This window comes from Pseudomonas sp. 57B-090624, assembly GCF_003234055.1.
In the GTDB taxonomy this organism is placed as follows: Bacteria; Pseudomonadota; Gammaproteobacteria; order Pseudomonadales; family Pseudomonadaceae; genus Metapseudomonas; species Metapseudomonas tohonis.
In genome coordinates, this window is the sequence record NZ_QKRU01000017.1 from 1 (window position 1) to 111,567 (window position 111,567).

The window sequence follows — 111,567 nt, forward strand, 5'->3', positions numbered from 1 at the left end:
GGGGTAAAGGGGCTTCACAGCGTGTCTCCATTGCGGGCCAGCCATTCGATCATCGACGGCGAGACTTCCTTCAGGGGGATGGACGCCTGGTGCACGCTGCCGTCCCAGCCTTCCACGGTCAGCCACAGGGCGTCGTCGGCGGTGGTGCCCGGCGGAATGCGTACTTCGGCGAACAGCCGGTAGGGGCTACCGGACAGCAGCGAGCCGGCGGCGCGCAGGCTGCGTGGCTTGCCGATGCGCAGGTAGGCGGCCTTCACCTGGCCGATGCACTCGGCGCAGAAGGCCAGGGTGATCTCCTTCATGTAGCCGGCCTTGCCGTCGCGTTGCGGCTCGTGCAGCTCCCATTCGGCGATGCGTGCGGTCCAGGGGCCGACCGGGTATTGGCCTATCACCCGTTCGCCCAGGCCCTGCAGGCCACGGTCGAGGCTGACGTCATGGAAGTAGGCGGGCATGAAGCCCAGCGGGATCAGCACCAGCAGCGCGCTGAGGTGGAAGCGCCACGTGAGCCACAGGCGCTTGAGGCGGGTCTCGGGAATCAGGGCTGCGTTGCTCATTCGGTCGCCTCCACGGCGGTGGCGGCGGGTGTCGGGCGGGGCTTGCGCTTGAGCGCCTTGGCGGTGGCGATCACCGTGCGCTTGCTCCAGATGAGCAGGCCGCTGAGCACCATCATGCTCAGCAGCAGGCCGAAGAAGAACCAGACCAGCTTCACCCAGATGCCGCCGAAGTCGCCGGTGTGCAGCGGGCGCATGGACTCGGTGACGAACTCCAGGGGCGTGCGGTCGGCGAGCAGGCGCGAGCCCACCAGTTCACCCGTGTAGGGGTTGAGTTCGGCGGTCTGGTACATCAGCGGGTACCAGCCGCGGCCGCCCACTTCCATCGGCGTGTAGGCGTCCGGGGGGAACATCACGAAGCTCACCTCGAAGCCGGGAATGGTCCGCGTGGCGGTGGCCACCGCCTGGTCCACGCCCACGCGCGGCATCGGCCGGCCGGGCTGCGCCAGGGGGACTTCGTCACGCGGGATCAGCGTCGGCAGGCCTTCGCTGGAGATGGAGATGTGCGTGTCGGCGAGGATGGCGCTGATCAGGAACCACACGCCGGTGATGGAAATCACCGCGATGAACCAGATCGACCAGATGCCCGACAGGCGATGGAAGTCGCCCCAGAAGATCCGCGCGCCCTGGTTGAAGCGCAGCGTCGGCTTGAGGAAGCCGCGCCAGAAGCGCTTGTACACCACCAGCCCCGTGACCAGCGAGGCGAGCATCGGCAGGCCCAGCAGCGAGACCAGGTACCAGCCCCAGCTGTAGCCGTTGGTGAAGGGCACCAGCCACCAGCCATGCAGGGCGCGGGTGAACTGGCGGAAGTCGAACAGCGGGCTGCTGCCCTGGATCTGCCCGGTGTAGGGGTTCACGTACAGGGTCGCGGTGCGCGTGTCGGGGTAGGTCACCGAGGCGGTCAGGGCGAAGTGGCTTTCCTCGGGCTTGGCCAGCCACTCCACATCGGCGGTGGGGTCCTGCTTCTCGATGGCGGCGAGGATCTGGTCGAAGCTCATCAGCTCGGCGTCATCCGAGGGCGCGGTGGCGCGCACGTCGGGGTTGGCGAGCCAGACGATCTCCTCGCTGAGCACCGCCAGGGTGCCGGTGATGCACACCAGGAACACGAAGAACCAGATGGGCAACGCCAGCCAGCTGTGGACCAAGAACCAGGTTTTCGAACGGGATTTCTTCGACATGGGCAACGATCTGGGTAGCGGAATCAGGGCCTCCGGCCTCGGCCGGTCACGGGTTCGGTCACGCCCGGCCCATGGAAAAGCACCCGCCGGCCCGAGGGGCTGGCGGGTGAAACCAAAGAAACGGCATCTCGAAATCGAGGGGGCGTTACATTCAGGACGGATGAGAAGGGCAAAACCCGCAACGGCACATGCAAGAAAATGTTTCCGTCCGACTGATGGTCTTCTAGCCCAGGGCTTTCACCTCGTCTTCCAGCTGTTCCAGCAGCCACTCGCTGAAGCGGCGCGTCAGCGGGCTGAACTCGCTGTCGCGGTGGATCAGCCAGGCCCAGTTGGGGCCACGGATGGTCTGCTCCACCAACGGTTGCAGGCGCTTCTCGGCGCGGGCCTTGCGCGCCAGCAAGCGGCTGACCAGGGCGATGCCGAGCCCGTCGCAGGCGGCGTCCAGCAGCAGGCCGGGGTCGGAGAAGTTGAGGCCGCTGCTCTGCTGGCCGACGTCGATGCCCGCTTCCAGCGCCCAGTGGCTCCAGTCCATCTCGCGCTCGCCGTGCAGGGTGGTGCGCTGCGCCGGCGGCGTGGCCAGCAGCGCCGGGTGGCAGGCGGGGTAGAGGCGATCAGCATGCAGGACGCGGAAGCTGCATTCGGCCTGGGCGGCGATGTCGTCGCGCACGGCGATGTCGATGGTCTGGGTGGCCATGTCCGGCGGCTCGTCGGTGGTGAACAGCCACAGGTCCACTTCCGGGTGTTGCCGGCGGAAGTCGCCCAGGCGCGGCACCAGCCAGTGGCGGGCGAAGGCCGGGCTGGTGTTGACCACCAGTTGGTTGGGCTTGCGGTACTGCTCCAGCCGGCGGATGCCCACGGCCAGTTGCTGCAGCAGCGCCTGGGTGGTGCCGAGCAGGTCGTGCCCTGCATCGGTGAGGGCGACGCTGCGGCCGTTGCGGTGGAACAGCGGCTGTTCGAGGAAGCCTTCGAGGCTGCGGATCTGCTGGCTGATGGCCGATTGGGTGAGGTGCAGCTCCTCGGCGGCCTTGTGGAAGCTGCCGAGGCGGGCGGCGGCTTCGAAGCCGCGCAGGGCGTTCAGCGGGGGCCAGTGCTTGAGCATCTCTGATAAGCCTGTCTGATCATAAGTGTGGAAAATCTATCGTTTGTTGCGCCTGTTTCACAGGCCTAGCATGGCATCCATTACCGCAATCGCGGTTTTCAGTGATAACTAAAACTTAACTGAAGGCAATCGTCATGCAGCAGCAACACGCGCAGCAGAGCGGCTGGGTCATGCCCGCCGAATGGTCCCACCACGCCGCCACCTGGATGGTCTGGCCGCACAACCAGCCGCTGTGGGAAACGGGCTGGGGCGTGACCCTGGCTGCGGTGCAGGAGGACTTCGCCCGTGTCGCCAACGCCATCGCCCGCTTCGAGCCGGTGAAGATGGTGGCGGACCCGAGCGCCGTGGAGCGTGCCCGCGCCCTCTGCGGCCCGGGCATCGAGCTGCTGCCCCTGGCGGTCGACGACAGCTGGTGCCGTGACTCCGGCCCCAGCTTCGTCTGCCACCCGCAACTGGGCGTGGCCGGCGTCAGCTGGCGCTTCAATGCCTGGGGCGGCAAGTCGGCCCACGACCTGGATGAGGGCCTGGCGCGCCGCGTGCTCAATCACCTGGGGCTGGACTGCTTCGGCACCGCGTTGAGCAACGAGGGCGGCGCCATCCATGTGGACGGCGACGGCACCCTGATCACCACCGAGTCGGTGCTGCTCAACGCCAACCGCAACGCCGGCATCAGCAAGGCCGAGGTGGAGGCGATCTTCGCCCGCCTGCTGGGGGTGAAGAAGACCATCTGGCTGCCGGGCGACCCGGACCACGTCACCGGCGACATGACCGACGGCCACGTCGACGGCGTCTGCGCCTTCGCCCGCCCCGGTGCGCTGCTGGTGGATGCCACCCGTGACGCCACCTCGGTCTATGCCCAGGTGGCGCGGGAGAACCGCCGCGCCCTGGAGCTGGCCACCGACGCCCGTGGCCGCCGCTTCGAGATGCTCGAACTGTTCGAGGCCAGCGATGCGGTGGACACCGGGGCCGAGGTGTTCTGCGCCTCCTACACCAACTTCTACATCGCCAACGGCGCGATCATCATGCCGGCCTACGGCATCGACGCCGACGACGAGGCCGCCGCCACCCTGCGCTTGGCCTTCCCCGGCCGCGAAGTGGTGCCGGTGCGCATCGACCAGCTGGCCCACGGCGGCGGCGGGGTGCACTGCATCACCCAGCAGCAGCCGGCCTGGCCGCTGAAGGGGGTGTGAGATGGCCAGGCTGACCGTCGCCACCACCCAGATGGCCTGCAGCTGGAACCTCGCGCGCAACCTCGACCAGGCCGAGCGCCTGGTCCGCGAGGCGGCCGCCCGGGGCGCCCAGGTGATCCTGCTGCAGGAGCTGTTCGCCACCCCCTATTTCTGCATCGAGCAGAACCACCGCCACCTGGCGCTGGCCGAGGAGTACGCCCAGAGCCAGGTGCTGGCGCGCTTCGCCGACCTCGCCGGGGAGCTGGGCGTGGTGCTGCCGCTGAGCTGGTTCGAGCGTGCCGGCAACGCCTTCTTCAACTCCCTGGCCATGGCCGACGCCGATGGCCGCCTGCTGGGCGTGTACCGCAAGACCCACATCCCCAACGCCATCGGCTACCAGGAGAAGGACTACTTCAGCCCGGGCGACACCGGCTTCCGCGTCTGGGACACCGTCCACGGCCGCCTCGGCGTGGGCATCTGCTGGGACCAGTGGTTCCCCGAGACCGCGCGCTGCCTGGCCTTGCAGGGTGCCGAGGTGCTGCTGTTCCCCACCGCCATCGGCTCCGAGCCCGGCGCCCAGGGCCTGGATTCGCGCGACCACTGGCAGATGACCATGCGTGGCCACGCCGCCGCCAACCTCCTCCCGGTGGTGGCGGCCAACCGCGTCGGCCGCGAGGTGGCGACCACCGACCCGGAATTGCAGATGAGCTTCTACGGCTCCTCCTTCATCTGCGACCACAAGGGCAAGGTGCTGGCCGAGGCCGATCGCGAGGGCACCACGGTGCTGCTGCAGGAGCTGGACCTCGACGCCATGGCCGAGGAACGCCTGGCCTGGGGCATCTACCGCGACCGCCGCCCGGAGATGTACGGCCCGATGCTCGGCCTCGACGGCCAGCGCACCCACGTCACCTGGCAGAACACCCGAGGAGCCTGAGCATGCGTGCCTTCCGATCGCTGTTGGTCACCGCCGCCGCCCTGGCCTGCCTGGCCGGCAACGCCCAGGCGGAGGAGAAGATCCTGCGCCTGTACAACTGGGCGGATTACTTCGCCGAAGACACCCTCAGCCGCTTCACCGCCGAGACCGGCATCCAGGTCGTCTATGACGTGATGGACGGCAGCGAAACCCTGGAAGCCAAGCTGATGGCCGGCAACAGCGGCTACGACCTGGTGTTCCCCGGCGACACCGTGGCCGAGCGGCTGATGCGTGCCGGCGCCCTGCAGAAGCTCGACGCGAGCAAGCTCACCGGCCTGGACGACATCGAGCCCGGCCTCAAGCGCCTGCAGACCCGCTACCCCTACTCGCGCCACGCCGTGGTGCCCTACACCTGGGGCACCATCGGCATCACCTACAACGCCGCGATGATCGCCCAGCGCCAGGCCGATGCGCCGGTGAACAGCCTCGACCTGCTGTTCAAGCCGGAGCTGGCCGCGCGCTTCGCCGACTGCGGCATCTCGGTGATCGACTCCCCCGACGAGGTGCTCGCGGTGGTGCTCAACTACCTGGGTCGCGACCCGCGCAGCGCCAAGGCCGAGGACCTGGCGGCGGCCACCGGGCTGCTGAGCGCCATCAAGCCCTACATCCGCAAGTTCCAGTCGCAGCCGGTCACCGACCTGGTCAACGGCAACCTCTGCCTGTCCCTGGGCTACAGCGGCGACGTCACCCAGTCGCAACGCGCCGCCGCAGCGGCGGGCAAGCCGATGGACTTCCAGTACCGCATTCCCCGCGAGGGCACCACGGTGTGGATGGACACCCTGGCCATCCCCGTCGATGCGCGGCACCCGGAATACGCCTATGCCTTCATCAACTTCGTGATGCGCCCGGAGAACATGGCCGCCATCAGCAACTTCACCGGCTACCCCACTTCCAGCGCCAAGGCGCGGCCGATGGTGGACGCCGACATGCGCGGTAACCCGGACATCTACGTCGACGATGCCGCCTATGCCCGGCTGATTCCCGGGCGCGACATCCCCCAGCGCGACATGCGTGCGCGCATGCGTGCCTGGACCAAGTTCAAGACCTCCACCCACTGAAATGCCCGCCGGCGCCCCGCGCCCTGGAGAAAGCCATGCCTTCGCGTCGTGACTTCATCAAGCACCTCACCGCCGTCGCCGGCCTCGGCGCGGTCGCCAGCCTCGGGCTCGGCATCTCGCCCGCCCGTGCCCAGGCCGCCCTGCGTGGCGGCGCCTGGCGCATGCCGGACGAGAACGGCGTGCACGCCTGCAGCTACGTCAGCTTCGGCGCCCAGGCGGCGATCTGGGAGGACTTCACCGCCGACGTGCAGGACTGCATCGGCCTGATCGCCCGCACCATCGCCACCTACGAGCCGGTGGTGGTGCTGCACCGCCCCGGCCAGCTGAGCCTGGCCAGGCAGAAGTGCGGCACGCGCAACACCCGCTTCGTCGAGATGCCCCTGGACGACGTGTGGATGCGCGACATCGGCGGCGCCTTCGTGGTGGACGGGCAGGGCGGCCTCGGCCTGGTGGATTTCAACTTCAACGGCTGGGGCAACAAGCAGCAGCACAGCAAGGACGGCGAGGTGGCCGGGGAAGTCAGCTACGACGCCGACGCCAGCTACATCGCCAGCCAGCTCACCGGCGAAGGCGGCGGTATCGAGGTGGATGGCGCCGGCACCGGCATCATGACCGAGAGCTGCTGGATCAACGGCAACCGCAACCCCGGCATGAGCAAGGCCCAGGTGGAAGCCGAGCTGATGAGCAACCTCGGCCTGCGCAGGATCATCTGGCTGCCCGGCATCAAGGGCAAGGACATCACCGACGCCCACGTCGACTTCTACGCGCGCTTCGTCAAACCCGGCGTGGTGGTCGCCAACCTCGACAACGACCCGCAGTCCTACGACTACGCGGTGACCCGCAAGCACCTGGAGATCCTCAACAAGGCCACCGACGCCGACGGCCGCAAGCTGCAGGTCCACACCCTGCCGCCGCCCCGCACCCTGCGCAACAACCGCTTCACCCGTAACAACCCGGACTTCGCCCCCGGCTACATCAACTACTACCCGGTCAACGGCGCGGTGATCGCCCCGCAGTTCGGTGACGCCAGCGCCGATGCCTTCTGCCGCGACCTGCTCACCCGGCTCTACCCGGGGCGCAAGGTGGTGCAGATCAACATCGACGCGGTCGCCGCCGGCGGTGGCGGCATCCACTGCGTCACCTGCCACCAGCCGAAGGTGTAGACGGGCGGTCCCGGTTCCGATGGGCTCCCGGTTTGTAGGGGGGATGACGCTCTTTTCATCCACCGTGCGAGGCCGCCGGGAGCACCGTGGTGGCAGCCCTGCGGGTTGCTTGGCGTACGGGGCGGGTGCAAGGCCGGTGATGGGTTTCGCTGCGCTCTACGCCATCCTACGGTTCGTGTGCGGGGCCTGTTGGGGCGAATGCATGCGCCCGCTTTTCCACCCGGTTTGTGTCACACCCGCTCCATTTGTTTACGTGCGAAAAGTTGACACATGGACATGTAAACAAACACGACATAGCGTGACGCCCCAGATGCCGAATCAACTTCTGGGGAGCCCGGACATGTTGTCGATCGAACTGATTGTGGAAAACCTCGCCAGCAGCGCCCTGGTGCTGGGCGTCATGCTGGGCCTCGCCTGGCTGGCCTACGGCCCGGCCGAGCGCGGCCTGCGTGGTTGAGGCGGCCGTCAGGCCATGTCGGAAGGCGAGCGGCGCACGAACTTGATCTTGTGGGTGAAGGTCGGTTTGCGCGTCACGCTGATGGCCCGGCGGGTCACCGCGTCGAGGGTGATGTTCCAGTAGCCGGTGCTGGGCACGGTGATGCGCGCCGGGAACTTGTCGAAGGCGCCGCCGTGGTAGGTGTGGCGCCCACCATTCTTGAAGCTGCGAAAATTCGCGTCGCTCATCAGGCGGATGTTGCAGACCTGCGAGCACTCGATGACCACGATGTCGCCTTCGTTGAGGTGTTCGCGCTGGTGGATGAACTTCATGTACCGCTCCGGAACTGGTAAAGCGAAAAGGCGCAACGATATCACGCCCTTCCCCCGGCCCGCTCCGCCGCGAAGGCCGAACGGCAGGCCTGCCGACGGGCTGCGGTAGCGCTTGGTTTGCATATTCCTCAACCAAGTATTTGATTTGTCCGATGTTTCCCCGCCGCCCCCTTGGCTAGAGTCGGTGCCATAACGACTACAACAAGCCGAGGCATCCGATGGACCACCTGCCCCTCTCCTGCGACATCCCGCCCGCCTGATCCGCAACCCGTGACCTCCACCGCACGCCTCTTGGCGCTGCGCCTTCACGTTCCGGATGAGGCCTTCACATGCACAACACCCCGCACACCCAAGCATCGCGCCCGAAGATCGAGGTGCGCTCCATCGACTACGTGCCGCGCAGCGAGCGCCACGGCAAGGTCTGGCACCAGGGGCCGTTCTGGTTCACCGGCAACTTCGTGCTCACCACCCTGGTCACCGGTTTCACCGGACCGGCCCTGGGGCTGGGGGCGTTGCCCTCGATGCTGGCGATTCTGATCGGCGTGGCCATCGGCACCTTCTTCATGGCCTTCCATGCCAACCAGGGGCCGCGCATGGGGCTGCCGCAGATGATCCAGTCGCGGGCGCAGTTCGGCCTGCGCGGCGCGGTGGTGCCCTTCATCGCAGTGGTGGGGGTGTACATCGGCTTCAACGTGTTCAACGTCATCCTCGCCACCGATGCGATCAACACCGTGCTGCCCGGCGCGCGCACGCCCTGGTACGTACTGCTGGTGGGGCTGGCGGTGCTGCTGGCGATCGTCGGGCACGACCTGCTGCACACCGTGCAGCGCTGGCTGACCTACCTGATGATCGCGGTGTTCGGCATGCTCACCCTCTTCGCCGTCACCGAGCTGCAGGCCGATGCGGCCCTGGCGACGGCGGGGTTTTCCTGGAGCGCGTTCCTGGTGCAGCTCTCGGCGGCAGCCGGCTACCAGATCAGCTACTCGGTGTACGTGTCGGACTATTCGCGCTACCTGCCCCACGACACGCCGCCACGCCGGGTGATCTTCTGGACCTATCTCGGTGCCGGCGGCTCGGCGCTGTGGCTGATGTCCCTGGGGGCCTTCATCGCCTCGGCACTGCCGGCGCCGGATGCCATCGGCAGCATCCGCGAGATCGGCAACCGGCTGTTCGCGGGCTTCGGCACCTTCACCGTGCTCATCGCCGTGCCGGCACTGGTGGGCATCATGGCGGTGAACTGCTACGGCGCGATGCTCACCAGCCTCAGCGCCATCGACGCCTTCGCCCGTGTGAAGCCGACCCTGCGCCTGCGGGTGGCCGGTATCGGCGTGATCGCCCTCCTCGTGCTGGTGGTGGCGCGGCTGATCCCGGAGAGCTACCTGGGCAGCTTCAACACCTTCGTCCTGCTGATGCTGTACTTCCTGGTGCCCTGGACGGCGGTCAACCTGGTGGACTTCTACCTGGTGCGGCGCGGGTACTACGCGATCAGCGAGATCTTCAATCCGCAGGGCCTGTATCGCGGCTGGTCGGTCGCCGGGCTGCTGGCCTATGGGCTCGGGTTGCTGGCGATGGTGCCGTTCATGGCGCTGGGTTTCTGGACCGGCCCCGCCACGGCCGCCCTGGGCGGTGCGGACATCGCCTTCGCGGTGGGCCTGCCGGTGTCCGGGCTGAGCTACTGGCTGCTGGCCCGGAAGCTGGACCTGGCCGCCGAGCGCCGGCTGGCGGAATCGGATCAGCAACGACTGGAGCAAGGAGGGCCGCAGGCATGACGACGATGAAGGTGAGCGTGGCCTGCTGCCAGGTCGCCCCGCGCATTGGCGAGCTGGCCTTCAACCGCGCGCTCGTCGAGCGCGTCACCCGCCGGGCGGCGAGCCTGGGCGCGCAGGTGGTGGTGCTGCCGGAGCTGGTGCAGAGCGGCTATGTGTTCCGCGACCCCGCCGAGGCCCGGGCCCTGGCCGAACCGCTGGACGGCCCCGGCATCACGCTGTGGGCGGCCCTGGCCGCCGAGCTGGGCATCGTGCTGGTGGGCGGCTTCTGCGAGCTGCGCGAGGACGGCACCCTGGCCAACAGCGCGGCGCTGGTGGATGCCAGCGGAGTGCGCGCGGTGTACCGCAAGGCGCACCTGTGGGATGGCGAGAAGGCGATCTTCACGCCCGGAGATGCCGCGCCCCCGGTGGTGGACACGGCCTTCGGGCGCCTCGCGGTGATGATCTGCTACGACCTCGAATTCCCCGAATGGGTGCGCCTGCCGGCCCTGGCCGGCGCCGAGCTCCTCTGTGCACCGGTCAACTGGCCGCGAGGCCCGCGCCCGGTGGGTGAACGCCCCGCCGAAGTGGTGCGGGTGCAGGCCAATGCGGCGGTGAACCGGATGACCATCGCCGCCTGTGACCGCCACGGCCACGAGCGGGGCGTGGATTGGGTGGAGGGTTCGGTGCTGGTGGACGCCGACGGTTATCCCCTGGCCGGGCCGGCGGGCGAGGGCGGCGAGCAACTGCTGCTGGCGTCGCTGGACCTGGGGGCGGCGCGGGACAAGCGCATCAGTGGGCATAACGATGTGCAGGGTGATCGGCGGCCGGAGCTTTATGCCGGGGTACTGGCTGTGCAGGGGAGGGCCCTGGGTTGAAGCCCAGGCGACAGGGTGATCGGCGTAGCCCGGGAGCGAATGCTCAGCTGTAGAGCCAGCGGCCGAGTTCTTCCAGGTTGGCGACCACGATCTGCTGCGCCACCGGCTTGGCCTGCACCTTGTTCGGGTCGATCTGGTAGCGCTGCAGCACGTATTGCACCAGGGCGCCGCGGCTGTGGATGACCAGCTGGCCGTCCTGCATGCCGTAGTCCGCCTCGATGATCGCCTGCTGCGCGGGCTTCAGCCGACCGTCGGGGGCGAGGATCACCTCCACCGCCGTCATCCAGCCCTCGTCCGCGTCGCGGCCCTGTGCGGACTCGTCCATCAGGTCCGGCTCGCCACGGAAGCGGCTGAGCACGAAGTCGCGGTAGTCGCGGTTCTTCTCGCAATAGGCGCGCACGTGCCAGCGCATGCCGGTGAACACCAGGGTGTGCGGGGCGATGACGCGGATCTCCGATTCCGGGTGGGCCAGGGATACGTACTCGGTCTCCAGGCGCAGGCCGTCGCGACAGGCCTGGAGCAGGGGGCGCAGCACCTCGGGGCGGATGCTGCGGTCCGGCACCTGCAGCACCTCGGTGTGGGCGTAGGCCAGGGCCAGGCCCTCGATGTGCGGCGAGCGTTCGCGGTTCTGGTCCAGCAGGTGCAAATAGGCACTGGCGCTGCCGTCGATGAACAGCGGGCGGAAGCCCTTGCCGGGTTTGTAGCCCTTGAGGTGCTTGTCGTAGACGAGGTTCTTCGGCGCGTGCTCGTTGAGGTAGGCGTTGATGTCCTTGGAGGCCTGCTGGCGGCTGATGCCGAAGCTCTGCATCAGGTGGTTGGTGGTCAGCCGGCCTTCCCACCAGGCCACGGTTTCGATGAGCCGGTAGCGCTGGGCGAGGTCCCAGCGGACGTGGTCGATGGAGCGCTTCATGGCGATGCACCTGGCGGGAGGGAGCCCTGTGTATAGGCCAGGTGCGTGGATATGTCCAATAAGGCGACATGACGCGTCGGGCGGCTGGAGGGCCCGTCAATAGAGGTGCTTGAGGTCGTGCCTGACCACCGCATCCACCACCAGGGTGGTGGCCTTGCCCAGCAGGCCGGTGCCGTTCATGTGCTCGGCGAGCATCTTCGGGAAGGAGGTGATGGCCGTCGGCGCCAGGTGGGTCTCCGCGCGCCACAGGCCGGCTTCGACCAGCTCGGCTGCCTCGACGAAGGCGAAGCGCTCCACCTCCACCAGGGTGCCCAGCACCGGGGCCTTGCCGTTCACCGCGAGCGGGCCCAGCAGCTGCGGGTCGGCGCTCACCTGCGCGCGGCCGGTGACGCTGAGCACGGTCGCCGAGCCCGGCAGCAGGAAGGCCAGCTTCAGTTCGTCGCAGGCGAGGATGTTGCTCAGCGACACCGCCACCTTGTTGCCCGGCCGTTCGGGGATCAGCAGCCGCTGCAGGTCGACGAGCCCGATGAAGCCGTCCGGGTCGCCCCGGGGCGAGAGCTCAGTGGCACCCTCGGCGTTGCGGGTCAGCATCAGCAGGTAGGGCGAGCGGGCGATGAAGCCCCGCGCGGCCTCGGAGAGCACGCCTTCGCCCCGTTCGGCCGGCCACCCGTCGAGGTGTTCGCGTGGCGTCCAGAAATCCGCGCGCACCATGGCCCGCGAGCAATGCAGGAACAGGGCGTCGGCCTCGAATTCCAGGCAGGTGCCGGCCTCTTCCCGTAGCGGCTGGCCGCGACCATTGGCGCGCAGGGCGAAGCCGATGCCCGGCAGGATGAAGAGCAGGCTGCAGGCCCTGGAGGTGCCGTACTCCAGCAGGGGCAGGGCGGCGGGCCAGGCCAGCCGGATGCGCTTGCCTTCGGCCAGGATCACCGGCGTGGTGTGCAGGTCGAGGAAGGCGATGTCGCTGTCGGCGCCGGTCAGGCCGACGGCGCAGACACTGGCGTTGCGGATGAGCGTCAGGCAGTGGGGGTCGATCACCGGTTGCAGGCGCTTCTTCATCAGGGCGGGCGGTTCGGCGATCAGCATACGCAGGGCGCCGAGGGATTCGATGCGGTGGCGGGACATGCGGCAACTCCTCATGGGGCGGTGACCCGATGCTAGGGCCGCCCGGGCCATGAGGGCATGGCGCATGGTTTCAATCGACATGGCGTTCGGTTGCAATCGTGCGCGCGGGTGCGACGGCCACGCCCGATAACCTGAAACGCTCGTCCCAGAGCCTGTGAAGCGCTCGCCACTGTGACGGAAAGCAATATGTGTGACGGGCGTTGCGTTCAGACTGTGCGGCAGATCCGGACCCGGTGCCTGCCAGGGGCGGTGGGAGGCAGCGTCATGTCGCTGCCGCGCACCTGGCAACCAAGGGGCACTGTGAGAATCCGGGCAGCGCCACGGTCGACCCGTGGCCACACCGCCAATCGACAATAAGGAATGCTCCATGGATGTTGCTGTACGACGTGCCCTCGGTCTTCTCCTGGCCTGCGCCAGCCTGCCCGCCTCGGCGGATTTCGTCACCGTGATCACCTTCGGGGGCGCCAACAAGGACGTGCAGAAGGAGGCCTTCTTCAAGCCCTTCAAGGCGAGCACCGGCAACGCCGTGGTGCACGGCTCGTACAACGGCGACCTCGACAAGCTCAAGCACATGGTCGAACTCAGCCACGTGACCTGGGACGTGGTGGAGATGGAGGCACCGGAACTGGCGCGGGGCTGCGAGGAGGGGCTGTTCGAGAAGCTCGACCCGGCCCTGCTCGGCAACCCCGCCGACTTCGTACCCGGCACCTTCCAGCCTTGCGGCGTCGGCATCTTCGTCTGGTCCACGGTGCTCGCCTATGACTCGGCGAAGATCAAGAACGCCCCCAGCGGCTGGGGCGATTTCTGGGACCTGCGCAAGTACCCGGGCAAGCGCGGCCTGCGCCATGGCGCCAAGTACAACCTGGAGTTCGCCCTGATGGCCGACGGCGTCGCGCCGCAGGACGTCTACCAGGTGCTGGACACCCCGGCCGGGGTCGAACGCGCCTTCCGCAAGCTCGACGAGATCAAGTCCAGCGTCGTCTGGTGGAAGGCCGGCGCCGAACCGGTGCGCGCCCTGCAGGACGGCAAGGTGGCCATGAGCGCCGCCTACAACGGCCGCATCGCCACCGCGCAGAAGGAAACCCGTTCCCTGGCCATGGTCTGGACCGGCAGCATCTACGACTTCGACTACTGGGCTCTGCCCAAGGGCTCGTGGAAGGGCGACCTGGCCAGGACCTTCGTCGCCTTCACCACCCAGCCGGAGCGGCAGAAGGCCTTCGCCGAGGGCATCTCCTATGCCCCGGTGAACAACAAGGCGATCGCCATGATCGACCCCGCCATCGCCGCCACCCTGCCCACCGCCCCGCAGAACATCAGCGGCGCCCTGCCGATGAGCGTGAAGTTCTGGGCCGCCCACGGCGAGCTGGAGCAGCGCTTCGAGAACTGGGTGAAGAACTGATCCCCCGCACGGAGCTGGTCTGTGTGTAGGGTGGAGGTCGCTCTTCACCTCCACCAGCGGTGCTTCATGTGGGTACGAATGCTTGTGGCTGCGTAGCCCGGGAGCGGAGTTGCCTGCATCCCCGGGCTGAAGCCCGGGCTACAACCTGTGCAGCATGTGGGCGCGAACGGTGGACGGGAGAAGCGTCGTCCACCCTACGGTTCCGGCGCGCGAGGCGTTGGTCCGTGTGTAGGGTGGAGGTCGCTCTTTACCTCCACCGGCGGTGCTGCATGTGGGTACGAATGGTGGACGGGAGAAGCGTCGTCCCCCCTACGGTTGCACGTGCTCCGGCGTTGGCGCTTCGGCGCCCTCGCGCGGCGGTCTCGCCTTGAGCCAGAGGCCGAATTCCTTGATCACCTCGACCACCTTGCGCAGGCGCTGGCCGTCTTCGGTGAGCTGGTATTCCACCCGCACCGGCACTTCCGGGTAGACGGTGCGCAGCACCATGCCGGCCTCTTCCAGGGCGCGAAGGTCGAGGGTGAGCATGCGCTGGGAGATGTGCGGGATGTCGCGGCGCAGGTCGTTGAAGCGCTTGGGACCGTTGAGCAGGTAGGACACCAGCAGCAGGCGCCAGCGGCCGCCGAGCAGGTGCATGGCTTCCTCGACCGAGCAACCGGATACGTTCTTCTTCATGGGGGCCTCCAGGTATATTTTGTGTACCTAAGCTACAGATTTCTCCCTTCTTCAAAAAGAGAACCGCTGCGTCGATACTCCCGCCGCGCCCCCATTCCGGGGGTGGCCCGTGCAAGGAGTCGCCATGAAGCTGTACTACGCCCCCCGTACCTGTTCGCTGTCGCCGCATATCGTGCTGCTGGAGCTGGGCCTGCCGTTCGAGGCGGTCCGTGTGGACAACCGCAGCAAGCTCACCGAGCACGGCGACGATTTCCTCGTCATCAACCCCAAGGGCTACGTCGCCGCGCTGGAGCTGGACAATGGCGAGGTGCTCACCGAAGGCACGGCCATCGTCCAGTACCTGGCCGACCTGCGACCGGAAAGCGGGCTCGCGCCGGCCAACGGCACCCTGCAGCGGGTGCGCCTGCAGGAGTGGCTGAACTTCATCTCCGGGGAGATCCACGCCGGCATGAGCCCGCTGTTCAACGCGGCGATCCCGGAGGAGGTGAAGGCGATCTTCCGCGCGCGCCTGTTCAAGCGCTTCGACTTCCTGGAAGCCGCGCTGGGCCAGGCCGACTACCTGCTGGGCAATCGCTTCGGCGTGGCCGATGCCTATCTGTTCACCGTGCTCGGCTGGGTGGATTTCTTCGCCATCGACCTGGTGCCCTGGCCGGCGCTCGCGGCCTTCCGTGCGCGCATCGGGGCGCGACCCCAGGTGCAGGCCGCGATGCGTGCCGAGGCGGCGTGAGGCATGCGACCGCAGCCGCTGGCGGTGTCTGCGGCTGAGCGGTTACTGTCCGTGCAGGAAAAAGGAAGGCCTGCCATGAGCCCAACCCGCGTCTCCGCCCTTGCGGTGCTCGACCTGCATGACCTGCTGCTGCAACTGGGCGCCGTCGAGGCGGCGCAGCTGCAGGTTGCCGGCCTGTCCCGCGAGGTGCTGCTGGAGCGTTGCGATCCCGCCGCGCCGCTGCAGGAGCAGCGCCTGGACGAGGGCCTGTTGCTGGGGTTGTGGCAGTTGGCGGCGAGCAACGCGGCGTTGCCGCAGGTCGGCCTGCTGGTCGGGCAGGTCTTCAACCCCGAGCGACGTGGCCTGCTGGCCAGCCTGCTGTTCCAGTGCGCGTCGGTGGGCGAGGCGCTGTCGACCTTCCTGCGTCATGGTGCGCTGATGAACCCCTCCGAACGCTGGAGCGCACGCGATGCACAGGGCGGCCTGTGCCTCGAACTGGAGTTCGTCGCCGGGCGCGGTTATCCACAGGCGGCGGTGGAGCGCAGCCTGGCGGCGCTGGTGCGCTGGGGACGGGAGCTGGTGGGGGAGGAGTTCGTGCCGCAGCGGGTCGAATTCGCCTGCCCGTGCCCGGCCCATGCCGCGTACTTCGTCGAGGCGTTCGGCAGGCCCGTGCGGTTCGGCTGCCCCGCCAACCGCCTGTATCTGTCGCGCGAGCAGGTGGCCAGCCCGATCCGCAGCGCCAACCCCTACCTCAAGGCGTTGCTGGAGTCGCGTGCGCAGATGGCTCTGGAGCAGCTGCGGGCCGAGCGCGACCTGGCCGAGCGCGCACGCCTGATGATCCGCGCCGGTCTCGCCGGCGGCCCGGGCATCGAGGCGCTCTGCGCCGCCCTGCACCTCAGCCGAGCGACGCTCTACCGGCGCCTGCGTGAGCAGGGCACCAGCTTCACCGCGCTGCTGGAGCAGGAGCGCAGTCGTCTGGCCCTGCAGCAGGTGCGTGACGGCGTGCCGCTGCAGGCGATCAGCGAGGCGTTGGGCTTCAAGGACCTGAGCACCTTCCACCGTGCCTTCCGCCGCTGGTTCGGCCATTCGCCCGGTGCGGCGAGAAGGCCGTCCGTCGCGGAATGACGCCAGTGGGGCTCGCCTGAGTACCGCCGCTCCCTCCACCCCAGCGCAACGGACGACCGCTTTCTCGGCAACAGGTTCGAGCGAAACGTGGCGGCCCGTCCAAAAGTTCAGTGCAGATTGCAAGGCTCGCTTGGGGGCATCGTGCAATATGCAAGTGGCATTTTGATGGCTATAAGATCCAACTATATGATTTTCATGATTTTTTTCATTCGGCTCAACTGGCACAGCGGGTGCAGAGGGAAGAGCTCAAAGAAAAATATCAGGGAGCAGAACAATGCAGATCGCCATCAAAGAATTCTTCGACGCATTCCCCGGCTACGAGGTGTCCATCCGCCCCCGTCCCGACGGCATGCTGCTGCTCACCCTCGGCAAGCAGGGCGAGACGGCCATGAGCAAGGCCATCCAGAGCGACGCCGTGTTCTGCAAGGAGCGCGTGCGCGGGCTGATCCGCGATGTGATGCGCGAGATGAAGCTGGCCTCCGGCGAGGTGACCTGGAAAGGCGAAGGCAACATCTGGCTGAGCCGTGACCTGCCGACCTTCACCGGCGGCCCGATCCAGATGACCGCGGCCAAGACCCTGGTCGAGCGCCGCAAGCTGGAGCGCATGGCGGGTCGTCGCGCCGTCGCAGGCTGATCGCAGCGGCCGCCGGTCCCTGTGATCGGCGGTGCCGCTGATCTTCCGTCGCTGGAAGCGAATGAGTTTTTGGGAATTTTTCACGTTCCAGGCGTTCAATCCTTCATGATAAGCGAGGCGATCAATCCCGCTGGCCGTCGACCTGGTCGACGGCGGACACCGGCGGTTCAGCCTCCCTGACATCAATGGAATGCGTGGCTGCAGTGCGCCGAATATCCGGCGCGCGCCCTTGCGAGGGTCGGCAGTGGTGCATCGAAGGAGACCGTTCTTGATACCCAGCGACAGCGACGAGGCCCTGGCCAACGCGAGCGAGAACTGCGCCCGGGAGCCCATCCATATCCCCGGCAGTATCCAGCCGCACGGCTTCATGCTGGTGTTCGACGAGGCCGCTGGCCGCGTCGTCCAGGCTAGCGAGAATGTGCGCGAGTGGTTGGGGCTGGCGGTCGAGGACCTGCTCGGCCGCCACCTCGATGAGCTGCTGGCGGATGTGCCGCCGTTACTGGCACGCCTGGCCACCCTGGCGGACGACGAGACCAATCCCTTCCATGTTGGCGATGTGCATTTCGCCATCGGCGACCGGGCGGGCCAACCGATCGCGATGATGGCGCACCGCTGGGACGGCGTGCTGATCGCGGAGTTCGAGCCTGCCAGCGACGTGGCCACCGCCTACGGCAATTTCTATCCGCTGGTGCGCAGCTTCATCGGCCGCCTGCAGGAGTCCGACAGCATCGAGGCGCTGTGCCGGCGCGCGGTGGAGGAGGTCAAGCGGGTCACCGGCTTCGGCCGGGTCAAGGCCTACTCCTTCGACGCCGATGGCAATGGCCTGGTGCTGGCGGAGGAGGCCGACCCCGGCTACCCGCGCTACCTGGGCCTGTGCTTCCCCGCCTCGGACATCCCCCAGCAGGCCCGTGCGCTCTATTGCGCCAACCGCATCCGCGTGATCGAGGACGCCAACTACCGGCCTTCGCCCCTGCGGCCCCAGGACAACCCGCTGAGCGGCAAGCCGCTCGATCTCAGCTTCTCGGCCCTGCGCAGCGTCTCCCCGGTGCACCTGCAGTACATGCGCAACATGGGCACCCTGGCGTCGATGTCGATTTCCATCGTCGTGCGCGGCCAGCTCTGGGGCCTGATCTCCTGCCATGACGAGCAGCCGCGCGCGGTGGGCTTCCAGACGCGCACCGCCTGCGAGCTGCTGGGCAGCGTGCTGTCGCTGCAGATCGAGACCCGCGAGGCCCACGGCCAGACCCAGCGCCTGCTCGGCCTGCGCCAGCACATCGTGAACCTGCTCTCCTCGATGGCTGACCGCGACAGTGTGGCCGCCGGCTTGCTGGCGATGCCCACTGCCCTGCTGGACTTCGCCCGTGCCAGTGGTGCGGCGATCATCTCGGCGGCCAATTGCGACCTGGTGGGGCAGACGCCACCCCGGGCGCAGGTCGATGCGCTGGTGCACTGGCTGGCCAGGCGTGGTGGCCAGGAGGTCTTCCACACCGACAACATCGGCCACGACATCGACGAGCTGCCCGAGCTGGCCGCGCATGTGGGCGGTGTACTGGCGGTGGCCATCTCCAAGATCCACTCCCACTACCTGCTGTGGTTCCGCCCCGAGCAGGTGCGCACCGTCGAATGGGCGGGCAGGCCGGAGAAAAGCATCGGACCGGGGGGCGCGCTCAACCCGCGCAACAGCTTCGAGCGCTGGCAGGAGACGGTTCGCGGCTTCTGCGTGCCCTGGGACCCGCTGGAAATCGAGGGCGTGATCGAACTGCGCTCGGCGGTGCTCGGCATCGTCCTGCGCAAGGCCGAGGAGATGGCCCAGCTGGCGGGTGAGCTGAAGAAGTCCAACAAGGAGCTGGAAGCCTTCTCCTACAGCGTCTCCCACGACCTGCGTGCCCCGCTGCGGCACATCGCCGGCTACGCCGAGCTGCTGGGGGAATTCGAGGGGGGGCGCCTGTCGGAACGTGGCCTGCGGTTTCTCGATCACATCGGTGAGTCGGCGCGTTTCGCCGGCACCCTGGTGGACAACCTGCTGAGCTTCTCGCAGATGGGCCGCGCCGCGCTGCGTTTCTCCGACGTCGACTTGCAGGCGCTGGTGGAAGCCATCCGCCACGAGATGGCGCCGGATGTGGAAGGGCGCCGAATCGAATGGCGCACGGACGGGCTGCCGGTGATAATCGCCGACGCCGCATTCCTCCACCTGGCGATGCGCAACCTCCTGTCCAACGCCGTCAAGTACAGCCGCGACCGCAACCCCGCGATCATCGAGGTGAGTGCGCGTTTCGAGGGCGACGAGGTGGTGGTGGCCGTGAGCGACAACGGCGTGGGTTTCGACATGGAGTACGCCGGCAAGCTGTTCGGCGTGTTCCAGCGCCTGCACCGCATGGAGGAGTTCGAAGGCACCGGCATCGGCCTGGCCAGCGTGCGCCGCATCATCGAGCGCCACGATGGCCGCGTGTGGGCCGAGGGCCGGGTCGACGAAGGCGCCACTTTCTTTTTCTCACTGCCCCTGCGTGGGCAGGAAATACCGTCAAGGAACACATGAGGATCGATGATGCTCAAACCCATCCTGCTGATCGAAGACAACCCCCGGGACCTTGAGCTCACTCTCGTGGCCCTGGAGCGCAGCCAGCTGGCCAACTATGTGATCGTCCTGCGTGACGGCGCCGAGGCGCTGGATTACCTGTTCCGTCGCAACGAGCACGCCCAGCGCGCCGACGGCAACCCGGCGGTGATGCTGCTGGACCTCAAGCTGCCGAAGATCGATGGCCTGGAAGTGCTCAAGGTCGTGCGCGATACCCCCGAGCTGCGCAGCATTCCCATCGTCATGCTCACATCCTCGCGGGAGGAGCCCGACCTGCAGCGCGCCTACGAGCTGGGAGTGAACGCCTATGTGGTGAAGCCGGTCGAATTCAAGGAATTCGTCGCGGCGATTTCCGACCTGGGCATCTTCTGGGCCGTGCTCAACGAACCGCCGCCCGGCTCGCTGCGCCTCCAGCGCCGCCCGGGCTCCTGAGCCGCGACCATAGCCACGCCCCGGCCGCCGATCGCCGGGCTACAGGGAATGACGACGACTGTCCATGCCGCAAAAGCCTTTGAACCTGCTGTTAGTCGAAGACAGTTCGCGCGATGCCGAGTTGGCCCTGCTGACCCTGGAACGTAGCGGCCTGCTGGTGGAATCCACGCTGGTCTACAACCATCGGGGCGTCGAGGAAGCGCTGTTGCGCACCCAGTACGACCTGATCCTCTGCGACTTCATCCTCCCCGGTTCCTCGGGCGCCCAGGCCCTGGAAGTGGCGCGGCGCCTGGCCCCGAAAACGCCGTTCATCTTCCTCTCCGGCGTCTTCGGCGAAGAGCACGCAGTGGAGATGATGCGCCAGGGCGCCATCGACTATGTGCTCAAGCAGAACCTCAGCCTGCTGCCCAAGGCGGTGACCCGCGCGCTCGCCGAGGTGCACGAGCGCAAGCGCCGGCTCATGGCCGAAGAGGCGCTGATGGAGGTCGAGGTGCGCGCGCGCCTGGCCATCGACTCGGCACGCATGGGCATGTGGGACTACCAGCCCGAGGATGACCGGGTGATCTGGGACGAGCGCTGCAAGGCGCTCTACGAACTGCCGCAGGATGCCGAGATCAGCCTGCGCACCTTCCTCGATCGCTGCCACCCGAAGGACCGGCCGCTGCTGGAGCGGCGGATGAACGAGGCGCTGTCCAACGACAGCGGCAACGATTACCAGGCCGAATACCGCCTGCAGCTGCCCGGCGGCCGCGAGCGCTGGGTGCAGACCAGCGGCCGCGCCTTCTTCGAGGAGGGCCGCTGCGTGCGCTTCATCGGCGTGCTGCAGGACATCAGCGAGCAGAAGTACGCCACCGAAGCCCTGCAGCGCCTCAACGAGATGCTCGGTGAACGTGTCGAGCGGCGCACCCGCGAGCGCGACCGCACCTGGGAGCTGTCCCGCGAGCTGCTGGCGGTGCTGCGCTTCGACATGACGCCCATCGCCCTCAACCCGGCCTGGGAGGAAACCCTCGGGCTCACCCGCCAGCAGCTGACCCGCGTGCAGCTCTGGCAGCTGATCCACCCGGACGACATCGACGCCACCCTGCGCGAGGCCGAGAACATCGCCAACGGCAACGTCTCCACGCGCTTCGTCAACCGCATGCGCCACAAGGACGGGGAGTACCGCTGGCTGTCCTGGACCATCGTTCCCGACGAAGGGCTGATGTACGCCGCCGTGCGCGACATCACCAGCGAGCGCGCGGTGATGGACGAACTGGCCAGTGCCAACAGCCAGCTGCGCGAGCAGATCCGCGAGCGCGAGCGTGTCGAGGCGGCGCTGCAGCAGCTGCAACGACTGGAAGCTGTCGGCCAGCTCACCGCTGGCGTGGCCCATGACTTCAACAACCTGCTGACGGTGATCCTCGCCAGTACCACCTTCCTCGAACGTGACCTGGCGCGTGGCAACTTCGAGCGCTCCCAGGGCCGCCTGCAGAACATCAAGGAAGCCGGCGAGCGGGGTGCCAAGCTCACCGGCCAGTTGCTCGCCTTCGCCCGGCGCCAGCGTCTGGAGCCAGTGGAGGTGAACCTCAACGACACGGTGCGCGGCCTGCTCGACATGCTCCAGCGCACCCTCGGCGGCTCCATCTGGATCGACACCGATACCGCGCCCGACCTGTGGCGCGCGCTGGTCGACCCGACCCAGACCGAGATGATCATCCTCAACCTGGCGATCAACGCACGCGATGCGATGCCCGCCGGCGGCACCCTGCGCCTGAGCACCTCCAACCAAGTGGTCAGCCAGGCGCCGCAGCGCCCCGAGGACCCGGAGCCCGGCCCCTACGTGGTGCTGGCGATCACCGACACGGGCAGTGGCATGAGCGATGAGGTGGTAGCCAAGGCCTTCGAGCCCTTCTTCACCACCAAGGAAGTGGGCAAGGGGTCCGGGCTCGGCCTGGCCCAGGTGTTCGGCTTCGCCAAGCAGTCCGGCGGCGGCGTCAGCATCGAGACCTGCGAAGGGCAGGGCACCACGGTCAAGGTCTTCCTGCCATGCATCCAGACGGATGCCGGCGAGGCGCAGGCCGAGCTGCACCTGCCTGCCGAGCCCCCGCTGGAGGGGCCGCGGCGCACCATCCTGCTGGTGGACGACGACGACAACGTGCGCGAGGTGACCGCCTCCCTGCTCGATGCGCTCGGCTACCGGGTGCGCGAAGCGCAAAGCGGTGCGCGCGCCCTGGAACTGCTCGACGAAGGCGTCGACCTGCTGCTCACCGACTTTGCCATGCCCAGCCTCAATGGCGCCGAGCTCGCGCGTCTGGCCCGGCAGCGCTACCCGGCGCTGCCGGTGTTGTACATCACCGGCTACGCCGAGCTGGATGACCTGGACGTGAGTGACAGCGTGATCGTGCAGAAACCCTTCCGTGACGACGAGCTGGCCACCAAGCTCAGCGCCGCCCTGAAGCGCCACGCCGCCGCATGAGCCTTCGCCAGTTCCTGAGGGACGCGGGCGCTCACTGGCACGCGCGGGTCGATTGCGCCTACTCGGCCTTCTGCCTGGAAAGCCGCAGCGGCTATGGCGATTTCCTCCAGGCCCACGCCCGCGCCCTCCTGGCGCTGGAACCCGCCCTGGAGGCGGCGGGCATCGAGCGGCTGCTCGACGACTGGCCGCAACGCCGCCGCCGCGAAGCCCTGTGCCACGACCTGCAAGCCTTGCACCTGCCCATCCCGGAAACCGCCCCACTGGTGCTGGCCGCTGACGCCGGCACGCTCTGGGGCCTCGCCTACGTGCTGGAAGGCTCCCGCCTCGGCTCGCGCCTGCTCGCCAGCCGAGTCCGCCAGGCCGCCTGGCCGGGCGCCACCACGGCCCTGTGCTACCTGGGCCATGGCGAGGGCCTGCCGCTCTGGCCCGGCTTCCTGCGGTGCCTGGAAGAACAGCACGGCCAGCAGGACCCTGAGGCCCTGCGCAGCGGCGTCGAACTGGGCTTCCGTACCTTTCTCGCCGCAACCCGCCCACCCTTGCGGCCCGGCGTGGCAGCGCCGGTGGAGGTGGAAAGCGACCTCCACCGAACGCTTGGATCAACCCCGTAGCCCGGTATTCCAACGCCACGGTCTCAGGCTCCGTGGGGTGGACCGCGCTTGATCGGTCCACCGTTCGCGGCCCCGGTGACACCGCAGGTGGAGGTGGAATACGCACGGATCACCCCAGTCGCACGGCTCCAGCCCCTCACCCGCGCCATCACCCGCGCGAACGCGGGGGCCACTGACGGGCGATCAGGCGCGGTTGCTCATCTGCTTCCTGTATTGGCGTGTGCGGCCCAGGGTCTTCCACTGTTCGTTCAGCAGCGCTTTCAGCGGCGAGGCGCCTGGGTCCGGCTGGTTGCCGGCGGCCAGGCGGCGCATCTGGAATTTCACCAGGGCCATGTAGGCCAGGGCAGCCAGGGCCTTGCGCTTCCAGCGGATCGGCGGCAGTTCGGCGCTGGCTTTCGTCTCGCCGTTGCGCCAGCGGCGGGGCAGGGCGGGGTCGACGGCCAGGGCGGTGCCGATACCGGCCATGGCCACGCCGCTGGCGAGTACCTGCTCCACCACCGGCAGCCGCCGGATGCCACCGGTGACCATTACCGGCATGCGCGCGATGGCGGCGATCTCCTGGGCGAACTCCAGGAAGTAGGCTTCACGGGCGAGGGTGCGGCCGTCACGGGCGTCGCCCTGCATGGCCGGGGCCTCGTAGCTGCCGCCGGAAAGCTCCACCAGGTCGACGTCCAGTTCATTGAGCCAGAGCACCACCTGGCGTGCGTCGCTCGGCTCGAAGCCGCCGCGCTGGAAGTCGGCCGAGTTGAGTTTCACCGCCACGCAGAAACCGGGCGAAACCTGGGCACGCACGGCCTTCACCACCTCCAGCAGGAAACGCGCGCGATTCTCCAGCGAGCCGCCCCAGCGGTCTTCGCGGCGGTTGCTCAAGGGCGAGAGGAACTGGCTCAGCAGGTAGCCGTGGGCGGCGTGGATCTGCACGCCGGTGAAGCCGGCCTGCTCGGCGAGCACGGCGGTTTGGGCGAAGCGCTGGATCAGCGCGGCGATCTCCGCCTCGTCCAGCGCCTTGGGCACCGGGAACATCTTCGACAGGCCGCCCATCTCCAGTGCCACGGCGGAGGGGGCGACCGTGGGCTGGCCGAGGTTGGCCTGCATCTGCCGGCCGGGGTGGTTGATCTGCATCCAGAACTGCGCGCCCTGGGCACGGCCGATGCGTGCCCATTCGCGGAAGCGCTCCAGCTTCTGGCCTTGCTCCAGCACCACGCCGCCGGGGCCGGTCATGGCGCGGGCGTCCACCATCACGTTGCCGGTCAGCAGCAGGCCGGCGCCGCCCTCCGCCCAGGCGCGGTAGAGACGCAGCAGCTCGTCGGAGGGGGTCTGGTCCGGGTTGGCGAGGTTTTCCTCCATCGCCGCCTTGGCGATGCGGTTGGGGATGACGGCGCCATTGGGCAATTGCAGGGGCTGGAAGGACGACATGGGGCTCTCCGGGTAGGCGCCGGTCGTCGGCTCGGGGTGAGCGGCGTTCGGCGGGGGCTGTGACGTCGCAAAGGCTAAGGTTAAAGTCAACTTCAAGGTCAATAGGGGAGCAGCAAATAAATGAAGATCGGCGAACTCGCCAAGCGCAGCGGCCTGGCCGCCTCGCGCATCCGCTTCTACGAAGCCAGCGGCCTGATCCACGCCCAGCGCCTGGGCAACGGCTACCGCGACTACCCCGAGGAAACCCTGCATGTGCTGGAAATCATCGGCTGCGGCCAGCAGGCGGGCTTCAGCCTGGAGGAAATGCGCAGCCTGATGCCCGGCGCCGACCTGCGCATCGGTGACCACGATCGCCTGCTGGCTGGCCTGCACGCCAAGGTCGCGGAGATAGAGATCGTCCAGCAGCGCCTGGCGCAAAGCCGCGAGCGCCTCTTGCAGACCATCGCCAGCATCGAGGGCAAGCCCGAAGGCATGGACTGCGCGGAAAATGCCCAGCGCGTGATGGCGCAGTGGCGGGAGCGCAATGGCAAGGGGGCGAAGGAAGCGGCTTCCTGATACGGCGGGGGCTTCCGAGCAACTGCCGTTGACCAACGAGCCAGCAGATGTGCGTGGGTATCAATTTGGCCGCACCGGAGGCGGCGGAATCGGCACCGATAACCTGACGGATCCGGGATACGGCTGGGTCCATGGCTTTCACCCGGCCGTTGGCCATTGAGCGTACTGGCGAATGGGGGGGCGGTCTAAGCCGTGCAGCCAGCTGATTAAAGCGGGTTTTCGCTGTGGAGCCCTGCAGGGTGGAGGCCATCTCGATGCGATTCGATAAAATTAGCGTTCACCTGCCCCTGTTCTGCTGGCCCAGGGGCTTGTAGGGCCTTGGATGGCTCGGCATTATGAGCCGCGTTTGACTGGGGCGACGGAGTCAGGAATGAGCGATATCACGGGTGAGGCGACTGTCATCAGGAATGCTAGCGTGCTAGCCGCCGAAATCGGTGGTGAGCTGGTGCTGATGAGTGTGTCCCAGTGGCACTACTTCGGCCTCAACTCCGTGGCCAGCGATATTTGGGAGCGTCTCGCGTCGCCCATGCGTGTAGAGGCCTTGTGTGAGTCACTGGCAGCCGACTATGACGGCGATATCCAGGTGATTCGCCAGGATGTCGTGGAGCTGCTGAGCAAGCTGGCGAGTCGTGAACTCATCGAGGTTCAGGCTTGATCAACGCTCACCGTCTTCGTGTTGTCGAAGCTGCCCTGTTTTTCTTGTTCACTCCTGTCTTCTGCCGTCTATTTTCCTGGCGCCTTCTGCTGAGTTTGAGCGGGGCTCGCATCGAGCCTGCGCCGTCTGAGTTGAATCCGGTCTTGTCGCCGATGGCTCGTGCGGTGGGACATGCGGTGGCCGTTGCGGCAAGGCGCCTTCCCTGGAAGCCTCTTTGTTTGCCCCAAGCATTGGTGGCTGCGTGCATGTTGCGCTTGCGCGGGAGGCGTTCGGTACTTTGCCTGGGGGTGCGCAAAGAAGGTGAGTCCATAGGCGCCCATGCCTGGCTGGTATTGCCGGGGCAGGACGGTGGGATCGTTTGTGGGGCGGAGCATATCGGCAACGTTCACGCTTTGCGGCAGCAAGATTAGGTGTCACGCCATGCATGATGATTACTTCCTGTGCGGCTGGCGCGTGCACAGTGATTTGCCGTTGCCGGAGCTGTTGCCCTGGACGGGGGATACTCAGGCCCCGGTAGATCTTCATATCGAACTCGGAGCGGTTGAGGCACGACTGCGGGACCCTCAATACGACGGTCCCGTTCTGCAAATGGACGCCGATGGAACCTGTCTATTCACCATCGAGTCAGTTGCGATCTACCGCATAGCACAGGATGGTCGTGCGATTCGGGTTCAACCCAGCCTCCCAGCGGACCTGCCCGCAGTGAGGGCATTTCTGTTCGGGACCGTGTTTGCAATCGTTTGCCAGCGCCGTACCGTTATACCTCTGCACGCCTGTTGCGTGAAACTGCCTTCTCCCCAGGGGGATGTCGCGGTCGCTTTCACGGCGCCCTCGGGAACGGGTAAATCGACCCTTGCATCCGCCTTCATGCGGCGGGGTTATCCGATTCTGGCGGACGATGTCACGGTGGTAAGTCTCGATCCGACGCGAGGTGCAGTGGCATTTCCTACCTTCCCCAGGGTCAAGCTCTGGCAGGACGCTATGGGCCAGTTTGGCCATGCCACGGGGGACGCAGAGCGTGTACGACAGGGTATGGACAAATTCTCCGTCGGCTTGGGAGCAGAGCACTTCGCCGTGGGCGCTCCTTTGAGTCTGACAGCGCTGTACCACCTGGAGCGCGTCGAGGATGCCAAGCATGCAGGGCTGGAAGAGGTTGGCGGCTTACCGGCATCGGTTCGGTTTTCCAAGGCCCTGTATCAGGAACGGATCCTCATGACGGTTGCCGCTGGCAAGGGCGCCCACTTCTCACTGGTTACGCGATTGGCGGCCGGCATCAAGCGACATGTTCTGGTTCGACAGCTCTCCGGCTTTGAACATCTGGATGAACTTGTCCATCGCATCGTGGCCTTCCACGCCGGGACGACCCATCAGGCATGAGCGGTTTTTACTGGCTGGCGTCCTACCCCAAGTCTGGTAACACCTGGCTGCGCCTGGTGCTCAACAGTTATCGCCTGGGCGGGTCGAAGCCAGACTTCTCGCAGAAGCAGAACTTCGCTCCCATTGCCAGTAGTCGTCGCCGCTTCGACGAGCTTCTGGGCGTCGCCTCGTCCGACTTGCTGCCGGATGAGGTGTTGACGTTGCGTCCGCGCATGTATGAGCTGCAGGTAAAAGAGGCGCGCGAAGCCTTGTTCAACAAGGTGCATGACGCTTGGCAATTGACTCCGGGGGGGGAGCCGCTGTTTCCAGCCACCAGCACCCTTGGAGTGGTCTATATCGTGCGCGATCCCCGCGATGTGGTGTTGTCGCTGGCCGGGCACATCGGTTTCAGTGTGGACAGGGCGATCGACCTTCTCCTCGACGAGGCAGCCAGCCTGTGCGACCAAAAGCTCGGGCTCAAGGATCAGTTGCCTCAGCAGTTGGGGAGCTGGAGTCGGCATGTGCTGAGCTGGATCGATCTGCCTGCGCCTTGGAGCCCTTTGCTTCTTCGCTACGAAGACATGTTGGCGAAGCCCCGGGAAAGCTTTGCTTGTGTCATCGAGTATTGTGGCTGGCCGTTGGATGACAAACGTCTGGAGCAAGCACTGGATGCCACTCGTTTCGACAGGCTGCAGGCTGCGGAGGCCAGCCATGGTTTCACCGAGCGGCCGCAACGCGCCGCTCGCTTCTTCCGAGAGGGGCGTGCCGGCGGGTGGCGTGAGCGATTGAACGAAGCACAGCTACGCCGTATCGAAGACGCCACCGAGCCGCTTAGAGCGCGCCTTGCTTATTGCTAGCGAGGGCCTGGGGGTAGTCGAAGCAGGTTAACCCTGGAGTTGGCAGCCTGTTTCGACCCAGCACAGGAAGGCACCAAAGTGCAGGCCTCGGTGCAGAAGGGTCAGGTGCTCCGGGCTCGCTGGTCGGTCTGGCCAGTTCGAGAGGAGGGCCTTCATTCGTTTGAGGTCGAGCAAGCGTCGGGCCAGCGGTGAAGCCTCCAGCTCTTCGAGTCGTTCGCCTAGAAAGGGGCGCATCATACTCATCCGATGGAGGTATTCAGGGCATTGCATGCCGCGTTTGCGGTTGTTGACCACCTCGCCAGGCAGTCGATCCGCGGTGACTCGGCGGGCGAGGAGACGAGTCACGCCGCCTTGCAGGTAGAGGCTGTCGGGAAGTGAAAAGCAGAACTCCAGCAAGCGCCGGTCAGCCATCGGGTCGCGAACCTCGAAGCCATGCAGCGCCCGCACAAGTCCGGTTGCCTGCAGTGCCGACTGGCGCTCCCTGAACCATTCCTGGCGCAGTTGCCAACTCGACATGGAAGCCATTTGCTTGCGGCGCCTGGCTCCATCTTCGGTTCGAATACGTGCCTTGATCGACGGCTCAATGGGAGATTGATGCCCCCACTCGAAAGCACTCGACCCAGCATGCAGTTTTGTTTTCCACCGCTGAACGATGTCTGGCGCAAAGGGGGCCAGGGTGGAGCGCCATATCTGTCGCGCAATGGTGGTGTTTTGCCTGCTTGTGCGTGCCAGGGCGAATGACTCCTGGAAAGCCTTCAGCCATCGGCCATCCCTCATCAAACCGGTAAGGGTGCCTTGCCCATCCCAGGAAAGCGTTACATTGCCTAGCGCACCGGCCAGCAGTACACGGCCTCCTTGCTGCCTGATGTGATCCCGCGCGGAGCCCATCCAGGCCATGTTCATCACATTTCGCCAAGGGGCGCCTGTCAGCTGGAACATCCGTGGCCAGTCGGTATCCCATCGATGCTGCGCTGGAGCATTGAAAAACAGCGGCTGCAATCCGGGCGTTTGTTCGCAGATGCTCGCTACATAACGTCGCTCGCTCATGTAGTGGTGATCTGAGTCCAGCATCTCGGTATTGATGGCGGGCAAGCAGGTGACGGTGGTCAATGTGTTGCCTGGCAAGTACTTCACGGCCGTCACTGACACAGCAGAAGAGTCCAGCCCTCCTGTGAGGGAGGAAAATGCGGGGCCCTCGATCCGCAGGCAGTCTTTGACCGCGCGCTCGAACAATTCCCGTGCCGCCTCGACGTATTCCTCTTCCCTGGACAGGCGCAGTTCGGTTCGTTGCTCTGGCGTCCAGTAGAAACGTTGCTTGAGATGGCCAGAGCGTAAAACCGCAATCGAGCCCGCAGGTAGAAGGTGCAGACTCTTGTATGGTGTGCCGTTGTCGGCCACGGGCAGGTCCGATAGCTGAGCGACGAAGTGGTCTTCGTCCAACTCGCGATCGATGCCGGGAACTGCCAGTAGGGCTGCTGGGTTCGTGGCGAAAGCGAAGAGCCCTTCTCCCTCGTGATAGTACAGGGGGCGCTGACCCACTGCGTCACGGGCGAGCAACAGGCTGCGATCAGCAGAATTCCACACCACCAGCGCAAAATCACCGAGCATGCGTTCGGGACCGCGCTCCCCCCAACGCAGTATTACTTCAAAGGCAATGGCGCTGTCAGCCCAGCCGCGTGCTTCCCTGGGCAGCGCCAGAGCGTCGATCAGTTCGGTGCGGTTGATCAGGTAACCATCGAATACCAACACCAGAGGGACATCATGCCGAATGGCGGGCTGATGATCCTGTCGATCTTCCGGGGCTGTAATACGTAAGCGGTGGGTAAGGAGAAGGCCAGGGTGCGACCAGTGATAGGGTCGCTCCAGTCCTGGCGCATCGAGTGCAGCTGCAAAACGCTCAGGTAGTTCCGCTGGTATGACCCGAGCGGAAAGCAGACCGGCAAATGCGCTCATCGGCGAGCCAGGGATTTACAGTGGTTGAGCATGCAGCATGCCGGTCAGGAGATGTTCGAAAAGCCAAACGTACCGTCATTGCCACTGGTAGCGTAAATGGATGAAGTCACATCCGATATGGAGACTTCGGTGATTTCAGGCTTTTCCCAGGCTTTACGTTGGGACTCGATTTCGATGGATTCAGGGATGTCTTGTTCGGCCATTTTCCTACTCCTTTCAGTTTGGGGTCACGCTATATCAACTACCCGCATTTTGGCAATTGGGGGATTGGCTACGGTTCCGCCGTGTAACAGACCGGCTCAGGATAAAGAGGCTTGCCTTGGGTGAATTGTTTATAGCTTTCGTCACCCAACTGATACGCGATCTGTATCCACGTCATCATCGTCAGTGCGTGCTGCTTCGCCTTTGGCGGGGCAGGTTGACGAAGTCGCTTCAGCAACTCCAGTTCGGCAGCAGCGAGCTCATCACTGAAGGTGAATTCGTTTGAAGGGCCGCAGTGGACCTCATACTCGCTACAGCCACGCTTTATGCTGACGGAAACGTTGGTGCCCAGCTCAGGTGTAGCGAGCACACGTTCGAGTACCCGCTGATAAGCTTCGCGTGCATTCTGCAGTCCATCCAGATAGAACAGCGCTCGGTAAGGACCGGCCTGGTAGCGTGCATTCAGGCTGGCACCGGCCTTGTAGGCATAGGGTAAATCATGTGCAATCTTCTGCGTCGCAATCAGCTGCTCCAGGTTGGTTGGACGTACCTGTACCTTGAAGCAGTGGCGGCAGCCCACTGGGACGGCCGCCTGAGCGTAGGCCTGACGGAACAGGAAGCCCAGGAGCTTCCCGCAGGGGAATGGTGTGCGGTTGGGGCCGACCACCCAGTTCTCGTTCAATCGGACAGGACGCGTCAGTTCCCAGGTGCCATCTTCATGCAGAACTACATCGCCTCTTTCCCGCGCGATCAGGAGATTTTCCCCAATGGTGGATGTGCCCAGTTTGAGGTTCAGAAAGTCCGTGCTTGCCGTGGCCAAGGAAACCCGCTCCGCATCGTTTGTTGGCGGACAGTTTCATCGTCATCAGGGTTGCGGTAAAGCGAAATGAGGAGACGCTGGTTGTTCCACGAATGGGTACGCTTCATGGTGCACGTGTTGCGCGGCGGCGAGCGGCGGAGGTCTGCACTCCTGATGCGGCGGCGTCCGCAAGGCTTGTTCCAGCCATACGGCACGACGCAGGAAGATCGCTACCCCGAGTTGTTTCAGTCGATTCATCAACTGCTGGCAGACACTCCGCAAACGCGCCTGCTTTCGTTCGGTTGCTCCACGGGCGAGGAGGTCTTCAGCCTGGCTCGCTATTTCCAGCAGGCCCATATTCGTGGCGTGGATATCGATGCTGGCCGTATTGGCCAGTGCCAGGCGCGATGGCGACGTGAGGGGCGAGAGTGCCGCCTGAGCTTCGCCTGTGCGGGGGACGTGGCGCAGGAGGAGACCGCCAGCTATGACCTGGTGATGGCCATGGCCGTCTTCCGCCATGGTGCGCTGGGGGGGCGCCCCGCTGACTGTTCCGCCTGGATTCACTTCGATGACTTTGATCGCGTGCTCGGCGACCTGGCCAGGGTGCTCAAGCCGGGTGGTTTGCTGGTGATCCGCCACGCCAACTTCCGTTTCGGCGACACGGGCGCGGCGGCTCTGTTCGAATGCCTGCGTGGCGAGGCGGCACTGGGTTCGCCGATCTACGGACGGGACGACCGCTTGCTGCCCGGCGTACCTGGGGACGACGGCATCTACCGCAAGCGGCTATCGTCCCAAGCCTCGTCGAGCAGGGGGCTGTCATGCTGACCAGCGGCGTTCGCTGCGGGCATCCTCCGGCGCTGTCCGGGCCGGTGCCATGGCGGACACCGCATTGAACGCAGGCGCAAATCAGCGAAGAAAGCTTGATGATCTCGGGGGCGTGCCAGTACAAACGCTAGATGCATGAGTGGGATCGCTCGGCAGAGTCGATATCCGGATCGAGCCCGTTTGAACACATAAAGTCCGTCAGCGTGCCGTCAGCCATCAGTACGTTGCGGTCGGTATGGCGCAGAGCGGTGAGACGATGGGTGATCAGCACCACGGCAAGCCCGGGCCGCGCGGCGCGCAGGGCTTGCAGGAAGCGGCTCTCGCTCAGTTGGTCCAGGGCCGCCGTGGCCTCGTCCAGAACCAGCAGTACCTGGGCATGAGCAACTGCGCGAGCAAGCCCTATGCGTTGCCGCTCGCCGCTCGATAGCTGTTGCTCGAACGCCTCCACGGGGGTGTCCAGGCCCTGGGGAAGACGATTGAGCAGGGCGTCGACACCTGCAATGGTCAGCGCCTCGCGAAGCACCGGCTCCGTACCGCCACCCAGAAAGGCCAGGTTGTCGCGCAGCGTGCCCGGAATCAGCGTAGTGCTAGAGGCGGCATAGCCGATGGCCCGGTGCTCCGCTGATAGGTCTAGCCATTGCAGCGAGCCCTGGCTGGGCTGCAGTTCACCGATCAGTACATCCACCAACGTCGATTTGCCCACGCCCGATTCGCCGACCAGGCCCAGCCATTCGCCCTGGTCGATGCTCAGGTTCAGGTCACGTATAACCGCCTGGCTGGCCTGGGGGTAACGGTATTGCAGCGCTTCGCACAGCAGCACCGGTTGGCGCGGGGCACGAGCCGGAGCCGCGTGCTGATGGGGGGCCGTTGCGGGTGTTCGAGTGGACGAGTCGGGCGAGGTCAACTCCTCAAAATACGGGCGTGACAGGCGCAGCGTCTGCAGGCTGGACAGCAAACGCCGAAAACCTGGCAGCAAACGCAAGCCCACGGCTGAAAACAACGCCAGTGCATGCAGGTCCGTTTGCCCGCTTCCCTTGCTGGCCACCAGTACGCAGAGCACCAGCAGCATCAGGAAAAACAGCTCCATGATGGGTGACTGGACCTCCATCAGCGTACGCTCGCGAGCCGTGGCGCGAGCGAAGCGTTTAGCCACCGGGTAGTAGCGATCCAGCACCGCCTGCACACGACCATACAGGTGTATTTCACGCAGGCTGGCCATGCTGTCGACGACCCAGCGTTGCATCAGCACCTGACTTTCGCCTCTGCGCGTTTCCCTGATGTCGTTGAGCATCACCGACAGGGCGCCGATAACGCCGGCAGCCAGCAGCAATGCACCGAGCAGCATTGCGGTCGCCAGGGGCTCCAGGGCCAGCAACACACAGAGCAGCAGGGCGACCACCAGGGATTCGGTGAGCAGTTCCAGGCTGGGCAACAGGGTGCCGATGACGATTCTGGGCGCCATGTGATTTACGGCCACATTGCTGCCCTGTGCGGTTGTGTTCGAGAGCTGCGCAACGGGGCGACTCAGTTCGTGTTGGAAAATGCTCAACGAGATCATCAGCGTCCAGGCGTCGATCAGCCGGCTGCGCGCGACAGACAGCAGCGGTGCCAGCACACCCTTGCCCAGCACCAGTGCCACCACCAGCAGCGGCAAAGCGGACACGCTGCTACCGGCAATCGCCGACCAGTGCGTTTCCAGCTGCGCATACCAGCCGGAGGATGTGCGCCCCGTCGGTAGCAGCGTGCCCAGCAGGATCGCCACCAGCAATGCACAGAGGGTATCGATGGCAGCCTTGCCCAGCAGCAACGCCAGCATCGACACGATGCTGGACGTGCTGGCACCACAGCGTCTGACGAAGGCCAGTGCCCGTGGTGGAAGGTCGAGCAGTGCAAAGGGTTTCACGAATTTCATGGGCTTAAGGCGATCAAGGATTTGGGAAGGCCCAGGATGCGTTCGCGGATGATACGGGCAGTGGGAAACAGAACCTGCATCTGTCTGCGGGTCAGCAGTCGGGCGCTATCGACGATCAGCTCGGCCTGTTCGTGGTCCGCGGCACGTTGCCAGTGCCCCAGCGCCGCACGGCGTACCAGCCTGATCCTGAGGCGACGCGGCAGCCAGTGAAAAAATGGCGTCATGCAGTGCGGTTCGAGTGGGCACCAGAAATCGGGTGTCTGGATAAAGTAGCGTTCGGCTACGCGCACAAGCTCCCGGGCAAAGCGTTCGACACGCTCCGGACTGCCCACATGCTCGATTACGGAGTTGGAGTGCACGATATGGAAGGCACCGTCCTCGAATTGGCTCAGGTCACAGCCATCGGCACAGAGGGTGCTGAATGGTGGCAGCGGGGGCTCGCGGACGGGCGTGGTGTTGAGCAGCGTGATGGACACGCGGCGTGAGGCCAGGTAAGCCGCCGGCAGGATTTTCCAGTAGCGCTGGGTACCGCCTACATCCAGCACGTTGACATGGCCATGGTGGGCGTAGGCCTGCTCGATCATGTCCCTTAGTGGCCCGATACGCCGTGTACGCAACCGTGTACCGAGCGCGCGGGGGTTGTCGTAATCGGTCAAATGACGCGTCAGCCGTTTCATCCAACCGGCAGGCCGCGGCCTTACGGCCTGCTGATAGAAGGCCACCAGCTCGGCCGCCTTGCGCTGCCAGGTGAAGCCCTGGCGCACGGCCTCCACCACGCTGGCCGGTACCTGGCTCTGCGCGCACCGGGCCGCGCAGGCGCCCAGGTCCGTGATGTCGCCCAGGGCAAACACGCCGTCCCAGCCGACGGCGTCGGTGATGGCGCGGCAGCCTTCGATATCCGAGCACGCCATCGGTACGCCCGACAGCAACCCCTCGAGGATGACCGTCGGCATACCCTCGCGCTCCGAGGCCAGCACCATCGCATTGCAACCGGCCATCATCCGCTGTGAAACGCCGTCGTCTTGCCAGCCGTGAAAGCGCACGCGTGAGGTCAGGTCCCGTTGCGCTGTCAGGGCTTCCAGCCGGGGGCGGTCATGACCCTGGCCGACGATGTGCAATACGGCGTGCGCCAGGTCTGGCGTTTTCAGCGCGGCGATCACATCGTCGAGGCGCTTGACCGGGTCCAGTCGGCCGATGGACAGGAGGGCAGGTGCGCCTTCCAGCTGCACGGGGCCCGTGTCGGCAGGCTGACGGCGTTCATCGATGCAGTTGGGAATGATCAGCACCTGCCGGGGTAACAAGCCACGTCGTGCCAGATCGGCCTCCCAGCCCTTGTGCAACAGCACCACGGCGCGGGCTGCCCGTACCATCAGGCGTTCCACGGTGCTGTCCCAGGCACGCTTGAGCAGACGTCGCCACCAGTTGCCCGTGTCGTAGTAACAATGCGGGGTATAAACCAACGGCACGCCGCGGATGACAGCCAATACTGAGGTGAATGCCGCGATCGGTGTCCGTGCGCCATGTACGTGCACCAGGTCGTGTTCGCCCAACACTGACCAGAGGCGACGGTAGCCGCCCTGGCGGACGTCGAGGTCGCTACCGGTTTCTCCGATGACCGGTGCCAGGATGGTCAGGCGGATCTGATCATCGACCCGTATCGCTCCGGCCAGTCCTTGAATATGGCGCGCTACGCCACTGGACAGGGGTTCGAACTCCTTGCTGACATGCAGCACCCTTAGCGTCATGTCACGCACTCCATCGACGGTGACTGCCGGAGTCGTTGCAGCAGGGTCCCGAACTGGCCGTCTCCGTTGGCAAAATGGCCGTGCAGCCATCGGGCTTGTGCCTGTGCACGGTCATGACGAAAGGCCGGGTCATCGCGCAGGCGTTGGTAGAGCTCGACTACCTGCTCTGCCGTGGCGGCCTGCAAGGGCGCCGCCAGGGCTTTGCGTATCGCCAGGTTGCCTGGCAATGACAACTGCAGGGCCACGACCCAATGCCCGGCTAACGCAGCATCCAGCATGGCCGTGGAGCAGTAGCCCACCACCAGGCACGGTTTGGCGGAAGGGCTTTGCAGCTCCGGGTGTGGCGGGCGGCAAACGGCGCGCGCAGCTGGGCCGATATAGGGCTGGCCTTCCTGGGGGTGCAGCAGAATGCGGGCCGCCGGGGCGATCCGCAGCAGCGCGTTGGCAAAGGCGGTCAATGCCACGCCAATGCCTTCACCCAGTACCTGGGCATGGGTTTGGGAGAGCAGTGCAATGCCTTCCGGGGCGCGTGCAGGAGCCTCGGGCGTATCCCCCCGACCCAGTGCGTCCATCACCAGCCGAGTGTCCGAGGTGCCACTGGCCTCGAATACCTGGCGACTGGCCTCACCCCACGCCACGTACCAGTCGGCTCGTGTCGGGAAAAACTCATCGGTTGGAATGCCGTGCTGCAGGCAAATGGTGGTGAGCCCCTGGCCGATGGCCGCTCGGCTCATCAGGTCGAAGTCGTTGTGCAGCAGCAGTACGCCACGGCTGGTTGCCAGGGTGCGCTGCAGGCTGCCAGCCCACAGCGTGCGACGGGCCAGGCAACTGGCGAGCAGCAATGGCTGACGTTGGCGCAGCGCGGCGATGAATACCTGCAGGGCCGAGCACCACGTGCGCCGCTCGGGCCTCATGGGGCGAATGATGGGCAGGCCTGTGGCGATATCGCGGTTTGCCAAGCGCGGATGCAGCAGCACCAGCGGTTCATAACCGGCCGACAGCAGTGCGGGCAGAACGCGTTGCAGGGTGCCCCAGCCACTCATGCCGGCCAGGGTGGCCAGCAGGACGGCTTGCCGCTGCCCCTGCTTCTTCCATGCAGGTCCGCTGTGTCGAAGCAATAGCCAGGTGTCACGCAACATCGCTCCGAAGGCCCGTATCCCAGCTACGGTCTGGCCTCTGCCAGCGTGCAGATAGAACAGCTCATGGCGAACCTCCGCTGCAGCGGGGCCGAAGTGCTGGCACATGTACTCAATCTGCTCGGCGAAAGATCCCTGTAGCCAGGCGGATGATTTCATAGGCTAATATCCGACTTTTCTTACGGCCGACAAGCTACAGCCGCCCCATCAAGTTGCCAACTGCAATCAGTTGGTCATTCACCGGAATGGATACGCGCCCGTTATGTTCACACCCCATGCGCATCGCATTGAGCGCGCCGCCGATCCCAGCGAGGCTGAGACCGGCCATGGTGATGCGGGGCTGATGCAGGCCACGTTGTGGTTGATGGGGTTCGAGCAGTCATTCGTTGCGCCTGCGCCGCCAGCGCTTTGCCAGTTCATCCGCCACCACGGGGTGGCAGGCCTGTTGCAGCTCGACAGGGTGCAAGCCCTGGATCCCGTGTATGGAGCGCCGCTGCTGGCCGAGCGTCAGCGTATTGTCATGCGCGCCCTGGCGCTGGGGGCCGGGCTGAAGCGCCTGGTCACGGCCTTTACTGCTCAAGGCCTGCGGCCGCTGGCGCTGAAGGGGCCGGCGTTGGCGTTGCAGGCGTATGGCTCTCTTGGTGCTCGGGGCGGTGTGGACCTGGACGTGCTGTTGGAGGCCGAGCAATGGCCCGTGGGCCTGGAAGTGTTGCAGAGCCTGGGTTATCGCATCGCCCCCGGGCAGCCTTGGCCCCTTCCCGCCGCCACCCATGAACTGGTACTGACGCATGCGGAACATCAGCCTCGCGTGGAGTTGCATCGACGACTTTTGCGTCACCAGCACCTGCTCCGTGACCCGCAGCGAATCACCCAGGTCGTCGACCTCCACGGCACCGATGTGACCTGTCTGGCGCCGGCTTACGCCCTGCCCTATCTGATCGCCCACGCCAACCAGCACTGCTTTCGTCGCCTGATCTGGCTGATGGACATCTACGCATTGCTGCAGCATGCCGACCTGGACTTCGAGTTGCTCGCTGGCCAGGTGAAGCACAGCGGCACCTGCGCCATGCTGGACACCTGCCTCAGTCTGCTGACCAGGCTGTTTGGTTTTCAGGTTCCAGCGCCGCTGCAGCAGGTACGACGTCCGTCCCGGGCAAGCAGCGAGATGGTCGAGCTGGCACTGGAGGCGCTGCGCAGATCACTGAGCGATGACGAAGTCGCGAAGAGGCAAGGCCTGTTCGCCCGTGTACGCCTGGACATCGCCCTGCAAGACAGGCTGCCGGCACGTTGGCAGGCGCTGACCGGCTGGCTGAGCCCGACGGCCAAGGACAGCCAATGGCTGCAGCTACCGCGCGGGTTGGCTTTTCTCTACCCTCTCGTTCGCCTTTTCCGGCTGGCGCTGCGCCAGCGAGGTCATTGAGCCTGATGTCTGCTATCCCTCGCTCCCGTTTTCTGGCCCGTGGTCTGAGCGTTTTTGCCTCGGCCTGGTTGGCAGGCTGGGTCATCGAGCCCGGTACTGTCTGGCCAGGCACCTGGGACCTGGCGTTGATGGCTGCGCTGCCGTTCATGGTCCTGGACTGGCAGTTGCTGCGTCCCAGGCATCGTTTGGCCGAACGCCTGGCCACTGGCGCCGGCCAGCTGTTGCTGGGGCTGGGGATGGTGGTTTGTGTGATGCCGTTGTTCGGCTATTCACTGGCGGTGTCATGGGCGCTGAGCTGGTTGGTGCTGGCCAGCACGGCGCTGCTGCTGCTCGAGGTAATCAGCCCGCGAGTTGCTGCCTGGCATCCTCCTATGCCCAGGGTATTGCTGGCGGGTAGTTGCCCACATATCAGCTTGTTCTCTGAGCAACTTGGCCCGATCGCCATGCAACTGCCGCGTGAACACGCGCTGGGCTGGTTGACGGATCGGCAAACCCGGCACCTGTCGGATCACGTGGTGATTCTCGACACCTGCCTGCACACTGCTCCACCCCATCCCGTTCTAGCCGACTGCCCTTCGCCATCTCTGCATGGGGCTTTCGCGTGTTCGGGTGTGACTGCGGCCTCCAAGCGTCTGTTCGACCTGCTCAGTGCAGCCATTCTGCTCAGTGGCTGCGCGCCGTTGCTGGTGGTCATCGCGCTGATGGTTCGGCTGCAGGATGGCGGGCCGATACTGTTTCGTCAGCAGCGCCTCGGCTTGCAGGGTTCAGTCATTACCGTGCTGAAGTTCCGCAGCATGCGGGTGGCTGCCGGTAGTGACCTGCTGGCGCCCCAGGCGCGCCGCGATGACCCGCGTATCACGCCGCTCGGCAAGTGGATGCGTCACTGGGGGATTGATGAACTCCCACAGCTGATCAATGTGTTGCGCGGTGATATGTCCTTGGTCGGCCCACGGCCCCACGCGGTCGCTCATGACCTGCATTACGGCGCCAAGGTTTGTGGTTACACCGCGCGGCAGGCCGCCAGGCCCGGTATCACTGGGCTTGCCCAGATTCGTGGGCGGCGTGGGGAAACCCGCGCCGTATCCGACATGGCTTCACGGGTGCGCGATGACCTGGAATACATTAGGCGCCAGTCGCTGTGGCTGGATCTGTTTATCCTGCTAGCCACACCGATGGCGCTGCTGCGCAGCGGTCATGGGCGCAGTGAGCCGGAACGTGTAACGGTTTCGACCCCCTCTAGAGACGAGCAAGCCGCCACGCCAGCCGCGGATAGCCGTTACGCAGACTCAGAGGCCGAATCTGTTTGAGGATGTGAGCGCGGATGTTGCCCGCTGATGGTGGCGGCGCCGCGACGGCAGGTGTCGCCGGAGCGCTGAGCCGTGCATACACGCGCAGATTGCCTTCGTAGATTCCATGAGCTTCCTGGCGCCAGTGGTGGGCATAAAACCCATTGGCGTTCAACAACGTCTCAAGGGTTTGCGCAGAGAAATAGCTGCGGTGCGAAACATGCACCTGCGACAGGCCAAGCTCGGGCCAGTCAGCCTCGATATCCGGAACCTCGATCACCAGCCAGCCCTGCGGGTCCATCAGCTTGGCTATCCGAGCCAGTGCTCTGCCGGGCTCCTGGAGATGCTCCAAGACATGGAACAATGTCACCAGCCGAGGTGCGAAAGGCAGTTGCGTCTGTTCGTCGAGCTCCTCTGGGCGAACGTGTTCGCCCAAGCCCAGTACCTGTACCGCATGATCGCGCTGAGGGCCGCCTGGCTCCAGGCCCATGTAGTGTTCACAGCCATGGGCGCGACAGGCCTCCAGGAAGAAGCCCAGGCCGGCACCGATATCCAGCACCGATTGGCACTGACCAACAACGTTGCTGATTTCGCTAAACCGATAGCCAGCGATCAGCCGATAGTTCCACACCGCTTTGCTGGCGGGTGGTTGTCGCATGAGGCGGGGGTATAGCTGGCCGTAGAAGCGCGCTTGGGTGTCGTCCTTCATTCCACGCGCCAGATAGACCAGGCTGCAATGTCGGCAGACCGACAGATTGACTCGCAGAAAATAACGGTCATATCGCCAGATAAGCTGTGGATCGAATTGCCCGCAGCCAGGGCAGGGAAGTTCGACGAGATGCCGGTTGATCTGGCGAAGCTGATTGAGCAGAGAAAATGCCATCTATGCCTGTTCTCGCGTTGAGTCGAAGGAGTCCACAAAAAGAGGCAGCACTCTAGCAGTCTGCAAGACGATGGTAACGACCTGTCTTTATTCATCGGGCGATCCAAACTCGGTCAGCGCATTGCAGCGGTTTGGTGGCTATGGCAAATTCTCGCACTTTGCGACGTGACTGGCAGACCGCCTGCACGTTATTGCAGGCAGGCCCACCAGGTTGGAATGATGCATACAATGCCCACAGCAAAACCTATCGGGCATCACGACGAAATTTCGCTGGTGGAGCTGGCGCTGCGAGCCCTGAAGTTCTATCAGCGGTTTGGTCGCTTGCTGCTGCTCTTGGCGCTGTTGGCGGCGTTTGCCGTGGCTGCCTGGATAGCCAATCGCCCGCTTTATGGCGTGTCCGCACTGCTCGAAGTGCCAAAGGTAACGCTTGAGGAGTGGCGGCAGGCGCAGTCGTTTCTCTGGGACAAGCGCTGGGTCGATCACGCTTTCGGCGACCACCAGTCAGCCGCAGCCCCTGATCGCATGCAGTTGCGTAACCGCGCACTCAACCCCGAGTTCTGGCTTCAGAACGTGCGCTATCGCTCCTCCCTCAATCGGGACGACGCCCGGGATATTCCTGTTGCGCAAATCCAGAACAGTACGGGGCTTGGCTTGGAGTTCACCCTGCGGGTGTCCGACGAGGAACAAGCTAGCCAGACCATCAATGCCCTCGCTCGGCAAGTACGCGAAGCCTTTCTGGCCAACAGCCTGATCGACTTGGCGAGGACCAGCCAGGCCGCCCTTGATCATCGCCCGCAACTCAAGCTGGATGTGCTCAAGGCCGAGTTCGACATTGAACAGAACCGCCAGCGCATCGCCGACATGCGCCAGTTGCTGGAGCGCTACCCGGATCTGCGTCACTTGGAAACCAGCACCCTGTTTTCGGTCAGCGACGGTGGTGGCAAATACCTGTCGCCCTTGCCGCAGATCGTCGCCCTGGAAAGCACGATTTCCGAACTGCAGGCCAAGGCGCGAGCGGCCCAGCGTGAACTGGACAAGCTCGACTGGACCGAGCGACTGCTGGCCGGAGTGGACGACACGATCCGCAACGCTACCTCGGGTGAGGACATTCTCGACAAGCTCAAGAGCAACCGCGAACAGGTGCTTGCCGCTTCTGCACAGCAAAACTCCGCGGCCCGGGAGGCGGCCGAGGACATCAACATCAAGCTGGCACAGGCCGAATCGCGCCAGCAGGCCATCGGCATCAAGACACGCTCGGCGATTTCCACGATGCCCGTGATGCAGCGCAACCCGCTGGTTATGGGGGGCGCTGCATTCGTGCTGACCTTCGTTGCGCTTTCCATCCTGCTTGCCCTACATGTAGCGCTGAGCAGGGAGCTGGATGTGCTGACGTGGCTGCCACGCTCCATGCGGCGCTGGCTGATTGTGGATAAAGCGCTGTGATGCGCCTGCTTGTGACCGGCGGTGCCGGCATGCTGGGACGCCGCGTCGTGCGGCAGTGGCGCGAGGCGGGTGGCGACGTGGCGGTGCTGGACAACCTGTCCAGCGGCTTGACGATGCCGCCCGAGGCCAGCCTGGCGGTGGTGGGTGATCTATGTGACGCCCAGACAGTCGCCGACTTGCTAGGCTCCTGGCGGCCCGACGCCATTTTGCACTTGGCGGCGGTTCACCATATCCCCACCTGCGAGATGCAGCGTGCGCACTGCCTGGACGTCAATGTGGTGGGCACCGAGCGATTGCTGGCCGCCGCCGAAGCGGCGCAGATAAGTCGCCTGGTGATCGCCTCCAGTGGCGCCGTCTACGCGTGGCAGGAAGGGCCGCTTTCGGAGCTCTCCAGCCCCCTGGCGCCCTGTGACAACTATGCCTTGTCCAAGTACTGCAACGAGCAGCAGCTGAAGTTCTGGAGTGCACGCGGTGGGCATATCGGCCGGGTGGCGCGGGTTTTCAATGCGGTGGGTCATGATGATCCCAATGCCCATCTGATCCCCGATGTACTCAAGCAGCTGCGTCAGTCGAGCGATGGCTGCATACGCCTGGGCAACCTGACGCCCCGGCGGGACTACCTGCATGCCGACGACATTGCCCGCGGCCTGATCGCCATGCTGCACGACCCCCGCACGGATGTGCCGTTCGATGTGCTCAACCTGTGTTCGGGTGTGGAGCATTCCGTCGAGCAACTGGTGCGGCAACTCGGCGATATCGTTGGAGTACAGGTCAGGGTGGAGGTGGATCCGGCCCGCCAGCGGCGTGTCGATCGTCCCAGTCAGTTGGGTGACCCCAGGCGCACCCTGGAGTTGCTTGGCTGGCAGCCGCGTCTGGCATTCAGCGAGGCGTTGCGCCAGGTCGTGTTTCCGGACCGGGTACTGTGAAACCAGACTCGGTACCCCGGCCTGCGGCCTTTGCTCCAGAGTCATCCGAGCCTTCCCATGGCGTTGGGTCGATCACCCATTCATTCGTGCTGGCGGCCTCGACCTATGGCCTGGGGCAGGCTTCCAACCTGGCGTTCCAGCTTCTGCTGTTGCAGCTCCTGGGTGCGGCCAGCTACGGGGTGGTTGGCCTGGCGCATCTGCTGTTGATCACCCTGATCTTTCTCGCCGACCTGGGCTATGCCTCGCTGTTTCTGCGTGAAGACCGCAGCTTCAGCGATTGGCTGGAGACCTGGCGTTGCGCGCAGGGGCACCGGCTGATCGCTACCCTTGTGTTGATGGGGCTTGCCCTGACGGGATGGGTGCTTTACAGCGATGACCAGGCCGGCCGGCAGTACCTGTTCAGTGCCGCCCCCGCCAGCGTGTTCGCGCTGTTCAACTTTTCCGCACCGCTTATCGTCTCCGGCCAGCGCCTGCGTGGGTTGCTGGTGGCGCAGATCGCCTGGCCGGCCGCGCTGCTGCTGTGGTGGCCCGTCAGCATTGTCTTGCCCCTGTCACCTGCTGCCAGCGCCGGGGTGGCGGTAAGTCTGGGGTATTTCACCCAGGCCGCCATCAACATCGCCATGAGCCGCCAGCGCCTGCTCTGGCTGCCGATGTTCGGCAAGGGGCAGGTGGGGGCGGCACTGCATCTGTCCGCATTGGGGGTATGCGGAACCTTGCATGACCGGCTTACCCCCTTTCTGCTGGCCCCCCTGGCACCGGGTTTCATGCCCGTCTATCTGCTGTTGAACCATGTGCTCGGTGGTCTTTCCGGGGTGCAGAGTCAGTTGTCGCGCCTGTTGCTGGGGGATGCCGCCCGCGTGCGCGGCCGCCAGCGAATCATGGCGGTGGCCTCGTTGCTGGGCTGGGCAACCGTCAACCTGTTGTTGCTGGGGGCGCTGGCACAAGGCCTTGAGCTGCCGGATGAGCAACGCCAATGGCTGGGGTTTTCAGGGCTGTTGGTGCTGGCTTGGGGCTTGTCTGCTTCCAGCGGGTTTCTGGTGCTGGTGTTGATCGGTAGCCGTCGCGAAGGGCAGTTCGTGCGGCCGTTCTTTCTCGGGCTCGGTGCCAGTGCCCTGCTGCAGCTCATGGCCGTATGGCAAGAAGCGCCTGGCTACCTGCTATGGGCCAGGGTCGTGGGCATGCTGCTGGTGATGAGTGCGCTGCTGATGTTGCTCGGGATGCGTCCGGGTCGCTGGGGCATGCTGGCATTGGCGGGTGCGCTGGTCGCGTGCGCCAGCGTCGGAACGAGCTGGGCGGGCGGCCTGGCCATCATGCTGGCGGTACCGGCCTTGGTCGGCTTGTTGGGGCGGCGTCCTTGCTACCTCGAACCACATCGCAGGGTGGATGGATGAATACGCTTGAGTGTCGACCATGTGTGGCCTGATCGCGGTACGTGCGCTGTACGAGATACCGGACCTGCAGCCGCGGGCGAGCCGTGCCCTGGCCCGCCTGGCCCGCCGCGGCCCCGATGCCGAGGGGCTGCTGATGGTCGAGGCGGTGCCGCCGACGTTGCTCGGGCATCGCCGCCTGGCCATTCTGGATACCCGTGGCGCCGCCGGGCAGCCCATGCGTTGCCCGGTAACGGGCACGGTGCTGGTGTTCAACGGTGCCATCTACAACTTTGTCGAACTGCGTGAAGAGCTGCGAGCGCTGGGCTGTGTCTTCGTGACCGACGGCGATACCGAGGTGCTCCTGCATGGCTGGCGAACCTGGGGCGAGGGGGTGTTTTCCCGCTGCAACGGCATGTGGGCCGTGGTGCTCTGGGATGCACCCAGTGGCGACCTGGTGTATTGCCGTGACCGTCTGGGCGTAAAGCCCCTGTACCTGCATCACGATGGCAGGCAGATGACGCTGGCCAGTGAAACCAGCGCCATTGCCGAAATGCTCGGGGGTTATCCGGCGCCCAACCCGGAAAAGCTGTTCGACTTCCTGCTTACGGGGTTCTCCGAGCAGGGCACTGCCACCTTTTTCCAGGGAATACGGGCCGTCACGCCTGGCGTGGTCGGACGGATGAGCCGAACCGGCCGCTTCAGTCAGGCGCCTTACCATCACTGGCCCGAACCCGGCGGCGCCGAGCCGATGTCCAGTTCGGAGCTGCGGGAGATGGTGGAGGATGCGGTACGCCTGCGCCTGCAAGCGGACGTGCCGGTGGCCAGCCTGCTGTCCGGCGGTCTGGACAGCTCGATCATTACCCGGGTGGCGCTCAACGCCAGCCAACAACCCCGGCAGCGGCTCGAGGGGGCGTTTACCTACGGCTACAGCGCGACCGAACAGGCAGTGTTCGATGAGTCGGCGCGGGCAGCACAGTTCATGGCCGAAAGCGGCCATGGCGAGCTTCATCATGTGGTGCGTTTTACCGCTATCCCGTCGGCCGCAGAGCTGATGAGCCTGGTTGCAGTGCAGGGGGAACCGTTCAGCACGCCTTCGGTGTTGGCCAGTTTCAGGACCTATCGCGCCATTGCTGATCAGGGATTCAAGGTGGTGCTGTCCGGTGAGGGGGCCGATGAGCTGTTCGGCGGCTATTCCGCCCGCTATCACTCCGTGGCTGCCCGGGATGCACTGTGGTCAGGACACCTGCTCCAGTTGGCCCGCCTGCTCGGACAGCGCACCTTTCCTGCCGGGCTGCTGCTCAACCGCCTGGTCTGGGACCTGCCGCTGGCGTCGCTGGGGCCGTTGCTGCGGCGTCATCGCCCCAGTGTGGGGGTGATGAGTGCTGGCTTGTGGGAGTGCCAGCGACAGCGCCTGGCAATCGTGCGCGAGCGGATGTGCTGCCGCCTGGAGCAGCGCATGCGCGAGGACCAACTGGACAACCTGCTGCCCATGGCACTGCGGATGGCCGATCGCAACAGCATGAGTGCCGGTATCGAACTGCGCAGCCCGTTCATGGATTTCCGCCTCGTCGAGCGTGCATTCCGAACGCCGGCCCTTGAGCGCGTGGGCAGCGGGCGCTCCAAGGGTCTGTTGCGTGATGCCTTCAAGGGCGTCCTGCCGGATCGGCTGGTCGCCATGCCGAAAAATACCGGCTTCGGTCATGCCGAGCAGTTCCTGCTGGCGCAACTGCCCTGGCGCGAACTGCTGGACGATCTGCCGACCGAACTGGACGCCTTCCTCGACTTGAATGCGCTGCGTGGGCATCTGGCCAGTCCGCATAGCCACAGTACGCTGTGGTGGGCGCTATCGGTGGCCCTCTGGTACCGGAGTGTCTATGCCTGAGCGCGTCGACGACTGGGGCCTGGCAGTGGCTACCGGCCAGTGCCGCGTCTGTGGCAGCAGTGCCGGGCAGTGCGCCTTCTGGCCTGAGGTCTACGCCCACTCCGGGCAGACCCTCATGCGTTGTGGTTATTGCGCCACGGTGTATCTGGCCCCCGGTTTCAGCGAAGCCGGGCTGGTACGTTTTTACACCGGCCCCTACCGCCGCCTGTTCCCGGCTGAGGTGCCCTGGCGCAGCATGGCACGGTTTTTTGCCTGGCGCGGCGACGTCGACGTGGCACGCCAACGGTTTTCCCTGATTGGCGCGAACCTGCCGCCACAGGCACACCTGTTCGAAATGGGCTCCGGGTTCGGCGCCTTCCTCGGGCAGGCTGCGCAGCAGCGTAGCGATCTGCAGCTGAGCGCCAGTGAGCCGGACGGGGCCCAGCGCCAGGCCCTGCTTGGGCGGGCTGAAGTACATTTCATCGACAGCCTGGCCGATCTGCCGGAGCGGAGCCTGGATGGGGTGGTGGCCTTCCATGTGCTCGAGCACTTGATCGACCCGCTCGGTTTTCTTCAGCAGGCCGCCAGGGCCCTGCGCGATGGGGGCCGCCTGTGGGTGGAAGTGCCTGATCTGATGAGCGACTGGCAGACCCGCTTGTTCGTCCACCCGGCACACTTGAGCTATTTCTGTACCGACAGCCTGCGTCGCCTCGCCGAAGCGGCTGGACTGCAGGTGGTGTACTGCGGTGTTCATCCGCTGACGGCGCTGGAGGGGACCCTGTGGCTTGAGGCCTTGCGCCCGGCGACGCCGATGTGCCAACCCGTGGCACCGGCAACGGAGCAGGTAGTGGATGCGATCGATCAGTGGATCTTACGGGTCGGCTGGGGCCCGAAGGACCGGCTCAAGGCACTGCTCAAGACCATGGCCATACGCGTGCTGGGGCCGGGGTTGGTCGGCGAGTGGCAACGCTGGCGACAGCATCGCCGCCATCGTGAAGAGCAGGCGCCGCGATGAGGTTCAGGCTACTGCTGCTCATCATCCTCTGGGTGCACTTGGGCGACCTCGGTAGCGCCTGGCTTTACGGCGACGGTGCCTGGCCAGGGGTGGGGCTGCTGCGCAATCTGCGAGACATGCTGGTGGTGGTGCTCGCGGGTTGCTGTCTGCTCAGCACCCGTCTGTCCGCGCGCCTGTTGCTGCCGCTGGTGGCCTACAGCGCTGTGGCGCTGAGCTACCTGCTGGTCAACAGGGTGAATGCGTCGTCGGGCATCCTGCTAGGCTCCTATGGCACGTTGATGATTCCCGTGCTGTTCTTCCTCCTGGGTTTCTACTGCGTACGCCGCCCCGGACAGTTGCGGACCTGTGTCGCCCTGCTGGTGCTGCTGGGCATCGCCAGTACGCTGTTTGGCGTCTGGGAGCAACAGAACACGGCATTCTGGACCGAGACCATCGGCTATCCGCGTTACATGCGCGATATCAAGGGCATGGCGTTGGGCGCCAACTGGGAAAGTGGCTTGCCCTGGAATTTCTACGGCGGCATCGAGCTGGAACGACGGGCGGCCGGTCTGCTGGCTGCGCCCTTGGCACAGGGGATGTTCCTGGCGGTCGTGGCCGTGGTGGCCATCGCCTGGTCGCCAAAACGCGTCGGCTATCTCGGCCTGTTGCTCTGCGGCGTGCTGTTCGTGGGCGTCTGGATGTCAGGAACGCGCGGCGCCATGCTGGCCGGCAGCCTGGCCCTGATCGGGTACCTGGCCAGCGGCACCACGCTGTTTCGTCATCGCTTCGTGCGCTGGCTGGTGGCTGCTGCTGCTTGCGGCGTGATTGCGTTGGCGTCCTATAGCATTGTCCAGATGAGCATCAACTTCCTGGACGGTTCAACCATCGGCCACTGGATGGCGTTGCAGAAGAACCTGCAGGATCTGCCCAGGGTCGTGCTGTTCGGTGCCGGCCTCGGTGCGCAGGGGGCACAGGCGGCCCAGCAGCAACAGACGCTGATCGGCGGGGGGGAAGGGGCCATCTTCAGCATTGCGTTTCAGCTGGGGCTTCCTGCCGCGCTGCTGTTCCTCTGGTTCTACCTGAACATGTCCCTGGCCTTGTGGAACCGCTACCGAAGGGACCGCGAGCCCATGGTGCTCGCAGTGTTCTGGCTGACCCTGGGCCTTGCCACTACCCTGATCAGCTCCGAACACCTGCTCACGGTCTCCGGCACAGGCGCCTTCTGGCTGCTTTGCGGCGCCACCTTGCGCAGCACCTCGCCAACGTCCCACCACACAGAATCACTCACTCATGAACAGCGAACCGGATAGCCGCCGCATTGAATTCCTGGGGTGCCCTCTGGATCTGCTCAGCACCCGGGAAATGATCGAGCAGGCCCGTCAGGCCCTCACGGACGGTTGTCGCCTGCGACTGGAGGGGCTCAACGTCGCCAAGCTGGTCGACGCGCGCGCCACCCCCTCACTGATGCAGGCGCTGCACGAGGCGGAGCGCGTCCATATCGATGGCGCGGGCATTGCCCTGGGGCTCAAGGCGCTGGGCATCAAGGCACCATCGCGCTGCGCGGGGATCGACCTGATGGGGCTGCTGTGCGAAATGGCCGCGGAGGCCAAGGCTTCGGTGTATTTGCTCGGCGCTCGCCAGGAGGTGGTCGAACAGACCGCCGAGCGCCTGTTGGCCCGTTACCCCGGCTTGCGAATTGTCGGTATGCGCAATGGCTACTTCACGGCCAGTGAGGAAGCCGACGTGATTCAGGGCGTTCGTGCCAGTGGAGCGGACATGCTGTTTGTCGGCATGAGCTCACCGAAAAAAGAGCTCTTGCTGCAAACCCACTGGTCGAGCCTGGGCGTCAAGGTGGGCATGGGAGTAGGCGGCTCCTTCGACGTACTTTCCGGCCAGTTGCCACGGGCACCGCGCTGGGTACGGCGGATCGCCATGGAGTGGTTGTTCCGCTTGTTGCTGGAGCCTCGACGCCTGCTCTGGCGTTATCTGCGCACCAACAGCCGTTACTTGCTGCTGCTGGCCGTTGCTCGCCTGAGACCCGCGACGCGGGACAAGGACCAGCCCCAATGCTGAGCGCCGGCCCCTCCATGTCCTGGGAATCCTTGCGAGCCCTGCTGTCGAGACCCGGTCTGGCCCTGTTGGCCTTGGGCCTGTTCGTGCAACTGAGCGGCTTTCTGTTCAATAACGATGGCAGCCGTCAGGCCACGCAGGTCTACCTGCTGCTGTTCGTGCCGGCGCTGGTTCTGCTGCTGGTCGAGCGCCTAGCGCTTCCCCTGTGGCGCCAGCCCTGTGCTCTGGCGCTGCTGGCTTTGCTGAGCTGGGTGGTACTGCGTGGCAGCCTCGATGGCGCTGAAAAGTGGCCAGGCTACTGGTTGAAGGTGGCGCTGCTGATCCTGCTGTACGTGTTCACGATCAGCCATCTGATGAGCAAAGGCGTGATCGGAATTCCCCTGGCTCTCGCGGTGCTGCTCGCCTGCTGTTTTGCCTGGCTGACTCTGATCGTTCAGTTTGTCATTCTGGATAAGCCGCTAGCTTACGAAGTACTCCGAAGCACGGGTCGGCTGCGAGAGTTGGGCTGGCACGGTTTCGCGGATTTCTCACACCCCATCCCGGCGGGCCTTTATCACGGGGTCTTTGCCGTCCTGCTGCTCAGCGTCCTGGTTGAGCGTGAGCTCAAGGCATGGGCCTGGCTGCCGGTGCTTGTCGGCTTGGCAGGCTTGTTGGTGTATGTGCTGTTGACCTTCTCGCGCGGGGCCTGGTTTTCGACCCTGGCGGGCAGCCTGACCCTGCTGCTGCTAAGTCCGCAACGGCGTGCGCGCATCCTTCTGTTGATCGGCGCCCTGGCGATACTGCTGATGATGGTGGTGTTCTGGTCGCGGGTTGAGCATGAATGGTTTCTGGGCACCAGCCAGCGCGTTCCGATCTGGCTGAACTGGCTGGACCGCCTGCCCGAGTTCTGGATCCTGGGCAAGGGCGCCGGCGTCGACCTGATCTACCGCTATCCATGGGGCGACGTGGTGAATCGCGCCCATAGCCAGTACTTGCAGCTGTGGTTCGAGTACGGGGTCATCGGCTTCGCCTTGTTCCTGCTGTTGCTTGGCTCTGTGCTGCTCAAGGCGTGGCGGCTGCGTGCCGATCCCGCTGCCCGTGTGGCGCTGGCGGCCTTGGTGTTTGCCCTGGTGGCGATGGTGTCGGATATCTCATCCATATTCAGTCGGCCTAGCCCCTATTGGGTCGTGCTGTGGTTGCCGGTCGGGTTGATCGTTGGCTTGCGGGTGCCTATAGGGCAGCCTGCGAGTAGATAGCGATCAGCACTGATGAGGTATCGGGCTCCATCTTTGCGAGTGGGGGCCGTTGCTCGACAGCGGGCCCACAGGATTTCCTTGACGTCGGCCTCCAACTCCTTAATCCACGTCCCAGGGATCGAGACATGACAATGGGCCACCGCACACCCAGAGCCGCCCTGGCGCTGGCGACCGCCACCACCCTCTGCGCCTGCGTCCCCGTCTACAAGACCCTCCAGCCCTATGCCGAGGTACAGGTGCGCAACGAGCAGGGCCAGCCACTGGAGTCGGCCGAGGTAGTGTTGATCAGCAGCGCCTATCCCTATGGCCGGGAGCAGTTCAGGGCGACGGCGATGACCGATCCGGCAGGTGTCGCGACCTTCTACAAGGTGAAGGACCTGCGCCTCGAATTCTTCGTGATCCACGGGGCACAGGAGTTTTTCTGGAACTGGTGCGTGAGAGGCAAGGGCTATGCGACCCAGACCACCGCATTGCGCAATGGCGATGATTTCGAGGCCAATCCGACGTTCGTGCTCAAGCCGGGGGCGTCCACGGCCTGTCCCGAGCCCGGGAGCTGACCGGGCCTTCGATCTTGGCGGCAACCTGCATGTCCCGGGCTGAAGCCCGGGCTACCTGTCATCCCGCGTTTCGTGTGACCGCTGCTTGATACAGCGCCGACGCGATCCCCTCTATCTCATCCCCTTGATGCAGCTTGCCGAGCCACCTGGCCGGGATGCCGGGCTTGCCGTAATAGGCACCGGCGACCTGGCCGACGATGGCGGCGGTGGTGTCGGCGTCGTCGCCCAGGTTGGCGGCTTCGAGCACGGCGGCTTCGAAGGAGTCGGTGACCCAGAAGCACCAGAGCGCGGCTTCGAGGGAGGCGACGCAGTAGCCCGTGCCGCGTATCTGCGCGCGGGGCTTGCCGATGAAGCTGCCGCTGGCCAGTTCGCGGATGGCGGGTTGCAGGTAGAGGGCGGGGGAGGCGTCGAGCAACTGGTCGCGGGATTTGCCGGCCAGGGCATTGGCGATGACCTGGGCCAAGAGCTTGCAGGCCTCGACCGCCTCGGCGGCGCCGTGGGTGGTGCGCGAGCTCTGCTGGGCGAAGTGGGTGACCTCCTCCTGGCTGGGGAAGTAGTACATCACCACCGGGGCGAGGCGCATCAGCGAGCCGTTGCCGGCGGTGTCCGGGTCGCTGGAGCCGGCGAAGGGCTGGCCGGATTCCTGGTAGTGGGTCAGCGCCTCGCGGATGGTGGTGCCGATGTCGAAGCACTGCCCGGTGGAGCTCCAGTAGCCCCATTGCCACCAGTTGAGGTAGCGGGTCATCTGGTCGGCGGCGTCGAAGCCGTTCTTCTCCAGCAGGCTTTCGGCGAGGCAGAGGGCCATCGAGGTGTCGTCGGTCCATTGGCCCGGCGCCAGGGCGAAGGGGCCACCGCCGTTCATGTCGGCGATCGGCTTGAAGGTGCCGGGCGGGAAGAATTCGAGGGTGGTACCTACGGCGTCACCGCTGGCCAGGCCGAGCAGGCATCCCTTGTAGCGATCCAGTAAGTCCATGTGCGTATCCCCGGGGCGGACCAGATTGGTACTCCAGGGCCGGGCCTGGAGCAAGTGCCTTCGCGATGAGAGGGCGGGATCGGTGCATGCAGCCCCGATCCCGCCGTTTCATCAGTTGTGGGCCAGCGGCGGGGTACGCGGCGGAACCCGGCGCTTGCTGCCGGTGGCCTCGTAGGCCGAGGCGAGGCGCAGCAGCGTCGAGTCGTCGTAGGCGCGACCGGCGAAGGTCAGGCCGACGGGCATGCCGATGTCGGCCATCACGCCCATGGGTACGGTGACCGTGGGCACGCCAAGGTGGCGGATGGCGAGGTTGCCGTTGGCGACCCAGACGCCGTTGCTCCAGGCGATGTCGGCGGATTCGGGGTTCACGTCGGCGTCGGCCGGGCCTACATCGGCGACGGTGGGGAACAGCACGGCGTCAAGGCCCAGGCGGTCCATCCAGTCTTCGAGGTCGATGCGGCGGGTCTGCTCCAGGCCGCGCAGGCCGTCGGGCAGGGTGGGGATCTGGTCCCAGGGCGTGATGCCGCGCTCGGCCATCTTCACGTACTCGTCCATGCCCGCCGCCAGGTCGCCCTCGCGGTTGGGCAGGGTGCCCGGGTCGTGGGGGAAGATCTTCGGCCCGTCGACGTCCACCAGGCGGTTGAGCCTGGGGTCGCCGTTGGCGCGGAGGAAGTCGTCGAAGGCCCAGGCGGAGAGGTCCCAGAGCTCGTGGTGGAGGAATTCCCTGGACACCAGCCCGCGGTTGAACACGGTGGGTGCGCCGGGGCGGTCGCCCTCGCAGTTGGAGACCAGCGGGAAGTCGACCTCGATCACTTCGGCGCCGGCGGCCTCGAGGGCCTGGCGGGCCGCGTTCCACAGGTCGATCACCGAGGCGCGGGTATTGATGCGCTGGCCGGTCGGGCCGCCGATGCCGGGGGCTTCGCTGGTGCCGGCCTCCGGGTCGGCATTGATGAACATCCGCGGCACGCCGAGGCGCTTGCCGGCCAGTGCCTCGGGCTTCGCCGCCAACTCCAGGTAGGAGGCGGGACGCACGCTGGAGGCGGCGGGGATCGGCACCCAGGGCTGCAGGCGCCACAGGTCGCCCCGGGTGTCCGGGTCATCGGCGACCACCACGTCGAGCACTTCGAGCAGGTCCGCCATGGTGCGGGCGTAGGGCACGACGACGTCCATGGTCGGCGTCAGCGGCCAGTTGCCGCGCACGGAGATCACCCCGCGAGAAGGCGTGTAGGCGCACAGGCCGTTGTTGGAGGCGGGGCCACGGCCGCTCGACCAGGTCTCCTCGGCCAGGCCGAAGGCGGCGAAGCTCGCGGCCGTGGCGGTGCCGGCGCCGTTGGAGGAGCCGGAGGCGAAGGGCGCGGTGAGGTAGGCGGCGTTATAGGGGCTTTCTGCCCGGCCGTAGACCCCACGCTGCATGCCGCCATTGGCCATGGGCGGCATGTTGGTCTTGCCCAGGCAGATGGCCCCGGCGGCGCGCAGGCGTTCGATGGTGAAGGCGTCGCGCTGGGCGACCAGCTCGGCGAAGGCCGGGCTGCCGGAGGCGGCGGTGAGGCCTTTCACCAGGTAGCTGTCCTTGGCGGTGTAGGGGATGCCGTCCAGCGGGCCGAGGGTTTCGCCCCGGGCGCGGCGGGCGTCGGAGGCGTGCGCCTCGTCCAGGGCCTCGGGGTTGCGCACCACCACGGCGTTGAGGGCGGTGGCGGTGTCCTGCCCGTCGTAGGCGTCGATGCGGACGAAGTAGGCCTGGACCAGTTCGACGGCGGTGGTACGGCCGGATTCGAGCGCGGCGCGCAGCTCGGCGATGGGGACTTCGGTGACTTCGATCATGCGTCCACCCCCGGGCGCTGCTGGGGCTGGGAGGAGATGACGCGTGCAAAACCGGTTTTCATGACGGTCCTCGTTTCAATGCGTGTGCGACGGGTTGGACGCGCGGCCTGGTCGGTGGCGTTCACAGGGGGCCTATTTAGCCACCAAGTCGGTAGCAGAGGAATCGCCCGCGTGTGCGACTGAGACGCCAGGGGCACGAAGCAGGTACTGGCGTCCCATCGTTGCCCGATCCTCGTGCCCCGTCCTGGCCACTACAGGGTCAGGACACGGGCTGCACGGTGCTGCTGGGCCGTCGTTGCGCTCCGTTTGTCCGATCCTCCGTGCCAATGGCGGCTTTTGGCCATATCTCCCAGCAAAACGCCATGCGCCGTCGCTATGCTGTGTGGTAATCCGAAGCGACGGTTCCAATCCGGCCAGGGCAAGCAGGCCGGTCGCCCGGTTATGTCAGGTTCGAGGGGGCCGCTCCCGTTCCGGTGCGAGGACGCCTGGGCGGGTGCTGTCGATTGATGCTTCGGAATCGTTTCATCCTTCGAATTCCGTCAAGGGCGGGGATATGCGCGGACTCTGCTGGTTCTGGGTTCTTTGTGCCTTGTGCGCCACGCTGCCGGCCTCGGCGGCGGACGGTGTGGTATTGCACGTGCTGGCCTGGCCGGGCTACGCCGATGCGGATGTGGTGAAGACGTTCGAGCAGCAGCACCAGGTGAAGGTCGTGGTGACCCTGGTGGATTCCGACGAATCGCTCTGGGACAAGCTGCACGCGCAGGACGGCGAGCTGTTCGACGTGCTCGCCGCCAATACCGCCGAGATCCAGCGCTACTACCGCAACGGCATGCTGCAACCGCTGGACCTCGCCCGCCTGCCCAACACCCGCCACCAGTTGCCGCGCTTCCAGGACCTCGAATCCATCGAGGGGCTGACCCGCGAAGGGCAGGTGTATGCGGTCCCCTTCACCTACGCGGCGATGGGGCTGATCTACGATCGCCAGCAAGTGCCGGTGCCGCCGCGCTCGATGGCGGAGATGTGGAACCCGCGCTACCAGGGCAAGGTGCTGGCCTTCAACAGCGCGCAACACAACTTCTCCTTCACCGCGTTGACGCTGGGGCTGGCCGATCCCTTCCACCTGCGGGCCGATGACTTTCGCCGGGTGACCGGGCAACTGGTGGCCCTGCGGCGCAACCTGCTGGCGTACTACAGCCTGCCGGAGGAGGCGACCGACCTGTTCCTGCGGCACAAGGCGGCGCTGCTGTTCGCCAACTACGGCATGCAGCAGGTGACGCAGTTGCGCCAGGCGGGGGCCGACGTGGGCTATGTGATCCCCGACGAGGGTGCCATCGCCTGGCTGGACTGCTGGGCCATGACGCGCACCGCCACCAACCGCGAACTGGCACTGGCCTGGATCGACTACATGCTCGACCCCCGGGTCGGCCGGCTGCTGAGCGAGCGCCAGGGCCTGGCCAACACCAGCGAGGTGCCCACGGAGCCGGCGGGTGACGCCCGGCTCATCTGGCTGCAGCCGGTGGAGGATGTGGGACGCCGCGAGGCGTTGTGGAGCCGCATCGTGTCCGGTGACCGGGAGGAGAGGTTCTAGCCATGCGCATGGGCCTGACCGTCAAGCTGTCGATCCTGCTCGCCTGCATCGGCATCCTCTCCTCGGGGATCACCGGCTATTTCTCCTATTCGGCCAACCAGGCGCTGCTGGTCAAGGAGGCCGAAGGCAACCTGCTGACCTCCACCGAGCTGCTCGGCCAGCGCCTGTCCTCGTTGCTGAGCGACATCGACGCGGACGCCCTGACCCTGGCCGACATGCCTTCCAGCGCGCTGGTCGCCAGTCTCGGTTCGCGACCGGGCGATACCGGTGCCAAGCCGCACCTGGCCGGGGTCTTCGCCACGGTGATGCGCCTGCATCCGCAGTATTCCCAGGTGCGCCTGATCAGCCGCCAGAACCATGGCATCGAGGTGATCCGCTTCGATCGCGACGGCCAGCGGATGATCGAGGTGGACGGCTTGCTGCTGCAGGAGAAAGGCCATTTCCCCTACGTGTTCGAAACGCTGCTGCTCAAGCCGGGGCAGGTGTACCTCGCGCCCATCACGGTCAACCACGAGCGCGGCGCCCATTCGGCCGACGGCGCCCCGACCCTGCGCGTGGCCACGCCCGTGGCCGGTAAGGACGGGGTGGTGCAGGGGGTGGTGGTCATCAACGTCGACCTCAAGCGCTTCCTCGAACAGCTGGAGGCGGACCTGCCGCAGGGGCACCAGTTGTACCTGGCCAACCAGTGGGGCGACTTCCTCGTGCACCCCGTACCGGCGATGGCCTTCGGATTCGACAAGGGGCGGCGCATCCTCATCCAGGACAGCTTCGCCGATACCCAGCAACTGCTGAGCCGCCAGGCCCCCAGCGTGCTGGTCAACGGCCTGGATGCGCCGACCCGGGCCGAGGGCAAGATCATGGCCTTCGTGCGCAAGCCGTTCGGCCTCAACGGGGAGGACCAGTTCGTCGTGCTCGGCCTGTCGCGCCCGCTGGAGGACGTGCTCGGCAGCGGGCGCTCGCTGGGGCGCAGCATCATCCAGATGGTGCTGGTGTTCAGCGTGCTGGCCCTGGTGCTGGCGGTGCTGTTCTCCCGTGCCCTGACCCGGCCGCTGCAGATGCTCAGCCACGCGGCGCGCAGCTTCCAGACCGAGCACATGCACGACGTCGCGCTGCCCATCACCCGCAAGGACGAGATCGGCGTGCTGGCCCGCGGCTTCGACCTGATGCGCCGCGAACTGAAGTCGCACATGGAAATGATGAGCCGCAACCAGCAGGAGCTGCGCCACCTGGCCGACCACGACTCGCTCACCGACCTGCCCAACCGGCGGCAGTTCTTCCAGCAGTTGCAGCGCGCCATCTGCACCGTGGGCGAAGGCGGCGACGAGCTGGCGGTGCTGTTCATCGATCTCGACGACTTCAAGAAGATCAACGACGACATGGGCCACTCGGTGGGCGATGAAGTGCTGATCGTCGTCGCCCGGCGCCTGCGCGGCGCTGTGCGCAGCGGCGACCTGGTCGCCCGGCTGGGCGGCGACGAATTCGTGGTACTGATCCAGGGCCCGGACATCGCTGCGGCCGCCAGCGCCATCGTGCACAAGATCCTCACCGCGCTGGCCGACCCCGTGGCCATCAAGGGCCGCCCCCTGGAGATCGGCGCCAGCATCGGCCTGAGCATCTACCCCCAGGACGGCACCACCGCCGAAGCGCTGATGCTGCACGCGGACAACGCCATGTACCGGACCAAGCTGGAAGGGCGGAAGGCGAGGGCGGAGTGAAGCCAGTCTACGGGAACAGAGTGTGATTCTGATGAAGCCCTATTACAGCTTCGGCTTCGACGAATTGTCGCCGGGGTAACCCGGGAGCCGTTGCTCCGGTGTCTATACCGCGCTTGGTTTGATCGAAGCGGGATGCGCTTCGTCGTATTCCGGGCTCGTTTGTCCGACGTCAGGCATGACCTCGCCGGTCATCAACCACCAGCGGTACTGGGGATAAAGCGCCCCGAGCTGTTCCAGCTCTTCGGCGCTAAAGCGGGCGCGGCCCCGCTTGATGCTCTGCCACCGTACGTATTCCTTGCTGTTGACCTCAGCCAAATCTTTCAGGCTCGTCTGCTCCAGCAACAGCAGCGCCCTATCTGCCATTCCTTCAGACATTGACGATTTCGCTATGGACTATTGTCATATTTCTAAATTATGGATGTTGTCCATATGGATTTTATCCATAAGCCCTGCGCAGTTATGGCCATGAATAGTGACGGAACGAGCATGGAACTGGAAGACCTCGCCGCAGCCGCTCTGGCTGGCTGCCCGTTGGACTTGGAGCACACCGTTTGGCGACCGCGCCTGAATGTTGAGCGCGCGCGAGCCATGGTTCATCACGGGATCATTCCCCCGGCGGAACTCAGGCCAGATACAACATTCGAGGCAAACGGTTTTGAGCGGGTATGGAGTCTTATGAAAGGATGCAAAGGCTTTCTCTACACGCGGAGCAAGAGCCTTTCAGAAGGGAGGATAGGGCAGTGAAGAGCTATCCCCCTGCCGTCATCCCCTCGACGGCGCGATCGTTCCTCGGCAAATCGGTGTTGATGGAACTGGTCTTCTGGGATACGGGGCCGGAAGTGCTTTGGAGATTCTTTCATATCGTGGGTGTGGTGCTGCCGCTTGAGGGCGTTAACGAGCAGGGCTATTTCCTGACCATGGATTTCAATGGCAGGTCGCGCTTCCCGGACGAAGTATTCTTTTCCGATATCCGCACGATTCGGGTAGTGCCTTATCGCGATGCGGAGGGGAGGGGGATGTAGGTGGGTGCCGAGTGTGCGAAGCCCAACGTGATATTGCCGAGCCTCGCACCGTTGGGCCTCGCTGCGCTCGGCGCCGACCTGGGGAAGCTGAAAAGCAAAAGGCCCGCATCTCGATGAGACCGCGGGCCTTTTAATGTCTGGAGCGGGCGAAGGGAATCGAACCCTCGTCATGAGCTTGGGAAGCTCAGGTAATGCCATTATACGACGCCCGCTTTCAAGGCCGCCTTTTTACCAGAAGCCTTGGCCGAAATGAAGCCCGGTCATGCACTTGATGCACGCCTTTTCTCGAAGGCGGGGGGTGGAAGCCCCCGTTGCGGGGGCCTGCGCGGGGCGGTCAGACGGCCATTGCCTGGGTGGGTTGGTGCTGCAGGTGACGCGGTTGCTGGGCACTGGCGGGAGCGTTGAGGAAGCCCAGCAGCACCTGCTGGGTCTGCAGCCAGCCGGCCTTGTGTTCCAGGTCGATGAAGTGGCCGGCATTGCGGATGGTTTCGAACTGGCAATCACGCACGTGCTCGGCGAACAGCCGGGCGTCCTTGGGGGATGTGTAGACGTCGTGCTCGCCGTTGATGAACAGCAGCGGGATGTCCACCGCCTTGAGGCAATCGACGTAGCAGTTGGCGTCCAGCGACAGCACCTGGCGGATATGGAAGTGCATCTGCCGGTATTCGTGCTCGTCGAGGCTGGCGACGTGCTTGTGGTTGAAACGCTTGAACAGCGTCGGCAGGTAGCGGCCGATGGTGCCGTTGACCAGGGCGCCGACGTTCTCGCGATCCACGGCCTGCAGGTAGTTCATGCCGTTCTTCATGTAGTCGAGCATCGGCTCGTTGAGGATCGGCGAGAAGGAGTTGATCACCGCCTTCTTGATCCGCGCCGGGCTCTGGCCGAGGGCGAGCAGGGTGGCGACGCCGCCCCAGGAGAAGGACGAGAGGTAGTCCGCCTGGTAGTGCTCGATGAGTTCGAGGAGGATCTCCGCCTCGGTTTCCTTGGTGATCGGCCGGCTGTGGTCGTTGTGGGGCTTGGAGCGGCCGGCGTAGGGCTGGTCGTAGAGCACCACGTTGAACTGCGGTTGCAGGTACTTCACCGTTTGCGCGAACGAGGCTGTGGTGGCCAGCGAGCCGTTGACCAGAATGATCGTGCGACTGGCTTGAGGGTTGCCGTAGAACTCCGTGTATACCTTGTACTTCCTGTCGATCGTGACGACCTGGGTCTGTGCCCTCATGTCGTTTCCTCCTGGCGCAAGTGGGTCGTGCGGACGAGGCGAGGCGCTTCGTTCGCGGAGCATTCGGGCAGTCAGATAAACGCCTGGAGATGACAAGAGAATGTCAGGCGGTTTTTTTGGAATTATTTATTTTTCAATAACTTAGGTCGAAAAAGAGCGGAGCTCCCAGCGCCCTTTTCAGGGGCCGGAAGTGCACTTTGACCAGGCAGGAAACCTATGTCGGCGGGTGAGGCCGGGGTGTTGCGGATCGCTTGGAAGGCTGGAGTGACTCATTGGTCACACTCTGACCTACGGTTTGGATTCAAGCAGACACCCATGACCCCCGCAAGCGCGAATCGGCACTTTTTCCGTGCAGCCCGTCGGCTTGTGACGAAGAAGTTGTCGCGCCGTTTCACCTAGTGCCCCGGTGGGGCCGCTCCGATGGTTCTCAGAGAGAGGAGAACCGCGGAAGTTGCAACTCATTGAGCGCCAACCGTCGGCGGCTCAGAACAGGGCGATTTCGGTGGGTGTAAGGGCGCGGTACTGCCCGGGTCGCAGGGCCGGGTCGAGGGGCAGGGCGCCCATGCTCTCGCGGTGCAGGCGCAGCACCTTGTTCTGGAAGTGGCCGAACATGCGCTTGACCTGGTGGTAGCGGCCTTCGTGCAAGGTCAGCCGCGCTGCGCGGGGGGCGAGGATTTCCAGCTGCGCGGGGCGGGTGGTGAGGTCCTCGTAGGCGAAGTAGAGGCCTTGGGCGAAGGCCTCGATGCAGGCCGGGTCGATCACCTGCTCGGTTTCCACGGTGTAGACCTTGGGCTGCTTGGTCTGCGGCAGGGTGAGGCGGCGCGACCAGAGGCCATCGTTGGTGATCAGCAGCAGCCCGGTGGTGGTCAGGTCGAGGCGCCCGCCCAAGTGCAGTTCGTGCTTGTCGGGCTCGTCGAGCAGGTCGAGCACCGTGGGGTGTTCGGGGTGCTCGGTGGCGCTGACCCAGCCGGCGGGCTTGTGCAGCATGAAATAGCGCGCCGGCTTGCCGGGCTGCACTTCGCGTTCGTCGAGGGTGACGCGGTCGAACACCCGCACTTCGAGGCTGCCGTCGGTGGCCACGACGCCATTTACCCGCACATGCCCGGTGGCCAGTTGCAGGCGCGCGGCCTGGCGGTTGAGGTCGGGAAGGTTGCCGAGCAGGCGGTCGAGGCGCATCAGGTCGGCTCTGCCGGCGCCAGCAGGCCGGCGCAGCGGGGGCAGAGGCAGGCCTTGCCCTGGGCGTCCAGCGGGATGCGGCGCAGCGCCTCGGGGTCGATCGGGGTGTGCAAGCACCAGCACGGCTGGCCGCTGGCGGATTCTTCGGCGCAGTCGTTGGCCAGGCCGCAGAGCGGGCAGCGCGAAGGGTCGGGGGCCTGGTTCATGCCGGTAGCGGGAGCTGTGGGAAAGGTCGCTAGGGTGCAGCGCGTCGGCGGCCGATGCAAGCCATCGGGGACGGACGTGGACCGATAAGCGGTGCCACCGGGCCCGAAGCCCGTTGCAGAGCCGTGCGGCCGGAAGGAACAGGCCGCTCGGCGGAGGAAATCGCCGTCGCTTGTGAATGGCCTAGCAGCGAATTAGTAGCGCAACGAGTAGAATTTTCGGCATTGTGCGCATCGTCGTCAGTGTTATCTGATGAACGCGTAAGAAAATCCAGTTGTCTACGGATTAACGTCACCCACTCAGCGGAATAGAGACGCACGTGTCCACTCAAATCAATATGGTCAACAAGGCCAAGGCCTGGTCCGCTCACGGCGTGACCGCCACCGGCGTGGTACTGGCCCTGATGGCCATCCTCGCTCTGTTCGACAACCAGCCTCGCGACTGCCTGCTCTGGCTCGGCGCCGCCCTGCTGGTGGACGGCCTGGACGGCAGCTTCGCGCGCAAGGTCCAGACCAGCACCATGCTGCCGAACTTCGACGGTTCGACCCTCGACCTGGTCATCGACTACCTGACCTACGTATTCATCCCCGCGCTCTTCATCTACCGCTACGTGCCGCTGCCTGACTACACCGTGCTGCCCACCGTGAGCCTGATCCTGGTGTCGTCGCTGTTCTGCTTCTGCAACCTGAACATGAAGAGCAGCGACAACTACTTCGTCGGCTTCCCGGCAGCCTGGAACGTCGTTGCGCTGTACCTGTACCTGATCGACCTGCCGCCGGTGGCGAGCTTCGCGATCATCTGCGTGCTGGCCGCGCTGACGCTGACCAAGCTGAAGTTCCTGCACCCCTTCCGCGTGCGCAAGCTGATGCCGCTGAACATCACCGTGACCTTCGTGTGGATGCTCAGCAGCATGTTCCTGATCATCCAGTACCCCGACCTGAAATCCATGATGGTCGCTCTCTGGGGCCTGTCCTCGGCCTACTTCGTCGGCGTGTGCCTGTGGCGCAGCCTGATGGACTGGAGCGGCAAGCTGCGCGCCTGATCCGCGACCGCTGCACAAGAGCCCGTCCTAGCGACGGGCTTTTTTGTGGGCGCGGCGAACCGGGGGCGCATGGCCGGCAAGGTGACTTGCCTATATCCTTCACGCCTTGTTTCCCACCCGCAGGACCCTTTCCAGATGAAAACGCAGCTGATCGAACTCATCACCAAAATCAGCTCGGGCTGCATGTCGGATGAGGAAATCGACAAGATCGCCGACGAAGCCGCCCAGGCCTATGCCGATCCCGAGGCCTTCCTCGCCGCCAACCCGGACATCAACTACGACGACAGCTTCACCATCCCCCTGGGCGAATGGGTGGTGGTCGGCAGCCTGCCGGAGACCGTGCTCTTCCACGCCGACGACTACCCGGACCTGCTGGCGCAGATCATCGCCTCCTTCGGTCCCGAGGTGAGCTTCAACATCCAGCCCAAGCAGCTGAAGAAGGTCGACCCGCTGCGTGCCATGCACCGCATCCAGGTCCAGCTCAGCGCTCTCTACCCGGAAAAGGGCGGTTACGTGCTGGTGGGCTTCAGCGACCCGATGGAAGACGACATCCTGCAGGCCGTGTTGGTCTACAAGCAGGACGTGGCCCGCGTGCTGGAGCTGGCTGACGAGCTGCAGATCGATGCCGTGGAAGTCTACGAATCCATGAAGGGCGCGCAGGACGACGACTGAGTCCCCGGCTGCTCCTTGTGGGGGCTAATTCATTCGCGATCGGGCTCGTTGCCTGGGTCTTTCGCCGTTGAAACCGCTCCCACACCTGCACCGAGCCTCCGCGCATCCCTGCCGTTCATTTGTTTAGCGCCTGATTAACCAAAGATAGAAAAAACTGGATTTTAAGCACCCATCGCGGCGTGCGAGGCTCGTGCCATTCCATATCCAGGCCTTTTTCAATGGGTTTTCCCCCGTCGCTGATCGCACCAACCGAGCCCCTCGCCGCACCGGCGGGGCGCGGTATGCGGTGCGAGCGTCGGTGGCCGGGCCAGCCCAGCGTCTCCCTTCCCCTCGAACTGGCCTTCTGGGCCCTCTGGCACTGCCGCCACGCACGCCCGCCGGACGCTGCTCCCTTCTGATTCCGGACCGGCCACCCTCCTGGCCGCCGTCCGCCACGCGACGACCCGCTCCCGAACGCACGCCTGCACAGTGTTTGCATGGCCTTGCCCGGGATCATCACGTGCGCCCGATGCGGCGCTGAAGAGAGCCAGATGAAATTCGCCACCTTGCAGGAAGCCCGAGACTTTCTCGACCAGAACCCCGATATCGACGCCTTCGAGCTGTTCATCCTCGACGCCAATGGCGTGCCACGGGGCAAGCTGCTGCACCGTGACGAACTGCTCGCCGTGTACCAGAGCGGCCGGCCGCTGCCGAGCACCATCCTCGGCCTCACCCTCAATGGTGACGACGTGGAGAACTCCGGCCTGGTCTGGGACGTGGGCGACATCGACTGCCGCGCCTACCCGCTGGCCGGCAGCCTGGTGCGCCTGCCCTGGCGTCGCATGCCCACCGCCGCCGTGCAGGTCAGCATGCACCCGAGCGAGGGCATGCCCGCCGCCATCGCCGACCCGCGCCACGTGCTGATCGGGGTGATCGAACGCCTCAAGGCAGACGGCTTCCACCCGGTGATGGCCTGCGAGCTGGAGTTCTACCTGCTGGACCAGAAGCCCGATGCCCAGGGCCGCCCGCAACCGGCGCTGGACGGCGACGGCCGCCGCCCGCGTACCACCCAGGTCTACGGCCTGCGCGAGCTGGAACAGATCGAGCCCTTCCTCGCCGACCTCTATGCCGCCTGCAAGGCCCAGGGCATTCCCGCCCGCACCGCCATTTCCGAATACGCGCCCGGCCAGGTGGAGATCACCCTGGAACACGGCGACGCGCTGCAGGCCATGGACCAGGCCGTGCGCTACAAGCGCCTGGTCAAGGGTGTGGCCAATGCCCATGGCATGCAGGCCTGTTTCATGGCCAAGCCCTTCGATCACCTGGCCGGCACCGGCATGCACATGCATGTCAGCCTGGCCGATGCCGAGGGCCGCAACCTGTTCGCCAGCGAAGACCCGGCCGGCACCCCGCAACTGCGCCTGGCCGTGGGTGGCATGCTTGCCTCCCTGCTGGATTCGCTGCTGCTGTTCTGCCCCAACGCCAACTCCTACCGCCGCTTCCAGGCCAACAGCTACGCGCCCCTGGCGCCGACCTGGGGTGTGGACAACCGCACCGTCAGCCTGCGCGTGCCTGGTGGCCCGGCCTACACCCGCCACATCGAACACCGCATCTGCGGTGCCGACGCCAACCCCTACCTCGCGGCGGCCGCCATCCTCGCCGCCATCCATCGCGGCATCCGCGACGAGATCGACCCAGGCGAGCCGGTCGAGGGCAACGGCTATGCACAGGCCAAGGAGCTGCTGCCGACCGACTGGCTGACCGCGTTGCAGGCCCTGGAGAACTCCAGCTGGGCCCGCGAGGCTTTGGGCCCGGAATTCCTCGGCGTCTACCTCGCGGTGAAGCGCGCCGAGTACCGCCAGTTCATGGCCGAAGTGGGCGAGCAGGACTGGCGCTGGTACCTGAACCAGGCCTGATCCCGCGGCAGCGCCCGGCCCGCAGTCCCTGCGAGTGCAAGGACCCGGTAAACAGATTCGTACGGAGAGGGCCCCCGAGGGCCTCGCAGGAAACCAAGATGAACGTCGCACTGAAGACCACGCCCAGCGCCGAGCGCTGCGCGTCCTACTACACCGCCACCCTCAATGCCGAAACCGACTACCCCACCCTGCAGGGCACGGTGGACGCCGACGTGGTGATCATCGGCGGCGGCTTCACCGGCGTCGCCACCGCCGTCGAGCTCGCCGAGCGCGGCCTCAAGGTCGCCCTGGTGGAAGCGAAGAAGATCGGCTGGGGCGCCACCGGCCGCAACGGCGGCCAGGTCACCGGCAGCCTCTCGGGCGACGGCGCCATGCGCAAGCAGATGCGCAAGCGCCTGGGGGCGGAGGTGGACGACTTCATCTGGCACCTGCGCTGGCGCGGCCACGCGATCATCAAGAACCGGGTGGAGAAGTACGGCATCGCCTGCGACCTCAAGCACGGCCACCTGCATGCGGCGATGAAGCCCGCCCATATCGACGAGCTGCGCGAATCCTTCGAGGAGGCCCAGCGCCGCGGCATGGGCGACGACGTGACCCTGCTCGACGCCGCCGGCGTGCGCCAGCACCTGGAGAGCGACCTGTACCTGGGCGCGCTGAAGAACACCCGCAACATGCACCTGCACCCGCTCAACCTGTGCATCGGCGAGGCCCGCGCGGCCGAGAGCCTGGGGGCGATGATCTTCGAGCATTCCGAGGTGCTGGAGATCGTCCATGGCGAGCGCCCGGCTGTGGTCACCGCCCAGGGCCGCATCAACGCCCGCCAGGTGCTGCTGGCCGGCGACGTGTACCACAAGCTGGAGCCGAAGAAGCTCAAGGGCATGATCTTCCCGGCCATGGGCGGCATCGTCACCACCCGCCCGCTAGGCGAGCTGGCGGAGCGCATCAACCCGCAGGACCTGGCCGTCTACGACTGCCGCTTCGTGCTCGACTACTACCGCCTCACCGCCGACAAGCGCCTGTTGCTGGGCGGCGGCGCCAACTATTCCGGGCGTGACTCGCGGGACATCGCCGGCGAGCTGCGCCCGGCCATCGAGCGCACCTTCCCGGCGCTCAAGGGCATCGAGATCGATTACCAGTGGAGCTGTGCCATGGGCATCGTCATCAACCGCATCCCGCAGCTGGGCAAGCTCTCGCCCAACGTCTGGTACTGCCAGGGCTACTCCGGCCACGGCATCGCCACCACCCACATCATGGGCGAGATCATGGCCCAGGCCATGACCGGCAGCCTCGGCCACTACGACACCTTCGCCGACTGCTCGCACATCAAGGTTCCCATGGGCGACGTGTTCGGCAACCCCATGCTCGCCGTGGGCATGTGGTACTACCAGATGCTGGAAAAACTCCGCTAAAGGCCCGTAGCCCGGGCTTCAGCCCGGGTGGCCCGTGCCAACCGCATGGGATTCGCCGAGCTCATCCCATCCTACGGGGGCCTTGCCCGCTCCCTTTGGGAGCGGCTCCAATCGCAAAGCGCTTCGCGATTGAACTCACTCTCACACGGCACGATGTCGGTAGCCGGGTAGGGTGGACGTCGCTTTTCACGTCCCCCAGCGGTGTTGCCGGTGGCTCCGACGGTGGACCGGTGAAGCGTGGTCCACCCTACGCCCGACCAGAGCCGCCGGCACTGTTTGTGGGAGCGGCTCCAATCGCAAAGCGCTCCGCGAATGAACTCACTCTCACACGGCACGATGTCGGTAGCCGAGTAGGGTGGACGTCGCTTTTCACGTCCACCAGCGGTGTTGCCGGTGGCTCCGACGGTGGACCGGTGAAGCGTGGTCCACCCTACGCCCGGCAAGGGGCGTCGGCGCTTTTTATGGGAGCGGTTTCAACCGCGAAAGGTAGGAGCGCCGGGGCTGATCGCCAGCGAATTTCCCCCCAGGGGCCGCAGCGCTCCCTACGCCCTCGCGGCCTACCCCCGCTGCGCCTTGAGGAACAGCGAGAACAGCTCCGACTGCGACTTGATCCCGAGCTTGGCGTAGATGTGCTTGCGGTGGACCTTCACCGTCTCCGCCGAGATGGCCAGCTTGCGCGCCACTTCCTTGCTGGAGCAGCCGCTGAGCATCAGCCGGGCGACCTCCAGTTCGCGGGCGGTGAGTGCGCTTTCCACCTGCTGGCCCACCTGTTCCAGCTGCACCTCCCAGTTCGGTGCCGGTTGCGGGGTGCTGGCCAGGCGTTCGGCCTCGAAGGCCAGGCGCTGGCGCATGAGCCCCAGCACCCAGGGCTCCACCAGGCTCAACAGGGCGATCTGCTCGGGGGTGAAGGCCTGGCGCGAACCGAGGGACAGGCACAGGGTGCGCCCGCCCTCCAGCGGCACGTTGAACTGCAACTCGTCGGTCACCACGTTGAGGCGGTGGTAGCGCTGGTAGTAGTCGGTCTGCTCGAAGCATTCCGGCGCCACGTCGGCCAGGCGCAGCAGGCCGCCACGGTTGCTTTCGCGGCTGTGGATATAGAAGGGGTCCAGCAGGTAGAGGCCGTCCAGGTAGTCCTGGAACAGCAGGTCCGGTTCGCCATCCTCGCCCGGGCATTCGGCGAACACCAGGGGCCGGCCTTCGCTGAACAGCAACGCCACCCAGCTGTCATGGGGCACGTACTGGCCGAGGGTGCGCACCAGTGCCACCCAGAAACCGGGGGCGTCCAGGGCTTCGATCAGTTGCCCCACCGAGCGGTGCCAGGCGATGTCCTGCAGGCTCAACGTCATGCTTCTACCCCTGATGGGTTACCACGCGGGCGTAATTTCACCGGAAGCGTCGGCGGTTCCATACTGCGCGAACACCGGGACCGACGCAGCGCGCATTCTGACCGTTTTGCGCAATCAGGTCTCGTGCAACGACAAGAATCAGGAGTGCCCATGAAGGTCGAACTCGTCCAGCTCACCGGTCGTGACGGCGATACCGCCCACAACCTCGCCGCTGCCCTGGAAGCCATCGCCGCCTGCGCCGCCGACACCGACCTGGTGGTGTTCCCGGAGACCCACCTGATGGGCTTCCCCACCGCCGAGAACATCGCCGCCGTCGCCGAACCGCTGGACGGCCCCACCGTCCAGGCCGTGCAGCGCGCCGCCCGCGAGCGCGACGTCGCGGTGGCCATAGGCATCGCCGAGAACGACGCCGGCACCTACTACAACACCACGCTGCTGATCACCCCCGAAGGCATCGCCCTGAAGTACCGCAAGACCCACCTGTGGGCCTCCGACCGCGGCATCTTCACCCCCGGCGACCGCTACGCCACCTGCCTGTACAAGGGCGTGCGCGTGGGCCTGCTGATCTGTTTCGACATCGAATTCCCCGAGAGCGCGCGCGCCCTTGGCCAGCTCGGTGCCGAGCTGATCATCGTCACCAACGGCAACATGGACCCCTACGGCCCCACCCACCGCACCGCGATCATGGGGCGCGCCATGGAGAACCAGGCCTTCGCCGTGATGGTGAACCGCGTGGGCGAGGGCGACGGCGACCTGGTATTCGCCGGTGGCAGCGCCGTGGTCGACCCCTTCGGCCGCCTGCTGCTGGAAGCCGGGCGCGAGGCGTGCCGGCAGATCATCGAGCTTGACCTGACCCAGATCGCCGCTGCGCGCAGCGACTACCGCTACCTCGACGACCGCCGCATGGTGCTGCCGGGCGAGATGCGCGAGTACGCCGACGGCCGCCGCGAGCTGTTGATTCCCTGATTGCCCATTTGACGGGCGCCCCCGAGGCGCCCGCATTACCGCCTGGATTGGGCGGTCGCTTCACCTTCGCCGACTTCGGCTCTGCCATAACAACCAACAATTCGGAGTAGCAGTAATGGCTCGTCTTCAGCGCACCCTGTCGCTGGGGTCCGTGGTGCTGTTCGGCATCGCGTACATGACCCCCATCATCGTCCTCGGCACCTTCGGCATCCTCGCCGACGTCACCCAGGGCCTGGTGCCCGCCGCCTACGTGGCCGCCTCCCTGGCCATGCTGTTCACCGCGCTGAGCTACGCGCGGATGGCCGCCGCCTTCCCGGTGGCCGGCTCGGCCTACACCTACGTGCGCAAGTCCATCAGCCCCAAGCTCGGCTTCCTCGCCGGCTGGGCGGTGCTGCTGGACTACCTGTTCCTGCCCATGGCCATCTGGCTGATCGGCGCGGCCTACCTGCACTCGGCCTTCCCAGACGTGCCCCAGGCGCTCTGGGTGCTGGCCTTCATCGGTGTCACCACGGCCATCAACGTGGTCGGGCTGAAGCTGGCCAAGACCGTCAACGGCGCGCTGATGCTGGTGCAGTTCCTCGTGCTGCTGGCCTTCGTCGCGCTCTGCGTGCACTACGTGCTGGGCGATGCCAGCAAGCCGCTGTGGTCCCTGGCGCCCTTCGTCGGCGAGGGCCTGAACCTGCCGCTGGTGATGAGCGGCGCGGCCATCGCGTGCTACTCCTTCCTCGGCTTCGATGCGGTGAGCACCCTCACCGAAGAGACCCGCGACCCGCGCCGGACCATTCCCAGGGCAATCCTGCTGATCACCCTGATCGGCGGGCTGATCTTCATCGCCACCTCCTACTTCGTGCAGCTGGCGCACCCGTCCATCGAGTTCCAGAGCGCGGATTCGGCGGCCTACGAGATCGCTCGCAACATCGGCGGTGATGTGTTCGTGTCGGTCTTCCTCATCGGCCTGATCGTCGGCCAGTTCACCTCGGGCCTCTCCGCCCAGGCCAGCGCCTCGCGCCTGCTGTTCGCCATGGGCCGCGACGGCGTGCTGCCGCAGTCCCTGTTCGGCCGCCTCAGCGAGCGCTTCGGCACCCCGGTGGGCAGCATCGTGCTGTGCGGCGTGGTGGCCCTGCTGGCGCTGAAGATGGACGTGACCACCTCCACCTCCTTCATCAACTTCGGTGCCTTCCTGGCCTTCAGCCTGGTGAACCTGTCGGTGATCTTCCACTACTGGCTGCGCAGCGATCAGCGCGGCCCGCGCGAGGCGCTGCTGTTCGTGGTGTGCCCGCTGATCGGCATGGTCTCCACCCTGTGGCTGATGATCAGCCTCGACCACCTGGCGATCATCCTCGGCCTGTCCTGGCTGGCCCTGGGCGTGATCTACCTCGCCTGGCTCACCGGCGGCTTCCGTCGCCAGCCGCCGGAGCTGCACTTCGAAGAGGCCTGACGGCCGCGCCGGGGAGGGCGGGCACTGTGCTCGCCCGCCCGGCGGAATAGACGCCCGATCCGAGGCGGCAAAGGTCGGTTTCCTGGCATAAAGTGGGCGCTCTTTTTCCCACGGTTCCGGAGCCGGCCATGGACGCCCCGCTGTTCGATTCGCTACCCGATGACGAGACCCTGTACCAGGCGCTGCTGGAGCGCGACCCGGCCTATGAGGGCTTCGCCTTCGTCGGGGTCAAGAGCACCGGGGTGTTCTGCCGCCTGACCTGCGCTGCGCGCAAGCCCAAGCGGGAGAACTCGGTGTTCTTCGGCAGCATCAAGGCCTGTGTCGAGGCGGGCTTCCGTCCCTGCCTGCGCTGCCGCCCGCTGGACCAGGTGGGCGCCCAGGAGCCGCTGGTCAAGGAGTTGATCGCGCTGCTGGAGCAGGATCAGGAGCGGCGCTGGCTGGAGGGCGACCTGGTCGCCCTCGGCCACGACCCGTCCACGGTACGCCGTGCCTTCAAACGCCACTTCGGCGTGACCTTCCTGGAGATGGCTCGCCTGCGCCGCATCGGCCAGGGCCTGGCCCAGCTCTCCGCCGGTGCGCGGGTGGTGGACGCCCAGGTGACCGCCAGCTTCGATTCCGACAGCGGCTTCCGCAGCGCCTTCACCCGCCTGCTGGGCGAACCGCCGTCGCAGTTGCGCGGGCGCGAGCTGCTCAAGGCCGACTGGCTGGAAACGCCCCTGGGCGTGATGCTGGCGGTGGCGGATGCGCAGGCCCTGCACCTGCTGGAGTTCTTCGACCGGCCGGCACTGGCCAACGAGCTGAAGAACCTGCAGAAGCTCACCGGCACCAGCATCGGCTTCGGCCGCTTCGCCCCCATCGACCGGATCGAGGCGGAGCTGTCGCGCTACTTCGCCGGCGAGCCAGTGGTCTTCGCCACGCCGCTGGCCATGGGCGCCTCGGCCTTCACCCGCAGCGTGTGGCAGGCCCTGCGCGAGATCCCCTTCGGCATCACCTGCAGCTACGCCGACCTGGCCCGTGCCATCGGCTCGCCGTCGTCGGTGCGCGCCGTGGCCCGCGCCAACGGCACCAACCAGATCGCCATCGTCATCCCCTGCCACCGCATCATCGGCTCCGATGGCTCGCTCACCGGCTACGGCGGCGGGCTGTGGCGCAAGCGCTGGCTGATCGAGCACGAGCGGCGGATGGGGCGCGCGGTCCCGGGCTGAAGCCCGGGCTACGGTTGGGGCTGTTGCAGGGGGGCACATGCCTTCTCGTAGGAGCGAGCTCTGCTCGCGAAGCCTTTGGCGAATGAATTCGCCCCTACAGGGGAGGTTCCAGGTGCAACCCGCGTGGCGTGCACGCGGGTCGTGGGGGTGGTCAGGCCGGGTTGGTCTGGCCGATGCGGCCGCTGCGGGGCTCGGCTTGGGCATCCGGTTCGCCGTCGTCCCGCTCCGCCGTGGAGCGTTCGCTGGCGCGGTGCCCGGTGATGCGCAGCAGGGCCAGGGTGCAGGCCAGCGACACCACCGCATAGAGCGCCGAGGCGATGGCGACGCCGACGATGCTGCCGGTGGTGTTGAGGATCCACTGGGCCAGCAGCGGGGTGCCGCCACCCACCAGCAGGGAGCACAGCTGGTAGGCCAGCGACAGGCCGGAGTAGCGCACCCGGGTGGGGAAGGCGCGGGCCAGGATGCCGCCGATGGCGCCGTAGAACATGGCGTGGGGGATGGTCGCCAGGCACATGCCGACGGCGGCGATCCAGTACACGTTGGTCTCCACGGCGAAGAACATCGCCGGCATCAGGATGAACTCCGGCAGCACCATGATCGCCACCGCCTTGCGCATGTCGATGCGGGTGGTCAGCAGCGCGCCGAGGGGCTGGCTGATGAACTGCACCACCAGCGCGATGACGATGATGCTGAGGAAGGTGCTCTGGCTGTAGCCCAGGGTCTTGGTGGCCCAGGACAGGGCGAAGGTGCTCTTGAAGTAGGTGACGTGGATCACCGGCAGCGTCCCCGCGCCCAGCAGCACCACCAGCCAGTGCTTGCGCAGCACTTCGAGGATCGGCAGCTTGGCGGTCTTGTTCTCGCGCATCAGCCGCTGCATGTCCGTCGACTCCTCCAGGGTCAGGCGGATCACCATGCCGACGATCACCAGCGCCGCGGAAAGCAGGAAGGGAATGCGCCAGCCCCATTGCAGGAAGTCCGGCATCGGCAGGCTGCTGAGGGCGAAGAAGGCCAGGGTCGCCAGCAGGTTGCCGGTGGGCGAGCCCTGCTGGGCGAAGGCGGCGTAGAGGATGCCCTTGCCCTTGGGCGCGCTCTCGCTTGCGATGAGGATGGCGCCGCCCCATTCGCCGCCGACGGCGATGCCCTGGATCACCCGCAGGCACACCAGCGCCACCGGTGCCCACACGCCGATCTGCGCATAGGTGGGCAGCAGGCCGATGCCGGTGGTGGCCAGGCCCATCATGATGAGGGTGATCACCAGGGTGGTCTTGCGGCCGATGCGGTCGCCCAGGTGACCGAAGATGATGCCGCCCAGGGGCCGTGCGATGAAACCGGACCAGAGCGTGGCGAAGGACAGCAGGGTGGCGACGCCCGGGTCCATGTCGGCGGGGAAGAACACCTTGCCGAACACCAGCGCGGCGGCCAGGCCGTAGATGTAGAAGTCGTACCACTCGATGGTGGTGCCGATGAAGGAAGCGATGCCCGCCTTGCGGGCCTTGCGATGCTGTTCCCGTTCGTCCGGGTGCAGGGCGTGGTTCATGGACTCCACCTCTCTTGTTGTTTTTATCTGGCGAACCAGCGGCCACCCCGCCGATGCAGACAAGGGGTGTGGCGGGGCGGGCTGGCGCGTGGCTTGAGACTCGAGTCGAGCCGGAGTCTAGGAGGGCGGTCGGCAAATCAATAGTCGTTTGTTCTTATGGCGCGATAACGGAATCCGTATCGTCGCGTGCCAGTTGCCGTTGCAGGCGTGCGAGGAAGGCATGCGCCGCCTCGGGGGCGTTCTCCTCGCTGCACAGGGCGTGGATTTCCGATAGCGCGCCTTCCTGCACCAGCGGGACGCCGACGACGCCCGGCCAGGCGCGGCACAGGGACGCCGGCAGCAGCGCGACGCCCATGCCCTGCGCCACCATGGCGACGATGGTCTGCCACAGCCGCGCCTCATGGCGGATCTGCGGGCTGAAGCCGGCCCCGACGCAGCAGGCGATGATCAGGTCGTGGTAGTGCGGCGCCGCCGGGCGCGGGAAGAGGATGAACGGATCGTCGCGCAGCTCGGCCAGGTCGATGCGCTCGGCACCCGCCAGGGGGTGCCCGGGCGGCAGGCAGCAGAGGAAGGGCTCGGCCAGCAGGGCCTCGGAGCGCAGCCCCGCCGCCAGGGGACCGCGATGGATGAAACCGATGTCGATCTGCCCGCGCTGCAGCGCCAGGGCCTGCTCGGCGCTGTTCATCTCCTGCAGCACCACCTCCATGCCCGGGTGCGCCTCCTCGAAGCCGCGCACCGCCGCCGGCAGGCCGCGGTAGAGCATCGAGCTGACGAACCCCACGCGCAGCCGGCCCAGCGCGCCCTGGGCCGAGCGCAACGTCAGGCGCCGTGCCTGCTCGGCCTGTTGCAGCAGGCTGCGGGCCTCGTCCAGCAGCACCTGGCCGGGGGCGGTGAGCTTCACCGACTTGTTGGTGCGCACCAGCAGTTGCACGCCCAGCTGTTCCTCCAGCTTCTTGATGTCGAAGGAGAGCGCCGGCTGGGAGATGAACAGGCGCGCGGCGGCGCGGCCGAAGTGCAGTTCCTCGGCGACGGCGATGAAGTAGCGAAGCTGCTTGAGGTCCATCCGGTGCCCCCTTCAACGATATGAATTTCTTATCGTATGGGCTTTTTATTCTATTGGATACTTATCGTAGGGCTTCCTAGTCTCGGCGCACGACACGAAGGAGTGACGCCATGAACGCCCTGATCGAACGCCCCGTCATCGACGACCTGAACATCCCCGACAGCCGCGGGATGAACCTGTTCGACGCCGACCCCGAGCTGGCCTGCCTGCTGTCCCTGTACCTGCCCGAAGCCGTGCTGGCGCCCTGGCTGCCGCGCCTGCAGGCGCTGGGCGCCCGTGCCGGTGGCGAGTTGGACGCGTTGGCGCTCTCGGCGGACAAGAACCCGCCGGTGCTGGCCAGCCGCACCCGGCGCGGCGAGGACCGCCAGCGCATCCTCAAGCACCCCGACTACGTGGCCCTGGAGCGGGTGGCCTACGCCGAGCTGGGCCTGGCCTCCATGAGCCACGTGGCCGACGGCCCGCCGCCGCTGGTCAAGTACGCGCTGACCTACCTGTTCGTGCAGGCCGAGTTCGGCCTCTGCTGCCCGGTGAGCATGACCGACTCCCTCACCCGCACCCTGCGCAAGTACGGCGCCCCGGAGCTGGTGGAACGCTACCTGCCGAGCCTCACTTCGCGGGACTTCGACAGCCTCTACCAGGGCGCCATGTTCATGACCGAGCAGGCCGCCGGCTCCGACGTGGCGCGCACCCGCACCGTGGCGCGGCAGAAGGACGGGGCCTGGACGCTGCACGGCGACAAATGGTTCTGCTCCAACCCCGACGCCGACCTCGCCATGGTGCTCGCCCGGCCCGAGGACGCCCCCGAAGGCATGGCCGGGGTCAGCCTGTTCCTGCTGCCCAAGCACCGGCCCGATGGCAGCCGCAACGCGTACCGCATCGTGCGCCTGAAGGACAAGCTCGGCACCCGCTCCATGGCCAGCGGCGAGATCACCCTGGAAGGCGCCACCGCCTACCTGATCGGCGAGGTGGGGCGCGGCTTCCAGCAGATGGCCGACATGGTCAACATGTCGCGCCTGTCCAACGGCGTGCGGGCCGCCGGGCTGATGCGCCGGGGGCTCAACGAGGCGCTGTTCGTCGCCCGCCAGCGCCAGGCCTTCGGCAAGCGCCTGGTGGACATGCCGCTGATGCAGCGCCAATTGCTCAAGCTGATGCTGCCCGCCGAGCAGGCGCGCTCCCTGTTCATGCAGATCGCCACCCTGCTGCCCCGTGCCGATGCCGGTGACCGCGAGGCGCAGCAGTGCGTGCGCATCCTCACCCCGCTGATCAAGTTCCGCGCCTGCCGTGATGCCCGCCGTGCCACCGGCGACGCCATGGAGGTGCGCGGTGGCGTCGGCTACATCGAGGAATGGAGCGACGCCCGCCTGGTGCGCGACGCCCACCTGGGCTCGATCTGGGAGGGCACCAGCAACATCGTGGCGCTGGACATCGCCCGCGCCGTGACCCGCGAAGGCGCCCTGGAGCCGCTGGCCCGCCACCTGCGCGGCCTGCTCGACGAGGCGGCCCTGCCTGCCGCCGCCGATGCGCTGCTGCGCAGCAGCCTGGACAAGGCCGTCGCGCTGATGGCCGAGGTCGCCGAAGCCCGCCGCCACCAGCAGGTGCGCCAGGCCGGCAGCGCGCTCTACCACGTCGCCACGGCCATCGCCCTGGCGTGGGAGGGCGCGCGCCTGGCCCCCAACCACCGGCGCCTGGCCCTGGCCCTGCTGGTGCTGCGCCACCGCGTGCTGCCCCGCGACCCCCTGACGGCCGAGGCGGATGCCGGCGAGGCGCTGCTGCCGGCTCTGCTGGCCGAAGGCCCGCTGAGCCTGGACGACGCCCTGCGCCTGCTGCCCCACTGATCGCGGAGCCCTGACCATGACCACGACGACAGCCCCTCGGGGCGCCTTGCACGGCATCCGCGTTCTCGACCTCAGCCGCGTCCTGGGCGGCCCCTACTGCTCCCAGGCCCTGGCCGACCACGGCGCCGAGGTGATCAAGCTGGAACCCCCGGCGGGTGACGAGACCCGTGGATGGGGCCCGCCCTTCGAGGGCGACACCGCCTCCTACTTCCGTGGCATCAACCGCAACAAGAAGGGGCTGGTGGTGGACCTCGCCCAGCCCGAGGGCCGCCAACTGCTGCTGCGCCTGCTGGAAGGCGCCGACGTGCTGCTGGAGAACTTCAAGCCCGGCACCCTGGAACGCTGGGGCCTGGGCTACGAAGCGGTGCTGGCCGAGCGCTTCCCCCGGCTGATCCACTGCGCCGTCTCCGGCTTCGGCGCCGACGGGCCGCTCGGCGGGCTGCCCGGCTACGACGCGGCGATCCAGGCCATGGCCGGGCTGATGAGCGTGAACGGCGAGGCCGACGGTGGGCCGCTGCGGGTCGGCCTGCCGGTGGTGGACATGGTCACCGGGCTCAACGCCCTGGCCGGCATCCTCCTCGCGCTGCACGAGCGGCAGCGCAGCGGGCGCGGCCAGTCCGTGGACATCACCCTCTACGACTGCGGCCTGTCGCTCCTGCACCCGCACCTGCCCAACTACTTCGGCTCGGGCCGGGTGACCCCGCGCAGCGGCAACGCCCACCCCAACATCGCCCCCTACGACAGCTACCGCACCGGCGGCGAGCCGATCTTCCTCGCCGTGGGCAACGACCGGCAGTTCGCCCGGCTCTGCGAACACCTGGGCGCCGAGGCCCTGCTGGACGACCCGCGCTTCGCCGACAACGGCAGCCGCTCGGTGCATCGCCAGGCGCTGAAGGCGGCGCTCGAAAGCCATCTGGCCAGCCATGACGGCCCGCCCCTGGCCGAGGCGCTGATCCGCCTGGGCGTGCCCTGCGGCGCGGTGACCACGGTGGAGCAGGCGATCGCCCATCCGCACACCCGCCACCGGGCAATGCTGGTGGAGCTGGGTGATTACCGCGGTATCGCCTCGCCGGTGAAGCTTTCGCGCACCCCGGCGCAGTACCGCCGCCCGCCGCCGGGCCTGGGCCAGCACAGCCGCGAGCTGCTCGATGGCCTCGGCCTGGATGCCGGGCAGGTCGACGACCTGATCCAACGCGGGATCGTGCGCGGCTGACGCACCCCCGTTCCCCCCCTGCACAGAGAACTGATCGGAGATCGTCATGAGGGTCCATGAAGAACGCGTTTGCCCGCCGCCTCCGCTGCGGCTCGAACACCCCGGCGCCGGCATCGCCCTGCTGACGCTGGATCGCCCGGAGCGGCGCAACGCCCTGGACCTGGTCTTGCGGCGCACGCTCGCCGAAACGGTTCAAGGGCTGGATGACGACCCGTCGGTGCGGGTCATCGTCATCAGCGGTGGCCCCACGGTGTTCGCCGCCGGGGCGGACCTGGGCGAGCTGGTGGAGGCCGGCCCGCTGCAGGTCCAGCAACGCCGCGTGGAGCGCTACTGGCAGGCCCTGGCGCAATGCCGCACGCCAATCATCGCGGCGGTCAACGGCCTGGCCCTGGGCGGCGGCTGCGAGCTGGCGCTGCACGCCGACCTGATCGTTGCCGGTGCCACGGCGCGCTTCGGCCAGCCCGAGGTGCGCCTCGGCATCATGCCCGGTGCCGGTGGCACCCAGCGCCTGGTGCGCGCAGTGGGCAAGTACCGGGCCCTGCGCCTGCTGCTGACCGGTTGCCTGGTGGGGGCCGAGGAGGCCCTGGCCATGGGCCTGGTCAGCGAGCTGGCGGAGGACGACGCGCTGCCCCGCGCGCTGGCCCTGGCCGAAGAGATCGCCCGCCTGCCGGCGCTGGCCGTGGCGCAGATCAAGGCGGTGGTGCGCGACGGTGCCGACCTGCCCCTGGAGAGCGCGTTGCTGCTGGAGCGCCAGGCCTTCCAGCTGCTGTTCGACAGCCAGGACCAGAAGGAGGGCATGCGCGCCTTCCTCGCCAAGCGCGAGCCGGAGTACCAGGGCCGATGAACGGGAAAGAAATCACCCGCCTCGGCGTGGTCGGCTGCGGCGCCATGGGCCAGGGCATCGCCCAGTTGGCGGCCTGCGCCGGCTTGCAGGTGCGGCTGCATGACATGCGGCCCGATGCGGCGGTACAGGCCCGCGAACGCATCCTTGCCGAGCTGGAGAAGCGGCGGGACAAGGGCCGGGCCAGCGACGCCCAGCTGGAACAGGCCCGCCTCGCCCTGCTGCCGGTGGAGGGGTTGCAGGGCCTGGCCGGCTGCCAACTGGTGGTGGAGGCGATAGTCGAGGAGCTGCCTGCCAAGCAGGCGTTGTTCCGCCAGCTGGAGGCGCTGTTGGGGAGCGAGGCGATTCTCGCCAGCAACACCTCGTCGCTGTCGATCACCGCCATCGCGGCGGCCTGCGAGGCGCCGGGGCGAGTAGCCGGGCTGCACTTCTTCAACCCGGTGCCGCGCATGCGCCTGGTGGAGGTGATCCCGGGGCTCGCCACCGACGAGTGCGTGGTCGAGCGCCTGCTGGCGCTGGTGCGGCGGCTGGGGCACCAGCCGGTGCGGGCGCAGGACTCGCCGGGCTTCCTGGTCAACCATGCCGGGCGCGCCTTTGGCACCGAGGCGCTGCGCATCCTCGCCGAGGGCGTGGCGGCGCCGGCCGAGGTGGATGCCTTGTTGCGCGATGGCGCGGGCTTCCCCATGGGGCCTTTCGAGCTGATGGACCTGGTGGGGCTGGATGTCAGCGTGCCGGTGATGGAATCCATCTACCGGCAGTTCTACGAGGAGCCGCGCTACCGCCCGCACCCCATGCTGCGCCAGCGCCTGGCCGCCGGCCACCTGGGGCGCAAGAGCGGGCGTGGTTTCCATCGCTATCCGGCGGTTGCCGAGCCGGTTCCGCAACCGCGCGCCAGCGGCCCGCGGATGCCGGTGTGGCTGGGGCTGGACGAGGGCTTCGACGCCGCGCTCTTGCGCCCCTGGCTGAGCGGCCTGGGCGCGGAGCTGGAGGAGGGCGAGCGGCCTTCCGCCGACGCGCTCTGCCTGCTCGCCCCCCTGGGCCTGGACGCCTCCGAAGCGGCGCTGCATTTCGAACTCGACCCCACGCGCGTGGTGGCCTTCGACGCCCTGGCAGAGCGGGCCTCGCACCGCTGCCTGATGCCCACGCCCGCCACCGGGGCGGGCTGCCTGGAGGCCGCGCGAGCCCTGTTCGCGGCCGATGGCGCCAGGGTCACGGTGATCCGCGACAGCGCGGGCTTCGTGGTCCAGCGCACCCTGGCCGGTATCGTCAACCTGGCGTGCGACATCGCCCAGCAGGGCATCGCCACGCCCACCGATATCGACCTGGCCGTGCGCCTTGGCCTCGGCTACCCGCACGGCCCGCTGGCCTGGGGTGACCGCCTGGGGCCGGCGCGGGTGCTGTCGATCCTCCAGCGCCTGCACGCCCTCAGCGGTGACCCGCGCTACCGCCCCAGCCCCTGGCTGCGCCGCCGCGCGCGGCTGGGCCTGTCCCTGCTGCACACCGGACAGCCACCCCATTCGGGAGAAGACTGATGCTCGACGCCTCTATCCATGCAGGCCTGCGCACTCCGATCGGCCGCCACGGCGGTGCCATCGCCCTCGGCCATTCGCCGGGCGCCTCCGGCGCGCGCCCGGCGCTGACCGTCTGCCGCACCCTGCAATGCAAGAACCCGCGCGTCCCCCTGGTCAGCCTCGGTGTGGGGCTGGGCCAGGGCGTGGCCGTGGTCCTGGAGCGCCCTTGAGCGCTTCGTGATGGAGGGCGCGCCCGCCGTTCGCCCCGAGCCTTGGAGAGCACCATGCATAACAACAAGAAACACCCCGCTGCATTCACTGCCCTGCTGCTGGGCGGCGCGGCCCCCTGGGCCCTGGCCGCCGATGGTTTCATCGAGGCCTCCAGCGCCACCCTGCAGATGCGCAACTTCTACATGAACCGCGATTTCCGTGATGGCGCGGGCGACTCGCGGCACGAGGAATGGGCCCAGGGCTTCCTCCTCGACTATCGCTCCGGCTACACCGCCGGCACCGTCGGTTTCGGCCTCGACGCCATGGGGCGCCTGGGCCTGAAGCTGGACTCCGGCAAGGGGCGCTCCGGCACCGGGCTGCTGGCGGTGCAGGACGATGGCCGCGCCGCCGACGACTACGGCCGCCTCGACGGGACCTTCAAGGCGCGGGTGTCGCGCAGTGAGCTGAAGCTCGGCGCCCTGGTGCCCAGGCTGCCCACCCTGCAGCCCAACAACGGTCGGCTGTTCCCGCAGACCTTCCACGGCGGGCTGGTGGAATCCCGCGAATGGGAGGGCCTGGGCTTCACCCTGGCGCGGCTGGACGAGGTGAGCCAGCGCAACGAGGGCGGGCGCAGCGACCTGGCCCTGTACAACCGCAACAAGCGCTTCACCGCCGGGCCGCGCGCCGGCCACCTGGACCTGGCCGGGGTGGACTGGGAGGCACGCCCCGGCTGGACGCTGAGCTACCACCATGCCGAACTGGAAGACCTCTACCGGCAGGATTTCTTCGGCCTCAAGGGCCGCGTGCCCCTGGGCGAGGACCGCCTGGAGCTGGACCTGCGCCTGTTCGACAGCCGCGATGCCGGCACCGGCTGGCGCCGCGAGATCGACAACCGCGCCCTCGGCGCGCTGTTCACCTACCGCCGTCACGATGGCCATGCACTGGGCCTGGGTCTGCAGCGCATGAGCGGCCGCACGGCCTTCCCCTACGTGCAGGGGGCCGACGCCTACCTGGTCAACTTCGGCCAGTACTACGACTTCGCCGAGCGTGGCGAGCGCTCCTGGCAGCTGCGCTACGACTTCGATTTCGCCACCCTGGGCGTGCCGGGCCTGGCGTTGATGACCCGCTACTTCAAGGCCGGGGACGGCGAGCTGGGCGACGGCCGCTCGGTGCATGGCTGGGAGCGCGACACGGACCTCAGGTACGTGGTGCAGAGCGGCCCGCTCAAGGACCTGGGGCTGACCTGGCGCAACGCCGTCTACCGCACCAGCGTGGGCCGGGGCGTGGACGAGAACCGGGTGATCCTGAGCTACAGCCTGGCGTTGTTCTAGCGCACGTAGCCCGGGGGACCTTTACCGGACTGAGGTCCGGGCTACTGCATGCGTTGGGTGGACGTCGCTTTTTGCGTCCGGCAGCGGTGCTGCGGGTGGCTCCGACGGTGGACCGGTGAAGCGTGGTCCACCCTACGCTCGGCAAGGGGCACTGTAGGGTGGACGTCGCTTTTTTGCGTCCACCAGCGGTGTAGTGGTTAGCCCCGACGGTGGACCGGTGAAGCGCGGTCCACCCTACGCACTACAGGGATGGTGTCGGTGGGTTGCGCATCAACGCGCGGCGCTGACGCCTTCGAGGGTGGCGAAGGAGGTGTCCTTGGCAGTGAGGAGGAAGTCGCGCATGAAGGGGGCGTCGAGCATGTCCGAGCGGATGGCGGCATGGAGGGTGGCGTAGAGGGATTTCTCGCCGAGGCGCTTGGCGGTGACGTAGCCGCGCGAGCTGTATTCGTGCAGCGCCCAGTTGGGCAGGCAGCACACGCCACGGCCGCTGGCGACCAGTTGCATCATCATCACCGTGAGTTCCGAGGTGCGCACCTGGGCGGGTTCGATGTCGGCCGGTTCGAGGAAGCGGGTGAAGATGTCCAGGCGGTCGCGTTCCACCGGGTAGGTGATCAGGGTTTCCGTCTCCAGGTCCTCGGGCACCACATAAGGCTTGCTCGCCAGAGGGTGCTGGTTGGCCACGGCCAGCAGGGCTTCATAGGTGAACAACGGCACGTAGGTGATGCCGGGCAGGTCGACGGGGTCGGCGGTCACCACCAGGTCGAGGTCGCCCCGGGCCAGGGCTGGCAGCGGGGCGAAGGAGAAGCCCGAGGCCAGGTCCAGCTCCACTTCCGGCCAGGCGTCGCGGAACTGGTCGATGGTCGGCATCAGCCACTGGAAGCAGCTGTGGCATTCGATGGCCATGTGCAGGCGACCGGCAGTACCGCCGGCCAGCCGCGCGATGTCGCGTTCGGCGGCGCGCAGCTGCGGCAGCAGCGAGTCGGCCAGTTGCAGCAGGCGCAGGCCGGCGCTGGTGAAGCGCACCGGCTTGGTCTTGCGCACGAACAGCTGCATGCCCAGGCGCTCCTCCAGTTCCTTGAACTGGTGGGAGAGGGCCGACTGGGTGAGGTGCAGGCGCTCGGCGGCCTCCACCAGGCTGTCGGCTTCGCGCAGGGCGTGCAGGGTCTTGAGATGGCGCAGTTCCAGCATGTCGGCGGCTCTATGAATGAAATTCGTGGCGGGCGGAAGGAAGGTGAGTCTCCCTCATGGAAGGGCGGCTGTCGAGAATTGCCTGGCCTGGCGAACCGGGAATGAAAAAGGCGGCCCTGGGGCCGCCTTGCGTTCGGGCCGGGATCAGCCGCGATAGACGGGGAAGTCCGCGCAGAGGGCCGCGACCTGCCTGGCCACCTGGGCCTCGACATCGGCGTCACCGAGGTGGTCGAGGATGTCGCAGATCCAGCCGGCCAGCGCGATGCTCTGCGGCTCCTTGAAGCCACGGGTGGTGATGGCCGGGGTGCCGATGCGCACGCCGGAGGTGACGAAGGGCGATTGCGGGTCGTTGGGCACGGCGTTCTTGTTCACGGTGATGCCGGCGCGGCCCAGGGCGGCGTCGGCGTCCTTGCCGGTCAGGCCCTGCTTGATCAGGCTGACCAGGAACAGGTGGTTGTCGGTGCCGCCGGAGACCACGTCGTAGCCACGCTCGATGAACACCCGGGCCATCGCCTGGGCGTTCTTGATCACCTGCGCCTGGTAGGTCTTGAAGCCAGGCTCCAGCGCCTCCTTGAAGCACACCGCCTTGCCGGCGATCACGTGCATCAGCGGGCCGCCCTGGGCGCCGGGGAACACGGCGGAGTTGAGCTTCTTCTCGATCTCCTCGTTCCTGCGGGCGAGGATCAGGCCGCCGCGCGGGCCGCGCAGGGTCTTGTGGGTGGTGGTGGTGACCACGTCGGCGTAGGGCAGCGGGTTGGGGTACAGGCCGGCGGCCACCAGGCCGGCGACGTGGGCCATGTCGACGAACAGCAGCGCCCCGACCTGGTCGGCGATGGCACGGAAGCGCGGGAAGTCGAGGGTCTTGGAGTAGGCGGAGAAGCCGGCGACGATCATCTTCGGCTTGTGCTCGACGGCCAGGCGCTCGACCTCGTCGTAGTCGATCAGCCCGGTGCGGGTGTCGATGCCGTACTGCACGGCGTTGTACAGCTTGCCCGAGGACGACACCTTGGCGCCGTGGGTCAGGTGGCCGCCGTGGGCCAGGCTCATGCCGAGGATGGTGTCGCCGGCATTGATCAGCGCCAGGTAGACGGCGGCGTTGGCGGAGGAGCCCGAATGCGGCTGGACGTTGGCGTAGTCGGCGCCGAACAGGGCCTTGGCGCGGTCGATGGCCAGCTGCTCGACCTTGTCGACGTATTCGCAGCCACCGTAGTAGCGCTTGCCCGGGTAGCCCTCGGCGTACTTGTTGGTCAGGCCGCTGCCCTGGGCCTGCATCACCCGCTGGCTGGTGTAGTTCTCGGAGGCGATCAGCTCGATGTGGTCTTCCTGGCGGCGCTCCTCTTCCTGCATGGCGCTGAACAGTTCGTCGTCGTAGCTCTGGATCTGGTCGTGCTTGCTGAACATGGGACGTCCTCGGTCATGGTCCTGGGAGAGCGGTAGCAAGGGCGGTGCCAGTGCCGGGAAAGCCAGGTTTATCAAGGGGTTGCTCGCGGGGCCGGCCTCGCGCTGCGGCACCGCTGTAGGGTTTTCGCTACAGCCGTTCGAACCCGGGAGGCCCGGCGGCAGTCAGACACACGGCTGCCATGGCCTGCAGCCGCTGTAGCGTTGTCGATACGCTGGAATGAAATCGCTACGAGCTGCCCGGCAAGAGGCCTTGCACGAGCCTGCAACGACCGTTGGGCGCCCTTCATGAAATTGTCACGGTTGTGTGGCAGTGCGAGCGAAAGGGATTCATCAGAATCGCGTTTCACTGGGGTTTTGCGTTCTGGATTTTCATCATGCGCCTTTTCATTTTTCTCGCCGCCTTGCTGTGCGGCCTGCCCGCCTTTGCCTCCGCGCGCTGCGATACGCAGGTGCCGACGGAGACCGTGCACCTGGGCGAGGTGCGCCTGGCCTACCAGAGCATCGGCGAGGAAAAGGACCCGGCCCTGCTGCTGATCATGGGGCTGGGCGGGCAACTCATCCACTGGCCGGACGAGGTGGTGGCGGCGCTCTGCGAGCAAGGGTTCCGGGTGATCCGCTATGACAACCGCGATGTCGGCCTGTCCGCCTGGAGTCACCCTGAACCTGCCGCCAACCTGACCTATGAGGCGCTGCGCTACCGCCTGGGCTTCCCGGTGCAGGCGCCCTACAGCCTGCGTGACATGGCCGGGGACGCGCTGAGCCTGATGGACGCCCTGAACATCCGCCAGGCCCATGTACTGGGCGCGAGCATGGGCGGGATGATCGCCCAGCATGTGGCCGATATTGCGCCGGAGCGGGTGTTGAGCCTGACCCTGGTGATGACCAGTTCCGGCGCCCAGGGGCTGCCGGCTCCGAGCCATGCGCTGATCGCCCTGCTGGCCCGTCGCGAGGCGCCGAGCCGCGAGGTGGCGCTGGAGCAGCAGGCCGATCTGCTGGCCGCACTGGGCAGCCCGGACGTGGCCGATGACCGTGCGCAGCTGTTGCAACAGGCGGCGCGGGCCTACGACCGTGCCTTCAACCCCGAGGGTGTGCAGCGGCAGATGCTGGCGATTCTCGCCGAACCGAGCCGGGTGGAGATGCTCAACCGCCTGAGCGTGCCGACCCTGGTGGTGCACGGCACCGCCGACCCGCTGCTGCCGGTGATGCATGGCGTGCATGTGGCGGCGCATATCAAGGGGTCGGAGCTGAAGCTGATCCCGGGGCTGGCCCATCGCTTCCAGGAGGCGTTCAAGGAGCCCCTGCTGGCGGCGGTACTGCCGCACCTGCTGGCCCATCGGCAGGTGGATGGGCACGTGGCGCAGCTGTGAACTCATCGCTGGAGAGGGGTAGGGTGGGCTTCAGCCCACCGATGGACGCTCCAGGGTCATCCGCTCATCCCCCACTTCGCGCCAGGCTTCCCGGGCTGAAGCCCAGGCCCCCTGCGGCATGACCATTTCTTCCCGGAACCGCTTACCGCTTCGCTGTTGGTGGGCTGAAGCGGAACGCCGCCCGGCCCACCCTACGAGGGTATTCCGTCTCAGGCGGCGTCGGCCTTGGGGCGATTGAGCAGGTACTGGGCGAGGCGCTCCTGCTGGCCGGGGGTCATGAACAGGCCGAGCTTGGTGCGGCGCCAGAGGATGTCGTCCAGGCCGGTGGCCCACTCCTCGCGGCACAGGTAATCCACTTCACGTGCGTACAGGCCACTGCCCAGGTGTTCGCCCAGGTCGGTGAGGTTCTGCACGCCGTCCAGCATCGCCCAGGTGCGGCTGCCGTAGGTGCCGGCCCAGCGCCGCGCCAGGCTGTCGGGCAGCCAGCCGAAGCGGTTGCACAGGGCTTCGGCCAGGTCGGCCTGGCTGTTCATCTGTTCGCCGCCGGGAAGCGGCTGGCTGGCGGTCCAGCTCGGCTTGGCATTGGGGAAGAAGGGTGCCAGCTGGGCCAGGGCGGATTCGGCCAGCTTGCGGTAGGTGGTGAGCTTGCCGCCGAACACCGAGAGCAGCGGTGCCTCGCCCGGATGGGCCTCCAGGGACAGGGTGTAGTCGCGGGTGACGGCGGACGGGTCGTCCGACTCGTCATCGCACAGCGGGCGGACGCCGGAGTAGGTGCGCAGGATGTCCTTCTCGCCGATCTGTTGCTTGAAGTGGCGGTTGACCACGTCCAGCAGGTAGGCGGTTTCCTCGGCGCTGATGGCCACCTTGGTCGGGTCGCCCTGGTATTCGCGGTCGGTGGTGCCGATCAGGGTGAAGCGCTCGAGGTAGGGGATGGCGAAGACGATGCGCCGATCCTCGTTCTGCAGGATGTAGGCGTGTTCACCCTCGTACAGCCTCGGCACGACGATGTGGCTGCCCTGGATCAGGCGGATGCCGTAGGGCGATTTCTGCTTGAGGTCGTCCTTGATGAATTTCGCGACCCAGGGGCCGGCGGCGTTGACCAGGGCGCGGGCGCGGATCGACAGCAGGGTGCCGTCGGCGCGCTCCAGGTGGATGTGCCACAGGCCCTTGCTGCGACGGGCGCTGACGCAGCGGGTACGGGGGTGGACGTGGGCACCGCGCTCGCGGGCGGCCATGGCGTTGAGCACCACCAGGCGGGCGTCGTCGACCCAGCAATCGGAATATTCGAAGCCCCGGGCGATGTCCGCCTTCAGCGGGCTGCCGGCACCGAACTTCAGGCCGCGGGAACCCGGCAGCTTCTCGCGCTTGCCGAGGTGGTCGTAGAGGAACAGGCCGGCGCGGATCATCCAGGCCGGACGCAGGTGCGGGCGGTGCGGCAGCACGAAGCGCATGGGGCGGACGATGTGTGGCGCCTTGGCCAGCAGCACCTCGCGCTCGGCCAGCGCCTCGCGCACCAGGCGGAATTCGTAGTGCTCCAGGTAGCGCAGCCCGCCGTGGATCAGCTTGCTGCTGGCGGAGGAGGTGTGTTGGGCGAGGTCGTCCTTTTCGCAAAGGAAAACGGACAACCCACGGCCCGCCGCATCGGCGGCGATGCCCACGCCATTGATGCCGCCGCCGACGACGGCGAGGTCATAGACTTCGGAAATGGGCGATTTGCGGCTCATCGGAGGGTTCATGCGGGGCACCGGAAGTCGAAAGTGAACTTTGAATGTTCGTTTTCGAAAAATGCTAGACGAATACGCATGAAATCGCCAGCCCGCCGGCGCAGTGGCCGGCGGGTGGGCGACGAAAGGAAATGGGCGGCGACGGCGCTCAGACCAGGTCGAGGTGGACCTTGTGTTCGGCCATCAGGCGGGCCAGGGCGGGGGAGGGCGCGTGGTCGGTGATCATGCGGTCGACCAGCGCGATGGAACCCAGGCGGACCACGGCGTTGCGGCCGAACTTGCTGGAGTCGGCGGCCAGCAGGACCTGGCGGGCGTTGTCGATGATGGCCTGGGAGACGCGCACTTCCTGGTAGTCGAAATCCAGCAGGCTGCCGTCGTCGTCGATGCCGCTGATGCCGACGATGGCGAAGTCCACCTTGAACTGCTGGATGAAGTCCACCGCCGACTGGCCGACGATGCCGCCGTCGCTGCGCACCGTGCCGCCGGCCACCAGTACCTCGAAGTCCGGGCGGTCGGCCAGTTGCGCGGCCACGTGCAGGTTGTTGGTGATCACCTTCAGGCCCTTGTGGCCCAGCAGTTCCCGGGCGATGGCCTCGGTGGTGGTGCCGATGTTGATGAACAGCGAGGCGTGGTCCGGGATCAGCGCCGCCACGGCCTCGGCGATGCGCTGCTTCTCGTCGCGCATCTGCCCGGCGCGCATGGCGTAGGCGGTGTTCTGGATGCTCGACGCCTCGCTGGCGGCGCCGCCGTGGGTGCGTCGCAGCAGGCCCTGCTCGGCGAGCTGGTTGATGTCGCGACGGATGGTCTGAGGGGTCACGGCGAACGCCTGGGCCAGCTCGTCGATGCTGACGTAGCCACGGTCGCGGGCGAGGTCGAGGATTTCCTGCTGGCGGGGCGCCAAGGTCATGGGAAGGGCTTCCGGATTTTTGTCGCGCATTATAGCGACGTGCTGCCGAACGGCGACTTTTCAGCTAAGGTACGCCCAATTCGCCCTCCTGTTTTCACTATCGAACATGACGCCTGCCATCGATCTGCTGAAGAAAGCCAAGGCCGAGCACAGGGTGCTCAGCTACACCCACGATCCCAAGGCGCCTTCCTACGGGCTGGAAGCGGCCGAGAAACTCGGCCTGGACCCGGCGCGGGTGTTCAAGACGCTGCTGGCCGCCACCGAGAAGGGCGAGCTGCTGGTGGCCGTGGTACCGGTGGCCGGCACCCTCGATCTGAAGGCGCTGGCCCATGCAGCCGGGGCCAAGAAGGTGGACATGGCGGCGGCGGACGCGGCCCAGCGCGCCACCGGCTACCTGGTGGGCGGCATCAGCCCGTTGGGGCAGAAGAAGCGCCTGCGCACCTTCATCGACGAATCGGCCCGTTCGCACCCGACCATCCATGTCAGCGCCGGCCGGCGTGGCCTGGAGGTCGAGCTGAGTGCGGACACCCTGGCCCAGCACACCCAGGCGCAGTTCGCGGCGATCGGCCGCGAGTGACGCCCCCATAACAACAAGGAAGCCTGCATATGGCCCAGTACCTACTTGCCATCGATCAGGGCACGACCAGCAGTCGTGCCATCGTCTTCAGCGCCCAGGGCCTGCCCGTGGCGCGCGCCCAGCAGGAGTTCAAGCAGTACTTCCCCAAGGACGGCTGGGTCGAGCATGACGGCGAGGAAATCTGGCTGACCACGCTCAAGGTCTGCCGCGAGGCGATCCAGAAGAGCGGGATGCCGGCTGCGGATATCGCCGCCATCGGCATCACCAACCAGCGCGAGACCACCCTGGTGTGGGACGCCGCGACCGGCACGCCGATCCACCCGGCCATCGTCTGGCAGGACCGGCGTACCGCCGACTATTGCTCGACGATGAAGGAGGCCGGCCACGAGGACGAGGTGTCGCGCCGTACCGGCCTGCTGATCGACCCCTATTTCTCCGCCACCAAGCTGCGCTGGATCCTCGACAACGTGCCGGGGGCCCGCGAACGCGCGGAGCAGGGCGAGCTGCGCTTCGGCACGGTGGATTGCTTCCTGCTGTGGCGGCTGACCGGCGGCAAGGCGCACCGCACCGATGCCACCAATGCGTCGCGGACCATGCTCTTCAACATCCACACCCAGCAGTGGGACGAGGCGCTGCTCAAGCTGTTCGAGATCCCCGCCAGCCTGCTGCCGGAGGTGCTCGACAGCGCCGCCGACTTCGGCACCACCGACGCGCCGCTGCTGGGCGCGGCCATCCCGGTGCTGGGCATGGCCGGCGACCAGCAGGCCGCGCTGATCGGCCAGGCCTGCTTCCAGCCGGGCATGGTCAAGAGCACCTACGGCACCGGCTGCTTCCTGATCCAGAACACCGGCGGGACGCCCGTCACCTCGCGCAACCGCCTGCTCACCACGGTCGGCTACCGCCTGGACGGCAAGGTCACCTACGCGGTGGAGGGCAGCATCTTCGTCGCCGGCGCGGCGGTGCAGTGGCTGCGCGACGGCATCAAGCTGATCAGCCATGCCCGCGATACCGAGGCCCTGGCCGAGCAGACCGGCGATGCCTGCGGCGTCTACCTGGTGCCGGCCTTCACCGGCCTTGGCGCGCCCTACTGGGACCCGCGAGCCCGTGGCGCGATCTTCGGCCTGACCCGCGATACCGGGATCAAGGAAATCGTCACCGCCGGCCTGCAGTCGGTCTGCTACCAGACCCGCGACCTGCTCGAAGCCATGGGCCAGGACGGCGCCGCGGCGCCCAGCGCGCTGCGGGTGGACGGGGGCATGGTGGAAAACAACTGGGTGATGCAGTTCCTCGCCGATATCCTCGGTGTGGCGGTGGAACGCCCCGAGGTCACCGAGACCACCGCCCTGGGCGCCGCCTACCTGGCGGGCCTGAAGGCGGGGCTGTACCGCGACCTCGACGAGATCGCCCGGCACTGGCATCGCCAGCAGCGTTTCACCCCGCACATGGCGAGCGCGCACCGGGCCAGGCTTTACGAAGGATGGCTGGATGCCGTCCAACGGGTACGCAGCGAGGCCAGCGAGGCGTAAGCTGCGCTCTGGAGCTGGTCGCGATACAGGGAGTTCTACGTGTATTTCAGGGATGCTTTTCGTCATCGCCGCGTGCGCGGCCTGGCCTTCGGGCTGGCCGCGTTGTTCGCCATCGGCCCCGTGCGGGCCGAGACGGTGGTCATCGCCGGCGATATCTGGTGCCCGATCAACTGTGCGCCCGGCTCGGCCAAGCCGGGTATCTTCGTCGAGCTGGCGCGGGACATCTTCGCCGAGTCCGGCATCCAGGTTGAGTACCGGGTGGTCAACTGGGCGCGCGCCATCAGCGATGCCCGCACCGGCAAGCTCAACGCGGTGATCGGCGCCGGTATCCAGGACGCTCCCGATTTCCTCTACACGCCCACGGCGCCGGGCATCTCGCGCATGTGCTTCTACGTCGCCCAGGGGGCGACCTGGCGCTACCAGGGGCTGGGTTCGCTCGCACAGGTGCGCCTGGGCACCATCAACAGCTACAGCTACGGGCAGGAGATCGATGCCTACGTCCGCCTGCACCGCGCGAAAGGCGACCGGGTGCAGGTGGTCTCGGGCGAGCAGGCTCTGGAGATGAACGTGGAGAAGGTGCGCTTCGGGCGCCTCGACGCCACGGTGGAGAACAGCTGGGTGATGGAGAACCTGCTGGCCCGCACCCGTCAGCAGGATCGCCTGCAGGCGGCGGGCTGCCGCGCCCCGGATGTGCCCATCTACCTGGCGTTTTCCCCCGCCATCGAGGCCAGCGCGCGCTACAACGCCCTGTTCGAGGAGGGGCTGCAGCGCTATCGGGCGTCAGGCCGGCTGGATGCCCTGATGCGCAGCTATGGCGTGACGACGCCCTGATCGGCGGCGGGATCACGACGCCTGTCTATACTCCCGGCCATTCATCGCCAAGAAAGGGGAGCCCATGCAGCCCTCCCGACATCAGCTGCTGCGCCTGCGAAGGGTATCGCTGGCCAGCGGTGCATCATTGTTGTTCCTGCTGTTGTGCTGGTCGGCGCACGCCGCCGGTTACCTGGGCCTGAGCCTGGTCGGCATGCTGGTGCTCACGGGCCTGGTCGGGCTCAGTTGCCTGGCATTCCTGGCCCTGGTGCGCAGCAACCTCAACCTGCGCTTCCACGATCCCAGCCTGACGCTGCCGCTGATGAGCTGGGCGATCTGCGTGATCTTCGCCACCGCCTACCATGCCGGCGAGCTGCGCCTGCTGTTTCTGATGACGGTCCTGCTGGTGCTGATGTTCGGCACCTTCCGCCTGCAGTTGCGCGGCTTCCTGCTGGTGATCCTGCTGACCGCTGTGTGCTACGCCCTGCTCATCAGCTCGCTGGTCGCCTCGGGGCGGGAACTCGACCTGCACAGCGAAGCGATCCAGGCGGTGGAGTTCTTCGTGCTGCTGACCGGTGTCGGCCTGCTTTCGCTGGAGATGAACGGCCTGCGGCGCAGCCTGGTGCAACGCAACAACGACCTGCGCATGGCCCTGGAGAGCATCCAGAAGCTGGCCATCACCGATGAGCTCACCGGGCTCTACAACCGCCGTTTCACCAAGGACATCCTGGCCCAGCAGAAGGCCCTGGCCGATCGTGGCGACTATGGCTTCGTGCTCTGCCTGGTGGACCTGGACTACTTCAAGAACGTCAACGATCACTATGGCCACGGCTGCGGCGACGCGGTGCTGCGGCAATTGTCGAAGATGCTCCAGGATTCGGTGAGGGACGTGGACTTCGTCGCGCGCCTGGGCGGCGAGGAGTTCCTGCTGGTGCTTTCACGCACCAACGAGGCGGGCGCCGAGGTGATGCTGGAGCGCTTGCAGGCCAAGGTGCGCGCCGCGCACTGGGATCAATGCCCGGGCCTGAAGCTGACGCTGTCCCTCGGAGTCAGCGCCTATCGGCCCGGCGAGTCTTGGGAGGACAGCCTGCTGCGGGTCGACATGGCGCTCTACGAGGCCAAGCACAGCGGCCGTGATCAGCTCGCCGTGCTGTAGCGGCGCACGCCCTCGTCCTGCATGGCCTGGGTGGCGACGCTGCCGTTGGCGGGGAACACCACCAGGTGGTCGGCGGCCACGCGGATGCCCACGTGCTGGCCGGGCTGGTGGTCGGCATGGCTGGGGAAGATGGCTTCCAGCTGGGTGCCGGTAGGCAGTTGCAGGCGGTAGAGGGTGGCGGCGCCGAGGAAGGTCTTGCCGGTCACCAGTGCCCTGAGCGTGCCATCGGGCGCCGGGACGATGTCGTCCGGGCGCAGCAGCACGTCCACCGCGCTGCCTTCCGGCCAGGCGTAGGCACGGTTGCCGCTGATCACCCCGAGCTCGGTCTGGACCGTATCCGGGCAGACCTGCTGGCCGCGGATGAAGTAGCCCTGGCCGACGAAGCTGGCGACGAAGGGGGTCGCCGGCTCGTGGTAGAGGTTGTAGGGGGTGTCCCACTGTTCCAGGTTGCCGTTGTGGAACACACCGACCTGGTCGCTGACCGCGAAGGCCTCTTCCTGGTCGTGGGTCACCAGCACGGCGCTGGTGCCGCGGGCCTTGAGGATGTCGCGCACCTCATGGCTGAGGCGGCGGCGCAGCTCGCCATCGAGGTTGGAGAAGGGCTCGTCGAGCAGCAGCAGCACCGGTTCCGGCGCCAGGGCGCGGGCCAGGGACACGCGTTGCTGCTGGCCGCCGGAAAGCTCGTTGGGGTAGCGCTTGGCGAGGTGCCCGAGCTTGACCAGCTCCAGCAGCTCGCTGGTGATGCGCTCGCGCTCGGGGTGCTTGCGGATGCCGAAGGCGACGTTCTCTTCCACCGTGAGGTGGGGGAACAGCGCGTAATCCTGGAACACCATGCCGATGCGACGTTTTTCCGGGGCCAGGGTGAAGCCGGCCCTGGAGATCACCTCGCCGGCCAGCACGATCTCGCCTTCGAATACGGGTTCGAAGCCGGCGATGGCGCGCAGGGTGGTGGTCTTGCCGCATCCGGACGGCCCCAGCAGGCAACCGATGTCGCCGGCGTTGAGGTGCAGGTTGAGGTTCTGTACGACGCGCTGGTCCTGGTAGCCGCAGCTCAGGTTGCGCAGGTTTAGAAGCAGTTCGTGGCTCATGCTCGGGACGCGTGTTCGACGAGAAGTTCCAGCAGCGCCTTTTGCGCATGCAGACGGTTTTCTGCCTGGTCCCAGGCCACGGAACGCGGGTCGTCGAGCAGGTCCATGCTGATTTCCTCGCCCCGGTGCGCCGGCAGGCAGTGCATGAAGATAACCGCTTCATCGGCCAGCGCAAGCAGCGCCTGGTTCACCTGGTAGGGCTTGAACAGCGCCAGGCGCCGAGCGGTTTCCTCTTCCTGGCCCATGGAGGTCCAGACATCGGTGCTCACCAGGTGGGCGCCGCGCACCGCTTCGCGCGGGTCGCGCATCACCTGCACGCGGTCACCCGCCTGGGCGAGGAACGCCGGGTTGGGCTCGAAGCCCTCGGGGCAGGCGACGTTGAGGCGGAAATCGAACTGGATCGCCGCTTCTATATAGGTGTTGCACATGTTATTGCCGTCGCCGATCCAGGCCACGGTCTTGCCCTGGATGGCGCCGCGGTGTTCCTGGAAGGTCTGCATGTCGGCCAGCAACTGGCAGGGGTGCAGGTCGTCGGACAGGCCGTTGATCACCGGCACGCGGGAGTTGGCGGCGAACTCCACCAGCTTGCTGTGGGCGAAGGTGCGGATCATCACCGCATCGAGCATGCGCGACATGACGATGGCGCAGTCGCTGATCGGCTCGCCCCGGCCCAGCTGCGTGTCGCGGGGCGAGAGGAAGATCGCCTGGCCGCCGAGCTGGATCATGCCGGCCTCGAAGGAGAGGCGGGTGCGGGTGGAGGCCTTCTCGAAGATCATGCCCAGCACGCGGCTTTTCAGGGGCTCGTAGGGGACGCCTCGGTGGCGCAGGTCCTTCAGCTCGATGGCTCGACGGATCAGGCTGCTCAGCTCCTGGGGGGTGCAATCCATCAGGGAGAGAAAGTGCCTTGCGCTCATTGCTGACTACCTTTTTTTGCCTCTGGCCGCGGGTCCTGGTCGGTTTTTTCAGGGAAAAGCAGGCGGGACCGGCGGGCTAAGCCGCACGGGGCGACGGAATAGGGGGAGGCGCGATCTTATAAGGAATTGTCGCACTCTGCCAACCAGTGCCTCGAAGGCCCCGTGCCAGAGGCGTGCCCGCGTCTTCTTGGCCGTCGGCTCGAGGTCGTGGCGAAAACCGTCCCGACCGGTATCCAGGGCGTGCTGCCGGAATCGTGGCCGGACCGGATGGCGCGAACGCTTGACCGAATGCAAGGAAATTCGGCGAAGAGGTAGGGTTTGGGAAATTTCCAAGGGACAAATCAGCCTGCATGAACTTATGCGACGCAGGGCGCGTTGCTAGCTTGTGCCGCCTCGAAATCACTCGGTTTCGAGGGCGGGGCCCGCCTACGGATGTTGGGCCCGGCCAGCATGTTCTGATCATGGAGATACCAATGAAGAAGTTCCTCGTACCTGCCGCCCTGGTCGTCGCTATCGCCGGTATGACCGGTTGCAGCAGCTACAACGTCAGCCAGCCGAGCTCGCCGCTCAACGGCAACGTCAAGACCGGCCTGAAGGCAGATGTGGCGGTAGGCGAGCCGATCAGCGGGCAGTCCGAAGTGAACATCCTGTTCCACTTCCTGCAATTCGGCGGCGACTCCCAGTTCGCCGATGGCGTGGTCTACGGCGGTGATGCCGGTGGCAGCCTGCCTTTCGGGCCCGATCCCATCTCGGCGGTGAAATCCGCTGCCGCGTTCAAGGCCGTCAAATCCTCCGGTGCCGACCTGATCGTGGCGCCGCGCTACGAGCTCACCATCCAGGACTATTTCGTCTTCAAGAAAGTGAGCGCCAAGGTGACCGGCAACAAGGGCACCATCCAGTCCATCCGCTGACCCGCTAAGCGAATCGGCAGGCCTGATGCCTGCCGATTCATACCGTTGAATCTACTGGCCGACCGATCGATCTGCTTCCATAGTTCTGCTCTTGCGACCCGACCGGTCGTCTCGACACAAGAACATGAGGCAAGGCCATGACCAAGTCCGTTCACCACCGTGCATGCCATCTCTGCGAAGCCATCTGCGGGCTGACCATCGAAACCGAGGATCGGGAAGATGGCTCCCGGCACATCCTTTCCATCAAGGGGGATGCCCAGGACAGCTTCAGCCGTGGCCACATCTGCCCCAAGGCCGTGGCCCTTCAGGACATCCAGAACGACCCCGACCGCCTGCGCCAGCCCATGCGTCGCGCTGGCAGCGAGTGGCAACCCATCGGCTGGGACGAGGCGTTCGCACTGGTCGCGGAGCGCATGGCCGACATCCAGGCGCGCCACGGCCATAACGCAGTGGCCGTGTACCAGGGCAACCCGAGCGTGCACAACTACGGGTTGATGACCCACAGCAACTACTTCCTCGGCCTACTGAAGACCCGCAGCCGCTTCTCCGCCACCTCCGTGGACCAGTTGCCCCACCACCTGGTGAGCCAGCAGATGTACGGCCATGGCCTGCTGATCCCCATACCCGACATCGACCACACCGATTTCATGCTGATCCTCGGCGGCAACCCGCTGGCGTCCAACGGCAGCATCATGACCGTGCCCGACGTGGAGAAGCGCCTGAAGGCCATCAAGGCGCGCGGCGGCCGCCTGGTGGTGGTGGACCCGCGTCGCAGCGAGACGGCCGCCATCGCCGACCAGCACCTGTTCGTGCGGCCGGGGCAGGATGCAGCGCTCCTGCTGGCATTGCTCAATACCCTGTTCGAAGAGGGGCTTGGCCGCCCGACGCACCTGGCGGTCGACGGGCTGGACGAGGTCCGCCGTGCCATCACCGCGTTCACCGCCGAGGCCATGGGCCCGCGTTGCGGCATCGATCCCGCCGCCATCCGCCAGCTGGCGCGTGACTTCGCCGCTGCCGGGAGTGCCGTCTGCTACGGGCGCATGGGGGTTTCCACCCAGGCCTTCGGTAGTCTTTGCCAGTGGTTGATCCAGTTGATCAACCTGGTCACCGGCAACGTCGACAGCGTCGGCGGTGTGCTCTGCACGGAGCCGGCCGTGGACCTGGTCGCGACCACCTCGGGCGGTCATTTCAACCGCTGGCAGAGTCGCGTCTCCGGGCTGCCGGAGTACGGTGGCGAGCTGCCCGTCTCGGCCCTGGCCGAGGAGATGCTGACCCCGGGCGAGGGGCAGGTCCGCGCGTTGGTGACGGTCGCCGGCAATCCGGTGCTGTCCACACCCAACGGGCGACGCCTCGAACAGGCCCTCGACGGGCTGGAGTTCATGCTCAGCATCGACCTCTACATCAACGAGACGACGCGCTACGCCGACCTGATCCTGCCGCCCACCGCGCCGCTGGAACATGATCACTACGACACCACCTTCAACCTCTTCGCCGTGCGTAACGTCACCCGCTTCAACGAGCCGGTGCTGGCCAAGCCCCAGGGTGCGTTGCATGACTGGGAGATCTTCGTCGGCCTGGCCAAGGCATTCGCGGCGCGTACCGGCGTGGAGCTGAAGCCGACCCTGGAGCCCAGGCAGATGATCGACATGGGCCTGCGCTTCGGCCCCTATGGCGAGCGTTCCGAGCACAAGCTCTCGGTGCAGCGCCTGGGGGACTTCCCCCATGGGCTGGACCTTGGCGCGCTCAAGCCCAACCTGGCGGGTCGCCTGAAAACGGCCGACAAGCGCGTGCTCGCAGCCCCCTCGATCTTCCTCGACGACCTGGCCCGCTTCGCCACGCAGGCCGTGCCCGAGGAGGGCGGGCTGGTGCTGATCGGCCGCCGTCACGTACGCAGCAACAACTCCTGGATGCACAACTACCACCGCCTGGTGAAGGGCAAGCCACGTCACCAGCTGCTGATGAACCCGGGCGACCTGGCGCGTCGTGGGCTGGTCGATGGCCAGCGGGTGAAGGTGCGCTCGCGCGTGGGGATGATCGAGGTCGAGGTGGCGGCCAGCGAGGAGATGATGGCCGGCGTCGTCAGCCTGCCTCACGGTTGGGGGCATGCGCGCCCGGGCGTGATGATGGGCATCGCCAGCGAGCAGCCGGGGGCCAGTGCCAACGACCTGACCGACGAGCGGTATCTGGATGCGGTCTCCGGCAACGCCGCGCTCAACGGCGTGCCGGTGGAGGTGGTGGCGGCCTGAATGTCGCGGGGCAAGTCCGAGCGTTGAGCTCGGACTTCCGTTACAATGCCGCCCATCCTGCCGACCGACGAGTCGGAACGTTCAGCCGAGGTAGCCATGGATATCATCGAAACCATCAAAGAGCAGATCGCCAACAACACCGTACTGCTGTACATGAAAGGCTCGCCGAATGCCCCCCAGTGCGGCTTCTCGGCACGCGCCGCTCAGGTCGTCATGGGCTGTGGCGAGAAATTCGCCTACGTCGACATCCTGCAGAACCCGGAAATCCGCGCCAACCTGCCCACTTACGCCAACTGGCCGACCTTTCCCCAGCTGTGGGTGAATGGTGAACTGGTCGGCGGCAGCGACATCCTCGCCGAGATGTTCGAGAAGGGTGAGCTGCAGCAGCTGATCAAGGACGCGGTGAGCAAGAAAGCCAGCGCCTGATTCCTCGCTGCAAAAGAAAAGCCCCGCAGATGCGGGGCTTTTTCATGTCCGGAGTCTTTACTCGTCCATCTGCGATTGCAGGTAGTTCTCCAGGCCCACCTTCTCGATCAGGCCCAGTTGGGTCTCCAGCCAGTCGATATGCTCTTCCTCGGACTCGAGGATGTCTTCCAGCAGTTCGCGGCTGCCATAGTCACCGACGCTCTCGCAGTAGGCGATGGCGGCTTTCAGGTCCGGAATGGCGTTCAGCTCCAGCTTCAGGTCGCTGGCGAGCATTTCCTTGGTGTTCTCGCCGATCATCAGCTTGCCCAGGTCCTGCAGGTTGGGAATGCCTTCCAGGAAGAGGATGCGCTTGATGAGCTTGTCGGCGTGCTTCATCTCGTCGATGGACTCGTGGTACTCGTGCTTGCCGAGTTTCTCCAGGCCCCAGTCCTCGTACATGCGCGCGTGCAGGAAATACTGGTTGATGGCCACAAGTTCGTTGCCGAGGATCTTGTTGAGATGCTGGATGACTTTCTTGTCGCCTTTCATGTGGAGTCCTGCCGTGCAAATGGGTGTCAGTGGTCGAATTTTATCCAGTTGCCGGGCAAAGTCAACGTAAGTTATTGATATGTAAGATAATTTGAATGTGAATAAGAATGTTTAGATTCCGCGTCTTGGTGCTAACTGCTTGAATTGCAGGCATAAAAAAACCGGACGCCAGGTCCGGTTCTTCAAAACTTCTTCAACTCACGCAGGCACGAAACTCGCAGGGTAGGCGAGGGATGCCTGGCTGCTCCGTACGTCCGAGAGGGTTTCACGCACGACCTGCTTGGCGAGGCAGGCACACTTGCCGCATTGGGTGCCGACGCCGAGGGTCTCGCGGACCTCGCGGTAGCTGCAGCAGCCTTCATAGATCGCATCACGAATGTGGCCGTCAGTGACACCTTGGCAGAGACAGACGTACATGGGTGGGCTCAATGCTCGGTTGTGGGCTTGATGGAAAGCGATACTAATCAGAATGAGAATGATTGTCAAAGTCCGTTCGTCAGGCCCCGTCCCAGAGCGTTTCCGTGGGGGCGGCTGGTTCCAGGCCGGTAGTGAGAGGACGCAGCGTCATAGCGCTTGGCGCCAAGCTGCGGTCGATTCCAGGCAGAAGAAAACCCGGCATCGCCGGGCTTCCTTATATAGAGGGCGTTGGGGGGCGTGACGTCAGTCGTCGTCTTCCATCCAGCCGCCCATCTCCTTCCAGCGATTGACGATGCCGCAGAACAGCTCGGCGGTCTTCTCGGTGTCGTAGCGCGCGGAGTGGGCTTCGCGGCCATCGAACTCGATGCCGGCCACCTGGCAGGCTTTCGCCAGTACGGTCTGGCCGTAGGCGAGGCCCGCGAGGGTCGCGGTGTCGAAGCTGGAGAAGGGGTGGAAGGGGTTGCGCTTGATGCCGGTCCGGTTCACCGCCGCGTTGAGGAAGCCCAGGTCGAAGCTGCTGTTGTGCCCCACGAGGATGGCGCGCTTGCAGCCGCTGGCCTTGATCGACTTGCGCAGGCCCCGGAAGATCTCGTTCAGCGCGTGCTCCTCGCTAACCGCCATGCGCAGCGGGTGGTCGAGCTTGATGCCGGTGAACTCCAGCGCCGCCTGTTCGATGTTGGCGCCCTCGAAGGGCTCGACGCGGAAGAAGTGGGTGTGATCCGGGTAGAGGAAGCCCTGTTCGTCCATGGCGATGGTGGTCGCCGCGATCTCCAGCAGGGCGTCGGTGGCGGCGTTGAAACCGCCGGTCTCGACATCCACTACCACGGGCAGGTAGCCACGGAAGCGGGCGGCCATCGGGTGGCGGGGACCTTGCGGCAGGTTGCCGTCGAGCTCTTCGTCGTACAGGTCTTCGCTCACGCGTTGTCCTCCAGCAGGCGCCAGCGCAGCGTCTCGCCAGCGCGCAGCGGAATCACGGTCTGCTCGCCGAGCGGCAGGCTCGCAGGGGCGGTCCATTCTTCACGGACCAGGGTGATGGTGTCGGTGTTACGCGGCAGGCCGTAGAAGTCCGGGCCGTTCTTGCTGGCGAAGGCCTCCAGCTTGTCCAGCGCGTTGCGCTGCTCGAAGGCCTCGGCATAGAGCTCGATGGCGGCGTAGGCGGTGTAGCAGCCGGCGCAACCACAGGCGGCTTCCTTCGCGTGCTTGGCGTGGGGGGCCGAGTCGGTGCCGAGGAAGAAGCGCTCGCTGCCGCCGGTGGCCGCGTCCAGCAGGGCTTCCTGATGCACGTTGCGCTTGAGGATCGGCAGGCAATAGAAGTGCGGGCGAATGCCGCCGACCAGCATGTGGTTGCGGTTGTACAGCAGGTGGTGTGCGGTGATGGTGGCACCGACGTTGGCCGAGGCCGATTCCACGAACTGCACGGCATCGCGGGTGGTGATGTGCTCGAAGACTACCTTCAGGGTCGGGAAGCGTTCGACCACGCGACGCAGATGCTCGTCGATGAAGACCTTCTCGCGGTCGAACACGTCGATTTCGCTGCGGGTGACCTCGCCGTGCACCAGCAGCAGCATGCCGACTTCGGCCATGGCTTCCAGGGCCGGGAAGATCGTGTCGATGCGGGTCACGCCCGAATCCGAGTTGGTGGTCGCGCCGGCCGGGTAGAGCTTGGCGGCATGGACGAAGCCGGAAGCCTTGGCCGCACGGATGTCCTCGGGGCTGGTGCGATCGGTGAGGTAGAGCACCATCAGCGGCTCGAAGCGGCTGCCGGCCGGGCGGGCGGCGAGGATGCGCTGGCGATAGCCGTCGGCCTCTTCGGCGTTGCGCACCGGTGGCACCAGGTTGGGCATGATGATGGCGCGGCCAAAGGTGCGCGCGGCATCGGCGACTGTGTGGGACAGCACGGCACCATCGCGCAGATGGATGTGCCAGTCGTCGGGGCGCAGCAAGGTCAAACGGTCGGACATGGGGGGCTTCCAGGCGGGCAAAACTCGTCGTGCATGCTACCGGAAAAGCTTTTTCGGGGCACGCGGGGCTTGTGTTTCAGGGCATCGGCGGCTGTTCACGATGTGACGGGGGAGGGCGCCACGGCTGGCCCTCTCCTACAAGGACGTGCGTCGAATCCACTCAAGTTTTGCCCTACGCCACCGATAGCCCAGGGGAGTGCAGAAATTTCCCCGTGGAGCCCGCCGCCGTGCGCCAGCGCTATGTCGCCCTGCTCAGCCTGTTCGCCAGCCTTCCGGCCATGGCCATTACCTTCCAGACGCGCCTGGAGAAGGCCGAGTGGACGGTCGAGGGGGACAAGTTCGAATGCCGCCTGTCGCAACCGATCACCGATTTCGGCAGCGGCGAGTTCGTACGTCGCGCCGGTGAACAGGTGACGTTCCGCATCAAGGCCCGCGAGCGCTGGCTGGGGGCAGGCTCCGCCACCCTGCTGGCCGCTGCGGCGCCCTGGCAGCCCGGACGCGGCGATATCAACCTCGGCGCGGTCAGCGTCGGCAATGGCGATGTCCCCTTCAACAGTTCCCAGCTCCAGGGCGGCCGCCTGCTGGCCGGCCTGCTGGAAGGGCGCAGCCCGCTGGTGCGCCACCGCACCCTGCAGGGTGGGGATGCCATCGAAGTGCGCCTGTTGCCGGTGAAGTTCAACAAGGCCTACAACGACTACCTCGCCTGCACGACCAAGCTGCTGCCGGTCAACTTCGACCAGATCAAGAACGCCCAGGTCGGCTTTGCCGGCGGCGGCACGGCGCTGGACGAGATGGCGCGGGCCCGGCTGGAGATCATCCTCGACTACCTGAAGGCCGATCCCAGCGTCAATCACCTCGAAATCGACGGCCACTCCGACAACGCCGGCAACCGCCTGACCAACCGCGACCTGTCGCGCCGCCGCGCCCTGGCCGTCTACGACTACTTCAAGGCCAACGGCATTCCCGAGTCGCACATGGTCATGCGCTTCCACGGCGAGCGCTATCCGCTGGTGCCCAACAACAACGAGGCCAACCGCGCGAAGAACCGCCGCGTCACCCTCAGCCTGTCCCGCGAGGCCGAGGCGCCCCCTGCCGAAGCCCCTGCAGCGGCGCCCGCGCCGATCATCCCCGAGGCCGACAAGGCCACCCAGGGCGCCGCCTCCTGAATCCTGCCCGGGTCGATTGGACGAAAGAATCTGTCGCTTGGTCGTCATTGCCTGTCGCGCCACTGTAATTTGGCCGCCAGGGTCAGTAGAATCACGGGTTTTTCGTACAACCCCGTGGAGTTGATGGCATGGCGGACGTGAAGAAGGTTGTCCTGGCGTATTCCGGTGGCCTGGACACCTCGGTAATCCTCAAGTGGCTGCAAGACACCTATAACTGCGAAGTGGTGACCTTCACCGCCGACCTCGGTCAGGGCGAAGAGGTCGAACCGGCCCGCGCCAAGGCCCAGGCCATGGGCGTCAAGGAAATCTACATCGACGACCTGCGCGAAGAATTCGTCCGCGACTTCGTCTTCCCGATGTTCCGCGCCAACACCATCTACGAAGGCGAGTACCTGCTGGGTACCTCCATCGCCCGCCCGCTGATCGCCAAGCGCCTGATCGAGATCGCCAACGAGACCGGCGCCGACGCCATCTCCCATGGCGCCACCGGCAAGGGCAACGACCAGGTCCGCTTCGAGCTGGGCGCCTACGCGCTGAAGCCGGGCGTGAAGGTGATCGCCCCCTGGCGCGAGTGGGACCTGCTGTCCCGCGAGAAGCTGATGGACTACGCCGAGAAGCACGCCATCCCGATCGAGCGCCACGGCAAGAAGAAGTCCCCGTACTCCATGGACGCCAACCTGCTGCACATTTCCTATGAGGGCGGCGTGCTGGAAGACACCTGGACCGAGCACGAAGAGGACATGTGGAAGTGGACCAAGTCGCCGGAAGCGGCGCCGGACACCCCCACCTACATCGAGCTCACCTACCGCGCCGGTGACATCGTCGCCATCGACGGCAAGGACATGACCCCGGCCCAGGTGCTGACCGAGCTGAACCGCGTCGGTGGCGAGAACGGCATCGGCCGCCTCGACATCGTCGAGAACCGCTACGTCGGCATGAAGTCCCGTGGCTGCTACGAGACCCCCGGCGGCACCATCATGCTGCGCGCCCACCGCGCCATCGAGTCCATCACCCTGGACCGCGAAGTGGCCCACCTGAAAGACGAGCTGATGCCCAAGTACGCCAGCCTGATCTACACCGGCTACTGGTGGAGCCCCGAGCGCCTGATGCTGCAGCAGATGATCGACGCCTCGCAGAGCAACGTGAACGGCGTGGTACGCCTGAAGCTCTACAAGGGCAACGTCATCGTGGTCGGCCGCAAGTCCGACGACTCGCTGTTCGACGCCAACATCGCCACCTTCGAGGAAGACGGCGGCGCCTACAACCAGGCGGACGCGGCGGGCTTCATCAAGCTCAACGCCCTGCGCATGCGCATCGCCGCCGGCAAGGGTCGCAAGCTGTTCTGAGCTGTAAGCCGAGAGCTTGGAGCAGGAAGACTTCCCGCTTCGGGCTTCCGGCTTTAAGCTGCCTTCCAAGCCCCGGTCACGAGCCGGGGCTTGTCGTTTCAAGCCAATGAGGAGAAACCGAGATGCGACTGCTGCATACCATGCTGCGCGTCGGCGACATGGACACATCCATCGCCTTCTACACCGAAGTCCTGGGCATGACCCTGCTGCGTCGCAAGGACTACCCGGACGGCCAGTTCACCCTGGCCTTCGTCGGCTACGGCAACGAAGCCGAGAACAGCGTCATCGAGCTCACCTACAACTGGGGTGTGGACAGGTACGAGCTGGGCACCGGCTATGGCCATATCGCCCTGGAAGTGGCCGATGTCTACAAGGCCTGCGAAGACATCCGCGCCCGTGGCGGCAAGATCACCCGCGAGCCGGGTCCAATGAAGCACGGCACCAGCATCCTGGCTTTCGTCGAAGACCCGGACGGCTACAAGATCGAACTGCTCTCGCCTTCGCGCAACGACTGAGCGCCTCGATCCCGAAGAGCCCCGCCGATGCGGGGCCTTCTTGCCTGTGGACCCGGGCTCCAAGCCCCACCCCGTCATCCCCGCGAACGCGGAGAGCCACTGAAAGCCCTTTCTGCTGGCCAACAAAAAGCCCCGCATCGGCGGGGCTTTCGGGCGGCTTCACAGATCAGAAGTCGAAATCGTAGTCGGACAACTGCTTCTGCAGGCGGCGCTCTTCCAGGTAGTTGTCGATGATGCGGCGCTTGGTCAGGTTGGTCTTGGCAGCTTCGACGGGAGTTTCGCCTTCATCGCTGTCTTCGGCGACGAAGTCTTCCTCGGTCTCGATCTCTTCTTTGCCTGTGCTCATACGGTCACTCCACGATGCGGGGCGCTATTGGCGCACCTTATAGCGACAAAGCCGGAGCCGGTAAAAAAGATTTTTTCAATCGAAACATTGGGCGATTCAATGAAGCTTCAATCGTCCGAGGTTTTCGCCTTGTATTCGCACAGGTCCTCGATCCGGCACGCGCCGCAGCGCGGCTTGCGGGCCACGCAGACGTAGCGGCCATGCAGGATCAGCCAGTGGTGGGCGTCGAGCAGGTAATCCCTTGGTACGAATTTGAGCAGCTTCTTCTCCACCTCCAGCACGTTCTTGCCGGGGGCGATGCCGGTGCGGTTGCTGACGCGGAAGATGTGCGTGTCCACCGCCATGGCCAACTGGCGGAAGGCGGTGTTGAGCACCACGTTGGCGGTCTTGCGACCGACGCCGGGCAGGGCCTCCAGCGCCTCGCGCTCCTGCGGCACCTGGCTGCCGTGCTTCTCGACGAGGATGCGGCAGGTCTCGATGACGTTCTTCGCCTTGCTGTTGTAAAGGCCGATGGTCTTGATGTACTCCGACAGCCCCTCCACGCCCAGCGCGTAGATGGCTTCCGGCGTATTGGCCACCGGGAACAGCCTGGCCGTGGCCTTGTTCACCCCGACATCGGTGGCCTGGGCGGAGAGGATCACCGCGATCAGCAGTTCGAAGGGCGAGGAATAGGCCAGCTCGGTCTTGGGCTCGGGGTTGTCCTCATGCAGGCGGCGGAAGATTTCCAGGCGTTTGGCGGCATTCATGGTCGACGGCTTCTGATTAGGGTTTGAGGCGCACGAGCGCCAGGAGCAGGCCGAGGAGGATAAGGCCTCCCGGTGCCGAGACGAAGAGCGGCAGGCCATCGGCTGCGGCCTGCCAGTGCAGGGCGCCGAGGCCCAGCCATTCGCCATGGGCCAGCAGGCTGGCATGGCCGAGCAGTTCCCGCAGTGCGCCCAGCGCCAGGGCGAACGATGCGAACACCAGCCCCTGGCGCAGGCCCGCATCGGGGCCGCCGGGCTCGCTCGCCACCAGCAGCAGGCAAGGCAGCGCCAGCAGGGCGAGGAAGGGGCCCAGGGCCCGATGCAGTTCGAACGCTGCGGCCTGCATCAGCAACTGGGCGAGGCCCACCAGCACGCCGGCGAGCAGCGTGGCACCGAGCCACAGGGCGCGCCCCTGGAGCAGCCGGCGCAGGGTGGGCAGTGCCGCGCCGAACAGCGTCAGCAGCGGCAGGGCGACCAGGGTGATGCCCAGCGACTTGACCAGCAGGTCGCTGGTGCCCAGCAGCGGCGCCAGGCCGAGCAGCGCCAGGGGGCTCACCGGTTTCATGGCGCCTCTCCCAGCAATTGCTCGCGATGGCTGTCGAAGTAGCGCAGCCCCTCCTGGGTCGCGGCGAGCACGGCACGCGAGGTGATGGTGGCACCGGCGATCTGGTCGAACCCGCCGCCATCGGCCCTGACCCGCCATTCCCCGGGGCGATTGCCGAGCGAGATGCCGTCCAGGCTCGCCAGCCAGGGGCTGCGTGACGGCTCGATGCGGTCGCCGATACCCGTGGTCTCGCGGTGCTCCAGCACCTTGCTGCGCAACAGGCGGCCGTCCGGGGCGATGGCCAGCAGCAGGCGGATCGGGCCTTCGTACCCTTGCCCCGTGACGGGCAGGAGCAGCGCCACCACCTGACCCTCACGGCGGGCCAGCCACGCCGAATCGGGCGCCGGGCGCCCCAGGGCTTCGGCATCCGGGAGGGTGACGGGCTCGCGCAAGGGGTGATTGTCATAGCTGCCGGTCGGCAGCAGGTCGAGCAGCGCGCGTTCCTCGGCCGCCTGGCGTGCCTCGTCGATGCGCGGGGCGAGGCCCAGCTGCAGGGCGACCAGCAGCACGGTTCCCGCCATCCCCAGGGCCAGCAGCGTCACCAGGGCGCGGCCGTTCATCGGCGCTCGCTCCACGCCGCCAGGCGTTCCAGTGTCGGCACCAGCAGGTTCATTGCCAGCACCGCGAAGGCCAGCCCGTCCGGGTAGCCGCCCCAGGTGCGGACCGCATAGACCAGCAGGCCGGCGCCGGCACCGAACAGCAGGCGCGCACGGTCGCTGGAGGGGCCGGAAACAGGCTCGGTGACGATGAAGAAGGCGCCGAGCATGGTGGCGCCGGAAAACAGGTGCAGCAGCGGCGAGCCGTTGGAGTCCGAGCCGCTGCCGTTCCAGCACAGCAGCGCGACGACGAACAGCGCGGCGAGCAGGCCCACGGGCGCGTGCCAGCGGATCACCCGCTGCTGCAGCAGGAACAGGCCGCCGGCGAGGAACGCCAGGTTGACCCACTCGACACCGCGCCCGCCGACACCGCCGAAGGCGCCGTGGCCGGCGAACAGCTCGTCGATGGTCAGGCGATCGTTGTGGCGCAGGCTGTCCAGCACCGTGGCCTGGCTCCAGCCGTCCACCAGGCCGCTGCCGACGCCGAACACCTGTTGCACGGCGGCCCAGAGCCCATGGGCATGACCGGCAGCGGGCCAGTGGGTGAACTGTGCGGGGAAGGCCAGCAGGGCGAGGGCGAAGCCGAGCATCGCCGGGTTGAAGGGGTTGTGGCCGAAGCCGCCGAACAGCGACTTGCCGAGCAGGATGGCGCTCGCGCTTGCACAGAGCGCCAGCCACCAGGGCGCGTAGGGCGGTAGCGCCAGCGCCAGCAGCACGGCGGTGACCAGGGCGCCGCCCTCGGCCAGGGGCGCCAGGCCGAACAAGGCGTCGGTCGGGGCGATGCGCTGGTGGCGCAGGTGCCTGGCCAGCGCCTCGCAGGCCAGCGCCGTGGGGATGGCGAGGGCCAGTTGCACCAGGGTGCCGCAGCCGTATTGCCAGAGCAGTACGAACAGGCCCGGCAGGCAGGCCAGCAACACCAGGCGCATGCCTGGGCGCGGGTCGAAGCCGGGCTGTTCGGTCATGATGCCGCGTGCCCGTCGAGCTGCGCCTGGGCGCGCTCCAGGCGTTCGCGGGCGCGGGTCAGGGCCTGTTCGTCGACGGGCTGGCGACGTTCCAGCTTGCTGACCTCGGCGCGGGCCATGGCCAGCTCGGTCTTCAGGGCCCGCAGTGCCGGGTCGATGGGGGTCTTGTCGATGCGTTGCAGGTCCGGCGGGGTCTTGCCGCTGGCATCCTCGGCGGTGTGCAGCGCCTGCTCGGCGTCGGCCAGGGCCTGGCGCAGGGGGCCCAGCTCGGTTTCGGTGGCGCCTCGCGCCTCGGCGCTGCGCAGTTCGGCGCGGCGGCTGACCAGGGCGATCTTCGCCTGCTTCAGCGCGGCCATGCCCGGGGTGGGGGCGGCGGCCTGGGCGCCCTGGAGGCGATCCAGCTCGGCTTCGGCCTGGGTCACGATTGCGCGCAGCGCCTCCAGTTGGGCGCGTTGTTCCGGCGACGGCTCATCGCCAAAGGCCTTCTCCGCCTTGGCCAGTTGGGTGCGGCCCATGGCGGCGGCGATCCTGGCCTTCTTGTAGGCGGCTTCGTCGAAGGCTGCCACCGGTGCCTGGTTGGCGGCCTCCAGTGCGGCCTGTGCCCTGGCGTTGGCGACGCGCAGCGCTTGCACCTGGGCGGCGATGTCGGAGGTGCCGTAGACCTCCAGCTGCTTCTCGGCCTTGGCCAGGGCGACCCGGGCCTGGGCGGCCTCGATCTTCAGACGTTTCTGCAGTTCGGTCCGGGTGCCGGCGGCGGCCTTCTGTGCCTTGACCCGCTCGATGGCGGCCTGCACCGGGTCCGGGGTGGCCGCCGCCTGCTGCCGCGCATGTGCCTGGGCGGCCCTGGCGGCGCGGGCTTCGCGCTCGGCCAGGCGCCGGGCTTCGTCGCGGGCGAGGCGGCGGTTGCGTTGTTCGTAGCGGCGGCGGAACTGGTCGGCGTGCTGGCGCTGCAGGCTGGCCGCAGGCTCCGCCAGGGGCAGGATGTCGATGCAGTCCACCGGGCAGGGGGCGACGCACAGCTCGCAGCCGGTGCATTCGTCGGCGATCACCGTATGCATCTGCTTGGCCGCGCCGACGATGGCGTCCACCGGGCAGGCCTGGATGCACTTGGTGCAGCCGATGCACTCGGCCTCGCGGATGAACGCCAGCTGCGGCGGCACCGGGCCGCCGGGGGCCTCCAGGGGCAGCGTCGGCACCTGCAGCAGGTCGGCCAGGGCGATGATGGTGGCGCTGCCGCCGGGCGGGCACTTGTTGATCGCCTCGCCCCGGGCCATGCCCTCGGCGTAGGGCCGGCAGCCGGGGTGGCCGCACTTGCCGCATTGGGTCTGGGGCAGCAGGGCGTCGATGCGCTGGATCAACTCCGCCTGGCTCATGAGGCCACCATGCCGTTGAAGCCGAGCAGGGCAACGCCCATCACCCCGGCGCAAATCAGCATCACCGGCAGGCCGCGGAAGGGCGCGGGCACGTCGGCCGCCTCCACCCGCTGCAGCAGGTCGTCGAACAGGCGCAGGGCGACCCAGAAGCCGATACCGCCGCCGATGCCGAGGCCAAGGGCGCTGGTGAAATCACCGGCAGCGGCCAGCAGCATGGCACCCAGTGCCGCGCCGTTGCCCAGCAGCAGGGGCAGCAGGCCGTCGCGGGGCAGGCGTGGAGCTGCGCGGGCGAGCAGGGCGAGGCTCGCCCAGGCCAGCGGCAGCAGGGCGGGGATGAACAGGGCGATGCCCAGGTAGCCGAGGCCGAGGGGCGCGAGCAGCCGGTCCAGCACCCAGGCCAGCGGCGTGGCGAGCGCCAGCAGCAGGCCGCCGGCCAGCGCCAGGCTGCGGCTGCGGGGCTGGCGCAGGGCGTCGGTGCCCAGGGGCAGGACGAGAATCAGGTTGTTGACCAGCGCTGCGCCGAGCAGGGCGAGGATGAAGTCGGTCATGTCAGGGGCGTCGGGGTCTATCGAAAAGGCCGCGCATTATCCGGGATGCTGCCGGAGCGGTACAGGGCCGCACGGTCGCGGCCCTTGTCAGCAAGGCTAGCTCAGGGCTGGGCGGCGGCCTTGCCGCGACGCGTGGATTTGCGCCACAGCCAGCGCACCAGCAGCGCCAGGGGGAAGAGGATGATCACGAAGGGGATGCCGTAGCCGAGCATCTCCAGGGCCTGGGCGGTGCCTTCGGTGGCGTTGTCCAGCAGGCCGGCGGCGGCATCGCCGATGCGCGACAGGCGGCTCGGGCGCTGCTGGTCGGTGGTGAAGTCCAGGGTCAGCAGGTTGGTGGCGATGCGCCGCTGCTGCTGGGCGGCTTCCTGGTTGGTGGCGGCCAGCTGCACCTCCAGCTCGGCCATTTCCCGGGCCAGGGCCAGCAGGTCGGCGACGGCCAGGTCCTTGCGCCCCTGGAACTCCTCGAGAGTTTTGTACTGGCGCTCCAGGCGCTCGCGGGTGCGGGCGTTGTCGCCCACGGCCTGGGCCAGGTCCTCGGCGCGGGTGTTGCGGCTTTCCAGTTCGCCCCCTTCGGCGGCCAGGGCGACCATCTTCTCCACGCCCTCGGGCACGATGCGCAGCACCAGCTGGCCGGCACGGTAGCCGCCCTGGCTCTGCTCGATGGCCAGCAGGTCGCAGGTGCCGAAACGCCCGTCATTGCAGGCTTCCCGGGCGGCGGCCAGGCGCGGGGCGACGTTTTCGGCGGCGAGGTGGATCGACACCTGGTGCTCGTAGGCGAGGAAGGCGCCGGGTTTGGAGGCTTCGCCCTGGAAGGCGGCACCGCCGCCCGACTCGCGCTCTGACGGGGAGCAGCCGGCCAGGGCGGTGAGGGCCAGCAGCAGGGACAGGGTCCAGTGCTTGATCATGTGCGTTCCTTGCGTGGTGTCGCGTGGTTTATCGGTTCCTGAAACGACGAAGCGCCTGGCCGGTGACCGGGCAGGCGCTTCGCGGTGGCCGTCGCGCTTATTTCACGCGCTGGCCGGGCTTGGCGCCGCTGTCGGGGCTGAGCAGGTAGATCTCCTCGCCACCAGGGCCGGCGGCCAGGACCATGCCTTCGGAGACGCCGAACTTCATCTTGCGCGCGGCCAGGTTGGCCACGTACAGGGTGAGGCGGCCTTCCAGCTTGCTCGGGTCCGGGTAGGCGCTCTTGATGCCGGAGAACACGTTGCGTTTCTGGTCGCCGATATCCAGCGACAGGCGCAGCAGCTTGTCGGCGCCTTCGACGAACTCGGCCTTCTCGATCAGCGCGATGCGCAGGTCGACGGCGGCGAAGGCGTCGAAGCCGATCTCGGCGGCCAGCGGGTCCTTGGTCAGCTCGCCATTGCCGGCGGGGGCCGGTGCGGCGGCGGCCAGGTCTTCCTTGGACGCGGCGACCATGGCTTCGATCTTCGCCGGCTCGATGCGGGTCATCAGCGGGGTGAAGGCGTTCAGCTGGTGGTCGGCCAGCAGCGTCTCGTGGTCGGCCCAGCTCAGCGGGGCGACGTTGAGGAACTGTTCGGCGGCGGCGGAGAGGTTCGGCAGCACCGGCTTGAGGAAGATCACCAGCTGGCGGAACAGGTTGACGCCCGCGGCGCAGACGGCCTGGACCTCGTCCTGCTTGCCTTCCTGCTTGGCCAGGGCCCAGGGCGCCTTGTCGGCGATCCAGGCGTTGGCACGGTCGGCCAGGGCCATGATCTCGCGCATGGCGCGGGCGAAGTCACGGTTCTCGAAGGCCTCGGCGATGCTCGGCGCAGCGGCCTTGAACTCGGCGAACAGCTCCGGCGCGGCGTTGGCGGCCACCAGGCGGCCGGCGTTGCCCTTGTGGATGAAACCGGCGCAGCGGCTGGCGATGTTGACCACCTTGCCCACCAGGTCGGAGTTCACCTTCTGCACGAAGTCCTCGAGGTTCAGGTCGAGGTCGTCCACGCCGCGGCCCAGCTTGGCCGCGTAGTAGTAGCGCAGGTATTCCGGGCTCAGGTGGTCGAGGTAGGTGCGCGCCTTGATGAACGTGCCGCGGGACTTGGACATCTTCTGCCCGTTCACCGTCAGGTAGCCGTGCACGTTGAGCGCGGTCGGCTTGCGGTAGCCGGCGCCTTCGAGCATGGCGGGCCAGAACAGGGCGTGGAAGTTGACGATGTCCTTGCCGATGAAGTGGTACAGCTCGGCGCTGGAGTCCTTGCCCCAGAAGGCGTCGAAGTCCAGCTCCGGGCGGCGTGCGCAGAGGTTCTGGAAGCTGGCCATGTAGCCGATGGGCGCATCCAGCCAGACGTAGAAGTACTTGCCCGGGGCATCGGGGATCTCGAAGCCGAAGTAGGGCGCGTCACGGCTGATGTCCCACTCCTGCAGGCCGGCATCCAGCCATTCGGCGATCTTGTTGGCCACCGACTCCTGCAGGGCGCCGCTGCGGGTCCACTGCTTCAGCATGGCGTCGAAGTCCGGCAGCTTGAAGAAGTAGTGCAGCGATTCCTTGAGCACCGGGGTGGCGCCGGAGATGGCCGACTTGGGGTTCTTCAGCTCGGTGGGCGAATAGGTGGCACCGCACACTTCGCAGTTGTCGCCGTACTGGTCCTCGGCCGCGCATTTCGGGCAGGTGCCCTTGATGAAACGGTCGGCCAGGAACATCTGCTTGTCCGGGTCGAAGTACTGGGTCACCGGGCGGGTGGCGATGTGGCCGGCGTCGCGCAGCTTGGTGTAGATGCTGCTGGACAGCACGCGGTTCTCGTCCGAGTGGGTCGAATGGTAGTTGTCGAACTCCACCAGGAAGTCGGCGAAATCGGTGGTGTGCTCGGCGCGCACGTTGTCGATCAGCTGCTCGGAGGTGATGCCCTCCTTCTCGGCGCGCAGCATGATGGCCGAACCGTGGGCGTCGTCGGCGCAGACGTAGATGGCCTGGTTGCCGCGCATCTTCTGGAAGCGCACCCAGATGTCGGTCTGGATGTACTCGACCATATGCCCGAGGTGGATGGAACCGTTGGCATAGGGGAGGGCGCTGGTGACGAGGATCTTGCGGGCTTCGGTCATGGTGATCGGCTGCACTGGGAACACGGGAAAGTCGGTAACTATATAGGCGCGGCGGGGCATTTTCATCTGTTGCATGGGCTTTGGGTTAAGATGCCCGCCTGTTTCAGTCGGTCTTTTCCCGGAGTCTTCCATGCCTGTCACCCGCGCCGTGGTGGAAGCCACGCTTCGCCAATTCACCGATCCCCACCTTGGCCAGGACCCGGTCAGCGCCGGCTGCCTGCGCGAGGTCGACATCCAGGGCGGCAAGGTCCACGTACGCCTGGAATTGGGCTATGCCGCCGGCCTGTTCAAGAGCGGCTGGGCGCAGATGCTGCAGATGGCCCTGGAGAACCAGGACGGCATCGACTCGGCCAAGGTCGAGGTCGACTGCGTGATCGAGCCGCACAAGGCCCAGGCCCAGGTGCCGGCCCTGGCCAACGTCAAGAACGTGATAGCCGTCGCCTCGGGCAAGGGCGGTGTGGGCAAGTCCACCACCGCCGCCAACCTGGCCCTGGCGCTGGCCCGCGAAGGCGCCCGCGTGGGCATCCTCGACGCCGATATCTACGGCCCGAGCCAGGGCATCATGTTCGGCATCGCCGAGGGCACCCGCCCCGAGGTGCGCGACCAGAAGTTCTTCGTGCCGATCAAGTCCCATGGCGTGGAGGTCATGTCCATGGCCTTCCTCACCGACGACAACACCCCGGTGGTGTGGCGCGGCCCGATGGTCTCCGGTGCGCTGATCCAGCTGATCACCCAGACCGCCTGGGACGACCTCGACTACCTGGTGGTGGACATGCCCCCGGGCACCGGCGACATCCAGCTGACCCTGGCGCAGAAGGTGCCGGTGGCCGGCAGCGTGATCGTCACCACCCCGCAGGACCTGGCCCTGCTGGACGCCAGGAAGGGCGTGGAGATGTTCCGCAAGGTCAACATCCCGGTGCTGGGCGTGGTGGAGAACATGGCCGTGCACATCTGCTCCAACTGCGGCCATGCCGAGCACCTGTTCGGCGAAGGCGGCGGCGAGAAGCTGGCGGCCCAGTACGGCGTCGACCTGCTGGCCTCCCTGCCGCTGTCCATGGCCATCCGCATGCAGTCCGATGGCGGCAAGCCGACCACCGTCGCCGACCCGGAAAGCCAGATCGCCATGATCTACCAGGAAATGGCGCGCTGCGTCGGCGCGCGCATCGCGCAGTCCGGCATGGGCGCCGGTGCCATGCCGACCATCACCATCAGCGACGACTGATGTCGCACGGCGGTGGGGGCTCAATCGCCCCCGCCGCCGCCACACCCTCCGCC

The 111,567-nt window shown here is 66.5% G+C and carries 103 protein-coding genes and 1 tRNA gene; 60 read left to right on the forward strand and 44 right to left on the reverse strand.

Features of this window, described 5'->3' with window-relative positions; translation table 11 throughout:
- Nucleotides 1-14 precede the first annotated feature (14 nt).
- From DMX10_RS10550 to DMX10_RS10560, 3 genes are all read right to left on the reverse strand, one after another.
- Nucleotides 15-554 carry a thiamine pyrophosphate-binding protein gene (locus tag DMX10_RS10550; RefSeq protein ID WP_111261007.1) on the reverse strand — a complete coding sequence of 180 codons (540 nt, stop codon included), beginning with the start codon at nt 552-554 and terminating at the stop codon, nt 15-17.
- Nucleotides 551-1,729, reverse strand: a complete 1,179-nt coding sequence (locus DMX10_RS10555; protein WP_111261008.1) for a PepSY domain-containing protein — start codon at nt 1,727-1,729, stop codon at nt 551-553. Before DMX10_RS10555 ends, DMX10_RS10550 begins: the two co-directional genes overlap by 4 nt.
- Before the next feature lie 223 nt (nt 1,730-1,952).
- Nucleotides 1,953-2,828 carry a LysR substrate-binding domain-containing protein gene (locus tag DMX10_RS10560; protein ID WP_111261009.1) on the reverse strand — a complete coding sequence of 292 codons (876 nt, stop codon included), beginning with the start codon at nt 2,826-2,828 and terminating at the stop codon, nt 1,953-1,955.
- A gap of 134 nt (nt 2,829-2,962) precedes the next feature.
- Between DMX10_RS10560 and DMX10_RS10565 the strand changes: the two genes are divergently transcribed.
- Genes DMX10_RS10565 through DMX10_RS10580 form a run of 4 tightly spaced genes read left to right on the forward strand, consistent with a single transcriptional unit; the run spans nt 2,963 to nt 7,191 of the window.
- Nucleotides 2,963-4,018, forward strand: coding sequence for an agmatine/peptidylarginine deiminase (locus DMX10_RS10565; protein WP_111261010.1), 1,056 nt, complete (start codon nt 2,963-2,965; stop codon nt 4,016-4,018).
- Nucleotide 4,019: 1 nt separating this feature from the next.
- Nucleotides 4,020-4,931, forward strand: coding sequence for an N-carbamoylputrescine amidase (gene aguB / locus DMX10_RS10570; protein ID WP_111261011.1), 912 nt, complete (start codon nt 4,020-4,022; stop codon nt 4,929-4,931).
- A 2-nt stretch (nt 4,932-4,933) separates the two neighbouring features.
- A complete protein-coding gene (locus DMX10_RS10575) occupies nt 4,934-6,028 on the forward strand; it encodes an extracellular solute-binding protein (RefSeq protein WP_111261012.1) in 1,095 nt (364 codons plus the stop codon).
- A 35-nt stretch (nt 6,029-6,063) separates the two neighbouring features.
- Nucleotides 6,064-7,191, forward strand: coding sequence for an agmatine/peptidylarginine deiminase (locus DMX10_RS10580; RefSeq protein ID WP_111261013.1), 1,128 nt, complete (start codon nt 6,064-6,066; stop codon nt 7,189-7,191).
- 465 nt (nt 7,192-7,656) lie between these two features.
- Here the strand turns inward: DMX10_RS10580 and DMX10_RS10585 are convergent, their stop codons facing one another.
- Nucleotides 7,657-7,959, reverse strand: coding sequence for a DUF1883 domain-containing protein (locus DMX10_RS10585; RefSeq protein WP_111261014.1), 303 nt, complete (start codon nt 7,957-7,959; stop codon nt 7,657-7,659).
- A 329-nt stretch (nt 7,960-8,288) separates the two neighbouring features.
- On the opposite strand from DMX10_RS10585, the gene DMX10_RS10590 reads away from it, so the two are divergent.
- Together DMX10_RS10590 and DMX10_RS10595 are read left to right on the forward strand one after the other, a co-directional pair.
- Nucleotides 8,289-9,728 (forward strand): cytosine permease, encoded by a 1,440-nt coding sequence (locus DMX10_RS10590; RefSeq protein WP_111261015.1) that lies wholly within the window; start codon nt 8,289-8,291, stop codon nt 9,726-9,728.
- Nucleotides 9,725-10,582: a nitrilase family protein gene (locus tag DMX10_RS10595; protein ID WP_111261016.1), complete on the forward strand. Its 858-nt coding sequence runs from the start codon at nt 9,725-9,727 to the stop codon at nt 10,580-10,582. The genes DMX10_RS10590 and DMX10_RS10595 overlap by 4 nt, the downstream gene beginning before the upstream one ends.
- A 43-nt stretch (nt 10,583-10,625) precedes the next feature.
- On the opposite strand, the gene DMX10_RS10600 is transcribed toward DMX10_RS10595, so the two are convergent.
- Nucleotides 10,626-11,498, reverse strand: a complete 873-nt coding sequence (locus DMX10_RS10600) for a YafY family protein (protein WP_111261017.1) — start codon at nt 11,496-11,498, stop codon at nt 10,626-10,628.
- Between the two features lie 90 nt (nt 11,499-11,588).
- Nucleotides 11,589-12,614, reverse strand: coding sequence for a pyridoxamine 5'-phosphate oxidase family protein (locus DMX10_RS10605; RefSeq protein ID WP_111261018.1), 1,026 nt, complete (start codon nt 12,612-12,614; stop codon nt 11,589-11,591).
- Between the two features lie 367 nt (nt 12,615-12,981).
- Between DMX10_RS10605 and DMX10_RS10610 the strand changes: the two genes are divergently transcribed.
- A complete protein-coding gene (locus DMX10_RS10610; protein ID WP_111261019.1) occupies nt 12,982-14,013 on the forward strand; it encodes an ABC transporter substrate-binding protein in 1,032 nt (343 codons plus the stop codon).
- 309 nt (nt 14,014-14,322) lie between these two features.
- Here the strand turns inward: DMX10_RS10610 and DMX10_RS10615 are convergent, their stop codons facing one another.
- The gene (locus DMX10_RS10615) at nt 14,323-14,685 is read right to left on the reverse strand and encodes a helix-turn-helix domain-containing protein (protein WP_111261020.1); all 363 of its coding nucleotides are present in this window, start codon (nt 14,683-14,685) and stop codon (nt 14,323-14,325) included.
- 124 nt (nt 14,686-14,809) lie between these two features.
- Between DMX10_RS10615 and gstA the strand changes: the two genes are divergently transcribed.
- From gstA to DMX10_RS10650, 7 genes are all read left to right on the forward strand, one after another.
- Nucleotides 14,810-15,412 carry a glutathione transferase GstA gene (gene gstA / locus DMX10_RS10620; RefSeq protein WP_111261021.1) on the forward strand — a complete coding sequence of 201 codons (603 nt, stop codon included), beginning with the start codon at nt 14,810-14,812 and terminating at the stop codon, nt 15,410-15,412.
- A 75-nt stretch (nt 15,413-15,487) separates the two neighbouring features.
- Nucleotides 15,488-16,516: an AraC family transcriptional regulator gene (locus DMX10_RS10625; protein WP_158545590.1), complete on the forward strand. Its 1,029-nt coding sequence runs from the start codon at nt 15,488-15,490 to the stop codon at nt 16,514-16,516.
- Between the two features lie 274 nt (nt 16,517-16,790).
- The gene (locus DMX10_RS10630) at nt 16,791-17,150 is read left to right on the forward strand and encodes a DUF3509 domain-containing protein (RefSeq protein WP_111261023.1); all 360 of its coding nucleotides are present in this window, start codon (nt 16,791-16,793) and stop codon (nt 17,148-17,150) included.
- Between the two features lie 268 nt (nt 17,151-17,418).
- Nucleotides 17,419-19,686 carry an ATP-binding protein gene (locus tag DMX10_RS10635; RefSeq protein WP_236206143.1) on the forward strand — a complete coding sequence of 756 codons (2,268 nt, stop codon included), beginning with the start codon at nt 17,419-17,421 and terminating at the stop codon, nt 19,684-19,686.
- Nucleotides 19,687-19,695: 9 nt separating this feature from the next.
- Complete coding sequence (locus DMX10_RS10640; protein ID WP_111261100.1) at nt 19,696-20,157, forward strand: response regulator; 462 nt, start codon at nt 19,696-19,698, stop codon at nt 20,155-20,157.
- Between the two features lie 64 nt (nt 20,158-20,221).
- Nucleotides 20,222-22,612, forward strand: a complete 2,391-nt coding sequence (locus DMX10_RS10645) for a hybrid sensor histidine kinase/response regulator (protein WP_111261025.1) — start codon at nt 20,222-20,224, stop codon at nt 22,610-22,612.
- Complete coding sequence (locus DMX10_RS10650; protein WP_111261026.1) at nt 22,609-23,220, forward strand: biliverdin-producing heme oxygenase; 612 nt, start codon at nt 22,609-22,611, stop codon at nt 23,218-23,220. Before DMX10_RS10645 ends, DMX10_RS10650 begins: the two co-directional genes overlap by 4 nt.
- A 183-nt stretch (nt 23,221-23,403) precedes the next feature.
- Here DMX10_RS10650 and DMX10_RS10655 read toward each other — a convergent pair whose 3' ends face one another.
- The gene (locus DMX10_RS10655) at nt 23,404-24,636 is read right to left on the reverse strand and encodes an NADH:flavin oxidoreductase/NADH oxidase family protein (protein ID WP_111261027.1); all 1,233 of its coding nucleotides are present in this window, start codon (nt 24,634-24,636) and stop codon (nt 23,404-23,406) included.
- Nucleotides 24,637-24,756: 120 nt separating this feature from the next.
- Between DMX10_RS10655 and DMX10_RS10660 the strand changes: the two genes are divergently transcribed.
- The 5 genes from DMX10_RS10660 to DMX10_RS10680 all read left to right on the forward strand — a co-directional run bounded on the left by DMX10_RS10660 (nt 24,757) and on the right by DMX10_RS10680 (nt 28,059).
- On the forward strand, nt 24,757-25,191 hold the full coding sequence (locus DMX10_RS10660) for a MerR family transcriptional regulator (protein ID WP_111261028.1): 435 nt from the start codon (nt 24,757-24,759) through the stop codon (nt 25,189-25,191).
- 370 nt (nt 25,192-25,561) lie between these two features.
- Complete coding sequence (locus DMX10_RS10665) at nt 25,562-25,846, forward strand: PqqD family protein (RefSeq protein ID WP_111261029.1); 285 nt, start codon at nt 25,562-25,564, stop codon at nt 25,844-25,846.
- Nucleotides 25,843-26,256 (forward strand): lasso peptide biosynthesis B2 protein, encoded by a 414-nt coding sequence (locus DMX10_RS33580; RefSeq protein WP_111261030.1) that lies wholly within the window; start codon nt 25,843-25,845, stop codon nt 26,254-26,256. The genes DMX10_RS10665 and DMX10_RS33580 overlap by 4 nt, the downstream gene beginning before the upstream one ends.
- 10 nt (nt 26,257-26,266) lie before the next feature.
- Entirely contained in the window at nt 26,267-27,223 is a 957-nt protein-coding gene (locus tag DMX10_RS10675) for a hypothetical protein (RefSeq protein WP_111261031.1), read from the forward strand.
- Entirely contained in the window at nt 27,220-28,059 is an 840-nt protein-coding gene (locus DMX10_RS10680) for a sulfotransferase domain-containing protein (RefSeq protein ID WP_111261032.1), read from the forward strand. Before DMX10_RS10675 ends, DMX10_RS10680 begins: the two co-directional genes overlap by 4 nt.
- A 27-nt stretch (nt 28,060-28,086) precedes the next feature.
- Here the strand turns inward: DMX10_RS10680 and DMX10_RS10685 are convergent, their stop codons facing one another.
- The 3 genes from DMX10_RS10685 to DMX10_RS10690 form a co-directional block, all read right to left on the reverse strand.
- The gene (locus DMX10_RS10685) at nt 28,087-30,012 is read right to left on the reverse strand and encodes an asparagine synthetase B (protein WP_111261033.1); all 1,926 of its coding nucleotides are present in this window, start codon (nt 30,010-30,012) and stop codon (nt 28,087-28,089) included.
- 44 nt (nt 30,013-30,056) lie between these two features.
- Nucleotides 30,057-30,215, reverse strand: a complete 159-nt coding sequence (locus DMX10_RS32775) for a hypothetical protein (protein ID WP_158545591.1) — start codon at nt 30,213-30,215, stop codon at nt 30,057-30,059.
- 68 nt (nt 30,216-30,283) lie between these two features.
- Nucleotides 30,284-31,033, reverse strand: coding sequence for a hypothetical protein (locus DMX10_RS10690; protein ID WP_111261034.1), 750 nt, complete (start codon nt 31,031-31,033; stop codon nt 30,284-30,286).
- Between the two features lie 81 nt (nt 31,034-31,114).
- Here DMX10_RS10690 and DMX10_RS10695 point away from each other — a divergent pair, with 81 nt between their 5' ends.
- On the forward strand, nt 31,115-31,837 hold the full coding sequence (locus tag DMX10_RS10695; protein ID WP_158545592.1) for a class I SAM-dependent methyltransferase: 723 nt from the start codon (nt 31,115-31,117) through the stop codon (nt 31,835-31,837).
- A 127-nt stretch (nt 31,838-31,964) separates the two neighbouring features.
- Here the strand turns inward: DMX10_RS10695 and DMX10_RS10700 are convergent, their stop codons facing one another.
- Genes DMX10_RS10700 through DMX10_RS10710 form a run of 3 tightly spaced genes read right to left on the reverse strand, consistent with a single transcriptional unit; the run spans nt 31,965 to nt 36,789 of the window.
- On the reverse strand, nt 31,965-33,749 hold the full coding sequence (locus DMX10_RS10700; protein ID WP_111261036.1) for an ATP-binding cassette domain-containing protein: 1,785 nt from the start codon (nt 33,747-33,749) through the stop codon (nt 31,965-31,967).
- Nucleotides 33,746-35,494 (reverse strand): glycosyltransferase, encoded by a 1,749-nt coding sequence (locus tag DMX10_RS10705; RefSeq protein WP_236206149.1) that lies wholly within the window; start codon nt 35,492-35,494, stop codon nt 33,746-33,748. The genes DMX10_RS10700 and DMX10_RS10705 overlap by 4 nt, the downstream gene beginning before the upstream one ends.
- Nucleotides 35,491-36,789, reverse strand: coding sequence for a hypothetical protein (locus DMX10_RS10710; RefSeq protein WP_111261038.1), 1,299 nt, complete (start codon nt 36,787-36,789; stop codon nt 35,491-35,493). Before DMX10_RS10710 ends, DMX10_RS10705 begins: the two co-directional genes overlap by 4 nt.
- A gap of 103 nt (nt 36,790-36,892) precedes the next feature.
- Between DMX10_RS10710 and DMX10_RS10715 the strand changes: the two genes are divergently transcribed.
- Together DMX10_RS10715 and DMX10_RS32395 are read left to right on the forward strand one after the other, a co-directional pair.
- Nucleotides 36,893-38,050, forward strand: a complete 1,158-nt coding sequence (locus DMX10_RS10715) for a nucleotidyltransferase family protein (protein WP_111261039.1) — start codon at nt 36,893-36,895, stop codon at nt 38,048-38,050.
- Between the two features lie 5 nt (nt 38,051-38,055).
- Nucleotides 38,056-39,357 carry a sugar transferase gene (locus tag DMX10_RS32395; protein WP_236206150.1) on the forward strand — a complete coding sequence of 434 codons (1,302 nt, stop codon included), beginning with the start codon at nt 38,056-38,058 and terminating at the stop codon, nt 39,355-39,357.
- On the opposite strand, the gene DMX10_RS10725 is transcribed toward DMX10_RS32395, so the two are convergent.
- The gene (locus DMX10_RS10725) at nt 39,287-40,219 is read right to left on the reverse strand and encodes a class I SAM-dependent methyltransferase (protein ID WP_111261041.1); all 933 of its coding nucleotides are present in this window, start codon (nt 40,217-40,219) and stop codon (nt 39,287-39,289) included. The two genes, DMX10_RS32395 and DMX10_RS10725, sit on opposite strands and share 71 nt — an antisense overlap.
- Nucleotides 40,220-40,447: 228 nt before the next feature.
- Here DMX10_RS10725 and DMX10_RS10730 point away from each other — a divergent pair, with 228 nt between their 5' ends.
- From DMX10_RS10730 to DMX10_RS10770, 9 genes are all read left to right on the forward strand, one after another.
- On the forward strand, nt 40,448-41,662 hold the full coding sequence (locus tag DMX10_RS10730) for a hypothetical protein (RefSeq protein ID WP_111261042.1): 1,215 nt from the start codon (nt 40,448-40,450) through the stop codon (nt 41,660-41,662).
- Nucleotides 41,662-42,588, forward strand: coding sequence for an NAD(P)-dependent oxidoreductase (locus DMX10_RS10735; protein WP_236206152.1), 927 nt, complete (start codon nt 41,662-41,664; stop codon nt 42,586-42,588). The genes DMX10_RS10730 and DMX10_RS10735 overlap by 1 nt, the downstream gene beginning before the upstream one ends.
- 86 nt (nt 42,589-42,674) lie before the next feature.
- Nucleotides 42,675-43,979 (forward strand): hypothetical protein, encoded by a 1,305-nt coding sequence (locus DMX10_RS10740; RefSeq protein ID WP_111261044.1) that lies wholly within the window; start codon nt 42,675-42,677, stop codon nt 43,977-43,979.
- A gap of 19 nt (nt 43,980-43,998) precedes the next feature.
- Nucleotides 43,999-45,840 carry an asparagine synthase (glutamine-hydrolyzing) gene (asnB, locus tag DMX10_RS10745; RefSeq protein ID WP_111261045.1) on the forward strand — a complete coding sequence of 614 codons (1,842 nt, stop codon included), beginning with the start codon at nt 43,999-44,001 and terminating at the stop codon, nt 45,838-45,840.
- Nucleotides 45,833-46,834, forward strand: a complete 1,002-nt coding sequence (locus DMX10_RS10750) for a class I SAM-dependent methyltransferase (RefSeq protein WP_111261046.1) — start codon at nt 45,833-45,835, stop codon at nt 46,832-46,834. The genes asnB and DMX10_RS10750 overlap by 8 nt, the downstream gene beginning before the upstream one ends.
- Nucleotides 46,831-48,123 carry a hypothetical protein gene (locus tag DMX10_RS10755; protein WP_111261047.1) on the forward strand — a complete coding sequence of 431 codons (1,293 nt, stop codon included), beginning with the start codon at nt 46,831-46,833 and terminating at the stop codon, nt 48,121-48,123. Before DMX10_RS10750 ends, DMX10_RS10755 begins: the two co-directional genes overlap by 4 nt.
- A complete protein-coding gene (locus DMX10_RS10760) occupies nt 48,104-48,886 on the forward strand; it encodes a WecB/TagA/CpsF family glycosyltransferase (protein ID WP_111261048.1) in 783 nt (260 codons plus the stop codon). The genes DMX10_RS10755 and DMX10_RS10760 overlap by 20 nt, the downstream gene beginning before the upstream one ends.
- Nucleotides 48,880-50,118: an O-antigen ligase gene (locus DMX10_RS10765; protein ID WP_256604790.1), complete on the forward strand. Its 1,239-nt coding sequence runs from the start codon at nt 48,880-48,882 to the stop codon at nt 50,116-50,118. The genes DMX10_RS10760 and DMX10_RS10765 overlap by 7 nt, the downstream gene beginning before the upstream one ends.
- A gap of 125 nt (nt 50,119-50,243) precedes the next feature.
- Complete coding sequence (locus DMX10_RS10770; protein ID WP_111261049.1) at nt 50,244-50,675, forward strand: carboxypeptidase regulatory-like domain-containing protein; 432 nt, start codon at nt 50,244-50,246, stop codon at nt 50,673-50,675.
- Nucleotides 50,676-50,733: 58 nt separating this feature from the next.
- On the opposite strand, the gene DMX10_RS10775 is transcribed toward DMX10_RS10770, so the two are convergent.
- Together DMX10_RS10775 and DMX10_RS10780 are read right to left on the reverse strand one after the other, a co-directional pair.
- Entirely contained in the window at nt 50,734-51,648 is a 915-nt protein-coding gene (locus DMX10_RS10775; protein ID WP_111261050.1) for an ADP-ribosylglycohydrolase family protein, read from the reverse strand.
- 111 nt (nt 51,649-51,759) lie between these two features.
- On the reverse strand, nt 51,760-53,469 hold the full coding sequence (locus DMX10_RS10780) for an amidase (RefSeq protein WP_111261051.1): 1,710 nt from the start codon (nt 53,467-53,469) through the stop codon (nt 51,760-51,762).
- 553 nt (nt 53,470-54,022) lie between these two features.
- Between DMX10_RS10780 and DMX10_RS10785 the strand changes: the two genes are divergently transcribed.
- Both DMX10_RS10785 and DMX10_RS10790 read left to right on the forward strand, forming a co-directional pair.
- On the forward strand, nt 54,023-55,057 hold the full coding sequence (locus DMX10_RS10785) for a PotD/PotF family extracellular solute-binding protein (RefSeq protein WP_111261052.1): 1,035 nt from the start codon (nt 54,023-54,025) through the stop codon (nt 55,055-55,057).
- A gap of 2 nt (nt 55,058-55,059) precedes the next feature.
- Entirely contained in the window at nt 55,060-56,772 is a 1,713-nt protein-coding gene (locus DMX10_RS10790) for a diguanylate cyclase domain-containing protein (RefSeq protein ID WP_111261053.1), read from the forward strand.
- A 102-nt stretch (nt 56,773-56,874) separates the two neighbouring features.
- Here the strand turns inward: DMX10_RS10790 and DMX10_RS10795 are convergent, their stop codons facing one another.
- On the reverse strand, nt 56,875-57,147 hold the full coding sequence (locus DMX10_RS10795; RefSeq protein WP_111261054.1) for a DNA-binding protein: 273 nt from the start codon (nt 57,145-57,147) through the stop codon (nt 56,875-56,877).
- A gap of 111 nt (nt 57,148-57,258) precedes the next feature.
- Here DMX10_RS10795 and DMX10_RS32400 point away from each other — a divergent pair, with 111 nt between their 5' ends.
- Entirely contained in the window at nt 57,259-57,516 is a 258-nt protein-coding gene (locus DMX10_RS32400) for a hypothetical protein (protein ID WP_146602998.1), read from the forward strand.
- On the forward strand, nt 57,513-57,794 hold the full coding sequence (locus DMX10_RS10800) for a hypothetical protein (RefSeq protein WP_111261102.1): 282 nt from the start codon (nt 57,513-57,515) through the stop codon (nt 57,792-57,794). Before DMX10_RS32400 ends, DMX10_RS10800 begins: the two co-directional genes overlap by 4 nt.
- Before the next feature lie 138 nt (nt 57,795-57,932).
- Here DMX10_RS10800 and DMX10_RS10805 read toward each other — a convergent pair.
- The 4 genes from DMX10_RS10805 to DMX10_RS10820 form a co-directional block, all read right to left on the reverse strand.
- Nucleotides 57,933-58,006, reverse strand: a tRNA-Gly gene (locus tag DMX10_RS10805).
- A gap of 122 nt (nt 58,007-58,128) precedes the next feature.
- Nucleotides 58,129-59,013, reverse strand: coding sequence for an alpha/beta fold hydrolase (locus DMX10_RS10810; RefSeq protein WP_111261055.1), 885 nt, complete (start codon nt 59,011-59,013; stop codon nt 58,129-58,131).
- Nucleotides 59,014-59,496: 483 nt separating this feature from the next.
- Complete coding sequence (locus DMX10_RS10815) at nt 59,497-60,189, reverse strand: pseudouridine synthase (protein WP_111261056.1); 693 nt, start codon at nt 60,187-60,189, stop codon at nt 59,497-59,499.
- On the reverse strand, nt 60,189-60,395 hold the full coding sequence (locus DMX10_RS10820; protein ID WP_111261057.1) for a cysteine-rich CWC family protein: 207 nt from the start codon (nt 60,393-60,395) through the stop codon (nt 60,189-60,191). The genes DMX10_RS10815 and DMX10_RS10820 overlap by 1 nt, the downstream gene beginning before the upstream one ends.
- Before the next feature lie 335 nt (nt 60,396-60,730).
- On the opposite strand from DMX10_RS10820, the gene pcsA reads away from it, so the two are divergent.
- From pcsA to DMX10_RS10845, 4 genes are all read left to right on the forward strand, one after another.
- A complete protein-coding gene (gene pcsA, locus DMX10_RS10825) occupies nt 60,731-61,435 on the forward strand; it encodes a phosphatidylcholine synthase (RefSeq protein WP_111261058.1) in 705 nt (234 codons plus the stop codon).
- A gap of 135 nt (nt 61,436-61,570) precedes the next feature.
- Nucleotides 61,571-62,107: a hypothetical protein gene (locus tag DMX10_RS10830; RefSeq protein WP_111261059.1), complete on the forward strand. Its 537-nt coding sequence runs from the start codon at nt 61,571-61,573 to the stop codon at nt 62,105-62,107.
- A gap of 530 nt (nt 62,108-62,637) precedes the next feature.
- Nucleotides 62,638-64,002 (forward strand): glutamine synthetase family protein, encoded by a 1,365-nt coding sequence (locus DMX10_RS10840; RefSeq protein ID WP_111261061.1) that lies wholly within the window; start codon nt 62,638-62,640, stop codon nt 64,000-64,002.
- Nucleotides 64,003-64,100: 98 nt separating this feature from the next.
- A complete protein-coding gene (locus tag DMX10_RS10845) occupies nt 64,101-65,411 on the forward strand; it encodes an FAD-binding oxidoreductase (RefSeq protein WP_111261062.1) in 1,311 nt (436 codons plus the stop codon).
- Nucleotides 65,412-65,968: 557 nt separating this feature from the next.
- On the opposite strand, the gene DMX10_RS10850 is transcribed toward DMX10_RS10845, so the two are convergent.
- Complete coding sequence (locus tag DMX10_RS10850; protein ID WP_111261063.1) at nt 65,969-66,757, reverse strand: helix-turn-helix transcriptional regulator; 789 nt, start codon at nt 66,755-66,757, stop codon at nt 65,969-65,971.
- Nucleotides 66,758-66,907: 150 nt separating this feature from the next.
- Between DMX10_RS10850 and DMX10_RS10855 the strand changes: the two genes are divergently transcribed.
- The 3 genes from DMX10_RS10855 to DMX10_RS10865 all read left to right on the forward strand — a co-directional run bounded on the left by DMX10_RS10855 (nt 66,908) and on the right by DMX10_RS10865 (nt 70,366).
- Nucleotides 66,908-67,723, forward strand: a complete 816-nt coding sequence (locus tag DMX10_RS10855; RefSeq protein ID WP_111261064.1) for a carbon-nitrogen hydrolase family protein — start codon at nt 66,908-66,910, stop codon at nt 67,721-67,723.
- A gap of 115 nt (nt 67,724-67,838) precedes the next feature.
- Nucleotides 67,839-69,161, forward strand: a complete 1,323-nt coding sequence (locus DMX10_RS10860) for an APC family permease (protein ID WP_044400153.1) — start codon at nt 67,839-67,841, stop codon at nt 69,159-69,161.
- A gap of 128 nt (nt 69,162-69,289) precedes the next feature.
- Nucleotides 69,290-70,366 (forward strand): bifunctional transcriptional activator/DNA repair enzyme AdaA, encoded by a 1,077-nt coding sequence (locus DMX10_RS10865; RefSeq protein ID WP_111261065.1) that lies wholly within the window; start codon nt 69,290-69,292, stop codon nt 70,364-70,366.
- Nucleotides 70,367-70,517: 151 nt separating this feature from the next.
- Here DMX10_RS10865 and DMX10_RS10870 read toward each other — a convergent pair whose 3' ends face one another.
- Nucleotides 70,518-71,903 (reverse strand): MFS transporter, encoded by a 1,386-nt coding sequence (locus DMX10_RS10870; protein WP_111261066.1) that lies wholly within the window; start codon nt 71,901-71,903, stop codon nt 70,518-70,520.
- A 154-nt stretch (nt 71,904-72,057) separates the two neighbouring features.
- Entirely contained in the window at nt 72,058-72,966 is a 909-nt protein-coding gene (locus tag DMX10_RS10875) for a LysR family transcriptional regulator (protein ID WP_111261067.1), read from the reverse strand.
- Nucleotides 72,967-73,076: 110 nt separating this feature from the next.
- Here DMX10_RS10875 and DMX10_RS10880 point away from each other — a divergent pair, with 110 nt between their 5' ends.
- Genes DMX10_RS10880 through DMX10_RS10905 form a run of 6 tightly spaced genes read left to right on the forward strand, consistent with a single transcriptional unit; the run spans nt 73,077 to nt 79,907 of the window.
- Nucleotides 73,077-74,801, forward strand: a complete 1,725-nt coding sequence (locus DMX10_RS10880) for an acyl-CoA dehydrogenase family protein (RefSeq protein ID WP_111261068.1) — start codon at nt 73,077-73,079, stop codon at nt 74,799-74,801.
- 16 nt (nt 74,802-74,817) lie between these two features.
- Nucleotides 74,818-76,014 (forward strand): CaiB/BaiF CoA-transferase family protein, encoded by a 1,197-nt coding sequence (locus DMX10_RS10885; RefSeq protein WP_111261069.1) that lies wholly within the window; start codon nt 74,818-74,820, stop codon nt 76,012-76,014.
- Between the two features lie 46 nt (nt 76,015-76,060).
- Complete coding sequence (locus DMX10_RS10890) at nt 76,061-76,858, forward strand: enoyl-CoA hydratase-related protein (protein WP_069562105.1); 798 nt, start codon at nt 76,061-76,063, stop codon at nt 76,856-76,858.
- Nucleotides 76,855-78,387, forward strand: coding sequence for a 3-hydroxyacyl-CoA dehydrogenase (locus DMX10_RS10895; protein ID WP_111261070.1), 1,533 nt, complete (start codon nt 76,855-76,857; stop codon nt 78,385-78,387). Before DMX10_RS10890 ends, DMX10_RS10895 begins: the two co-directional genes overlap by 4 nt.
- Entirely contained in the window at nt 78,387-78,596 is a 210-nt protein-coding gene (locus DMX10_RS10900) for a hypothetical protein (protein ID WP_111261071.1), read from the forward strand. Before DMX10_RS10895 ends, DMX10_RS10900 begins: the two co-directional genes overlap by 1 nt.
- 54 nt (nt 78,597-78,650) lie before the next feature.
- Complete coding sequence (locus DMX10_RS10905; RefSeq protein ID WP_111261103.1) at nt 78,651-79,907, forward strand: OprD family porin; 1,257 nt, start codon at nt 78,651-78,653, stop codon at nt 79,905-79,907.
- A gap of 270 nt (nt 79,908-80,177) precedes the next feature.
- Here the strand turns inward: DMX10_RS10905 and metR are convergent, their stop codons facing one another.
- Nucleotides 80,178-81,095, reverse strand: a complete 918-nt coding sequence (gene metR / locus DMX10_RS10910) for a transcriptional regulator MetR (protein ID WP_111261072.1) — start codon at nt 81,093-81,095, stop codon at nt 80,178-80,180.
- Nucleotides 81,096-81,239: 144 nt separating this feature from the next.
- Entirely contained in the window at nt 81,240-82,496 is a 1,257-nt protein-coding gene (glyA, locus tag DMX10_RS10915) for a serine hydroxymethyltransferase (protein WP_111261073.1), read from the reverse strand.
- Nucleotides 82,497-82,870: 374 nt separating this feature from the next.
- On the opposite strand from glyA, the gene DMX10_RS10920 reads away from it, so the two are divergent.
- On the forward strand, nt 82,871-83,863 hold the full coding sequence (locus DMX10_RS10920; RefSeq protein WP_111261074.1) for an alpha/beta fold hydrolase: 993 nt from the start codon (nt 82,871-82,873) through the stop codon (nt 83,861-83,863).
- A 209-nt stretch (nt 83,864-84,072) separates the two neighbouring features.
- Here DMX10_RS10920 and glpD read toward each other — a convergent pair whose 3' ends face one another.
- Together glpD and DMX10_RS10930 are read right to left on the reverse strand one after the other, a co-directional pair.
- Nucleotides 84,073-85,599, reverse strand: a complete 1,527-nt coding sequence (gene glpD, locus DMX10_RS10925; protein WP_111261075.1) for a glycerol-3-phosphate dehydrogenase — start codon at nt 85,597-85,599, stop codon at nt 84,073-84,075.
- Nucleotides 85,600-85,735: 136 nt separating this feature from the next.
- Nucleotides 85,736-86,494, reverse strand: a complete 759-nt coding sequence (locus tag DMX10_RS10930; protein WP_111261076.1) for a DeoR/GlpR family DNA-binding transcription regulator — start codon at nt 86,492-86,494, stop codon at nt 85,736-85,738.
- Nucleotides 86,495-86,600: 106 nt separating this feature from the next.
- Between DMX10_RS10930 and ybaK the strand changes: the two genes are divergently transcribed.
- From ybaK to DMX10_RS10950, 4 genes are all read left to right on the forward strand, one after another.
- Nucleotides 86,601-87,071 carry a Cys-tRNA(Pro) deacylase gene (ybaK, locus tag DMX10_RS10935; protein WP_111261077.1) on the forward strand — a complete coding sequence of 157 codons (471 nt, stop codon included), beginning with the start codon at nt 86,601-86,603 and terminating at the stop codon, nt 87,069-87,071.
- A 29-nt stretch (nt 87,072-87,100) separates the two neighbouring features.
- On the forward strand, nt 87,101-88,597 hold the full coding sequence (gene glpK / locus DMX10_RS10940; RefSeq protein ID WP_111261078.1) for a glycerol kinase GlpK: 1,497 nt from the start codon (nt 87,101-87,103) through the stop codon (nt 88,595-88,597).
- 39 nt (nt 88,598-88,636) lie between these two features.
- Nucleotides 88,637-89,428 carry an ABC transporter substrate-binding protein gene (locus DMX10_RS10945; RefSeq protein ID WP_111261079.1) on the forward strand — a complete coding sequence of 264 codons (792 nt, stop codon included), beginning with the start codon at nt 88,637-88,639 and terminating at the stop codon, nt 89,426-89,428.
- Between the two features lie 64 nt (nt 89,429-89,492).
- Complete coding sequence (locus DMX10_RS10950) at nt 89,493-90,563, forward strand: diguanylate cyclase (protein WP_111261080.1); 1,071 nt, start codon at nt 89,493-89,495, stop codon at nt 90,561-90,563.
- On the opposite strand, the gene DMX10_RS10955 is transcribed toward DMX10_RS10950, so the two are convergent.
- Together DMX10_RS10955 and argF are read right to left on the reverse strand one after the other, a co-directional pair.
- Nucleotides 90,545-91,651, reverse strand: coding sequence for an ABC transporter ATP-binding protein (locus DMX10_RS10955; protein WP_111261081.1), 1,107 nt, complete (start codon nt 91,649-91,651; stop codon nt 90,545-90,547). The genes DMX10_RS10950 and DMX10_RS10955 overlap by 19 nt on opposite strands.
- Nucleotides 91,648-92,565 carry an ornithine carbamoyltransferase gene (gene argF, locus DMX10_RS10960; RefSeq protein WP_111261082.1) on the reverse strand — a complete coding sequence of 306 codons (918 nt, stop codon included), beginning with the start codon at nt 92,563-92,565 and terminating at the stop codon, nt 91,648-91,650. Before argF ends, DMX10_RS10955 begins: the two co-directional genes overlap by 4 nt.
- Nucleotides 92,566-93,038: 473 nt before the next feature.
- Between argF and DMX10_RS10965 the strand changes: the two genes are divergently transcribed.
- The 3 genes from DMX10_RS10965 to grxD all read left to right on the forward strand — a co-directional run bounded on the left by DMX10_RS10965 (nt 93,039) and on the right by grxD (nt 96,148).
- Nucleotides 93,039-93,476: a hypothetical protein gene (locus DMX10_RS10965; protein WP_111261083.1), complete on the forward strand. Its 438-nt coding sequence runs from the start codon at nt 93,039-93,041 to the stop codon at nt 93,474-93,476.
- Nucleotides 93,477-93,613: 137 nt separating this feature from the next.
- Entirely contained in the window at nt 93,614-95,722 is a 2,109-nt protein-coding gene (locus DMX10_RS10970; protein WP_111261084.1) for a molybdopterin oxidoreductase family protein, read from the forward strand.
- A 96-nt stretch (nt 95,723-95,818) separates the two neighbouring features.
- Nucleotides 95,819-96,148: a Grx4 family monothiol glutaredoxin gene (gene grxD / locus DMX10_RS10975; RefSeq protein ID WP_111261104.1), complete on the forward strand. Its 330-nt coding sequence runs from the start codon at nt 95,819-95,821 to the stop codon at nt 96,146-96,148.
- Between the two features lie 57 nt (nt 96,149-96,205).
- Here the strand turns inward: grxD and bfr are convergent, their stop codons facing one another.
- The 4 genes from bfr to pyrC form a co-directional block, all read right to left on the reverse strand.
- Complete coding sequence (gene bfr / locus DMX10_RS10980; RefSeq protein ID WP_111261085.1) at nt 96,206-96,676, reverse strand: bacterioferritin; 471 nt, start codon at nt 96,674-96,676, stop codon at nt 96,206-96,208.
- Between the two features lie 198 nt (nt 96,677-96,874).
- Nucleotides 96,875-97,093: a bacterioferritin-associated ferredoxin gene (locus DMX10_RS10985; RefSeq protein WP_111261086.1), complete on the reverse strand. Its 219-nt coding sequence runs from the start codon at nt 97,091-97,093 to the stop codon at nt 96,875-96,877.
- A gap of 243 nt (nt 97,094-97,336) precedes the next feature.
- Nucleotides 97,337-98,011, reverse strand: coding sequence for a ribonuclease T (gene rnt, locus DMX10_RS10990; protein WP_111261087.1), 675 nt, complete (start codon nt 98,009-98,011; stop codon nt 97,337-97,339).
- The gene (gene pyrC, locus DMX10_RS10995) at nt 98,008-99,054 is read right to left on the reverse strand and encodes a dihydroorotase (protein ID WP_111261088.1); all 1,047 of its coding nucleotides are present in this window, start codon (nt 99,052-99,054) and stop codon (nt 98,008-98,010) included. The genes rnt and pyrC overlap by 4 nt, the downstream gene beginning before the upstream one ends.
- A 227-nt stretch (nt 99,055-99,281) precedes the next feature.
- Between pyrC and DMX10_RS11000 the strand changes: the two genes are divergently transcribed.
- From DMX10_RS11000 to gloA, 3 genes are all read left to right on the forward strand, one after another.
- Nucleotides 99,282-100,220 carry an OmpA family protein gene (locus tag DMX10_RS11000; protein ID WP_173176267.1) on the forward strand — a complete coding sequence of 313 codons (939 nt, stop codon included), beginning with the start codon at nt 99,282-99,284 and terminating at the stop codon, nt 100,218-100,220.
- A 128-nt stretch (nt 100,221-100,348) separates the two neighbouring features.
- Entirely contained in the window at nt 100,349-101,566 is a 1,218-nt protein-coding gene (locus DMX10_RS11005) for an argininosuccinate synthase (protein ID WP_111261089.1), read from the forward strand.
- A gap of 122 nt (nt 101,567-101,688) precedes the next feature.
- Nucleotides 101,689-102,081 (forward strand): lactoylglutathione lyase, encoded by a 393-nt coding sequence (gloA, locus tag DMX10_RS11010; RefSeq protein ID WP_111261090.1) that lies wholly within the window; start codon nt 101,689-101,691, stop codon nt 102,079-102,081.
- Nucleotides 102,082-102,247: 166 nt separating this feature from the next.
- Here the strand turns inward: gloA and DMX10_RS11015 are convergent, their stop codons facing one another.
- The 9 genes from DMX10_RS11015 to metG form a co-directional block, all read right to left on the reverse strand.
- Nucleotides 102,248-102,427 carry a PA3496 family putative envelope integrity protein gene (locus DMX10_RS11015; RefSeq protein WP_111261091.1) on the reverse strand — a complete coding sequence of 60 codons (180 nt, stop codon included), beginning with the start codon at nt 102,425-102,427 and terminating at the stop codon, nt 102,248-102,250.
- 107 nt (nt 102,428-102,534) lie between these two features.
- Entirely contained in the window at nt 102,535-103,173 is a 639-nt protein-coding gene (nth, locus tag DMX10_RS11020; RefSeq protein WP_111261092.1) for an endonuclease III, read from the reverse strand.
- A gap of 16 nt (nt 103,174-103,189) precedes the next feature.
- A complete protein-coding gene (locus DMX10_RS11025) occupies nt 103,190-103,735 on the reverse strand; it encodes an Rnf-Nqr domain containing protein (RefSeq protein ID WP_111261093.1) in 546 nt (181 codons plus the stop codon).
- A complete protein-coding gene (locus DMX10_RS11030; RefSeq protein WP_111261094.1) occupies nt 103,732-104,334 on the reverse strand; it encodes an RnfABCDGE type electron transport complex subunit G in 603 nt (200 codons plus the stop codon). The genes DMX10_RS11025 and DMX10_RS11030 overlap by 4 nt, the downstream gene beginning before the upstream one ends.
- A complete protein-coding gene (locus DMX10_RS11035) occupies nt 104,331-105,332 on the reverse strand; it encodes an RnfABCDGE type electron transport complex subunit D (protein WP_111261095.1) in 1,002 nt (333 codons plus the stop codon). The genes DMX10_RS11030 and DMX10_RS11035 overlap by 4 nt, the downstream gene beginning before the upstream one ends.
- A complete protein-coding gene (rsxB, locus tag DMX10_RS11040; RefSeq protein WP_111261096.1) occupies nt 105,329-106,705 on the reverse strand; it encodes an electron transport complex subunit RsxB in 1,377 nt (458 codons plus the stop codon). Before rsxB ends, DMX10_RS11035 begins: the two co-directional genes overlap by 4 nt.
- Nucleotides 106,702-107,253 (reverse strand): Rnf-Nqr domain containing protein, encoded by a 552-nt coding sequence (locus tag DMX10_RS11045; RefSeq protein ID WP_111261097.1) that lies wholly within the window; start codon nt 107,251-107,253, stop codon nt 106,702-106,704. Before DMX10_RS11045 ends, rsxB begins: the two co-directional genes overlap by 4 nt.
- A gap of 101 nt (nt 107,254-107,354) precedes the next feature.
- On the reverse strand, nt 107,355-108,155 hold the full coding sequence (locus tag DMX10_RS11050; RefSeq protein ID WP_256604791.1) for a DUF4349 domain-containing protein: 801 nt from the start codon (nt 108,153-108,155) through the stop codon (nt 107,355-107,357).
- A 100-nt stretch (nt 108,156-108,255) separates the two neighbouring features.
- A complete protein-coding gene (gene metG, locus DMX10_RS11055; protein ID WP_111261106.1) occupies nt 108,256-110,292 on the reverse strand; it encodes a methionine--tRNA ligase in 2,037 nt (678 codons plus the stop codon).
- 130 nt (nt 110,293-110,422) lie between these two features.
- On the opposite strand from metG, the gene apbC reads away from it, so the two are divergent.
- Nucleotides 110,423-111,514, forward strand: coding sequence for an iron-sulfur cluster carrier protein ApbC (gene apbC, locus DMX10_RS11060; protein WP_111261099.1), 1,092 nt, complete (start codon nt 110,423-110,425; stop codon nt 111,512-111,514).
- Nucleotides 111,515-111,567 lie beyond the last annotated feature (53 nt).

What these genes read in the sequence shown, in the direction of transcription:
- DMX10_RS10685 (WP_111261033.1), bottom strand. Translation starts at nt 30,012, where the DNA reads ATGAGCGCATTTGCCGGTCTGCTTTCCGCTCGGGTCATACCAGCGGAA.
- DMX10_RS10845 (WP_111261062.1), top strand. Translation starts at nt 64,101, where the DNA reads ATGAACGTCGCACTGAAGACCACGCCCAGCGCCGAGCGCTGCGCGTCC.
- nth (WP_111261092.1), bottom strand. Translation starts at nt 103,173, where the DNA reads ATGAATGCCGCCAAACGCCTGGAAATCTTCCGCCGCCTGCATGAGGAC.
- DMX10_RS10550 (WP_111261007.1), bottom strand. Translation starts at nt 554, where the DNA reads ATGAGCAACGCAGCCCTGATTCCCGAGACCCGCCTCAAGCGCCTGTGG.
- metG (WP_111261106.1), bottom strand. Translation starts at nt 110,292, where the DNA reads ATGACCGAAGCCCGCAAGATCCTCGTCACCAGCGCCCTCCCCTATGCC.
- DMX10_RS10795 (WP_111261054.1), bottom strand. Translation starts at nt 57,147, where the DNA reads ATGTCTGAAGGAATGGCAGATAGGGCGCTGCTGTTGCTGGAGCAGACG.
- pcsA (WP_111261058.1), top strand. Translation starts at nt 60,731, where the DNA reads ATGGTCAACAAGGCCAAGGCCTGGTCCGCTCACGGCGTGACCGCCACC.
- DMX10_RS10625 (WP_158545590.1), top strand. Translation starts at nt 15,488, where the DNA reads ATGAGCCCAACCCGCGTCTCCGCCCTTGCGGTGCTCGACCTGCATGAC.
- DMX10_RS10900 (WP_111261071.1), top strand. Translation starts at nt 78,387, where the DNA reads ATGCTCGACGCCTCTATCCATGCAGGCCTGCGCACTCCGATCGGCCGC.
- DMX10_RS10710 (WP_111261038.1), bottom strand. Translation starts at nt 36,789, where the DNA reads ATGAAATCATCCGCCTGGCTACAGGGATCTTTCGCCGAGCAGATTGAG.
- DMX10_RS10985 (WP_111261086.1), bottom strand. Translation starts at nt 97,093, where the DNA reads ATGTACGTCTGTCTCTGCCAAGGTGTCACTGACGGCCACATTCGTGAT.
- DMX10_RS10885 (WP_111261069.1), top strand. Translation starts at nt 74,818, where the DNA reads ATGACCACGACGACAGCCCCTCGGGGCGCCTTGCACGGCATCCGCGTT.
- DMX10_RS10770 (WP_111261049.1), top strand. Translation starts at nt 50,244, where the DNA reads ATGACAATGGGCCACCGCACACCCAGAGCCGCCCTGGCGCTGGCGACC.
- DMX10_RS32395 (WP_236206150.1), top strand. Translation starts at nt 38,056, where the DNA reads ATGTCTGCTATCCCTCGCTCCCGTTTTCTGGCCCGTGGTCTGAGCGTT.
- DMX10_RS10860 (WP_044400153.1), top strand. Translation starts at nt 67,839, where the DNA reads ATGGCTCGTCTTCAGCGCACCCTGTCGCTGGGGTCCGTGGTGCTGTTC.
- DMX10_RS10870 (WP_111261066.1), bottom strand. Translation starts at nt 71,903, where the DNA reads ATGAACCACGCCCTGCACCCGGACGAACGGGAACAGCATCGCAAGGCC.
- metR (WP_111261072.1), bottom strand. Translation starts at nt 81,095, where the DNA reads ATGCTGGAACTGCGCCATCTCAAGACCCTGCACGCCCTGCGCGAAGCC.
- gloA (WP_111261090.1), top strand. Translation starts at nt 101,689, where the DNA reads ATGCGACTGCTGCATACCATGCTGCGCGTCGGCGACATGGACACATCC.
- DMX10_RS10615 (WP_111261020.1), bottom strand. Translation starts at nt 14,685, where the DNA reads ATGAAGAAGAACGTATCCGGTTGCTCGGTCGAGGAAGCCATGCACCTG.
- argF (WP_111261082.1), bottom strand. Translation starts at nt 92,565, where the DNA reads ATGAGCGCAAGGCACTTTCTCTCCCTGATGGATTGCACCCCCCAGGAG.
- DMX10_RS10705 (WP_236206149.1), bottom strand. Translation starts at nt 35,494, where the DNA reads ATGACGCTAAGGGTGCTGCATGTCAGCAAGGAGTTCGAACCCCTGTCC.
- DMX10_RS11045 (WP_111261097.1), bottom strand. Translation starts at nt 107,253, where the DNA reads ATGACCGACTTCATCCTCGCCCTGCTCGGCGCAGCGCTGGTCAACAAC.
- DMX10_RS10865 (WP_111261065.1), top strand. Translation starts at nt 69,290, where the DNA reads ATGGACGCCCCGCTGTTCGATTCGCTACCCGATGACGAGACCCTGTAC.
- DMX10_RS10735 (WP_236206152.1), top strand. Translation starts at nt 41,662, where the DNA reads ATGCGCCTGCTTGTGACCGGCGGTGCCGGCATGCTGGGACGCCGCGTC.
- DMX10_RS10880 (WP_111261068.1), top strand. Translation starts at nt 73,077, where the DNA reads ATGAACGCCCTGATCGAACGCCCCGTCATCGACGACCTGAACATCCCC.
- DMX10_RS32400 (WP_146602998.1), top strand. Translation starts at nt 57,259, where the DNA reads ATGGAACTGGAAGACCTCGCCGCAGCCGCTCTGGCTGGCTGCCCGTTG.
- apbC (WP_111261099.1), top strand. Translation starts at nt 110,423, where the DNA reads ATGCCTGTCACCCGCGCCGTGGTGGAAGCCACGCTTCGCCAATTCACC.
- DMX10_RS10755 (WP_111261047.1), top strand. Translation starts at nt 46,831, where the DNA reads ATGAGGTTCAGGCTACTGCTGCTCATCATCCTCTGGGTGCACTTGGGC.
- DMX10_RS10955 (WP_111261081.1), bottom strand. Translation starts at nt 91,651, where the DNA reads ATGAGCCACGAACTGCTTCTAAACCTGCGCAACCTGAGCTGCGGCTAC.
- DMX10_RS10775 (WP_111261050.1), bottom strand. Translation starts at nt 51,648, where the DNA reads ATGGACTTACTGGATCGCTACAAGGGATGCCTGCTCGGCCTGGCCAGC.
- DMX10_RS10725 (WP_111261041.1), bottom strand. Translation starts at nt 40,219, where the DNA reads ATGGCATTTTCTCTGCTCAATCAGCTTCGCCAGATCAACCGGCATCTC.
- DMX10_RS10905 (WP_111261103.1), top strand. Translation starts at nt 78,651, where the DNA reads ATGCATAACAACAAGAAACACCCCGCTGCATTCACTGCCCTGCTGCTG.
- DMX10_RS10730 (WP_111261042.1), top strand. Translation starts at nt 40,448, where the DNA reads ATGCCCACAGCAAAACCTATCGGGCATCACGACGAAATTTCGCTGGTG.
- DMX10_RS10875 (WP_111261067.1), bottom strand. Translation starts at nt 72,966, where the DNA reads ATGGACCTCAAGCAGCTTCGCTACTTCATCGCCGTCGCCGAGGAACTG.
- DMX10_RS10715 (WP_111261039.1), top strand. Translation starts at nt 36,893, where the DNA reads ATGTTCACACCCCATGCGCATCGCATTGAGCGCGCCGCCGATCCCAGC.
- DMX10_RS10565 (WP_111261010.1), top strand. Translation starts at nt 2,963, where the DNA reads ATGCAGCAGCAACACGCGCAGCAGAGCGGCTGGGTCATGCCCGCCGAA.
- ybaK (WP_111261077.1), top strand. Translation starts at nt 86,601, where the DNA reads ATGACGCCTGCCATCGATCTGCTGAAGAAAGCCAAGGCCGAGCACAGG.
- DMX10_RS10665 (WP_111261029.1), top strand. Translation starts at nt 25,562, where the DNA reads ATGAGCGATATCACGGGTGAGGCGACTGTCATCAGGAATGCTAGCGTG.
- DMX10_RS11035 (WP_111261095.1), bottom strand. Translation starts at nt 105,332, where the DNA reads ATGACCGAACAGCCCGGCTTCGACCCGCGCCCAGGCATGCGCCTGGTG.
- asnB (WP_111261045.1), top strand. Translation starts at nt 43,999, where the DNA reads ATGTGTGGCCTGATCGCGGTACGTGCGCTGTACGAGATACCGGACCTG.
- pyrC (WP_111261088.1), bottom strand. Translation starts at nt 99,054, where the DNA reads ATGTCCGACCGTTTGACCTTGCTGCGCCCCGACGACTGGCACATCCAT.
- glyA (WP_111261073.1), bottom strand. Translation starts at nt 82,496, where the DNA reads ATGTTCAGCAAGCACGACCAGATCCAGAGCTACGACGACGAACTGTTC.
- DMX10_RS10555 (WP_111261008.1), bottom strand. Translation starts at nt 1,729, where the DNA reads ATGTCGAAGAAATCCCGTTCGAAAACCTGGTTCTTGGTCCACAGCTGG.
- DMX10_RS10560 (WP_111261009.1), bottom strand. Translation starts at nt 2,828, where the DNA reads ATGCTCAAGCACTGGCCCCCGCTGAACGCCCTGCGCGGCTTCGAAGCC.
- DMX10_RS10575 (WP_111261012.1), top strand. Translation starts at nt 4,934, where the DNA reads ATGCGTGCCTTCCGATCGCTGTTGGTCACCGCCGCCGCCCTGGCCTGC.
- DMX10_RS10970 (WP_111261084.1), top strand. Translation starts at nt 93,614, where the DNA reads ATGACCAAGTCCGTTCACCACCGTGCATGCCATCTCTGCGAAGCCATC.
- DMX10_RS10765 (WP_256604790.1), top strand. Translation starts at nt 48,880, where the DNA reads ATGCTGAGCGCCGGCCCCTCCATGTCCTGGGAATCCTTGCGAGCCCTG.
- DMX10_RS10605 (WP_111261018.1), bottom strand. Translation starts at nt 12,614, where the DNA reads ATGTCCCGCCACCGCATCGAATCCCTCGGCGCCCTGCGTATGCTGATC.
- DMX10_RS10645 (WP_111261025.1), top strand. Translation starts at nt 20,222, where the DNA reads ATGCCGCAAAAGCCTTTGAACCTGCTGTTAGTCGAAGACAGTTCGCGC.
- glpK (WP_111261078.1), top strand. Translation starts at nt 87,101, where the DNA reads ATGGCCCAGTACCTACTTGCCATCGATCAGGGCACGACCAGCAGTCGT.
- DMX10_RS10585 (WP_111261014.1), bottom strand. Translation starts at nt 7,959, where the DNA reads ATGAAGTTCATCCACCAGCGCGAACACCTCAACGAAGGCGACATCGTG.
- rsxB (WP_111261096.1), bottom strand. Translation starts at nt 106,705, where the DNA reads ATGAGCCAGGCGGAGTTGATCCAGCGCATCGACGCCCTGCTGCCCCAG.
- DMX10_RS10890 (WP_069562105.1), top strand. Translation starts at nt 76,061, where the DNA reads ATGAGGGTCCATGAAGAACGCGTTTGCCCGCCGCCTCCGCTGCGGCTC.
- DMX10_RS10760 (WP_111261048.1), top strand. Translation starts at nt 48,104, where the DNA reads ATGAACAGCGAACCGGATAGCCGCCGCATTGAATTCCTGGGGTGCCCT.
- DMX10_RS10680 (WP_111261032.1), top strand. Translation starts at nt 27,220, where the DNA reads ATGAGCGGTTTTTACTGGCTGGCGTCCTACCCCAAGTCTGGTAACACC.
- DMX10_RS10595 (WP_111261016.1), top strand. Translation starts at nt 9,725, where the DNA reads ATGACGACGATGAAGGTGAGCGTGGCCTGCTGCCAGGTCGCCCCGCGC.
- DMX10_RS10950 (WP_111261080.1), top strand. Translation starts at nt 89,493, where the DNA reads ATGCAGCCCTCCCGACATCAGCTGCTGCGCCTGCGAAGGGTATCGCTG.
- DMX10_RS32775 (WP_158545591.1), bottom strand. Translation starts at nt 30,215, where the DNA reads ATGGCCGAACAAGACATCCCTGAATCCATCGAAATCGAGTCCCAACGT.
- DMX10_RS10820 (WP_111261057.1), bottom strand. Translation starts at nt 60,395, where the DNA reads ATGAACCAGGCCCCCGACCCTTCGCGCTGCCCGCTCTGCGGCCTGGCC.
- DMX10_RS10610 (WP_111261019.1), top strand. Translation starts at nt 12,982, where the DNA reads ATGGATGTTGCTGTACGACGTGCCCTCGGTCTTCTCCTGGCCTGCGCC.
- DMX10_RS10640 (WP_111261100.1), top strand. Translation starts at nt 19,696, where the DNA reads ATGCTCAAACCCATCCTGCTGATCGAAGACAACCCCCGGGACCTTGAG.
- DMX10_RS11030 (WP_111261094.1), bottom strand. Translation starts at nt 104,334, where the DNA reads ATGAACGGCCGCGCCCTGGTGACGCTGCTGGCCCTGGGGATGGCGGGA.
- DMX10_RS10840 (WP_111261061.1), top strand. Translation starts at nt 62,638, where the DNA reads ATGAAATTCGCCACCTTGCAGGAAGCCCGAGACTTTCTCGACCAGAAC.
- glpD (WP_111261075.1), bottom strand. Translation starts at nt 85,599, where the DNA reads ATGAACCCTCCGATGAGCCGCAAATCGCCCATTTCCGAAGTCTATGAC.
- DMX10_RS10580 (WP_111261013.1), top strand. Translation starts at nt 6,064, where the DNA reads ATGCCTTCGCGTCGTGACTTCATCAAGCACCTCACCGCCGTCGCCGGC.
- DMX10_RS10655 (WP_111261027.1), bottom strand. Translation starts at nt 24,636, where the DNA reads ATGTCGTCCTTCCAGCCCCTGCAATTGCCCAATGGCGCCGTCATCCCC.
- DMX10_RS10780 (WP_111261051.1), bottom strand. Translation starts at nt 53,469, where the DNA reads ATGATCGAAGTCACCGAAGTCCCCATCGCCGAGCTGCGCGCCGCGCTC.
- DMX10_RS10965 (WP_111261083.1), top strand. Translation starts at nt 93,039, where the DNA reads ATGAAGAAGTTCCTCGTACCTGCCGCCCTGGTCGTCGCTATCGCCGGT.
- DMX10_RS10930 (WP_111261076.1), bottom strand. Translation starts at nt 86,494, where the DNA reads ATGACCTTGGCGCCCCGCCAGCAGGAAATCCTCGACCTCGCCCGCGAC.
- DMX10_RS10920 (WP_111261074.1), top strand. Translation starts at nt 82,871, where the DNA reads ATGCGCCTTTTCATTTTTCTCGCCGCCTTGCTGTGCGGCCTGCCCGCC.
- DMX10_RS11025 (WP_111261093.1), bottom strand. Translation starts at nt 103,735, where the DNA reads ATGAAACCGGTGAGCCCCCTGGCGCTGCTCGGCCTGGCGCCGCTGCTG.
- DMX10_RS10590 (WP_111261015.1), top strand. Translation starts at nt 8,289, where the DNA reads ATGCACAACACCCCGCACACCCAAGCATCGCGCCCGAAGATCGAGGTG.
- DMX10_RS10850 (WP_111261063.1), bottom strand. Translation starts at nt 66,757, where the DNA reads ATGACGTTGAGCCTGCAGGACATCGCCTGGCACCGCTCGGTGGGGCAA.
- DMX10_RS10855 (WP_111261064.1), top strand. Translation starts at nt 66,908, where the DNA reads ATGAAGGTCGAACTCGTCCAGCTCACCGGTCGTGACGGCGATACCGCC.
- aguB (WP_111261011.1), top strand. Translation starts at nt 4,020, where the DNA reads ATGGCCAGGCTGACCGTCGCCACCACCCAGATGGCCTGCAGCTGGAAC.
- gstA (WP_111261021.1), top strand. Translation starts at nt 14,810, where the DNA reads ATGAAGCTGTACTACGCCCCCCGTACCTGTTCGCTGTCGCCGCATATC.
- DMX10_RS10630 (WP_111261023.1), top strand. Translation starts at nt 16,791, where the DNA reads ATGCAGATCGCCATCAAAGAATTCTTCGACGCATTCCCCGGCTACGAG.
- DMX10_RS10815 (WP_111261056.1), bottom strand. Translation starts at nt 60,189, where the DNA reads ATGCGCCTCGACCGCCTGCTCGGCAACCTTCCCGACCTCAACCGCCAG.
- DMX10_RS10650 (WP_111261026.1), top strand. Translation starts at nt 22,609, where the DNA reads ATGAGCCTTCGCCAGTTCCTGAGGGACGCGGGCGCTCACTGGCACGCG.
- DMX10_RS11015 (WP_111261091.1), bottom strand. Translation starts at nt 102,427, where the DNA reads ATGAGCACAGGCAAAGAAGAGATCGAGACCGAGGAAGACTTCGTCGCC.
- bfr (WP_111261085.1), bottom strand. Translation starts at nt 96,676, where the DNA reads ATGAAAGGCGACAAGAAAGTCATCCAGCATCTCAACAAGATCCTCGGC.
- DMX10_RS11005 (WP_111261089.1), top strand. Translation starts at nt 100,349, where the DNA reads ATGGCGGACGTGAAGAAGGTTGTCCTGGCGTATTCCGGTGGCCTGGAC.
- DMX10_RS10700 (WP_111261036.1), bottom strand. Translation starts at nt 33,749, where the DNA reads ATGAAATTCGTGAAACCCTTTGCACTGCTCGACCTTCCACCACGGGCA.
- DMX10_RS10895 (WP_111261070.1), top strand. Translation starts at nt 76,855, where the DNA reads ATGAACGGGAAAGAAATCACCCGCCTCGGCGTGGTCGGCTGCGGCGCC.
- grxD (WP_111261104.1), top strand. Translation starts at nt 95,819, where the DNA reads ATGGATATCATCGAAACCATCAAAGAGCAGATCGCCAACAACACCGTA.
- DMX10_RS10675 (WP_111261031.1), top strand. Translation starts at nt 26,267, where the DNA reads ATGCATGATGATTACTTCCTGTGCGGCTGGCGCGTGCACAGTGATTTG.
- DMX10_RS10790 (WP_111261053.1), top strand. Translation starts at nt 55,060, where the DNA reads ATGCGCATGGGCCTGACCGTCAAGCTGTCGATCCTGCTCGCCTGCATC.
- DMX10_RS10785 (WP_111261052.1), top strand. Translation starts at nt 54,023, where the DNA reads ATGCGCGGACTCTGCTGGTTCTGGGTTCTTTGTGCCTTGTGCGCCACG.
- DMX10_RS10810 (WP_111261055.1), bottom strand. Translation starts at nt 59,013, where the DNA reads ATGAGGGCACAGACCCAGGTCGTCACGATCGACAGGAAGTACAAGGTA.
- DMX10_RS10660 (WP_111261028.1), top strand. Translation starts at nt 24,757, where the DNA reads ATGAAGATCGGCGAACTCGCCAAGCGCAGCGGCCTGGCCGCCTCGCGC.
- DMX10_RS10750 (WP_111261046.1), top strand. Translation starts at nt 45,833, where the DNA reads ATGCCTGAGCGCGTCGACGACTGGGGCCTGGCAGTGGCTACCGGCCAG.
- DMX10_RS10830 (WP_111261059.1), top strand. Translation starts at nt 61,571, where the DNA reads ATGAAAACGCAGCTGATCGAACTCATCACCAAAATCAGCTCGGGCTGC.